Below are 94,431 nucleotides of genomic sequence, written 5' to 3'. Positions count from 1 at the left end.
CCGCCGCGGCGGGGGGCGTGAGGTGGCCGTCGCCGCGGGGGGGGGGGGGGGGGCGCGGGGGGGGGCGGGGGCGGCCGGGCCCCCCCCCCCCCCCGGCCGCGGGGCGGCCCCCCCCCCCCCCCCCCCCCCCCCCCGCGGCGCCGCGCGCCCCCCCCCCCCCCCCCCGCCGCCAACTCGTCAGTAGTCGCGCTGCTGCGAGAACGCGTAGCGCGGGTTGATACCGCAATAGGACGACGTGCCGGAGGCGGTAGCGAGGCACTGCTGATAGCTGGCGAACTGGCAATTGCCGGGGTAACCCCACGAGCGGCCCTGGATGCAATATCGGTCGTTCGCAGGATGTGCCTGGGCGGCCGGGGATGCTACGGCGAGCAGGGCCGCGAGCGATGCGAGAGTGAGGATGGTGCGACGCATGTCGGTCTCCTTTGAGAGCGAGTGGGTGGGAATGTCAGCGAGCCTGGCTCGTCTGTTGCGCAGTCATGCCCGTGTTGGTGTCGCCAGAATGCCTTGCGTTCGCGACAAGGCACATCATGACGCAGCCTGCCGCCGGCAATGTGATCTCGGCCACAGTTCACGATGGGGTTCGAGCCTATCGTGAACGGACTTGCACGCGTCGATCCCGGAGAACTACGCTTGCCTTATTCGGATCAGGTATTTTGGAGGTTCTAATGCAGAAATCATACTTGCTGGCTGCGACAGCAGCGCTGGCGCTTCTCATGCAGACACCGCTCGCGTTGGCGCAGGGCGCACCAGCCGCCGCCGGAACCGCGGCGCCTGCGACGACAAATGCCGCGCCGGCAGCGACGACGACCGCGCCGGGCGCCACCAATGACGCTTCCAGCCAGCCGACCGACTCCAAAAAGAGTGCGTCGAAGAAGCCGGCGAAGAAGAAGATGACGCGGCAGCAGGAGATCGATCACTCGGTCGACAGTGGCACGGTGCCCGCGCGCTACCGCAGCTCGGTGCCCAAGCAGTACCAGCAATACATTCCGTTCGACAAGCAGTGACGGATCGCACGGCGGCGCGGCGTGATCGGGCATCGCGCCGCCGGTGTCACCGCGTGACGGACTTGAAATAGGACCTTGGCCGGACGGAATCCGGCCATACATCCCAGTGGCGGTCCGCGCGAGCGGTGCTAGAGTAGGCCGGAGCCTGGGGGAAGTAATGAGTGACGACGTGAGGGATGCTGGCCTTGTGGCCATGATCAGCAGCATCCTGGGAGGCAACAAGCGCACCTCAGAAAGTGTTGCGCCGCCGCCCCTCATCGAGGTTCCGCCGCCGACCGCGCCCACGAACGGTTTTGAGTTTGTCGAGTCCGCCCCCGATACGCCGCCGGCCACGCTCGAGAACAAGCCCGAAAACAATTCCGGGAACGCGCCCGATGCGACGCTGGCCCCCGCGAATCCGGTCGAGCCCCCAGCGAAGATCGCCACGACGCCTGATGGCAAGCAGTTGCTGCCTGCGGAAGCGATCGCCGATCTCGTCCTGGGTGAGCTGCGCAAGCTGGAGAATTTTCCGGCGACCGGTGCCTCCGTGACGGTCTACGGTTACAGGCACTGGAATGCGATGATCACCTTCGCGCCGTTCTCGACCACATTCCGGGACGCCACGCGGTTCCGGCAGGCCATGCCGGACATCGTCTTCAAGCTGCGCCGTTTCGTCGTACTTGAGATATGATCCGGGATGATCGCCAGCTTTTGCCCGCCGCGATCCTCGCGGCGCGAAGGCGCGGGCCGTGAGCCCGAACAGTTCGACAGGATTTTCGACTTGAGCGTTGCCTTTACCAAAGAAGAGAGCGCGGAAACCGCCGCCGAGACGCTGTTGCCGGATCGGCCGATCTCGCCGCATCCAAACCTCGTGACGGAAGCGGGCTTGCAGGCGCTGCAAAGACAGCTTCAGGACGCGCGCGAGGCCTATGAAGCCGCGCAGGCCATCGAGGACGTCAACGAAAAGCGCCGGCAATCGGCGGCGCCTTTGCGTGATGTCCGCTATCTCGCCGAACGGCTGCGCACGGCGCAGGTCATTCCCGCTCCGGCCTCGACCGATATCGTCGCCTTCGGCAGCACGGTGACCTTCAGCCGCGCCGATGGGCGCGTGCAAATCTATCGCATCGTCGGCGAGGATGAAGCCGATCCCAAGGCCGGCTCGATCTCGTTCGTGGCCCCTGTGGCGAAGTCGCTGATGGGGAAGGCGGTCGGGGATGTCGTGGGGTCGGGTGCGCAGGAGATCGAGATTTTGTCGATTGGGTAGGGGGCGTTTGTCGATGGTTTCCGCTGTGTCCGCGCAACAAGGCGCGATGGCTGCTGGATGAGGCGGTTTCTGTCGGGAGCGTTGCCGTTCTACGCGCTGGCCGGGTTGGCCATGTGCATGTATCTCGTCCTGTACAGGACTGATCTTTTCGACCTGAACGCCATCGTCCAGGATGCGACCGGTTCGTCGTGGTTTCCGGTCTTCATCTTCGTCTGCGTGCTGCTGGAGTCGGTCTTCCCGTATTTTGGCTATTTTCCCGGAACCGCTCTCATCTTGATGTCCGTGGCACTCAATCCGAAGCCCGCGGACGTCTCCGTCTTTATCGTGGCGTGGCTGGCCATCATCGTGGGCGCCGTCCTGAGTTACGGGCAGGCTCGTTTTTTCCGACCGCTGTTGCAGCGGGTCGCCTCAAAGGCGGCGCTGAACCGGTGTGAGTCCCTCCTCGACGCCTACGGTCCTTACGCGCGCATTGCCCTGTTCGTTCATCCCAACGCCTGCGCGATGTATTTCACGGCACTCGGACTTCTCGGCCGCAACCTGACGCGCGAGCTTGCCTATCTCGGCGTGGGCGCAGCAGCCTCCGTGGGGGTGCTGTTCGTCGTCGTGAGCAGACTCGTATCGTCCGTAGGCACCACCGACGACGGGGAATTGCAGCTGCTGCTGGCGGCAGCGCTGGTCGCCATCGGGACGTTCGTCGGTCTCTACGCAGCCTGGCGGCCGGCGCGGGCTGCGTAGGGCTGGAGATGGCGTGCGCGTCAACCGGAGTGGCACCGCTCGCAATGACGACATGACATCATCCGCAAAACAAAAGCCGGTGCAAAGGCGATGACCAATACTTCCGCTCAGGCCACCGCGACGATGCCATCATGCCGGTGTTTTGCCCGACGAGTCAAATCCGATTTCGGAAAAATAGTATCATTGTAACCCCTTGATCCGACTGAGGTCGGCTACTGTGCATGGGGTTGTTTTCGACATTTTTGATTGAGACGGTCCCGACACGCCACCAGGCGTCGAGGATGGGTCGGCAATCAGGTGGGCCGGCAATCAGGAGAGTTCAGGAAGGTGGATGGTGGGCGCACAAGGGATCGAACCTTGGACCTCTCCCGTGTGAACCACAATCTGTAGATCCAAGCGGGCCCCACGTAGCCATAGTTTTGTCGAAATAATGCATTTTCTTACAGTGCCTTATGGCTGTTTAAGCCTCAGTGAGCCATAAGCGGCCATACTGCATTTTGTGTGCCCCTGTTGTGCCCCCTCAGATTTTTCCCTTGGGGCACAAAGATGAGGGAGGGTCCGAGCTACGGTCTCTCGGTCGTTCCTTTTTGGGGCACACAGTGAAGCTTGGAGGGCCGGTTCTGATAGGGCGCGATTTTCGCCTCGCGGGGCACGCCGGGGCACAAAAGGTGGGGAAAGAGTCATGCCAGAGCCGACCAACCAGCTAACACTCACCGATGCGGTGATCCGCAACGCCACGCTGCCGCTCGGCAAGACCCAGCATTATCTCCACGATGACAAGCTGCCCGGCCTCGCTCTGCGCATGCGCGCCACCGGCGGCCGAACCTGGGTCTACCTCTTCACCAAGCCGGGGGTGAGAGGGACCCAGCGTAAGACCCTCGGCCCGTGGCCCAAGTACAATGAGAAGGCCGCGCGCAAGGCTGCCACCATCGCCGCCGGCGAGGTGGTCAAGGGCACGGACCCCAACGATGCGAAACGGGAGGCGAGGCGGCAACAGGCAGCCGAGAAGCAACGCACCATCCTGGCGGACCTCATCGCCGAAGATGGTCCCTACCAGACGTCCTTGACCGGACGTCAGGTCGTCAACTGGAAGGCAGCCATGTCGGCATTGCGGCGCGGGCTCAAGCAGCAGGCCGAAATCGGCGTGGGCGACTTGAAGCGGCGGCAAATCATGGCGGCAGTCGACCGCGTCGCCAAGACCGGCAAGCGCGGCGCGGCCAAGGACCTGCGCAAGCACACCCACACGTTCCTCGAATGGTGCGTCGGCGAGGGCTATGTCGACCACAATGTGCTAGCTGGCTATCGCGAGCCCAAGGAAACTCGTGCGCAAAGAGTGGGACGCCGAACCAAGGGCCGCGCACTGAGCGATGAAGAAATCATCAAGGTTTGGCATGCGTCCGGCAAGCTCGGCACCTTTGGGCTACTGACAAGGATGTGCTTGCTCGGCGGCGCGCGCCGGAGCGAGCCGACCATCATCGAGTGGCAGAAGCACATCATGGACGACCGGATCACCTTCGATGCGGCATGGACAAAAATGGGTCTGCACCACGATGTGCCGCGCACGCGCCTCGTTGACGAGGTGCTTGCGGCTGCGAAGCATTTCCAACGGGCCACGTCCGACTATGTCTTCCCGTCACCAAAGACCGGCGGCCAGATGTCGGGCTTCACAAAGATGGTCAACCGGCTGGTCAAGGAGTCGGGTGTCGCCAAGTTTACCATGCATGACTTGAGGCGCACTCTCCGCACTGTCATGTCACGCTGCGGCTACGATAACGAGATCCAGCGACTGTGTGTCGGGCAAAAGCCTGGCGGAATCGATCAAGTCTACAATCACGACGAACAGTGGATCATTCGCAAGATGGCGTTTGAAGCAGCTCATGACTACATCGCGGAATTGGTTGGCGCGATCAGGGTCGGCGGGGCCGTGCGCCTGCAGCGAACGAATCCGCTCGATCCAATCAAGGCCGAACTGCTCGGCCGGCTTCGCGAACACTATGCAGCCGAAGCGGCTTAGTGGTTTTGTCCGGCCAAATAGTCACGCACCGCATCGACACGATAGAGCGGGCGGCCCTCGACGTAGCGCCATTTCAGCGGGTGGTTCGGATCACGCCGCCACTGCTCCAGTGCGCCAGGCGTCCGCCGGATAACGGCGGCCGTCTCTAATGCCGTTAAATTGGAGCTGGCCGGCAGCGCATCGATATCGAACGTCGCGGGCGGCGGCACGCCACGATTCTTGCGACGCCGCTTTGTGGCAGGCGGCATCTCACCACTACTTGGCGGTCCTATCGCCTCGGTCGGAGGCTCTTCGTTTTCACCGTTCATGCCTCCGCCCCCAACCCTGATCCGGTTTGAGGCAATAAATCGCAGAGGTCAGCAGCAATATAGAAATCGAGGGCGCAGGTATGGCTGCTGGGTAGGTGTGGCGTACAAATAGGACAAATCGTGCCTGTTTCCGGAGGGCTTCCCGGTTAATCAAAAGCCTTGCCCAACTCCCGGGGGGCGGGATAGTAGGTTCGTGCAGCTGCTCGAACGCGAGGAGCAGATGTACCAAGCTTACCTTGAGCAGCACACGCGTTTCATCCCGCGGGAGTTCGTACAGAACCACGGTAGCGGGCTTAGCGAAAAGCACGGATGACTGGAACGCCGTCTCGACCCCCTGGACGCCCCTGCGCTCAATCTGTTTCAGACGACAGGTCGCAACCCAGCACAACTCATTTCAGATTTTAGCTACATATTCTCGACTACAAATCAGAAGATGACCGGTAAGCAAGCGCCGTGCTTTTCTTTCTGTGCCCGCATGCTCTTTATGATTCCGCATGCAAACCTTTTCACCCTGCTTGATCTACTAGATGACCGTACGCACAAGAAGACTCCTAATCCGCTGTTTCGAGAAACCATACCGCTGCTTCCACCAGCGGCCCGACATTTTTTTGAGAATGACTTCTATTCCCCCAACTACGCCTCCACCCGTGAGGAAATCAAGGCGCGCATCTGGGGCGTATTAGAAAACGATCCGCTTCTTCTATGCTGAATGCCAACACTCGAAAGGTTGATTTCACCAGGTACATTCGCGAGAGAAAAATCGTTTTGGTCAATACGCGAATTACTCAGCTCAAAGAGGCGCACCAAACGCTGGGACGCTACATTATTGCTCTCACCCTCGATTCAATTCAGTCGCGGCAAGGGCGCGACCCTGTGTATCTCGTGATAGATGGGTTTCAGGAATTTGCGATCCGGTGAAGACGCCGCAAGCACTTCGGCTCCTCCGCGAATGTGGTGGCGGCGCAGTGCTCGCGCACCAAAACATGTTCTGCAATGAACTCGATGATGACACGCGTAATGCTATTTCGACGAATACGAGCATCAAGTACGCATCAAGTCCGGAGGCGAGAGATTCACAGTATATGGCTGGCGATATGCGCTGCACCGATGAATTCTTGATGGCGCAACACCAGTCCAAAGAGTTCGCCAAATTCGCTTGTTTCGTTCGGGGCTGCATCCACCACTACAGCAAGCGAGTAGCTACTCAGTCTCGGAGCGATCGCGATCTTGTCGGTGCGTTACCGACCGCAGTCGCCTACGCGACACACGCAAGAGCGAAGGAACAGGGTCGATCGAGCGCAACTCGCCCCGGTTGCCGAGCTGGTGCCAAGTCTCCGACCGTGTCTGGCCGCCGGCCTCGGAGTAGCGATCAACCGCCTTCTGAAGCCGTTCCACCTCGTTGACGATGTCTCGGACAGCTCGCTCGTACGGTGGATCAGGTCTGTCCTTCAGGTCACTAAGCTTCTCTGTCAAATGCCACAGCGAATCGTTTACCTCCGCATAGAACGGGTTACACCTCTTTCGTGCTTTCTTCAGCTCCTCCCCAGCCGTCCAAGTTACGGTCGTCAGGCTTACCGACTCGTCAGCGGATACGTCACTGTCGAGCTCGACCGCCTCTCGTGCAAACACCTTTACGCTCAGATCGGTGTTTCCGTTCCAATTCAATGTCTTCAGATAGAGCACGCTCTCATTCCAGACATCGACGATGCCATAGAGGAAGGTGGTCGTGTTGGCGACAGTAGTCACCGTGCCATCCGGATTCTTGATCGTAAGTGGACTGTTGACCGTGAGCTGGGTCCAGCTCCCGTGCACCGGTGCTGGCGAATCATTGATGCTCCAATCAAATCTCGCGTTCGCCATCCCTCGCGCTACAGCGAAGATGGGTTGCTCTACCAGCTGCTCGTGCTTGGAGAACTCGTAGGCAGACGGCGGGCACATCAGTCCGGGCTTCACCACGAAGGAAGTCGAGTTGGGGTCATCGAAGTGGCCTTTGTCGATGGGGTCAGCTTGCGTGGTCTGAATGCTGCGATGCGCCGCATCAAGCAGTGGGAAGATGTTATCCCGTCGCATGTTGCTCGTTGTCGAGTTGCGAATGTGTGCCGCAAGAAGCGCGTTGAAAGCTGGGTACGCAGCACCGGATGCTTCTCCAGTGACACGCGAATAGGTCTCGGCGAGAGTGCCGCCGCCCGCGCGAATAACCTTCTCCAGCGGAATCCCGCGCTGGTAGACGAGATAATTGATGAACAGTATTGCACAGCCATAGGAGTAGATATCTTGGTCGGTATTCTTGGTGGTCGATACGAAGTCGAAGCGCGGCGAGTTACCGCTCCCGCCGTTTAACCATTGATTGATTCGGGGCCCCTGGCCGGCATCATAGTAACCTCGCGGATGCAGGAGCGCGCCCAGCAAGTTCGACAGACCCTCTCCCGGAGAAGCGCCCGCGTCCCATCCGTAGCCGGTGAACCCCATCAGGATTTCGGCCAGCTCTGCCACGAAGACGAACCTTGGAAACTCTACGACGGCGGCATTGAGATCTGGACCACTGAGGGGTGGCGGATCTGGAGGGAAGAGCGATGGAGGTGGAGGCGGAGGGGGCGTGAATGCTCGCCTTATCCAGATTTGACTGCTCTCTTCCGTCTCGTAGCCGTAGTTCCAGCCATTAGCCGTCGCTGACGGATCATCTTTTAAGACCACGACCCAAATGGAGTGCGGCGAACTCATTCCCGCTGCGAAGTTCGTACTGAAAAGCTGGTTGAGCCTGAACAGGTCCGTTTCGCAGACTGCTGCGATGCTTTGCGCACGCTGCCGAGCGCCTGGATCGTTTTCGCAGGTGACGAGGAAGTTCGTGGTCTCGGCAACTATTTCGTAGCCAGAAAAATATCCGGGCATTGCGTGACCTCCTTAAATTGAACCTCAGTATTCATCATTTGATCTTGTACAAAGAACTGACGAGCATGCGTATGAAGCTGTTCACATCAGGTGAGATAGCTGTCCGACTGCACGCTCCCCCGACAGCTTGCGTTTGTTGTTTCACGCATACAAGCGCAACACGTGCGTTACTTTCGTAAAATGCGAAAAACGAATTCAAGTAGAAGCCACTTGCATGAAAACGGAAATTGATTGCGGGTGCGACCCGTTGTCAGACCGAGGTTTCGAGCCACGTGCTCGGCGGCGTTGCGTTGTGAACTGTCTGATCTGCCTCTACGGGTATCCTAACTAGAACAGCACCGGCACTAGCCCGTTTTAGCCTTAGTGGCCTATTGGAGTTTGGGAGTAGCCGAGTTTGCAAAGCCCGGCAGCAGGCGCTACGAGGCCATTCCCCGCTGTGACCGGGTGGCGAGTGTCCTCGAGCTCTGCCCGAGGTAATCAATCTAGTCGACCCATAGGAGGCCGAGAGCAGCAACCGAAAAAGCGCCCTAGCTGCTTTGTAGCTGGCAGTGGCGCGGCTGCCACATCACAACTGTCTCTTCGCTGGTGCGCACGCGCCAAGTCCACCCTCGCCCTCGCCTCGTCACGGCGACATCATAGATTGGGAATTGATCAGACATTGCACTGCGAAAGGATTGCGAACGGTCTGAGAATAGTTCAAACGCCTGACCCAATCCACAGGTGCCGACACCCCTTTTTATGCGCCCCGGGAGAGTTTTCGCTCGAATGAGGTGTTCGAATTAGTCCTAGCGGCTGCAAAACTGTTTGAAGGTTAAAGGATCTCGGTATAGCCTCGGGAGGTCCGGCTTTGATGAAAGTTTTTAGAAGTGCCGCCTCATTGGCGGGTTCACATATACGCCCCCCGCAGCACGGCACTTCCTCCTCCAGAGATCACGCATCATGTCATCTCCCAGCAAGATTGCGCTCTTCATTGATGGGGCCAATCTTTACGCCAAATTTTGAGACGCGCTGGCGAGCCGCGATAAGTGTGGCCCTGCGACATGTCGGCAACCTGCCAGGCCCGGCGGGTCTCACAATGTTCGAACTAACTCGGCCGCGAGACCGGCCGTCTATTCAGGATCGCGCCGTCACCCCGGTTTTCGTTCGACGTTGCACCTCGGAACACAGCAATAAATCGATCGCCTTCCCAAAGCTCAACGTCGTGCTCGCCACACATTTGCTCGGCTCGACGTCTCGCCGCCTGCTCGTCAACGCAGTCGAGCTTTGCGGCGCAGATCACTCGCCGGCTGCTGTCCACCACGAAAACTTTGTACCGCATGATGGTGGCCCCATCCAAAACGAGGACCATCATCGTAATCGAATGTTCGTCTAAGGCAGTGCCAATCTAAGTGCGGGCGCGCGGATCCTTTGTACGTGTGGCAATTCGGCTATACCAACTCCTGGAATTCATCGATCGCGCGGCGTCGCGCGCGTGTTGCACCAGCTCACTGGCGTAATCTCACCGCCTGCCGAAGCGTGCGGCTCGAGCTTAGGATCGAGAAGCCACCAAGCGTCATCAGCAGCACACCTAACCAAGTTGCCGTCCAGCTGTGTGCCTCGTCGTGCGCCGCTGAAATGCGCGCGCCCATCGGCATAGCTGGAGGTGAGCCGGCGAGCGCGGGCGCGAGGAGCTGCTCAACGTCGACTTGGCCCGGCACGGAATGCTCAGGCGTAAGCCGGCCGCTGTGAAGAATGGTGGGGGCCGCTGAAGTCATTATGATGCCCATGGCGAGTACGGAAGCGGCATCAGCTACCTTGATTTCGGGTACAGGAGGCTCTGCCGGTGCGGAGCGCAGCAACTCCGCGCGCGCATCAGCCACCGCGCTCTGCCTGGGCCGCGCAGTCCCGTTCTCGTCCAAATTCGCGGCGCGATCTTGGGCCCCGCGATGACGAACTGTCTTCTTCACCTTCGCGATACCCTCCGTCAGGAACCAGCATTTACGGTGGCCGTCGAACCGATAGACCCAATGCGCCCCGTCCGCGGTCGTCCTGTCGGGCCGCGGCAAGCATTCCGCTTGCGCGGAAGACGTCGCGGCGTCTTCGCGAGAAGTGGTATTGAGAAGCTCGGCAAGAGGATTGGATAACGAAGGGGTCGTCCAAAGACCGCCAGCAAGAACGAAACCGGCAAAGCAAATACGCAGTTGACCGGACATAGGAAACTCCGGTGTTGCGCCTCCAACCCGGGCACGACCCTTTGCCGGGACATGGGCCGCGATGCGGCTGAAATCGGGCAGCGCTATGGATTCATTGCGAGATTGTCGCTGTTTTTTGCAGAGATGCGACCGGGACTGGCGGCCGATCCACCTGATGCGCTGCAACGAGACCGCTGCTTTTCTGCGGCGCGCCTACGCGCATCTCGCTCCCAAGGCCGGCAACATCGGTATGCGCTCACCTTTTGCCGACACATGAATTCGTCTTCAGGAACACACCTCATGAGTTTGCATTGTCCCTTTGTTTTCGATTTGTAGTGAGGCCCACGATGCGTCTTCTTCATAGAATAGCCGCGATTGCGACAGTCCCGGCTTGGATGTGGACACATGCAGAGTCGGCCGCAGCACAAGACTTCAATGAGAGATGGTCGATCATTCCAAAAGCACACGCCGAGCCGGCTCCTGAACCACCGGAGCAGACTAATCAGAGCCCGCAGCCGCTACCTCGGATTGGGAAAGAGCCGACGCGTAGCTCGGAAGATCATTCAGCCCCTCGATCTTTCAACCAAGTGTTCTCCGGGAAGGCCTCCTATTATTCGTATTCGAAAAGAAAGACCGCGAGCGGCGCCACGTTTGATCGGAATTCGCTAACTGCAGCTCATCGCAACCTGCCGTTCGGCACGCATGTTCGCGTCACTGATCTGAAGAGCAGCAAATCGGTGGTCGTTCGTATCACCGATCGCGGACCGTGGGTTCGCGGTCGCGTCATCGACCTTTCGCTTGGCGCCGCGCGCAGCTTGGAGATTACCGATCGTGGCGTCGCCCGGGTTCGCGCAGAGGTGCTTTAGCTAGTAACCCTTGGCCGTCACGACGGCCGAACTCATTCCGGTTGGCCTTATTTGATCGGGACCGCACAACGGTCATCAAGGAGGCCGAGCATCGGGAAAGTGATAGAACGACCGTCATAAAAAAGAAAAATGAGGACGGCAGCTGAGAGAAAGCCGTCATTCATCACGATAACGACTAACAAAAAAGCCCGGACCACCGTCCGGGCTTTTCTCTTGCCTTGCGAGCACAGAGACGGTCTGTTTGTTTCGCTACTTCTTACTCGGATCGTGGCCTGGATTGACGTAAGCAATCCCGAATGGCTCCTGACCGTGAATTTGAACAACGGAAGGACTGCTTGTCCAACCATAGTGATTCATTTTGGCGGGCGCTTCGGCGTATCCGCCCGCTGTTAGCTCAATCGCCTTCGTCTCATCGAGTTTGTCGCCCATTCCAATGTGAAAGTTGCCCGATATGACGGTAGCGCCTTCATTTGTTGGATGATTATGCGGGAATTTTATAACCGCTTGGCATTCTTAGGCGCAGAACGAACAGCCCTTCTTTGGAGGGGGCGCCGGAGAGTACGACGGTGTCCGCTCCCTTCGGCAAGGTGGGTGGTGCTGTCTCCCATTTAAGGTCACCAGAGCTAGTCGGCATTTTCATCCCATCGGCAATGGCCGTGTTGGCACCTGCCAGGACGAAAGCCAAAGCGAGCAAGCGACTGAGCATCCTCTCCTCCTTTTGGTGTGCGGTCATCGTGTGCCAGCGGTGAAGCAAGTCAACTGAAAGTTAACCTGCCGCTGACGGCATTCTGACGACCGGAGGCCTTCGCAGATTGATGATCCCACCAACACTGACAGCTCCGCTGACCTTGGCTTGCCAACGCTCGGGCGAAAAGATCGAAGAATTCAGCCGGTTAAATTTGCTCGCTGGAGCCTTACGCAGCAACGGCTTCAACCCGCGAGCCCCTCTTCCCGCACAGCGCTGTGTGGGTTACGGCTTGTTCGGATTGAACGCGAACACGGTGCCCCGAAGACTGGTCTAGTTGGCGATTGTCCACGGAAGAAGCTCAATCACGTCATCTGCCGGCAAGTTCAAGTGCCGGCCTAAGCCCCTCACGATAGACTCTCGAACCGAGCAAGCCGGGGAGGCATTGGCTTTGTGCTGTCGGACCCGCCGCGTGGCCCTCTAAGGATTGGCTTGCTCGGTTAGCTCTTTGTTTTAGTTGCCGGGGTTCAGATACGTGCGCCGGGAGTCGTTCACGCCGCAGCCGAATTCGAGCACCGCGCGAACCTCAAGCCCGAGCACATCCCAGCCGAGCCGCGTTTCGACCATCGGGCCGTCGGCCCCGTTGAGATACGCGACCATGATCGTGGCGACCTCGGCCGGATCGGCGAACAAGCGCCACGCGTTGCCGGTCAGCCTCGGATCGACGCTCACGAGGATCTTGCCGGCGAAGGGGTTCACTGCGCTGTTCTGATTCGGATACAGCGTGGTTGCGAGGAACTGCTCCGCTTCCGTTTCCTTCGCCGGCTCCACAACGAGGTGTTTCGGCGTGACGTTGATCGGCGTCTTTCCATCGATGTCCTTCATGCCCCGAAGCGCCTGACGTGCGGCGCTCAACGACGTGATGGTGATCGCGTCGCCGCTGGCCGATTTGTTTCCGCGCGCGGCGCCGGTGCCGTACAGCGGGTTTACCCTTTTCGCGGCGGGTGCGTTGGTCGGCGGCGGATTGATTTGCCACGCGAATCTGGGGAGGCTCGGCTCAGCAAAGGACGGAGCGCGCAATGCTGGAATCGAGCGATATTCAATTTGCTTGTAACGATGCGCGGGTGCGCAATGCCGCGATCGTCGACCTGATTCATCAGGGCGATCGGCATGCCTTGGCGCTACTTCAATTTTATATAGCGGTCGCCAGCGCCGCGATTTCTGCGGCGGCAGCTATCTTTGTTACGGCCGCCCCTGTCCCGAAGGTCTTTGCATGGGTGCCGATAGGCATCGCCGTTCCGCTTGTCGGAGGCGCTTACTGCTGCTTTGTCAGCATGTGGAGCGCTGATATCCATTTGCCGGGCCGGTCGGCTGATTTTTGGCAATGGGCAATGAGACCGGACATCGAAACAAAAGCGGTCTATGAGGCCTATCTTGTTCGTCTGCTAGAGGGCCAAACCACCAACACCGCGCTAAACAAGCGGATGGCAAAATGGCTAGACTACGCCAAACGGTGCGGCGTCCTCGCACCGTTCTTTGGACTGATCTCATTGCTCATCGCGATTGTTGCCAGGCTTTAGCGCATGGGCAGTCGCGGCGTCTCGTTCTTTCGATGGTCCTGATCGGTCGGCGGCGGAGGCGGCGGCGTGTACGGCTCGCGCTTGTCGTCGCTCGGCTCGGTTCCTTCGCTAATCATAACCGGCATCCCATCTTCGAATCGAAGTTTACCCTACCATAAAAGCTATCTTTCCGGTGGCTAGTGGGACTTTCAGGGTGGAAAGGCTAAGGATTGAGTGGAATGATATGTTGTCCCACCCAAGGCTAACCCATTGATTGTTCAAACTTCCTAAAGTCCCGCTAGGGAGCGCCATAAAATCAAATAGTTAGTGGGCTGACAAACTGGGTGTCCATTTGGTGTCCTGTCCATCACTGCTATGCGGTGTCCACGTTGTTCAAATTCCGGGAGCGGACAGCAGGCGCTTTTCGTCGCCAAGCGGCTCAAGCCGCAGCCGCTGTCGTCGAGACACGCTTATCCCGGCAGCCGCTCAAGAGCGCTCGAGGATGCCGCGTCATCGGCGCTGGTAGATGACTAGGCTGTCGGCCATCGAACGGAATTCACGTCTACGCTCCGGAGCTGCCGGTTCGTGGACGCTGAAGGTGAACAGGACAGCTGCTTCGGCGGTAAGGCTCGCAAGATATGTGGTCTCGTAGTTCTTCACCTCGGAGTCCCTTCGCACGCCTTCGATCCAGTCCGCGCCGGCGAGCCGCACTCTCTTCAGGGAGACGAATTCCGCTTGCCGACCCTCGTCGCCGGCCGCGACGATGGGGCCGCGAAGGTGGTCTTCGTAGGCCTCCACCGTGTCCTGCTCTCCGCGCCGCTTCAGCGTGAAGATCACGATGGCATCATGCGGCGGCAGGCCACTGTCGCAGACGTGATCCAGATGTTCGCGTCGGCACTTCCAGCCGGGCGGGACGGCAAACGAGAAGATAGCGGTAGCGTACCTTGTAGCAGCTTTAGGCACCAGCAGATAGGCGAGCCCAGCGCCAGCGCCACAGAGAATGGTACCGACCAGAACGAGGGAGATCGCGAATGCAGCGAGGAAACCTCTGCTCATTGTCGGCCCATTGGCGCCACGCCGGTCTTCTCGACGAGGTCGGCGACCTCGGAAGATCGGTCGCCTAGCCCCTCCGCGGCCAGCTGCTTGCGATCCAGTCCATCGAACATGGCCTTGGCCGCGGCCTTCGCCTCGGCGGCCGCCGGTCGCTCGCCGCGTTCGAAGCATATCTGCGATTTTAGCGCGATCGCGACGACGTGCTCCAGTCTGGTCGGGAGGCGTTCCTCCCGGGCCAGCGCGATTTCTCCGGCCGCGATGGAGGCATTGACGGCATCATGGGCGGCGTCGAGGTTCTGTGCGCGTAGGAATTCGACCGCGGACCGCTGCAGGACCGTGGCAGCGGTTTCCGGAATCGCGCGCTCTTCGGTCTTCTTCCTCGAGATATCGAGGGCGCGTATGGCGAAGTCGGCTGCTGCGCGACCTGCATTCGATGGATCGGTCCGCAAGGCGCGCTCAAGGGCCGCGCGCCTGGCCTCTACCACCGCAAGCGCGTCGTCGGCGGCGTCGGTTCTCGTGAAGTCGTCTTCCGCGATCTTGGTTGCGGCCACCAGCAGTTCCGCGGCACGATCCGGCTCGTTCAGCCGATCGTGTGCCTCTGATCGTTCGGTGCGGCACGTCACCAGCGCCAGCGCCTGAGGTGGAGACCGGGAGCGGTCGGAAAGCGAATCGAGCAGATCGCAGCTCGTCGCCAGAAGATTGTTGCGCGCTTCGCCGGGCTGCAGGGAACGGATCGTCTGGATGGTTCGCTCCGTCGCGAATACGCTGCGGGAAAGCGCGTCCAATGCGCTATTCCTGCTTACGAACGCGAATATGGAAGCGGCGGTCACCGCGCCGATTACGGCGACGGCCGCTCCCGCCGCAGCACCGAGCCGAACCTGTTGCCGCCGTTCTTCCTCGCGTCTGAGCGAAGGCATGTCGTCCAGGCTCAGCCCCAGCAGTGGGGCGACGAGCTTCACCGTCTCGTCGGCGAGCCTCGAGGCCTTCGCAGGACTTAGGAAGGCGAGGGGCCCGTAACCCCTCATGTCGATGATCTCGATGTTGGGGTAGCGTTGGGCAAGGTCGCCGGGCAGGGGCCCGGCGAATTCGCCGGCAGCGCGCACGACGATGATGTTGCCTTGGTTTGGACCTGCCTCGAACGCGTCGATTTCCCGCTGCATCCAGTCGTTGGTAAGGGGATCCCGCGCGGCCGCGTCCGGCGTCGCTACGACGATCAGATGACGGGAGGACATCAGCGCGGGCAGGGTCACGCGCTCGAAGAAGTCGTTGGTGGCCCGTTCGTAGATGGTGTCCAGATAAACGCGCAGTCTTCCGACCGAAGCGTGTCGAAGATCGCGAGGCGGCCGGTAGTCCTGCAGGAGGCGCCTGATGCGTCGCGCGGCGGGCGCGCCGTCGGACCGCCGGTAGCAGACGAATGCGTCGAACCCGCCCATGGCGTCTCTCGTTTCCCGAAGCGATCGCCCGTAGTCTCGCCCCGAAATGTCAGGCCGGACAAGCGTGTTTGCCGGGGGATCCCCTAGGTTTTCGCGACCGGTATTTGGGGCATCTGGATGGTGCGGTAGCATTGTGACCGGAGACGGTCCTATGCCAGGATGGTCTCTTGGACTCCGCATGTGGCTGGGGAGCATGCTCGATGCATCGGCAGCGGTCGCAGTTCGGAATCTTCCGCATCATGGGCAAGAGGATCATAGCGTGGTTCTTGGCCCCAGCATCGGTGCTGCTGCTCGTCTGCATGGCCTCTGGGGCCATATTGGAGCAGGGGATAGGTCCGAACGACGGATTCTTGAGAGGCGTCTGGCAAACGCTCGACCAAGTCGGCATCGACGTCGTGTTGGGTAGCGCGTCCGCGTTGAAGCCGCCGGAAACACCGAGGCTCGCCGCACTCAAGGGCTACGCTCCGAAGGAAAGGGACTGGGGGACCTTTGCGAAAGCGGCCTGGCCCTTCGGCTTCGCGGAAGGGCGCGCAGGTGTGATGTTCGCTTATCGCGCGAAGGATGTGCCGGAACGGTTGGCGGAGAAGAAGTCGGCCTGCGATCGGATCGAGCCGCCGGAAGACGAGGAGGCCTGTCGGTTCGTGAACGACTGGCTGGGAGCGGAGCCGGAAGATCGTGTCTTCATCGCCTTCACCAACGAGGATTTCGACGCTGCCGCCAAGGTGAAGAAGGCTTTCGAGAGGTCGGGCTACGTCGTCTTCATGTTCCTGAGAGGAAAGGACGAACGGCCTTGGGCCAGTCCGGCGCTTGTCGGCGAGGTTTTCGGGCAGGCGACGCATCGTCTGGTAATCGATACCGCGGCCGCGCGCGGAAGCGCCGGCGTCCGCTTCGAAAGCATCTGTTGTGAGCCGCTTCTCATGCCGCCGTACCCTCAAACTCGATGGTCGCGTGCGCTAGCCGAGAAATGACTGCCGCGGTTTGTTCAGTCGGTCGCCTCGATGATGCGATCGATTTCCGAGCGCAGATCGCCGGATGCCTTCCGGACGCTTCGATAGAGTAAGTCCCGCTTTCTCCAAGCCGCGTCGTGTTCCTTCTTTTCCCTCTCCTGAAGCCGGAGCAACTCGTCGGTATGTCCGTCCAGGCGAGCGAAAAGCTGCGAGCATCGATCCGATCTGATGAGTTCGTACAGCGTCGCCGTCTTTCGGGCTCGCTCTTCGTTGCCGAGGCGAAGTCGATAGCTGAATGACGTGACGACGCAACATGTGGACGAGGGCGATCAAGGCGCGGGATTGGCAACGAGCACCCCGCTCTGCCCGCAAAGCTGATTGGTCGCGATCTGTCTTCGCGAAGCTTGGTGCATACTCGGCGCGCCATGAACTTGCCCGATCGCATGGCCGGACAGCTGCTGAGAGATCGATCGCGCAGCGGCTCCCGGGGAACTGAGGTTCGAGTGCCAAAATGAACGACAGAAATCAATCGAAGAGCTTCTTGCCGACATGCGGGAGAAAAGCAGTACCATAGCGGTCGGCCACACGCGCACAGTCGGGAACTTCGTGCGCCTAAGCGGCGAGAGCATTCTGCGACTTTACGAAAGCATTCGTCGTCAGGTCGATGCGAATGAGTTACTTGGAGAGAAGTACCGTCTGGTTGGGGTTGCGGCGAGAGACCGCGCTGAGCGCCTGAAAGAAGAATTGCCCCGGCGCGGTATGAAATTTACCCCGATCGTTTGGTGAGGTCCGTAGTGTGACCCTAGGTCCAAAGAACGCACGGGCAGCTGGGCGAGAGCGCGTCACTGAGGCAGCGGTAAGCAATGTGCAAGCGCTCCAAACGCTTCCTGATCAGGATGCCACGGTGGTTATTGGGCGATACAATGAGCCATACGTCAGGCCGATTACCCTCGCCTAGTGCCCCGCCAAATTTCGAAACTGGACGAGGATCAAGGTAGGACTGGCGATCGATACCAATTCGAGTCCGCCGCCCAATTTGCGGGCAAATGCGCACCGGACGAGTTTCTGACTGATCTCTCCAAGGAGGAAAGCCGCGCCAGAAAGTAAAGCCGCCTCAATTGGCGGCTAAACGATCTCAATCAGAATCACTCCCCGGCCCGCGGGCGTTGCGCCGCTGGCGCACGGACCAGCGCACCGCGAATTGACTCGCGATTGAGAACCCATTCGGCGCATACTCGCTCCATCACCGGTGTGCGCACCGAGGCATTGCCGGTGTACTGAAAGTGTTGGGCTCCCGCCTTGCGTGCAGGATGTCTGGCGGCGTGAACAGGCGGGCCGCTTCCCTGAGACGTTTCGTGTTTCTGTCATCTAAGTCGGACAGAATAGAGAGCCTGGATTTTTAAAGACCCGGCCAGGTTAATACCAGCGTCGCGGGCGCGAGGATACTCCGCTCTTGCGGCGCTGTGGAATGTTGCCTCGGGGCCGTCCCATCCCCGTGAAGCAAAAACGGAATGGATTAGTGCCCGTCAAAGGATGATGATGATGCTTGATGAGCAGTTGCCTGGCGTGCGAACGCACCGGAACAATATTCAACGATATCGCCACTTATTGCAAACCAGCCTAACAGAGTTTGAGCGCCAATTCGTCGAAAAGCGCTTGAGCGAAGAGCAATCGAAGCTGGAGACATTGACCAGCTCGTTTTCAAACGAAGCGCACCGCGACCGATCACGGCCCGACAGCCGCTTGGCTTAGGTCGACTTTGAGCGGTTGAACTCTCGGCCCGCCACCGCGAACCGGCAGGACGATGTCTGTCGTTTGCTCTCATATTTTCGTCGCCATTGCTAGTAACTAATGTGCCTGATCCTCATCCGCGAAGAGGCTGGCAGTCTGACGGAAGCCCCTCTCGTGCGGAGGCCGCCGGCCGTTGAAGTCGGCGCCATTGGGAGGGCGCCGGCTCCGGCGGCCTGGTGGACCGTCCTGGACCCGGCACGGATTCCGCCCATCTTACGCGGCCGCCCTTCTCGTCATTGCCTAACGATCTTCGACCGCATACCAGCCAGCATCGTGTAAGCAAGGCGCCGCCAAATCAGGTTCATCAGAACCCGCATCTTCGTATCCCCACGTTCGACGCCAGCATCTTCGACCCCCTCTGTTTCATGGAGATTTCACAGGCGGGAAATGGCTTTCGTTCAACGCGGGCATGGCGGCGGGTTGCTCTGCCACCGCCAGCGAGGTTGTTAGGCGACACATGTGGTTCAAAGATCTAATCTTCCAATATTGGAACGAGACGGATCATTGAGCGAATCGCGATCCTGATGGTGCCTGGTCGCGGCCGCCCCCGCGACCCGGCGGTCGGGCCTACTGTCTACCTCAAACCTACCCCGGGGCACTAGCTGCTCGGCCGCTGATACAACTCCGCCTACTTCTGTTGCGCCCCGCACGGGAGCGTGCTTCATGAGCCCGCTATCGGCGGCGGCGCCGAAGCGCTCGGCTCCCGTGCTTCGGATTAGGTGCGGACCTCCTAGGCACGGGGGCCGGATTAGCGCTGAAGAGCCCGCATAGCTGGTGCACTGCCGACGGCCTGCAACGTCGCTTTAGGCTAGCCGTCCCGGCAGGAAATGCCAAAGTTGTCACAAGCGAGAGCAAATGACTCCTTGGCCTTCGTATCTTCGAAGCAGAAACGAGTTCCGACCTCCGCGCGATCGATCCACCAATCGACGTTTGTGCCTTTCGCGATGCGGGAAGCTTCCCCGCGCAACAGGTCCAGTTGTCTTCCGGCAGCACGAACGATCAGGCAATATTCTTTCGGCAAAATGACGTCCTCCAATGACAATAGAACGCAAGATTAACCGATACAAAAATGGAAAACTTGCGGCGGCCGGGCCGGTTCATCGTGGCGCTGACGGACGTGAACACCACGAAGGCCGCAGCAGGGGGGCTACTGCGGCCCACACGGTCAAAAGATTCCGAGTTGATCTGAGTGAAATATGCAGCCACCTCCGGCGAATTGATCGTACCGCAATCTTCTGGCTTTCAATATGATCTAATTCACAATGCAGCAGACTTAATCCGCATCGAAGGTATGGAGGGTCCGTCGGGTCTGGCTAGCTGGCAGCTCTCAACTGGATAAAAAGTGTGCAACATGATCCGACCGTCGGCCTTTGTCTCCGCCGTCCATGCGCGAAGTCCCGACGCTGCCTAGGTGCGGAGTCCAGTCGGGTACCGAGTTCATCGATACCCTTCGGCTCGGCTCAGTGATCACTCGAGCAGGATGATTGTGGGTTCAGAGCTGTTCGGCTTCCGCGAGTGCGCCGGTTGCAGCGTCAAACAACATGCTCGCGAAGCTATCGAGCACAATCAGCGGGAAATGAGCGAGCAGCATGGAGGCTACATCTTAGTTCATTTGAGGACGTCGCTCAGTGCCTGGTCCCAGATCTGAGCGCCGCATCTGCCTTCGTAGAGGCAATCGGACCCATTTGGGTGTGGATCGACTTTCACAAGTCGTGGCCACCCCTCGCATCGAGGACACTTGAACTGCGATGCCGCATCTTTCCGGGAGCCAATCGTTCGATCATCATAAAACATTGTCCGCTCCCGCGTGCACATGGGCCCGGTCTGATTGCGCCGCGTTTTCGGCCAGAGACATCCAATCCAAAAAAGAGAGTCCTAGACCGAATGCTCTTCATGTACTGCGGCGGCGAACAGTGCTTGAATTGAACTTGCGGCAGGTGCCGTCCGGAATGCGGTTGGAATTCGGCTGGCGAATTCTCCGAGAAGCATGAAGTTATTCTGTCAGGCGGCAAGGTCAATCAGCTGATCCAGTTTTTGGGCGACGGTTTGAGAATGCCGCTAGGCGGCTTGAGCAATATGAAAAGCGAGAATTGGCGCCGGGCCTGACGGTCGTCCATCTCTTTGTGACGAACTTCGCCTTTCATCGCTTTCTGAATGATCAGATGCCTCTCGCGGCTTCCCCCTCCGGCCTTGGATTGCCCAATCTAAATCGACCCGGCACGCGCCGCGTATCCGAGGCGTATCGGTATGTCTCGCTGATGATGGCACGAGACCAGCCGTGAAGCGTGCCTCAAGCAAAGATATATCCACATGCACTATATCGGTGAGGCGAGCTTGTCCTACGGTCGCTTCCCAGCCACATTCGACGGCAGTCTGCCATCCGAGGCCTATGAAAATGTCAGTGCAGCACCGTATGCCATCGTCGATCCGAACGCCAACTCCTCACTTGCGAAGGAGCCGATGTGTTCGGACGAGTTGGCTCACTATCGCGCGCACAGGCAGTCGTATTTGGGAAGAGCCAGGCTAGTGGCCCGAAAAACCGACGATCGGTTCGAGCTCGAATGGTTTGTGGAGAGCCACAGCGGGACCGCGCATGAGCAAACGCTCAATATCGTCGCGGGCTCGCCGGATGTCGAGGCACTTCGTGCTTTAAGCCGTGATGACCTGCTCTACGAGTGTTGCGAGCGGATGGTGGCCTGTGCGATGGCCCAGTCGAAGAAAGCGTCCTAATGGCCTTCACCGTGCACACGACGTCAGATTTCGATTGTCACTTCCAAGCGCTCTGGCACCGCGCATGCAACGCGTCGTCGCTTGGCGCGTTGACGCCTGAGCTGATTCAATTGTGGGCCACGGAACGCGGCCTCGATGTGACAAGCGTGGAGGAGCGCGAGGTTGGGATTTTCGCAAGGACTCCCGCCCTCGTGCTTGCCGTCGGCGATGTCAAGGCGTGTTTCCCGAAGATCCAGCCAACAGGCGATCCGAACTGGGAAGCCCGGCGGCAAACGGCCGAAGCAAAGGCCAAGTTGTGGGAGAAAATGGAGTGGTTCTCGCCCTTCTGGATTCCAAGCGAGAAGACGGAGAAGATTCTCGGTGACGCAAAACTCCGGACGAGAGAGCAAGCCATCCAGCTCTTCGATTATCATACCTCAACTTTGTACACTTTGTCGTTCCAAGCCGTCTGCATTGCGCAGATACTGCCTAGTGCACGAAGCCTGCGAAAAGTGTGTGCCTTGGCGCGTGAGGCGTACCTGGCCTTCTACAGTGGCTACCGCGCCGCGAGCATTTCCGCGCTCATTCCAGCCATCGAAGGAGGTTTGACGCGGATCGTGTCCGACTCGGAAAGCGAGCTTCCCATAGGCGTCAAGATCGATCGCGCTATCGATCGTTGCATCGAAAACGCAGCACGACCTCACTATGAACGAATGTGGGTACCTCCGGACTATCTGACCAAGGATTACCTGCTTGGGCAGGATGAGCGCATCTTCGCGTTCGAGACGTTCCGACGCTGGCTGCAAAAATCGTTCTTTCAAAAGACGGGCGAGTATGACGGCGTAACGTGGCTGAATAGGCATATATTCGCGCTCGGAACTCATTCAGACTGGCAGGAATCGGGCAACTTCAGCCGGCTGATCGTGTCGCTGGCGACGTTGGCCTTGATCGAGTCATGGTACGACGAGACCCACGTCGTGTCGCTGCTCCTCCCCGACATGAATGCGGACAGCAAGTTGCTCTGGCAGCAAGCCTTGCTGCAGGCCAACGCGCAGATGAGCCTCAAGCTGATTGAGGAGCGGCGTTACCAGAAACACGGACGTCTTGTGCCGGAGATGCCGACGGATGATGGCGTGCTCTTGCGAAACGCCCTCCTTTCAGAGGATTGCATCAAAGATTTGGTTCGGCCATTGCGTGAAGCCGGTTGGAGCGTCGAAGTTGGCGAACCGGATGAGCGCGCTCTGTTCGTAACGGTAGTGGCAACGGCTGACGGCCAACAGTTCGGCGTGGCACTGCTGTTTAGCTGCGCGACAGACAACACCATTTATCGCAGGCTTGCGGGTACCTCAGTCGCCATCCTGTATCGCGGAGCACCGTACAAGCAGCAGCAATACGCCTACGGAATTGATGTGCATGTCGGGCCCGTCACCGGATGGCTGCCACCGATGGCTCCCAGTCGAAAATCTACTTGGCGGTCCCATCCAGTCTGGAGGCGCGTCCGACGATGGGTCACACGGGGCACGGGCTTCACGCAATCCGCTTGGAACTTCTGGCGAAATCGCCGCCGGGGCGTGTTTTGACAATTCTTAGAGATCGGTTTCGCCATGCGGAAACCCAGCTAGCTAGCAGCCTTTGCGGCCGTCTTCGGAGTTGGCGATCTTCTCTTCGAGAATGCGTGCTTGCGCTACGCCCGACTGAACGACAATGTCGAGACACCTGAAAAATTCTTCTGCCCGATCAGTAAAGGCAGCTAGCGCCGTGGCGTCATTGGTAAGAACGGCGTCGAACCAGCTGCAAACGCGGCTGCCGATGTTCTTCTCTGCCCAGAAATTCCGGTCGACGCCATAAGCCGAGCACCAAGCAGCCATCGCCTGCACGACGAAAGGAATGAGTGCCTTGTTAAGCGAGGATTCAACCAAGTTCAAGAACAGGCTAGCCAGATAGCCTGAGGTTGGCGCTCCGACTACGAGATCGGTGAGCGTGGCGATACTTGTCTGCAAGCCCGACCAATTATCTGGGATCGTGGGACGTCCCGCGTTGGCCCAGCGCGACGGCTGGTAGAACATCGCATTCAGTGCGTCGCCAGCATGGGTTTCGCTGTTAAATTTCTTGTCACGTCCTAAGCGCCGATAGTTCCAACTGCGCTTGATGCGATCTGCAAGTACCGCGCGAACCGCTGAAGGATTTTCCGGGTTCTTCGTGTCCGCGGCCACCGTGGCTCGGTCATACCCGCGAACGAATGACGCCATCGCGTCGTGAAACGCTTCATCGCTGAATTGCACGATGCGACTCAAGAACAAGTCGGTCACCTCCGAATGCGGGAGGGCAACACTCAACACGCCGGCGAAGTCAAAGAAGTCGATATTCCAGGTATGCGGGCGATTGTCGCGCTCGCGCACACCTTCTCCATGCGGGCCATTGGCTTCGTCGGTCCACGCCATGAGGTGACCAGCCAACCCTTTGACCCAGATGGGCACATCGCTAATGGTGAAACGGATGAGATGTTGCATGAGCCGACCAATTGCGTGTTCATCGACATAGTGGCTCGGCGGCTTATCGTCATCTTCGTCGTCTTCGATGTGTCCATGGTCGCCTCGGCGAATGCCTTGGCGCGGTGCCGATCGCCACGACGCCAATTCGGGCCATGAAGGCTCAGCACCTTCTCCGTCGAGCCAATGCTGTTCGCTATCAATGGCCGCATCGACTGTCTCGCGGTAAAGGCGCTCGCTTTCCTTCTGCCTCTCAAGGCCCAGGACGCGGCGCGGATGGACGGCGCTGACCATGACGATGCGGGCAATCGATCGGGGAAGCCGTTCGTCGACCTCGCCAAGACGTAGCAGGTTCTGGCCGAGCGCCTCCTGCACGGCGGGATGTTCGTGTGCCGCTGCCCGCAAGATCATGCTCTGCGCTATGGAAGGATCGCCTTTGAGAAAAAGAGACACGATTCCGAGCGTTGCAATTGCCGTCGTACTGTATTCGATCTGATCGCCCTGATATTCCCTGATTGTTTGCTCTGATGCTGCCAGTAGGATTGGCGTTCCCCAAGCCAAAGCATCATTGCGATCCGCAGCTTCATAGTCGCGGGCGACAAGCGCCGCGGTCATCACGATCGCGCGCCGGTTCCATTCGGCGTCGTAGCTTCTGTTCTCGTCATCTGAGCTTTCACCTTCTCCATCAGGCATCGGCCCAGCTTCCAATGGCTGCGCTTTTGCCCAGTCAAGTGCTTCTTGTAACAAAGCGGGCGTCGATTGGTCGGGTTCAAGGAGAGCCCTCTGAATCCGACGGCGAATAGTCATGCGCTGGAGGTTGGCGTTTGCGCGTGCCGCCTGAGCTTCTCCTTCCCGTTGCTTTTCGGAGGGGTCGGTAAACTGATAGGCCTCGATTGCTGTGCCGTCCTGCGAGGTCCTCGTCACGGTCTCCCAGTTTTCAGCTTCCGTCATGCGAAGGGCACGTGCGACCGTTAGCTGAAGCTCCTCAATCCGATTTGTATGGTCTTCGACCAGGTCATTGAGATCGTCGCGCGACTGTTCGAGAGCCGCCCGGAGAAGCCTGAGACACGTAGCGTCTTTGCGGAACACGTAACGTCCAATCATGTCGGCCAAGCGCGTCCATCGAGACGGTTGGGCGTCGAGATCCACGCGAATGGCAGCCCGAACCTGCTGATTTCCCGTACGAGAGAGACGGTTGACGCCAGAAACGTCATGTTGGAAACGATCTTCATCCAATTGAAGCAGTCGCGGATTCGCCGCTAGGGGCCAAACTGCATCAGCGGCCGCCCGCCAATGCGAGAGAGCGAGGTCAACCGCCACACTGAGGAACGCAATGCTTGAGCCATCGGGACCAAGGATTTCATCAAGAATATCGGTGAACGGGCGTCCTGCCGCAATCTGGAGGTGACCCCAGGCTTCCAGTGCTCTTAATGCAGTAGTTGCGATCAGCGAGGGAGCCGAGTTCCGTGCCCAACGATACACGGTGAGATCGCCCTCGAATCTCTTCGCGTTGCCCGGAAATGGGATAGTGATTTGTTGAAATGGCCTTCGTTGTTCTTGGCATTGCTCGCGGCGCCATTGCGTCGCGTGCTCGACGAGCCCGCGAACAAGTCGTAATCCGTCTTCGCGGGATGCGTTCAGAACCGAGAGTAACGGACCGCCATCGGGTGACATATCCAGAAAGACGTGCTCATGCGACTGGAACGGACCGTGGTCGCGCCGCCGCGAATAATAGCGGTCTGGATCGTTCTTCTCGATCAGCGACGCCAACGCGAAATCTGCAAATGGCCCAGGAGCGGCCTCAGGTAGCGTTCCGGGCGATTTAAGAACAGCTTGCTGGTCGTGATGGCGGATGGATTCTGAATTGATGGCGGTCAGGTATTGTGCAGCCGCTGCTGGATTGAGATTTGCGAAAGTGAACACGATCATCCTGATGTCGGTACGCACGTCATCCAGATGATCGATATTGAGGCTCAGCGGAACCTCCCTGATATCTCTGTAGGCGCGATGCGTCACGTGTGATTCGACGAGCGCAAGCCAATCGAAAAGAATCCCGACAATCTGCGTGTTGAGCGGATGATTGTAACCATGCGTGGTCATTAGCCACGCCTGAAATAACTTGACGACCTCTGGGATGAGTTCGGTCGGCAAAGACTTTGCGGATATCGTAAGCCAGATGACGAGTGGAACCCAACTGGGACTTTTCGGCGCGATGAAGTCGCCACCGCCCGCCACCGGTAGAGCGATGTCGGGCCTCACGCGAGCGATCAAGGCAGCGAGGGGCTCAGACTCGACCGCGATCATGAGCCGAATGATTTCGCGCAAACGGCGCCCGCCCCATTTCAACAAGACGGGTGTCAGAGCAACAAACAATGTCAGGGAATCTTCAGAGCGCGGAAGTGCCAGCAATATGGGTCGCTTCCAGCTTCCATGGCAGCCTTGGCGTTCGGCAATCGCAAGCAATGCCAACCAGCGTTGACCCGTAGGATCATCGGCCAGTGCCAATCGTGCCGCGATCTCCACGCCCCGTGCCAGAACAGCCGGCAGTGGCCGTCCCATTGGCTGCGCTGCCAACAGGTTGGCGTCTTCGTAAAGCTGAAATCCAATCGTCCAGTCACGCAGCACATCGTGACGGAAAGTTACACTTGCGCCCCGGATCTCCTCGCGCAGGCTTTCGTGCCGCAACAGTTCAACCACGGTCGCGGACTCGAGATTGTCGACGTTGAACGTCGCCTGCGACGGGGTCGAGATCGCCTGCGCGCCAATCGCGCGCAGCAGCTTCAGGCGCGCAAATCGCCGATCGTCCTCGGATCGGCCGCCACCATAGCGCCACCACAGGCGCGCGAGATCAAGTTCGCTTGCAATGCTGGCGTCCTGTCCGACACCGAGTTCGACCAAGCGCGACAAATAGAAAAGGTTTTCTGCAATTCCCCTGGCCGGATGGCCGTCGGCCAAAATCCGGGCCAGTGCCTGGTTCTGCGACGATAGCTCGGCTTTTTCGGCATCCGACAGGGCCTCCACCACCAGACTGCCGATGCCTGCTGTTCTTACGCGCGCGGGAAGTTTCGTTTTCCAGTCGTCACTTTCGACGCCGCAGGTCGCGACGATGCGCCAGCCCTGGCTGCGAGTGGCTTGCGACAGCAGATCGGTGACGGTGGCCCATTCGCCAGAATCGTCGATCTGGTCGATGTTGTCGATGAACAGTGTCGCTCCGCCACCGACCCCGAGCTCATTGAACAGTTCCGCTTGAGAGCCGGCCCAGCCGATCGTGTGAGCCATCACCGACCAGCCGCCGGAAATAATCCTGCCGCGGCGCAGAGCCAGGACGCAGCCTTCTGCTTGCAGACGCGCGGCAAGATGCTTCATGACCGCGGATTTACCGACGCCGGGCCGACCCTGTATCAGCAGCACGGGATGCTCGTGGAGGAGGTTGTCCGCTTCATCGATCAGCCGGTTTCGCGCAAGGCGTACGCCACCAACGGTTTCGTCGATCTCATCGAGCGCCTGCTCGGCGGCTTCCGTCAGGCGTTCATAGACAGGACGCACATAGGGCTGCTCGGTGAAGCGAACCCCATGCTGCTGCTCGAGCGTTGTGACGACCGTAGCCCGATCCATTGCGCCGGCCGCGCGGGTGCTTGCGCCAACAAGATCGATCAGAGCCGGCCAGAGCTCGTTGGCGCGGTCAGCCTGGCCGGAGGCGAGTAACCAACGCAAATGTTCGCGCGCCCGATGGTCATAGTCCGAGCCGGTCGACTCAAAATCAAAAACCAAAATCTGAATGCGACGAAGCAGCCGCCAAACCGTGTCGTCGTCTGCCGGCGCGCCAGCCAGCGTGAGGTTGGTACAAAAGACGCCGACAAAACTGCGCATGTCGTTCGATGCGAACGTCGGGCGGTTGATATGCGCGGCAAAGGTGGCGCCGTCCGGTAGTTGGCGGGCCCACTGCAATACTTCTTGGCAGGCTTGCTCGATACGCGTTGTTGTTCGCGCGATCGCGGCGGCGAGTTCGTACCGACTGGTCGCGAAGTCGGGCTTTTGCGCTGCTTCCCAGATCTGTCCGACGACGTCGCGAAACTCCATATCGGAGGCGGTGAAGGTCAGGCTGCGTTTAACCTGGATCTCCAATGTGGCCGGGGAGCCGTCCCGATTGATCGCTTTGACCACCACATCGTCGAGCGGGTGGTCCGCAACCCGTTGCTGAAAGGCGACGCTGCGGACAGTTGCCCCGGGGAGGCCCCGCGGCTCGCCGCCGGCGAGCAGCGGCAGAACGTAGAATGCACCAACCCTAGCCTCGAACTGAGGCCCAGCCCCGCCCGTCGCCGCCGGGGCTGCGATTTTGGCTGGTTGGTACGTTTCCTCGGGCATACCCGTCTGTTCCGTGGTTGTTCGCGATCAACGCCTCTTATGCTGATGCTTCACCGCTCATCCACGGGTAAGTAGTTGAAGAATAAAGCGATTTGAAGTAACTATGCCTTCTTAAATGGGACCCCTCGGTCCTATTAAGCAGTGGCGTCTTAGTCTTATCTGGAAAACGGCTGAAAAGTAAATTATAATTTCTCTCATAAGCGGTAATTTCTATGGACTTAGGCGAGGCTTAACATGCCCACGAGAAGCGCAGAGATCCTTTTCAAAGACAAGGTCACCGGAACCCTGGAGGAAACCGCCACCGGTGGTTCGCGCTTCATCTATAACGCCGACCGGAACATCGAAATTGGTTGCTGCTTTCCGACCAATCGCCGCGAGCATGAGTGGAAACAAGGGCTGCACCCCTTCTTTCAACATCTCGGCCCCGAAGGCTGGCTTCGCGACAAACAAACCCACGTCGCCCATCTTCAGGAGCAAGATGACTTCGGGCTGCTGTTACGTTTTGGTGCCGACTGTATTGGTGCCGTCAGCGTGCGCGACAAGAACGGTGCTGCTCAAAACCTTCCACCGGTCAAGGAAGCCACGGCCAACCCAGGCCGCACGATCTCCGGCGTGCAGCGCAAGTTGCTTGTTGTCGAAGAGGGCGATCATTTTGCCCCAGCTGCCGCGACCGGTCCGGCTCCTTACATTGCGAAATTCAATTCGGAGCGGCTTGACAGCCTGGTCCGCAACGAAGCCCTCAGTTTGCGATGGTCAGCCGCATTGCTCGGCGCCGACGAAGTGAACACATTCACGCAGGGGCAGGTCTCCAAACTGAACGAAGTGGGCCTCGTCGTCACGCGCTTCGATCGTACACAGGATAATCAAAAGCTCAGGCTTGAGGATTTTGCGCAAATACTCGTTAAGCCGCGAGGGGCCGATTTTAGTGGCAAGTACGACGCCTCCTATGAGGAGGTCGCCACGGCTCTCAAAAAACATTCGGTTCGACCGGAAATTGACCTTTCAAAATTCTTCCGTCGTGTGGTCGTCTTTGCCCTGGTTGGCAATTGCGATGCTCATTTGAAGAATTTCTCGCTGCTTGAAACAGCGCAAGGTCTTCGCCTCTCGCCCGCCTACGACATCCTCAACACCGCCCTTTATGATGGCTATGATCAAAACATCGCGCTTTCGATCGATGGCAAGAAACCCAACTTGGATGAAGTTGCATGGCCCCTCCTATCTTCATTTGGCCTAAGCATCGGCTTGTCTAAGGCTGCGGTGGACCAAACGCGTACAGATATCAAAGCGCGCGTCAAAAAAGCTGCCCGCATCATCGAGCCCCCGCGCGGCGAGCCGCCCGATGGGTTCGTTCATCGGTATTCTGACATTGTGAGGGGCGCATGCCTGCGAATCCTGGAAGAGTAGAAGCTCTCAATTGGAAATCGGTTGTGGCGGAAGCGATCCGCCGCCGACGTTCTGAGAAGCTGACACAAAAAGAGCACGCTGCCTTGGCGGGTGTATCCATTCCAACTATAGTCGCGTTCGATCGTGGTGAGGAGACGCTCACACTTGCCAAGGCGTTCGACATCTTGCGCGTGGTTGGTCTCGTCGCTGAGCGAGACTCGAACAGTGTTCAGGGAGCCTTTGTATCCGATGCTCTCACGCGCTGGCGCGAGTTGACCAAAAAGCTTCCCGACAATTCACCGGGCCGCTTTCCCAACGGTTCGTACCAACTTGACTACGCGCTTGAAGGCGATCTTCCGACCTTCGAGTTGCACAAATTCAGAGACATTCTGGAGAAGGCCGTCATTCGCCACACGGGCTGGCCCCTGTTCTTGTTTCTCACCAGGCACGAACTCGCACCTTACGAGAAAGATGGCACGATCGAATGCTGGCTGAAGCCGACGGATGAGACGGGTGCCAACCGTCCCTTGGGCGATCCCGCGCATTGTGATTTTTGGCGCGTCGCTCCGTCTGGCCGCGCCTTTATCATCCGTGGCTACCAAGAAGATTCGCAGGACACCTTTGCACCGGCAACAATCTTTGACACGACTCTACCGGTTTGGCGCATGGGTGAATTGCTCCTGCATGCAGCAGAGCTCGCGGCCCTTATGAAGCGCGACGCGACGGACATCAAGGTGCGTATGCGCGCGCACTACTCGGGCCTGATGGGGCGCGTTCTCCGCAACTGGGGTAATCCGTCCAGCGATTTGATATTTGAGGGTGGGGCGGCACGCAGCGACGAAGCCTTGCTCGAAACGACCGTCACGGTTCAGGAGATCAGGGAAAAGCTGGCCGATGTGCTCCATCCACTCGTTGCTTCGTTGTTCGAAAGATTTGGCGTAAGCGGACTTTCCATCGAGCGCGTTCGGGCGGAAGTTGGGCGCCTTACGGAGAATTCATTCCACTCCGCAAGGAGCTAGATTGCTTGCGGCCGATCAGTCCCGAGAGTCCCGAGGCTGATATGCTCAAAGACGGTCGCAATCTTCACGCGCCGGACCCTTACTACGCGGGCTCAGCCGGCTTCGTGGGCAGCACGCTCCAAGTCCTACACGGCGATATGAGCACCTTCGCTGCCGGATTGATCTGTTGCCCGTGCCCGTAGATCTCCCACCGCCTTGCCGCTCGTACCAGGCTTGCCGAAGAGAGCGGATTTGAAACCGTCTGGCTTAGGCACTGAGCGGGCCAGAGAGCCCACGCCATCACCTCCGAAATCCTGGCCATCGCGCTTGCCTTGACCTTGCGAAGCTGGCTTCTTCAACTGAAAACCCGCTGCCAAGTTGATCACATCTGCCGTAAGAACGGCGGCTTCTGGCGGGCTATCAAGGCGCGAGATCGGGAGTTAAGCTGCGCTCACGTAAGAGAACAGTGCCTGCACAGTAGTGGGTTTGGCCATGTACCCCGCTACTATCAGGAGAACAGCTGAGCCGGCGAGAAAATAGAGAATGGCGATAGCGGCTGCTCGTTAGGAGTTCTTGATCTTCCGTTGCACGAGGAGCGTCCAGGAGCGCCGTCACCGCCAAAAGGAATGTACCGGAACTGATTTCGATGGGCTTCCGTGTCATGGCTGATTGAAGGCGGTCTGGCCGACCGACGCATTCAACTAGGATAGCGGTTCGTCCACTCCCTTTGTTTAATCTGCGCAGCAGCTATCTGATAATCAACTGGCAGTCAGTGATGTACTGCTTGATCAATTGGCGACGTTCTGCGTGCGACCTGGCTGTAGGGATCGCCCGCTTGCCACGACTCGATGCGCCGGTCGGGTTCGGGGCAGTGCCGCACTTTCGGAAACGTCCCTCAGCTCGATCTTTAGGGAGCTTCTTACGCTAGAGCGAGCCATTGCCAGAACGCGGCAATGCGCTGGCGAAGGCTAATGTCGGAGGATCGAACCTTTGTCCAGGCCTCGGTGAAGGCCATTTGTTCTTCCGCGGTTCGTCGATGGACCGGCGTGTTAGTTGCCTTCTTGAGGACGTCCGATGCGATGTCGGAGATCAGCGTCGCATCGTTCCCTCGTCGTCGGTAGTATCGTTTTATCGTCGGCATTTGAGATATCGATCAGGTCGGGACGCGCCCATGGGTTCGATGCTGCTTGCCACAGAAATTGTTATCTCTAGTTCCTGGAACCATTAAAATTGAACCATCTGTAGCGTGCAAGGTCTTCATGGCTGGCGCGCGGAGCGGTCGATCACATCAAAAAAACTGCGAACGGACTGTCGCGGCTCCAGCGCGAGCGAATGGAAAAGAAAGCCCGCAAGGGTACGTTGCGGGGCGCTCGCGACTAGCCCGACGTGCATGTCTTCATCACCCGCATCGGCCGCGCTCGACCTAATCAATCATCGGCGATGGCTGGTCAGGTTTGGTCCTAAAGGATCCGCGCTTGTGCCGCAAACACCGGAGAAAAAAAATCAGTGCGACCGAAAGAGCGGCAACCACCGCGATGGTCTGGCCCATAAAGTATAAACGCTCTTTCCGGCGAGCGTTGTGCTGAGCCTGCTGAACCACAGAAAGGAACATTTCCAGCGTCGGACGAGGATGATCAGCCACCGGCGGCAGGATATTCCTGACCACATCGATTTGCTGAATTGTATCTTTTTGGTCGCCGTACCGAAGAGTGAAAGTGAAGTGTAGTTCGAGCCCTGGCGACAAACTATCCGACTTGCCGTCGGTTGCTCCGGCCAAGACACCATTAAGCTTAGCCGTACCTTTCGGGGCGATGGAGCCCATCGATTGGAGGTCGAGCGTAGACGATAGCTTATCGATACTCTGCTGCCGGGTGGAGAGATAAAGTTCGCCTGCCTCAATGGAAGCTTCGACGCGCATGCTGCGTGGAAAGATGTTTGTTTCAGATCGGTTAAGTATCGAGAGCGTGAGGGCCGCCGCGGAGGCACCGCGCGGGGTGATCTGCAGGTCGAAAAGCGGCTGCTTCTCCCGAACCTCCCGCAGCTCTTTGGCAACGGTAAAATCATATGAAAGCTTCGCAACGTAGAGGCTCCCTCCCGATACAACGATGGCGATCGCCGATAGTATACCAGCGTAGTGATCAAGCGCGAATTTTTGCCAACGGTTCAACTGATTCTTTCGGCTTGGCACGCGTGGCGCGCGCCACAAACTGTGCCCTTGAACGCCCTGTGGCACCTGGACACTCTCGGTGCTCTCAACGCGGTGGCCAACTCCAGATTTTTAGGCGCATGTGCGGCGCGCCTCGCGCCATCATCTCCTTCAGCGTCTTTCCATACATGCAACGCCTCCGTCATCGGTGATGCGCCAACCCCGTTCGTCAGAGTACCGCCTTGAAAGACCAGTCTCAGCCAAGCCGAGATCGACCAGCGTTTGCAGAGTGACATCTCCAACACCGACCAGCTGCCCTTTCATGAGGAAGTCCCGCTGATCGTTGCTGAGCTTTTCGAGGGCCTTGCGTTCGCGTGATGTGAGAACGTGAGTCATAAATGCAATCTCTTTTTCGCTGCACGCTTGCGGGCAAGAAGAAAGGCGACGGGCTGGGTCAGGTGTGACCATTCGCACCTGGGGGATTTCAGGCCGCAACGTGCGAGTTGGCCAAGAAGATTTACGCATGATCGACAAAGCCGTCCATGAGCTATACGAAGAATTCGACCCGGAAACGATGAATGGCAACAACGTGACGCTTGCCTCGATTGCGCTACGCTTGTGCTCCGGGGAGAGAGGGGGCCTACCAGGATCAAACAGCAGTGCGACTCACGCGGAAAGCGGCGCAACCCAATGGATACTGAAAAACTGATCGGTGGTGCTCACCTCCGGGAATCTGCCTGTTGTAATTGTTAAGAAATCTGCTACTACTTACGGTAAAGAAGTTGTGCTCAGTTCGAAGAAGTTTGCACAAATGCCCCTTTTTTTCTCTTTTCTCTTTTCTCTTTTCTCTTTTCTCTTTCGTCTTCTCGGGCGCTCCTAGAAGTTTTATCACCCCCTCTTTTCGTTCGGGTGTAGTGTCTTTATTTCTAGCTTTAGAAGAGTCGCTAAGTTCCTCAGACACGGCATCAAGTGGCAATGAAGAAATCTAAGAGAACGGTGGTGAAGAAGTCCACGCTCGGTATTGGACACGCCGGGCGATTGGGTGGAGTAACCTTCCGGATGCTGCATCCCACGGAGGTGAAGAAGGCCGCAGGTGGCCGTTGGGCGACGATAGCCGAAGGTAAGAATTCGAGGGTGAAGCGGATCAAAAATCTCTATAAGACGGCCGGTTACGATCCGATCGGGGCGACTTCAGACGGCGTCGTTATCGTCAAGCCACCCGGAAAGCCCCGCGGCTTCACTGTACAACGTCTAGAGAAGGCCATTACAGGTGTTCGTGGAAGGTCTTGATGCCTCGTCCATCGGCGGACTTAGCCGTCTTCATAAATTGTCCCTTCGATAAGAAATATAGACCCTTTTTCGATGCAATAGTTTTTACCGTCGCTCGCTGTGGCTTCCAGCCGCGTTGCGCGCTTGAAAGTAGCGACAGCGGGGGGACGCGGATCGAAAAGATCATGAAACTGGTCGAACAATGCCGTTTTGGCATTCACGATCTTTGTCGGACTGAATTGGATAGCGCGAATCGACTGCCACGCTTCAATATGCCGCTCGAATTGGGCATCTTCTTAGGTGCGAAGCGATTTGGAACATCGCAACAGCGTCGGAAAAGTTGCCTGGTATTAGATAAAGAGAAATACCGATATCAGAAATTTATCTCCGACATCGCCGGACAGGACATAAAGTCCCATGATGGAAATGCCAGTTCCGTCATAGCTCAGGTCCGCGACTTTCTGCGAGCGGAATCAAATCAAAAGATTCTTCCTGGCGGCAGAGTGATAGCTCGCGAATATACGGAATTCGAAAAACAGAAAAGCAAGATTTGCAAAGAGCTCGATTTGGATCCCCTAGAGCTAACCTTTACGGATCAGGCTTACATCATCGCTTATTGGATCAAGCAAAAAGCTGCTGGCTAACTGCATTGGCATAGATCGGTCGCACTTGCGCCCTCTATTTGTCAGCGGCTCACCATTCTGCCCATTGCTATTCGGCTATCCCGATACCAAGACGTCTCCGGGGACACTTCGATTTCCAAGCCGGGCCGACGTTGATTGTAGGGCCCAATGGCCGAGGCAAGACCAAGCTCACCACCATCATGTACCGTCTCTTGACGAGAACTGAAGGGGCGCCGAAACCGGGAGGAGGGTCTCGCAACGCAGAGATAGGTCGTCCGGTCGGGGGTATTCGCAAGCTGAACCGGGATGCGGCCAGGTTGAGAGAAGGATTGATGCAGATTCCACAGTCGGCAGGACCCTCCAAAGCGCACGAACTGGAAGCGCGTTACGCTAGTCCGCTTCAACACGTTTCCGGCAACGTCGATCTTTAGAAAGTAGAACGGTATCCCGGGAGAGCTCCGCTGCTGAAGCGTGCTCAGACTACGACAGACTTGTTCGAAGCTCGTTCCGAAACGACCCTAGAGCCGTTGCACATCGTAACGCCGGTGGCAAACGCTTCTCCCATTCCCCTCGAACATACTTCATCTCGCCCGATGCCTGCCAACTCCAAGCACAATAGTGCGACTCCCTCGGATCCGTCGTTGCCGTTTGCTGTACGAGGCACAGAGGACCGGCACTACTTTCTGGGGCTTCTATACTGCGCGTCATCGATGATCGTGTTCGTCGTTCTTTGCGTCTTGTCCATGATGCCGATCGCTTTGGGTGGGGAGATCGGAAAGTTGGTGTCGAGCAGCTTTGCAGGGCTCTTGGTTCTGCTGGGAGCCGGCTGTTCAGCCTTCATTGTCCTATACGGTGTCTACCCGATCTGCGCGCGGATGCTGGAACGCGGCCGCATTCTGATGCAGCCGGGGTTGGCCGAATGGGCCCGATTGGGTTTTCCGGATCCCGTACTGATCCTAAGATCCTTTTCGGACGACGGCATGACAACGCTCGGCAGCCCGTTCGGCTTCATACAATCGCGCTACGAGGCCAGCTTGGCAGTAGCAGCAAGACGCGTCGCGCCGCCCATCATTCTCGGGAGCCCATCGGACCCGCGCGTACCGCTGGGCGCAATTCGCTTGTATGTCGCCCACGAGGATTGGAAGACAGCCGTGACCTACCTGATGAAGCGGGCTGCCCTGGTCTTTGTGGTCATCGGAGATGGGGATAGTCTGTGGTGGGAAGTAGAAATTGCGCTCTCGATCGTGCCGACAGGGCGTCTCGCCTTCTTCTTTCCGACGGCGGACCACTCGAAAAGTTTCGTTATATGGCCGAACAAAAGAATCGAAGAAGCCAACGAACGGAGACGGCAGCGCTATCGCCTCTTTTTGAATCGCACCGGGGCGACGAACGCCGCAACACTCCCCGCGGAAATCGGAAATCACCAGGTGATTGTTCAGACCGAAAGTGGCTCACTGCTCCTTTTGCCGAACAAGTACGGGTACCAGGGGTGGTACAAGGGATTTTCGAAAGGCTTCCTGTCGATCTTGACGCTGGGCGCCCTACCTTCCATCCTTCGAAGGTATCGTGGGGCAGCTGCCTTATTCGACCGGGATGTCGAAGTTTCACTCCCACGGACGCTGAGGTCCTATCTCGATCGGGTCCGCAATTGCGACTGAGCTGCCGCCGGCTCGACGATTGGCTTGAAGTGTAAGGCATCCAGTGAATTTGCGAGGCGGCCGAGCCTCAATCGCCGGGTCGGCCGTCAAGCGGATGCCTCCAAGTCGGTGAGTGCTATGCTGCCGGGCATGATGATTCGAGGTGAGAACGCCGGTGTCCGACTTTTTCATAAGCTATAACACGACGAACGAGAACTGGGCGACGTGGATTGCCTACGTTCTGGAGGAGGAGGGATTCAGCACCATCCTGCAGGCATGGGATTTTCCCGTAGGCTCGAACTTCGTACTTCATATGCAGCAGGCGACTGCCGGTTGTGATAGAACGATTGCCGTCTTGTCACCCGCCTATCTTGCTTCGGAATTCGCTCAATCGGAATGGGCGGCCGCCTTCGTAGGCGATCCTGAGAGCAACAAACGCTCGTTGGTGCCGGTGATGGTGGAGAAGTGTTCGCCCCCCGGCCTACTGAAGTCCATCGTCTACATCGATATCGTGGGAGCAGACGAGGAGCGAGCCCGTCGCCTCTTGGTCGAGGGCGTGCAATCAGGACGACGCAAACCTACCGCCCGGCCATCGTTTCCCGGCAGAACCGGACCGGACCACCCACCGTTTCCGGCGGCAAGGCTTGGAACGGCCGCCCAAAATGCCGTCTATACCCCTAGGATCCAGAGAGACGCTTCCGACGTCGAGAAGCGCCGTTTTGTGAAAGCCGCCTTCGATACTATAGCAACCGGATTTGAGCGGGCGCTCGCGGATGCCTCGGCTGCCGACGCCGCCGTGGATTGCGAGTTCGACCGGCGTTCCACTGCAGAGTTCACTGCAGAAATATTTCTGAATGGGAAAAGCGTGTGTCGCTGTCGGATTTGGCAGGGCGGTCTTTTTTCAGGCAATGGGATCTCCTACGCGGAAGGCCGTACCTCCGGAAATGCGACGAATGAAATGCTTGCTGTTGCAGATGATGGAGAATTAGCGCTGTCTGCGCTGATGGGTGGCGCTTTCCATCGATGGGAAGAGGGCGTGGATCCGAAGCGACTGAGCGAAGAGCAGGCTTTCGGGTATCTATGGCGCAGGTTTGTCGCGCCTTTGGAGCGATGAGCGATCAAATGAATATTGTGCCGGCTCTGCGTGTTACCCGGTTTGAACAGCTCGCGCCCGGCGAGCTTTTCATTCTGTTCTCCGGTTCTGAACGGTTTTACGCCCTGAAGACGAAGGCGCCAAATGAACACTCCGAGCCTCAGATGGTCGTGCTGGGTCCTCGGTTCATCGCTGGTGATAATGAGTCCTTCCTGCTCGCTTGGCAGGCATCCACGGTACTTTCGTACGGAAAGGACTTTTCGGTGGTACCGTCGTCCCATCCCGACCACTGGTTCGATGAGGGAAGCCGACGTACTCCCGTCTGCCTCGCGATCTCTGAAGAGCGAGCATATATCTGCACAAACGGCGCTCATTCCCCCGCAATGTTCACTCCGCGTTACGTCGAGATGGCGACCGGTACAGTGGAACACAGACTGTCAAATCCGGTGTTCACCACACATTGGCGGATCGAGATCGTCTCTTCGGGCCGAGAGCCCCTCGTTCTTCTGCACTTCCCGTCGGCCGCATCCGCTTCGAAGTGACCAGAAGCGGTACGATCGCCCGATCTTTCGAGCGCGGGATGCGATTGCCTTGGCGCGAAAAAAGCGAGGCAAGGCACCGGCTTGGTTTGATGCGATCCGATCCGCGGTTCAGGCTGCCCGGATCTGATATGAGGATGGAGTTGATTCCGGTCCAAAGGTCGTTTGCGAACCCAGCGCCTCCGCTGCCGCTCTAAGGCTTTCCGCCGGTAGCGCTCGCCCCGACTCCCAATGCTTTTCCGTGGGAGCGCGCTGCATGGTGCGGCTGATTCCCGCGGAGCTGCGCCCAGTTCCTCCACCGCGGCAGCGATAATGGTCGTGACCACTTTTACCTCTCGGATCGTTCGGCCTATCGGCTTGATGGCATCGATCGCTCCCGTCGCGACCCTGTGCACAGCAAGGATCTGCTCTGTGATGTTTGGCCTTTGCGGTCTGCGTCGCAGCGACTTCAGCTCGGAAAGCCGCCAGGCGGCCGCTTCGATGGTCGCGTTCAGCGCCAGCAGGTTCGTCTGGCGATACTGCTGATCATGCTGACCGCCTCGCCGACAAGGCTCGCCGTCTGTGTGCCAGAGCTTGCACCGTGTGGTCCGTGCTGTGCCCTGCGCGACCGTACGACCGGCAATCTCGGACGCCTCGATGGCTTGTCGGCTTCAAGCCGGATCAGATGACTTCGCTGGAAAATTGCGTCTTGGACCACCCCCTATGGCATTTTCGGGAGGAGGTCGGAGGCCGATTTGATCGGAATGGCCTTTTTCGCCTCGCCGACCACAGGCTGGTCCTTGTTCTCGATCGTGTCGGCGTCTCGCACCGCCTTTCCGAAGTCCAATTCCGTGCGACTTTCGATGTCGGCGATGGCGACGCGCCATTGGGAGACGTTCACGAAGGCGGGGGCGCCAGGCTTGATGCCGCCGTGCCGCTGCTCGGATAGCAGGGCCAGTTGGTCCACTACCAGACCTACGGATTTCACGCCGGTCTTGCCTTTCCACGCGATCACTTTGAAGAACGAGGACGGGATCTGCACATCGTCCGACCACAAATCGATCTTGTCGTCGAAAATCGGGCCCTGGAAGACACATATCCGGTTCTCGGTATCCTCCGCAATGGCTCCGTTCTCGAGAACGAACTGTTCGGCCCCCTGCCAGAATTTGGTACTCTCGTTGAAGCGAAAATGCTGAGGCGAGCAGTTGGTGAGATGGTAGGTGTCGGCGTTCGCGCGCTGGGCCTGTTCGGGCGTTCCCCAGTTCGGGTCCATGCGTCGGGTGAGATGGCCGCGGTCGAAGAGGTTGGACCAGGCCGAGTAGAAGGGCTGGCCGAGATAGAACGCGTCGCTCGTGCGCGGGTCGGTATACCACGTCTCTCCCTCGGCGCCCTCCTTGACGAGGCCCGTGGTGCGGTCGATGTCGAGGTATCTCTTGCCGTCTATGTTGGTCGCGGTGAACAGCGCCATCTTCTTCGATTTGTTGAGCTTGATGCTGAAGTGCTCGTACTTGAGCTCGCCTTGCTCGGCGTTCGCCTCGCCGGCGCGCAGCGGCGCGACCTGCTTCGCGAGCTTCCCTGTAGGTTGCGGCAGCGGAAACTCGACGCCCTTCACGAAGTTCGGATTGTAGCCGTCGCGGTTGGAGTAGTCGCGGTCGATCGCGAGCTTCTCGGCGCCCCGCGTCAGATTTTTCGCGGCAGCCGCAGGTTGGGTCGGCATCTGGACGGCCGGCTGATCGCCGATCCTTACCGTCACCTCGATCGGAATCACGATCTTCATCTCGTTCGGTCCCTTGTCCGTCATGGGTACGTCATCCTGGGCGAGCACGAGGCTTTCCTTGGCGTCGGAGGATGGCCGGGGCGGCGAAAGCCGTTTTCCGCCCAGAGGCGATGCGTGGGTCTTGGCGAGGTCAAGTGCCACCTGCAACAGGGCGCGCTGGGTCTCCGGTAGCGACGCCAGCCGGTTGCCGAGGTCCTGGAAGATGGCGCTGATGCGGACGCCTTCGTTGACGTTGGTCGAAATGTCGCGACCCTGGTCGTCCTTGCGTTCGAGGAACGGTTCGCCGAAATGATGGAGGGCAATCAACTCCCACGTGTCGTTGAATACGGGAGATCCAGAGGAGCCGTGTTCCGTGTCGGTCTCGTAGAGCAGTGTCCGGTCTGTGCGGAATTGCAAGACGTTGTTGCGCACGGCAATCATCTTCGGCAGTCCGTTCGGATGCTGAATGATGTTTACGTTCATCCCGAGCACGTGCCTGTCGGGCGAGTTGGAGAGCGCGCAGTATCCAAGGTCATCGAGTTCGGCGGATCCGCTCGTTCTGCTTCCAATTCCGATCAGCGCGTAATCGAACTCTTCCTGTGCTGAAAAGATTGCAAATTTGACCGGGTCGAGGCTGAACGTGGTGAGGGGACGCATGGTGCCGTCCTCGCCCGCCTCGCGGTCAAACGTGACCTGCGTGGCGGCCGCGGCCAATGCGTCCGCCACGACATGCTGGTTGGTGAGGAAGAGGTCGCGGCTGACGAGAAAACCGCTCCCTACCGACCAGATGCCGGCATTGTTCGCTTCCACGTAACCGACCGCCCGCCGGACGGCCGCTCCCGCCGGCAGGAACCAGGACGCCTGCAGGTCGTCTGTGCCGATGATCGCCTCGGCGGCGCCCGAGGGTAGCGTCTGCCGTTGGGTCTTCGAGGTGTAGAGGGCCATGCGGACGCGGTCGGGCTCGGCCTCGCGCCACCGTTTGTCATCCACCAGTTTGCGAACCTTCGCACGGTCGGCGCGGCTCGCCTCGACCGTTGCCTCAAACCTTGACTTGTCAGCGTTCATGATCGTGCTGCCTGTTCTCGGCCCAGAGCGTTGCATTTTGAGAAGACACAGATGCGACGGACAAGCTGGGGGAATCCCGGGGTCGGCCGGGCTGTGGCGAGGCGGCCGAGTGCGATATGTCGTAGGGTGCACGAACTGGCCCGCCCCGCGATGGGGGCGGATTTCGAAGTCGAGGTATGCATGGCACAGCAACAGCACCCGTCGGAGCCCGTCGTCGTGACGTTCGACCAGGTCGCGAAGGCGTTGGGGACCGAGGAGGCGATCGGAAACCTGAACGAAATTTCACAAAAGGACGATACCATTCCGCCGGTGCAGCGCGCGGCCATCATGGCAGGTGTAGGGAACGTCCTCGAACAGATCCGGTTGGCGGAGAAGGCGGCCGGGGCCAAGGTGCTGACGACCCCTCATGACGAAAGGGCCGCAAGACTGCAGAGCCTTATCGCGTCCGGCGAGGCGGCAAAATTGTCATTTGCCGCGCTTCCGACGGGCGGGTTCGAGGCGTTATTTGATACGAACGACTGGTTCGGCTGGGCGTCTGTGGCGTGGGAGAAGTTGAAGCATCTCAGGCCTCACGACATGATCCGCCCGTCGAGCACCGCCGCTGCTCCATTTCCAGATCGCGGCAGGATGACGATTCTTGGTGACTGGGGTACCGGGCTTTACGGGGCACCCAAGATCGCGGCCGCAGTGAAGTCCGATCGGGACCCAATCGATCTCGTTCTTCATCTTGGCGACGTGTATTATTCGGGCACGGAAAAGGAAGTCACGCAGCGGTTCTTGGAAGTTTGGCCGCGCAGGGCCGGGGCGATCAATCGCGCGCTCAATTCAAATCACGAAATGTATTCCGGGGGCGACGCCTATTTCGATCGGACATTGCCGGCCTTCGATCAAAAAGGCAGCTATTTCGCCTATCAGAACGCTCATTGGACCTTGGTGGGCCTGGACGTCGCCTACGTCGATCATGCGATCGACGACGAACAAGTGGGTTGGCTGCTCGAAGTGGTGCGCAACGCCGGCGACCGGAAGATCATCCTTTTCTCCCACCACCAGCTCTATTCGAGCACCGACTCCGAGCAGGGCGTCAAACTCTGGTCCCATCCCGAGTTCGGCGCACTGCTCCGGAGCAAGCGGATATTCGCCTGGTACTGGGGCCACGAGCACCGGTGTATCGTGTACGAGGCGCCGGATACCGATTTCGGAATTTTGGGCCGTTGCATAGGGCACAGCGGAATGCCTCAGAGCCGCGACACCACGATTGGCCTGGTGCGCGCGACGGGTACCGTTTACGAGCGCGCGGACTGGCGGGTCTGTCCGCCTACAAGCGTCGGCGGGCACGGTCTGTCACGGGCGGTGGTGCTCGAAGGACCTAACGAATTCATCATAGGCGAGGAGGAGAAGTTTCTCCCTCACGGTTACGCCGTGCTGAATTTCGACGGCGCGCATCTGGAGGAGGAGATCCGGAGCGCCACCGGCAAGGTCATCTACGCCAAGCGCCTCGCTTAGGAGATTGAGATGCCGGGCTCGAAATACGATGCATTGTTGGGGCGTGCGCAGCGGGCGCTCGGTCAGAACTCTCCGGTCGACGCAGTGCGGAAGGTGCGTGCGATCGTGGGAGCCAGGAATATTCCGAACAGCGAACTCGCTGCTCAGCAGGCACTCGAAGCCCTGCGGAACGGCAACATTCCGACGCCCCTCCAGGTCGCGGCCCTCGAGGTCGTGATCCGCTTGATGCGCCCGGTTATGTTGTCGCGTGCGGGCACGCTCGACGACTTGCCGGAAACGGCGAACAAGGATCTCCAGCCGCCTGAGCTGAAGGATGCCTGGAGCGCGTTTCGCGACAAGGTCCGCCCGTTCATCAGTTCGATCGGACGGATAGAGGGCGACAAAAATCAGCACGTCGGCACCGGGTTCGTCGTCGGCAACGGGCTTATTGCCACCAATCGTCATGTCCTCGCGGTGCTGAGCAGCGGTGCGGATGTGCTGAACGCTGGCGCGGCGCGGATCGTATTTAAGCAGGAAGCTGGCGTTGCAAATCCCCCCGAGGATATCGCGGGCATCGCGGAGGTCGTGAGCATCCATCCGAAGCGGGACATCGCGATCCTGCGGGTCGCAACCGGACAGCGACCACCGTTGGAATTCGTCGACGTGCTTCCGGCGGAAGGCGAGGCTATCGCCACGGTCGGCTTCCCCGGAAAGGACGAGAACAACAACCCGCTGTTCCTGGCTTCCGTGTTCGACGGCAAATTTGGCGTGAAGAGCGCTGCCCTGGGAGAGGTGCTCGACGGCACGGAGGATCCCGATATCTTCCACGATTGCTCGACGACCCAAGGAAACTCGGGTTCTCCAATCTTCGCGGTGACCAGCGGAAAGGTGGCCGGTATCCATAGATCGGGCTATTTTATGTACCGCAACGAGGCCGTGGCTGCAGGCGAACTGCGAAAGCTGCTCTGAAAGGAATCACCGTGGGGCATCGCGCGCTCATCATAGGCCTCGAGGACTATCCATCGGTCAGCGACGGCAGCATCGAGGGGAAGCTGCCCGGCACGCTGGAGGCGGCCGTCGCATTCCGCGACTGGCTCACGGCGAAATGGAACTCTGAGAATATCCCTGATGCGGAAAGGCAGATCATTTTCTGCTCCGAGCCGGTCGTAGCCGGCGGTAGGCCGGCGGCGCGGGACGACATCGTGCAAGGCCTCCTCGACCTTAAAGCCGCCGGCCAGAATGCCACCGAGGAGCTGTTTTTCTTCTTCAGCGGCCATGGGTTCTCGTACGTTGCTCCCGGCGCGCGCGCGGATATGCTCATTGCCTCGAACTACAAATCGATGGATTTGTCCGGGGCGACCGCGTGCCTCAATCTCGATCAGGCTGTTTATTGGCTGAGGCAGGAACTCGGACCCGGCTTACAGTACTACTTTGTCGACGCCTGCCGCAATCAACTCGACGGAACGCGTATCGCTCCCGGCGCACTCGGATTACCGAACAATCCGCAGACCACGGGAGAAGCTACCTCTTTCCTGCTGCAGTCCACGGTGCCCGCGGCCACTGCGGCCGTCGATGGGAAGTTCTCCAACGAGCTGCTGGCGGGATTGAAGGGGCGGAGCACGGCGAAGACGTGGGATGAAGCCGAGCCGGATGCGATGCTGGTCAGATACGACACCCTGCGGATGTATGTCAGAGAGCAGCTCAAGACGCAGCGGATCCACAACAAAGTGGAGGGGGAGGGGGGCGAATCCGATGGCATCATCGCGCGATTGAAGCCGGCTCCGTCGTCCAAATGCGAGATTCGGCTCCAAGGTTTTGCCGGCGCGGTGGCGGGTTTCGTCGAAATAAACGGTCGACGAGCGGGCCGCCGGCGCACATCGCTTACCGGCTCGTCCACGCAGCTCGATCTGAAGCCCGACCGCTACAGCGTCAGGATCGACCTCGCCGAGGGACGCGTGCGCGACAACGACCGGGACGTGACGCTGTTCGACGACGATGTGCTCACCTTCGAGGCTGATACAGGCGGAATCCCGCCTGAACTGCATCCAGGCAGCAGGACTTTGTCGGATATCGTGGTTCCGGGCGAGATATCGATCGAGCTTCACGAACTCGCCACCGGTGAACGGCAGATCTTTCGCACCGATGCCTTTCGCGCGGTACCAAAGGGAAGATACGCGGCGACGATCCGTGACCGGGATCAACGGGTGGTGAAGACGGATCTCGTCGTGGTCGGTGCGGGACAGACCGTAAACGTAACGGACTGGAGAAACAGTACGCCGCACGTCGCGATCGCCGCCCGACTTCCGAACTTGGGCGGCGGCGTGGATTTCTCCGAATCGCTCGGTGGTTCGGTTTCTGATCCCGACCTCGGTATCTGGCTCGCGTTGCTGGGAGGAGGACGGATTCTCGCTGGCGTCGGCGGCGCAGACTTCTCGAAGATCGCACCGTTTCCGCTCTACGACTTCTCCGGGGAAGTGGTAGGCTCGTCGCCTCTCTACGTTCTGGCGGGTTTCAACGATCCGGCGGTCGCTCTGCAGATCGGCGTTTCCGGTTTGGCCGGTCCAACCACCTGGCATCCCGCAATGCAGCCCGGCGATCTCGCCGGAATCCGCGAATTCTACCTCCGACGTCAGGCAGGCCCGCAGCTCGTTTCGTTCCGCATAGACAGTTCGCAAGCATATACAGTCGCCTCTCTTGCCTCGCCGAACCGCGCGACGCTGATTACCTTGACGTTGGACGAGGACGGCGCGCCGCTGGTTTCACAATATTTGCTTCCCTTGGGCACTCTTGTTGGAAATCTCCATCCGCTGGTTTCGTCCCGCATCGCGGGCCGGAATCAATTGTCCGACGTGAAGATGTTGGCAGAGACCATACGTGCGTTCCGAAGGCGTCGCGACGTTTGGAAGGCTCTGCCTGACCACACTCTGGACGAAGTCCTCTACATGAAGTGGGTGGACCCGATAGTCTCCGCCCTTGCTGCCTACGAGCTCTTGCGCCGCGGTCGGACCGAGGTGCTCCCCGAGGTCGTACGTAATCTGACGACTTATTTTCCCGATCTGCCGGACGGAGCAGCGTTGGCGAGATTGGGCAAGCTGCGGGACGACCCGTATAGGCCGACTCCCCTGTTCCTGGATGGCCTTCGTGCGTTTGCCGATATCGAGCAAGAGCTGCCGCTGCCGGCTGCGAACTTGGACTACACCAGCCCATGGACCGCATGGCGCGGGGCCAGGGATTGATGCTCTTCGGCGAACGGTTTTTGCTTCTTTTTACCCGATGCGGTAGATGGGCCCATGCAAGTCGGAATCGCAGGCCATCAAGAGAGACCGGGGATTGATTGGAGATGGGTCGAGGAGACCTTGCTCGGCGAACTTCGAGGGATGCGTGACGTGACCAGGGCATTCTCTTCGCTGGCGGTGGGCAGCGACCAGATCTTCGCTCGCGCGGCCCTCAAGGTCGGCATTCCCCTATTGGCGGTGATACCGATGGATCACTATGAGAGGTTCTTCGCACCGGATGCACGCGCCGACTACCAGGCTATGTTGAAGAGGTGCGAGGTGACAAACCTCAAATGGACTGGCGAAGACCCGCAGGACGGGTTCTTCGCAGCAGGCAAGTTCATCGTTGAACGTAGCGACCTGCTGTTTGCCGTCTGGGACGGCAGGGCTGCGAAGGGATTGGGAGGTACAGCCGACGTCGTGGCCTTCGCCCGTGAGCGGTCGAAACCGATTGTACATATCAATCCGACGACCAAGCGCGTGACGGCAATGAGGAACGGAAATCATGGCTAAAACGAAGGTATTCGTGAGTTTCGACTACGACCACGACGAGTTCCTGAAGGAAGCTCTCGTTGGGCAATCCAAGCTGAATGACAGTCCCTTCGAGCTTGCCGATTGGTCGATCAAGGAAGCTCTGACCGGTAACTGGAAGGAGAAGGCGCGCAAACGCATCAAGGCAGTCGATGTCGTCGTTGTCATGTGCGGCGAGCATACCGATAAGGCGACCGGCGTAAGCGCCGAAGTCGAGATAGCGCAGGAAGAGAAAGTGGATTACTTTTTGCTCGCCGGCTACTCGAACAAGACCAACAAAAAGCCGAAGGCGGCGAAAACGACCGACAAGCTCTATGAGTGGACTTGGCCCAATCTCAAGGCTTTGATCGGGGGCAGTCGTTGAGATGAAGAAGGCGCTCGTCATCGGCATCGACGATTATCCGGGGAAGCCTCTGAACGGCTGCGTGAACGACGCGCAGGCGCTCGCGGGCATTCTCGAGAAGAACGGTGACGGGTCGCCGAATTTCTCAGTTCGGCTGCACACCAGCGACAAGGAGCAAGTGAACTCGGGCCTTGTGCATGACAGGGTGGCTGAACTATTTCGAGGTGATGCGGACGTCGCACTACTGTTCTTCGCGGGTCACGGCATCATCAATCCTGCAACGAACGCGGGCTATCTGGTCAGCCAGGACGGAGCGAAGGGAGCCTGGGGCATCTCTCTGGCGGAGGTATTGAGTATTGCAAATTCGGCCGCGCCCCGCATTAAGGCAAGCGTCATTATACTCGACAGCTGTCACTCCGGCTATGCAGGCGAGGTGCCTGGTCTGGCGAACCAGGCCATTGCCGCCATCGGAGAGGGCGTCACTATTCTCACCGCCTGCCAGCGCGACCAGAACGCCGTCGAGGCCAACGGCCACGGACTCTTCACCGGCATCGTTCTCGATGGGCTCAGCGGAAGTTCGGCGGACATCTGCGGGCGGATCACTCCGGCATCCGTATATTCGCACGTCGACCAAACCTTGGGGCCGTGGGAGCAGCGCCCGATCTACAAGGCAAACGTGCAGACTTTCGTGACCCTGCGGGAGGTTGCTCCCAAGGTGCCGAAAGACGTTCTGAGACGCCTTCCGCTGTATTTTCCTGATCCCGCCTACACATTTCCGCTCGACCCATCATACGAGCCGAACAGGTCGAATTTTACCGAGGAGATGAAGGCCAGCTATCCCGCCAACGAGCAGAACCAGCAGGTGTTCCGGGAACTCCAGCAGTGCAATCGGCACGGTCTCGTCGTCCCGATCGACACGGTCCACATGTACTACGCAGCGGTTGAATCGAAGGCCTGCAGGCTCACCGCGCTCGGTGCCCACTACCGAAAACTTGCGATCATGAACCGCATCCATTGAATCCCAAGAAGCTGACGCGGTACGGCAACTCGATATCAGCCGCGCTCTCTTGGGCCATAACGAGTTCGAACCGAAAGGCTCGGGGCCAGACGATCGACAGAATTGCGGGGCTACTGGATCTCTCGCGTCCGGTATGCGACCGGCCGATGGGTGGTGCCGGAATCTTCGCCCTGGTCTTTCTGCCTGCCATTATGTCCCCGCCTCGCAGAATTGACATCCGAGTCTTCGACTATGCAGCTAGGGGGCTCACTACGTCGTCTCATGCACGAGGTCGGGATAGGTAGCGGAGCCGGCCGTAAGTCATTTCCGCAGAGCTGTCATGTTCGCGTCGCGGACTGAAGTTACCAAAGCCGGGGTTTCCCCGAGTACAACGATCCGGAAAGCGATGTTGATATCTGCGGCCTCTGCTGACGGAGGAGCCGATGATCGAAGCGTTCACGATTGCAAACGCCTATAGGTTTCAAGATGCTCTGGCGTCCCAGGCCCGGCTGCGTCACGATGTCTTCGTAAAGCGGCGCGGGCTGCCCCATCGCTCGTTCGATGGATTGGAGTTCGACGAATTCGATACGCCGGCCGCGATGTACTTGGTATGGCGCGATGCGAAGGGTGCCGTTCGCGGAGTAGCGCGTCTGCTTCCGACGAAGCGGCCCTACATGCTTCAGACCCACTGGCCGCACTTGGTGACCGCGACGGCCCTTCCGTCCTCAGCTGGAGTGATGGAGGTCACGCGTGTATGCGTCGATAAATCACTCGACCCGCCCGTACGCAGAATGATCTTCCCCGAGCTCCTCTGTGCGATCCATGAGGTCCTTGCTGCAACGGGGGGCGCTGGGATGATCGGAGTGACCCGTGAGCATCTCCTTTCGCACTTTGTGAGGAGCGGCATACGTTGGCTCGGGCCGGTCGCGGAGGTCGAGGGCGAGCCGGAGCGCGCGTTTTTTGTTCCCACGGAGTCGATCCGCCCGAATTTCCACTGCTCCAAGTACGGCATCGGAGCGACAGTGCTTGCCAACCCGGGGGACGTCGTGCCCGTGGTGAGAGCCGCATGAGCGTACGCCGGAGACGGGCCGTCGGCGCCAAGGATACCGCCAGCAAAATGGCGGACGCGGTCTCGTATCTTTGCCGAGTTGCTGCCGAGGCAGGGTTCGTCTCGATTGTGATCAAGCTGTCGGATGTCCGCGAGAAGCTGGAGGCGCTAGCCGCCGAACCCGACGAACCCAAAGTGCCCTCTTAGCGAGTACGCCGGAGATATGCGAGGCTCTTGCCGATCGGTCTTGGCCGCCGACTTCAGAGTGGAAGGAGACCCTCCTGGATCGCGATGATGACTGCGGTGATCCGATTGCCTGCTCCTAGCTTGCGCATGGCGTTTCCTAGGTGAAACTCCACGGTCTTCTCCGAGATCGAAATGATTTCGCCGATTTCCCAATTCGTCTTTCCGGCCTTGCACCAGCGCAGGCATTCAAGTTCCTGCGACGTCAGAGGAGCGGTGCTCGGCTTGCACAAATCGGCAATCTCGCGGTATTTCAACCAGTATTGTACGCTGAGTATGTAGATGTGGGTCGTCTTGTCGGGAGGCGCTTCCGCCTTTTCGCGCATGCTCAGGCTGATGAGGTCGACTTCGCGGCCGGTGCCGCGGATCGGGATCGTGATACCGGAATGCACGCCGAGTTCGCGGCATTGTTCGAAAAACGACTTCTGCTCGGGCGTAAATCCTCCGCGAGGGTGCGTGTCGGACCATCTGAAGGCGCCACGCGCCGAGTGGACATGGTATACGACCGGGTCGATGCGGTCCCATCCTCCCGCCTTATAGCTGTCGAGATAGCCAGCAGGAAATTCGCTCCACGGTATCGAGACCAGCCGCCGGTTGTTCGCGCGCGCAAACACCACGTTCTCGTAGCCCTCTTGGCCGATCGCTGACACAAAGAGCTTTTTCAGCGCTGCGACGGAATTTATCCGCTGCGTGCTCTCGATGAATTCCTCGACATTTGTCGCCATGGTGCCCCCAGCCAAGGTTCGCAACTAGCTTGTCTGCAACAGAAAGTCCGTCATCGCTGCATTGAAGGTTTCGGGCACTTCCCAATGTGCCGCATGACCGGCATCCAGCAGCACCGGTCCCTGCCTCCAAATGCTTCGAAACGGGAGGCGATTCAGGTAATCGATGCGCAGAAACGGGTCCGATTTGCCTTGAACGACGGCGATTGGGCGGTCGACCTCGGAAACCGCTTTGGATTGATCCACACCCTTTCCGGCGAGTCCGTTGCTGACCATCCAAAGCCGCGCATTGCCATCGGTTCTCCTCACCATCCTCGAGAGGTGGTGGCTTTCCGCCAATCGCCTGCCCATCATCGCACCGGCGTAGCGGCGCGCCTCGTCCCGGCCTAACCGCTTCCGTCCGGCGAGCGCCGTGACGCCGGTCCAGCGGAAACCTTCCGATACGCCTTCCGGGCTCAATCTTATCGGTGGGGTGCCTGAAATCAGAAGCGACCGCACCCCACAATAGTTTGCCCACATCTCGATTCCGATGTGCCCGCCCAGCGACCATCCCACCACGTGATAGCTTTGGTAGCCAAGCTCCCTCATAAGCTTGTTCAAGATCCTGGCGTATCCAGGGAAACTGTATGTGTCTGACGGCCTTCGGGAATCCTGTGAGGCGCCGTGTCCCGGCAGGTCAGGAACGACGATGCCCAGATCCGTACGAGCAAGAGCTTGGTGCTGGTTCTTAAAGACTTCCTTGCATGACGAGTTGCCGTGGATCAGCAAAATACCGGTGCGGCCAGCCTTCCCGTGCAGGAGTTGCAGCCGCAGTCCTTCAATCACGCAACTACGCGACAATATTGTCATATCATTAATTATAAGGATCATGCCGCGCCCAGAGCGCGGTGGCTATGGCGCAACCACTAATTGTCCTATCCTATAGGCGGAATGTCTGCGGTCAAGCACGCTTTACACCGCAGATTCCCCGAGGGGCGACTTCAACCACCGCTTCCTAGGGAAAACCCTCGTTGGACTACGAGCGGATGTGCTGTCCACTTTGAGATCGGGCGCGAATCGGCTCATCAGTGTCAGCCCAAACAACCGCGCCCGCCGATCGGCGATGGTCGCCTGAAGCCAGTGGGGTGACAGTTGCAGGAAGACATTCTTTATCGATTTCTCCAAAACAGGCTAATCGAAATAGGCGCGGACGATGAGCGGCTAAAGAGGCTTCAGGCTGCGGCGGCTCAGATGGCTGCCACGACGCTCGCGGAACCCAGAAAAGCGATCCACTACGCGATGGTCGGGTTCGACAGCCGTGCCTCGAGCGATGATCCCGTACTGGACGAGGTTGCCGGGGCGGTTGCGGCCAATTGGGCCACTTACCTGAGCGCCTTCTCGGATCGGCCTACGACGGTCTTTCGGGCTGTTCTGCTGGATGCGCTCAGGCAGGCGCAGGAAGCCGACGTGAAAGTGGCAGCCGCAGTTGCCCTGGTCGCGCGGAACGTACTGCCGTATCTGGATCTTGGGCAGGAAAGAGAGATTTCAGCCGGGCTGGTGGCCCGCTCTGAGGAACTTATCTCGGCCGCGGCAGCGAACGAGTGGTCGACCGCGGTCGACTCGCAAGTGGCAGTCAAGCTGCCTGCGCCGACAAAGCCCGGGAAACTCGACCGGAAGGCTCTGTTGACCAAGGTCGAAGCTGCGGTCGGCCCGAGCAATGAAAAGGGAGAAGCCCTGCCGACCCCGAATCCCCACTGGACCAATCAGGCGCAGGCCTGGTCCTTCGGGTTTTCCCCGCGCATGGTCGTCGCAATCGCGGATTCAGTGGACGCGATGTCGGGGCGCTGGTAACCGCGCGGGCCAGCACGGATCAGGCGCTGCTCGGTGCGATGCAGAGCTTCGTCGGCGACCATTTGCCGGGCCTGGTGCGTTCGGGAAAGGCGCTCGAGCGCCGATTGAACCTGCTCTGGTGGAGGCAGTCGCTCTACTCGATCGCGGCGAAACAGGGTTATCGTTCCATGAAGCCGACGGCCGCTGCTGTGCAGATGGCAGCCGACGTGTTCGCGCTTGCGCCGGCATTTTCGCCGATGAGCGTGGAGTTTTTCCTTCGCGAGGCCGTCGCGGAAGTCGTCGGGGACGGCAAGGGAAAGGGAGCGGGCTCAGCGACTTTCAAGCAGATCGCGTCGGAAGCCGCATCCATATGGAAGGAAACGTCGGTCTGGTGGCCTGACTCCGGTCAGAGCAGGGGTCGCCGTCCCTTCGTCGCATTCTTGGCCGCGGATAAGACGCAGGCAGCCCAAGTCGCCGATGCGCTCGGCATCGATGCGGATGCTAAATTGAGCTTGCCGGATTTCGCCGTTTGGGTGCTTCGCGAACTTCAGGCGTACCAGATCGCCGGGAAGGCGGCATCGTGACCGGAAAGTGCGCCGAGACCTATTGCTATGCGCCAGAAAGCAGTTGCAAGCTCGGCGAAGCTACTCCGGAGAACTGCGCGAGGTGGAGCAAGCTTGTCTCGGCTGAAGGGGCGCCCGCGCAATTGCCATCGAGCGAAGCTCTCGTACTGCCCTGGACCGGAAATTCATTCGGCGGTGCGGATCGCGCGTTTGCCGCTGCTCGTTCGAGCGGTAAGGTTGTCGCGATAGTGGGGCCAGCGAGCGCGGGCAAAACGACGTTGCTGGCCGCCTGGTATCTTCTGGTCGGCCGGGGATCTGAACTGCCGGGTCGCACATTCTCGGGCTCCTACACGTTGGCTGGCTGGGAGAATATCGCCCATGCCCTGCGTTGGGCATCTGCAGGGGGTCCGAGTTTCCCTCCACATACCTCCAGCGGATCGGGTCGTCATCCTGGGCTGCTCCACATGGCGTTTCGGTCTGCAAGCTCCGGGACCGCAACTGACCTCCTCTTCGTGGATGCGCCAGGCGAATGGTTCAGATTGTGGGCTGTGAACCGCGATGGACCGGAAGCTGCCGGAGCGCGCTGGGTCGCCGAACATGCGGACGTGTTTGTTGTCGTTGCCGATTCCGAGGCGCTGTCCGGCCCGGACAGAGGGGTTGCGAGAAGCGTCTTGATTCAGATCTTGCAGCGGCTCGGGCACGAAAGACGGGGCCGGGGCGTAGCTTTGGTTTGGGCTAAGTCTGACGTGGTCGTTTCCGCGGGGGTCCGTGCAACCGTGGAAGACGCGGCCAAACAGCATCTGGGGCAATATGCGGTATTCTCGACAAGCGTGCAAAGCGGGGCCCTCGGTGGCGAAGGCGCTTTTATGAATCTCCTACGCTGGTGCGTCGACAGCCGTCGGGAACCGTATTCCCGAGCCCTCCCGACGTTGGATACGCAAGATTATTTTCTGGTGGTCGGGCATGGACGCTGACGTCGGCTCGCCTTTGCGCATGATGCTCCTTGGGGAATCGGCCGTGGGTAAATCGCACTATGGAGCACAACTTCTGCTTCGGCTGAACCAGAAGACTGGCACGCTCAAGATGCGCGGCGCTGCCACCAACATCACTGCCTTCGACTCGGTCACGAAAGCGTTGAACGAGGGGAAGTCGGCCGGCCACACCGCGGCAAATACCTATGTCGAGAACATGTGGCCCGTGGTGGATCGCAATGGACACGAAATCGACTTGGAGTGGCCCGATTACGGTGGAGAGCAGGTCAGGAAGCTGATCGATGACCGCAAAATTCCGGTCGCCTGGCGCAATCGTCTCCTTGCATCCGACGGCTGGATCCTCATGGTCAGGATACAGCGCTCTGGCGTCGACGACGACATCTTCAGCAAACCGCTGGCTGACATCCTGCTTCGGCGCGCTTCCGATGCGACGAGGGAAGTCAGGCCTTCAGTCCAGGCACGTCTGGTCGAACTTCTTCAGATGCTGATATATCTGAAAGGAGAGGGGACCTCGAGAATTCTGCGCAAACCCGCTCTCACCGTCCTTTTGTCGTGCTGGGACGAACTCGGCGAGGAAAATCTGGGTCGCAGGCCTTGGGAAGTATTTCATGAGAGGCTTCCGCTGCTGTCCGGATTCGTGCGCAGCAACTGGGCGACAGAACGCGTGGAGGTCCTTGGCCTGTCTGCGCTCGGGCGTTCGCTCCGCGAAGATAGTGCTGATGCCGATTATGTCGACGAAGGTCCCGAGAAGTTCGGCTATGTAGTTCTGGCCGACGGCCGCCGCGAACCCGATCTTTCGTTGCCCATCGCCAGGCTGGCATCGATCTTATCTCATCAATGATCGTTCACCGCGCTCTCTACGGACACGACCGAGGCGGGCACGCATTCCTTCGCGGAAGCTCCGTGGACCACGCTGGTCTGTTTTCAACGATAACGTGGCGCACGGATCTTCCGGCCACGGCGCCCTACGGCGTGTTGTGGACCCCATATCTGCGTGGTTTCGCGGAAGCTGGCCACTACGTTCTCGTGCGTACGGCGCCGGACATCGCGGCGCCCCGCGCGGGAATGGTGTTCTCACAAGCCGCGTTCGTCCGCTCGGAGGATATTAGCTCTGTCGATTGGCGCGGACTTGCTGCGGCCCTCAAAGAGGTGCCGGACAGAAGCCAGCCACTCTCGCCGATCGACGTGGCTGGGCCCTCGAATCGGGAGTCCGCTTCATCCACAGCAGTGTCTATCGTGGAAAAACTGATCAGTTCCGCGATGAAGCCGGTCATACATGTTGGGCAAGCGGATTTCGACGATGCCGTCCTGCAGATTCTCGGGAAGTTGCCTGGCCGACTGAAGGAACGCTTCACATTCCGCCTCAGTTTCGGTCCTCAGGACGTCGAGAACGATCCTCAGGATGTCGTTTCCACTCCCGACCTCCTGGAAACGCGATGGTACGGCTATCCCGTGATTCCGAAACTGGCGCCGTCCGGGCCGCCGAGGCGCGCCGTAGCATTTCTGCTGGAGCTCGACGGGGGCCGCGATCTTGGGGATTTCGCAGATCGGCTGGGAACGAGTGCAACCGACCTCAGAGCCATCGGCCGCTTGGAGGAAGCTTGGGCGATTGCTGAAAAAGAGATGCGTTCTGTCGAGGACAATCTTGGACTCGTCAGATTGATCTCCTTGATCTCGCCGCGCAGCTCGGATGGTAGCGATTTCAAAGCAATTCAACTTGCTCGCCTTGCGGCATGCCTGACGTCGGCGCGCCCGGATCAGATCCGCTGGCTGCGCAATCTCAATCTCTCGGCGTTTTCGAATCCGGGGCCGTGCTGGGACGCCGTCCTCGAATGGGCCGCCGCGCAAGCCGGCAATGTCGGTTACGACCGCGAGGTTCTGCAGGTTGCAGTGGATTCCGTCTCGGACGGCCCCGTCGCTCCGTGGCGAGGAGCGATACTCGGCGGCTTCCGCGAGCGTATTTCGCGTTTGGATTCCGCCATGGCGGAGTCGCTTTGGTCAGCGATCACCAAGGAGCCCCAGATCGCCGAGATGATGCTCTCGCTTCTACCCTTGAATCCCACAGCAGAAGCGATCGTCCGACGCACCCTGCCTTCGCCTCTCAATCCGACAGTGGCGTCACATGCGCTCGATTTTGCCAAAAGTCGAGGCTGGTGGACGCTGCATGGAAGATGCATGGCGCTTACGAGAGCACCACAGGCAGCGCTCGAGGCGCAATTGGCAGTCGACCGCGACGTCCACGCCACGGATGGAATAGAGGCTGCCCTCTCAATGGCCGACCCTGCAGATTGTTTGAAGCTCGCGCTGTCGCACGAAGATATACGCTTGATTCCGATAGCCGGTGCGGTGTGTGCGTCGAGCCCAGCTTTTATGGCCGGCTTCGACGCTTCGAACCTTCGATGGCTGGATATCTTACAGGCAGCGGGTTCCAGATCTAACGTGCTGGACGGTCTGGAAGAGGGACATTCGTTAGTCGGCAGCCTGGTCGACCTGCCGCATAAGGCGGATCACTACGCGCCGCTGTGGTGCGCTTTGGCTCAATCAAAGTTCGCCGATCTGCTTGACTTGCCCGGAAGATCGCGGGTGTGGTCGCGAATTCCCAATGAAGTCCGACCGAAATTTCTCTCTGCGACAGCCGACGCCTGGCTTGCCGGAGAAGAATCCGGACGCGATTCGAGGGCCGTCGTCGAACCGGCGCTTGAGTCCAGCATCGTAGAGCCGACGAGGATTTCCGGATTTCTGGCTCGGGCGATTCCAGACCGGCTCGAGGGTGGTGTGAGGCTGTTTCAGCGCTTCCGGAGGCTGGGCGAGAGGGAATTCAACGATTGGCTCGCGCAGATTGACTCGCGCATGAAATATGGGGGTGTCACGAAGAGCGCAGCAACCCACCTTGGCCGCCTGGTCTCCTCTAAATTCTGGAGCTCCTCCGCCCACCGAATACTTGAGTTGGCCAAGCGGCGCGGAGACATGGTGCCTGCTCTACTGGCCTGTCGCCAGCTTCTGCCCATTTGGGACAACCTGAACTTGGCTGTCTGGGGCATCAAGGACATGCCAGATCCGGACGATGACGAACTGTGGCGTATCCTGGAGAAGATCGTCGTCCAGCTCTACCCCCGCGGTCCAGAGGAGAACGAAATCTGGAGCCGGGCGTCCGCGCGGATAGATTCACTCTCGCATGATGGCAATCCGTTGGCCCGATGGCATTCAGCCCTGAGACGCCTCCGCTCGGGAGGCGGCGGCATCCCTCCGGCCCGTCTCGTGGCCGAAATGCGCCGGGATTTTCCGTTAAACCGCGAACTCGATAGTATCACCGCTTTCAAAATTTTTCGGGAAGCTGGGGATCACGGATGACAGGCGGTTTTACGAAGGGGCGAGCGCTCGTCGTCGGGGCGGCCGATTACGCAAAGATGCCGACACTTCCTCCTACGGTGCTGAATGACGTCGATGACATATCGGCTTTGTTGAACTCGCGGAACCACTGCGGCTACCCGCCGGATCGCGTGCGGCTCCTGCGCAACGTGGACGCGTCGTGCGTGGCATTGAAGAAGGCGCTGACCGAACTCTCCCGGTCGGACGAGGACGAAACAGTCCTCTTCGCTTTCTCTGGTCATGGCGAACGCATCGTTGGCGGGCAGGGCTCCGGCTCCTACCTCTGTCCCATCGATTTCGACCCTGACAGTCCAGCGAACACGGGCATCGCCCGCGATGAATTGAGCTCCATGCTCGCCGACATACCTGCCCGGCGGTTGGTTGTCATTCTCGACGCATGTCATGCTGCCGGCGCCGTTGACATGAAATCCGGCGGTCGAGCCGCCATGAAGTCAGGATTTTCGCAGACGGACTTCGATAGATTGGGGACCGGCTCCGGAAGGGTGCTCTTCGCGTCATCGCGCGAAGACGAATATTCGCTGATCCTCAGAGGGATGCGGAACAGCCTTTTCATGCATCATGTTCTGGAGGGCCTTCGCACCATAGGCACCGGTCGGGACGATGGAACCGTTAGAGTGCTCGATCTCTTCGACCACGTGAGTACCGCGATGCATGGAAGCGGGCAGCATCCCGTTCTCAAGGCCAACAGTCTGGAGGACAATTTTCCGATTGTTCTTGCGTCGCGCCCTGGACCCACGCGCGGCGAATGGTGGCTGGAATTGGAACGCGTCGGATTGGAATTGTACCCGCACGGTCCAGACGAGCAGGACCTCTGGAGCAGGGCAGGCGGAGATGTCTCCATCCTCAGACCGGGTCTCAATGGTCGCGCTGCCTGGCACTCAGCCCTGAGGGTAGCCCGTTTGGGCGGCAACATAGATAAAGTTCGCCTGATCGAGACGATGGGGACCGACTTCCCGCAAAACACTTCGTTGAGCAATTTGCGCGCGACACAAAGCCGAGACTCACTCGGAACTGGGACCAAGCAGGATCGCCCTACGTGATGCGGCCGCTACCAGTGTCCTCGGTGATTTCGGGCGAACGTTGGAGCCTGCGAGTTGTGCGTGTTTCGGCTCGAGTGCCGCCAGCTGTGCTTGCGGATGCATCGACAAACGGATGACGTTCCAGGCATATCGATATCCGACAACGCGGTTTCACAAGCTCCTTTACGGCCATGTAGGGCGAACTCCGTCGTGAACGTTATCCTGGTGGGACGGATTTCGCTTTGCCATTCCTTGTTTCAAGCAATGAAGTGGTACCTAAGCGTGGCGTCCGAGCTATCCTCTGGTAAGAAATTCGATGCCATCGAATTTCAACGCGTTCGTTTCGACGATCAACCTTTGGCCATCGATGCTCGCAGCGAGGCTGTAGGGCACGATCACGAGGTAAAGCTTCGAAGGGTCGGTTTGGCCCGATGCGACCAGCGCGTTCGTAATGTCGAAGGTGTCGGAAGCCTTCCGTGCGGGTGAAGCCGCTCCGTGACCGGCATGCGCTGCGCTGGAAGCGGCCGGGTTATCGCCATCGTGACGGAACAATGCGATGGATCCCAGGAAGCTGGGATCGGAGCGCCTCGGCTTTGTTGACTGATCGGCGACGAGATGCACGTCGAATCCAGTGGATGTGACGGCACTCAGATCGATGCCGTTGATACGCAACAATATCCGCTTGGTCGGCGAAGCAGCGGCCGACGCGGCCCGAGCGGCGGCGACGGGTGGGCGCAGCTTGTCGGAAACCGCTTCGACGGACAGACGCTCGGGCATAAGGCCATTGACTGCGGAAAAGCTATCGATCTTGGCGAAGGAAGTGAGGCTGGCCAGCAGTGCAGGAGTGGGGCCGGGGATGGGATCGGGCAGCTGAAGCGGTGCTTTCGAGAGGTCTTCAGATTTGAAGGAAACGCCGAGCGACCGATAATCGAAATACTCCTTGCGGCTCTTGCCGACCTCAATAGGCTTGAGCTGACCGTTCTCCAAAGTGACATCGTAGAAGTGCCAGGGACTATCGTCGAACCAGTCCTGGGGCGGGAAATGGCCCCAGCTCTTTCCCGGCATGCACGACCACTCGGCCCACAGACGATCGAGATTGGAGTGATGCACGTAGAAGATCGGGTCGAAGCCAGCCGTCGGCGGAAAGGCCATGCCGCCGGCGATTGGCTCCTGAGGAATCGGATTTGCGGGATCCGCCGGATTTGGCAGCGGCGGTCTCGGGATGAGGCCGCCCACCAAGCGATGGATGGGATCGTGGGGAAAGCTTTCGAGTCTTCCACGGGTGCTTGAGTCCTCGTCCGCTATGCCGCCGGCCAATCCCTCGCGCTCGGTCTGTCCAAAGAACAGGACAGAGTCGCGTGCCGGTGCCCAATCGACCGCTTCGGGCGTGAGTTGGGAATACGGAAGATTGTTTCCCGACCAGTGCTCCCAATCGGTGAAATATACATTCCGCTGCGGATGATAGAGCGGATTGGAGTCGTCTCCGTCGAGCGGCTGGTCCAGCTTTCTGGTCCCGAACTCTCGGGGAAACCGGTAGTTCTCGGGGCGGAAGTAGTCCCAATATGGAAGCGAGAAACGCGGCTCCCCGGTGTGGGCTCGAAGGATCCGTTCGAAATAGTAAGTGTAGGCCCGATGCCAAGGTAGGAAATTGGCCGATGGCTGGCCGAAATGGGGACATTGATTCCAAAACTTCTTCTGGTCGACGTTGATGAGATTCGCGTCGCCCGCCGCTGCGTTCTGAATCAGGTCGAGCGTGACGCCGTGGATCGAAGCCTGGAAAAACCAGCTGAGGGGATCGGATGGTTTTCGCGCCTTCATGGCGCGCACTCCGCGCCGCAACGCCTTCATCAGATCCACGTCCTTGACGAATTCATCGAGAGGAATTCGGGTCGGAATTTTGTCGTTGGTGATGTCCTGCGCATGGGAAGTGCGAGCGGCGAGGCTGACGATGGCCGCGCCGGCGAGCTGGAGCGAGGTCCGGCGATTTACAATCATGGTACACCTGCGAATTCGACGATCGACCCTTGAATATACTTTCGGGTCGGTCCTAGATAGCTCGGCAATCCCCTAGGACTACTCGGTCCCTTGAAGAGCGCCTGCGCAATCGCCGACTCTGCTTGGACGTCAGCACATCGCTCAAGCACGTGCTCGTCGGGTGCCCGAAAGGCCCGCTATGCCCAGGATTGGGAGGGCGGTCATCGCGGCTGGCAGCGCGACGTTCTTTCCGAATAACTCATGGTGGCTGCGGGCTGGCAAAATCTTCGGTGCATCGTCAATACGGTCGACGCGCATTGATGACAACGTTGCCGCTCGGAGCTCAGCGAAGGATGCAGGTTCGCTGCTGGGTTTTTGAAGTGGTAGGTGCAGGGACCGCTCAGGCCGAACGCCAGAGCGGCCGCTCGAAGCGTCTCTTTGGCGAAGTGCTCTAGTCGATGAAGGGCATCTTCTGGGAGATCGACATCGACTCGACGCCGGGATCGCGTTGCAGACGCTCCACGTCCCCGAAGGCTATCTCGGCTGAAAAAATCTGGTTCGAAATTTGAGTGCGAGGGGTAACGAAGGCGGGACGCTTGGCGCCCTTTCGCAGCTTGACGAGGACCTCCACCTTGTCGGTGCTGCTGCGAGTTTGGGCAGCAGAGCCGGCCGGGAGGCTCTCGAGCTTCTTGAGCGATTTGAAATCAATGGGCATGGCGGTTGCCTCGTGCACACGTACTATATGAAGTAGCGCGGAACCGTTCAAGGACCGTTAACGCCTGGACAAGCATATCGTTACTGCTCAACCGCGGGATGACCAAATGGTTGCTCCTGATCATATTTTGATTGCGGAGCCGTTCGCCCGCCCGGCGCCGTAGAAGGCGTCGTAGCCGCCTTGCTGGATTGCCGGAGGGTTGAATGAGGCCGTTTCGGCGAGCTTTCCGCGGATGTCCGAGATCTTTAGATCGGTGCCTTTCCGGCTCGCCTCAGACAACATCAGAGCGATCAGCCCCGTGACGGCCGGAGCAGCCATGCTGGTGCCGGACTTCTTGGTGACGCCATCGCCGCTGCCGGACATCGCGGCCCAGACGAACTGGCCCGGGGCCGAGACTTCCGGCTTGTTTCGGCCGTCCCGTGTGGGCCCGCAGCTCGAGAACGACGACATTGGAAAGGATGGCTTGTGTCCATCGTAGCTTGCCACGGTAATCGTTTCGAAGCCGGTCGACAGCGACCCTAATGTGTGAGTGGGGACGGCAACCGTGAAGCTCGCCTGCTTCCGATCCTTGCGTTCGAGCCAGGCGTGGTAGTCGACCGGATTTTCGTCAGCTGAGGTGATCTCGATGATGTAGTTGGCGTCCGAAAGTCCCTCCGCAACCCAGATGCCTATCATGTTGGCGCCGTTGTTAGGATCGTTCAGCCGACTGCTTATGAAGATGAAGATGTTGTCGTCGCCGACCGGCAGATTGCCGCCGGGCTGCACCGGACCGAACCTGGTGCCGTCGGGCGCAACGAGAGCGACTTGCAGTCGACGTTCGCCGGGATACCAAAGCTCGAATTCGCCGCCGCCCGAATTCTGCTGGCGCCATTCGATTCTGTGAACGGCACCTGGCGCCACCGTCGCGCTGGTGTGAATGCCATCGGTTTGTGCATTTCCTGCAGCAATGACGATTGCGCGGTTCGGTTTGTCGCGCAGCAAGGTGTCGAGGCCCTGCTCGACCAGCGTACTCCCGTCGTGGGGACCGCCATTCGTGCCCAAGCTGAGGTTGCAGACGCAGGGGCGGTCACCTGCGGTGTCGAAGACGAATTTGACCGCCTCGAGCATCTGCACCGAATCCCCGAAGCTGCTATTGACCGTTGCGTAGCCCTGCCACGCGACGTCGGTCGCGGCGGCCTCCACGAAGACGATGTCGGATTTCGGAGCTACTCCCGGTACGCCGGACCCGTTTCCGTTGCCGGCGGCGATGTCCATGACGTGGGTGCCATGCGTGCCGCCGGGTTCGTCACTCGGACCGTATCCCAGAAAGGCGTGGGAGTTGCTCTGTTTGAGGGCCTCATCTATTTCCGCGCGCGAGTAGACCGCGCCGTAAGCGGCGGTATCGGTCCCGCGCTTCTTACCGCTTTGATTCCACAGTGCGAGCAGCCGCGTCTTTCCGTTCTTCTGACGGAAATTGCGATGTGCGAAATCACATCCGAAATCGACGATGCCCACCACCGTGCGGCTGCCACCATCGGGCGCTGTGTTCTTGGGAAGCTTGGCCGGTGCGACCTCCATTGAGGCGACTGTTGCCGCCAGCGCGCGGTTCACGATCTGAGATGCCTTCAGGCTTGAAACATTTTCTTGTGCTCGCACCGCTTCCACGCGCTTGACCGGGATGCGGCCCGTCACGATCCATTCGCCTGCGCTCGTCTTGCCGATCCTTTCGCCAGGATCGACGTCCGGCATCGACTCCCAGGTCTCCGCCGATTTGACCCTGGCTACGACTGCGATCTCGTCGCCTGCGGTGGAGGCGAGCGTAGGACCGACCTTGCCGGTCTGGAAGTTTGCCAAGGCGAGCTGCAGGCGTGGATCCATTCGGGACGAGACGTCGAGCTTGAGCGCTTTGAGTTCGTCGAACCGATGTTCCGTCGTCCCCGAAAGCTGAGTCTTCACACGATCCGACGACTGATCCGATGTGGGTAGCAGGGAGCCGAGGGCGCTCGCGGGTACGGTCGACGCCGGGATCAGCGTGGTCGTCGGCAGGATGTTCGAGCCTTCCGTAAGAGCGAAGGCGAAGCGCCCTGGCTCCTGAGGCATGGCTTGCTCACGCGGCGTCCTCTTTGCTGTCCCACGGGCCTTCTTCGCCTTGGAAGCGGTCTTGCGGGCGGCACGCTTGCCCTGCGCCTTCGTCGTTTTCTTCGCCATGCGATTCCCTCGTATCCTCAAGCCCGTCGGCACGCGAACAATTCGGACCGCCGCGGTTGGGGCGCAACTAGGATAAAGCCTAGGATGCCACTAGCCGACGTGGAAGACCGCGGAGTGAGAACCGAGCGACGAGGGGTTCAAACTCAGGGTTTGCGGATCCACGCGCGTGAGCAGGCTGCCGGGAAGACGAATCGCGCGGATGCGCTCGACATCGTTCAGTCCGTCCTGGATGCTCACGATGACCTCTCCAAGCTTCGACAGATTGCCCGTATAGAGAGGGGGAAGGCTGAATTCGACCATCCAGAAACGATCTTCGACCGGGTCCAGCTTGGCGAGCGTATCGCGGTCGAGACGCGATTGGTCGTGAGCTCTCGCGCCCTTCAGATGCTCGAGGTAGCGCGACCTGTCCATGAGAACCGACCTGAGGATCACGACGTCCTTCCTCTCGGCTAGGTAATTCAGCCAGTAATTGTCGGAAACGTCCCGAACGACGCGTTGCCGCAACAGGTGTCGAAGAATGGTCGCTGCGATCGTCTCGGCATGAACCGAGCTGATAGCGGGCTGGGGGAGTACGCCGATGACGCAGTTGATCTGCATATTGGCGCTGCGCAAGAACGATCGGGCCCCGAGGGAAAGATAGGGTCCCAAATTATCGTCGTGGATCAGAAAATGGTCGATCCAGGAACTGCTCGGAAGATACTTTGCCGATTTGGGCCCCGAATAGGCGCGCACAGCTTGCGGATGCCATTGGTCGGGATTCCGCGAATGCCCGAACACCGTCACGACGTGTCCTGCTTCGCCGCGGGTGGTGAAGCCAAGAAGGGCCATATGGCCCGAATCAATGAGCGCGGCGAGCTCCGAGAGATAGGCGTCCGGCTTCATGTTCGTGAGAAGGGCGGCGGTCATGCCTGAAGCGTTGATGACGTCCGCTATCTGACCCGTGTCGAGCGAGCCCAGCGGCCCCTGCACCTTGAGGATCTCGTTGATGGTCCGGGCACTGACTTGCAGCGGATCCTGCCGCGGCGATCTTAGCGCCATCCTCAGACAGGAATGCGCGCAGACGTGAACGGTCTCGTTCTGTTGGCAGTATACGACAGCGCGGATCAAGAATGCCCGGGACAGGACCTTGCAAACGAAATCGCCCTCGGGACGTACGATGGTGCTCGGAAAGCCGTAGCCGCGCGCGACCGAGACCGTCTTGGGTGGGGAGAGAATGGCTTCGAAAACGTAGCTGTGAGTGAAGTTGTCCTGCCCGGGTGGCTTGTAGTTGATCAGTATGGCTTGGCAGAGGAGGGTCGCATCGCACGTCTTCGTCAGACGCTTCGTGCCTCTCGGAAGCTTCAGGAACGCGAAGGCCACCGCTTCGGCAGACCCTCCGCCGCCGCAGGCGTGATCGAGCGTGGAAATCTCGTGCGCAACGTCGGGTCTTGAGAGGGCGCTCTCCACCACAAGGTGGTTGGCCTGCTGGCGCCGGGCCAGCGTGCAAATTCGATGGAAGGGGTAGCGGTTGGATTGGCCGGCCCGCAAATACGGCTCGACGAGAGCCTGAAAGAAAGAGAATGGCGGAGCGCAGGATAATTCAGCCGACGGCGTCGGCAAGCCGCGCCATCGACTCATGCGCTACCAGGAACGTGTGCGGGGACCGCCGAGCGGGATGTTGAGGTCGGGATTGTCTTCCGAGCTTTGGATCCTGTTCAGATATTGTTTCTGGTCCTGCGTGAGGGTCGGCATCTTGATCGTGTGCCCAGACCCCTGAGGAGCTGGTCTGGACGATCCAGCTTCCCGTTTTGTGCTCTTGTCTTCGGCCATGACTCAAAATCCCTAGGCGCGGCCGGACACGGCGGAACACGGATGATCAGGCACGACGCCCTAGCACGTCGCCGACGTTGCTACAACGCCTGATTGCCCGCCGCAGCCTGACCTTGCATTCCCAGGCTCGACTAAGCCCGAGAATCATTAAGATTCGCCGGAATCTACGCCTGATTCGTTCGTTTTCAGAGGGGCGCGAGGCCCTGTGCGGACGAAAATGCAGGCTTTCGGCGCGAATATCCAGCCCCTTTATGCGGCGCCGGGCGGCGGTCCCAGGGGCAACCGGCTAGGCTGCCCTGCGACGGCCCATTTAGTGGCCCTTCGCGGGCCGTGCAGAGGCAATCGGCGCCGACGACCAGGTCTAATGAGCTGTTCCCGCGGCTGAAGGATCATCGCGGGTCGATCTCCGGGCTCACCTCGGGTGGCGAGCAGCAGATGACCGCAATCGGCCGCGCCCTGATGTCACCGCCGCGCCTCCTGGTGCTGGATGAGCTGTCGATGGGGCTTGCGCCACTGGTGGTCCAAGGCATTTTCCGGGCGCTGAAGCAACTCAATCGCGAGCAGAATCTCTCAATCCTAGTCGCGGAACAGAATTCGACGGCCGCGCTTCGTTTTTCGATCATGCGTCGTCCGTGAGAACGGCCGCAGCGTGCTGTCCGGCCCGTCTGACGCGTTGCGCAACCACGACGATATCAAGACGCTTTACCTCGGCGGCTCGCCGCAAAGTGACGTCGGCGAGAAGCCGCGTATCCATGCCGTAGCTTGACTTTGATCGACACAGGAGAGACTAGCCATGGTAACCCCCAATCTGGTGCGCAAGATCGATGAAGACGTCTATTCCCGACTGGGTGCCGCGATCGACGCGACCGTCAAGGTCAATGCCGATCGCAACGATCTGGACAGCCGCTTTCCCAGAGAGAACCTGAAAGGGTTGGCGCAAGCCGGCTGGACCTGCGAAACACGGTTTGGCGGCCTTTTTTAGCTTCCGGTCCATGTCATGGTGTGCGACGCCACCCATGCCGGTCAGAGTGTAATCGGCTTGCAAATTTTGACCCTTCTCGCGGCGCCGTTTGACGCGCATCGTCGTCGCAACTTTTGAATCGCCAGCTATCATTTCCGGTCTCGACGATGTCGCAGTGATGGGTCAACCGATCGAGCAGCACACCGGGCCATTCGCCGAAGGGGAGGTCACCGCTGACATCTAGCCTTCCTCACAACGGAGCCCCAATGCTGCGGTAGGTCGCGTTCACCCGAAGGCCATGCCTGCAATCCTCGCGACGACAGAGGAGTACGACGTCTGGATGCGCCCCTCGGATGAGGCGAAGGGCTTGCAGTGCAACGTCCGGATGGTGGCCAGGATCGTAGCAAGCGGCGAGAAAGAAGAACCGGGGTCCGCCGCCCAGGTTCCAAAAGGGGCAGCGGATCACATGGACAAGGCGCGGACGTGTCAGTTCGAAACCCTGCTGCGTGCTAATCGGCAGCAACGCTGGCGCGGCCGAAAGAATTCGTCTCGACAAAAACCAGCTCAATGCTGATGACGAAGAAAGCGCGGGCTCCGCAGGATGGGCCGTTGAACTATGTCCGTTCTATAAATGAAGCGGTTGATGCCCAAACGGCTGTCGTGGAGGTGCTTGAGGGCATGGCAACGCCGGTACAGGGATGTCCACCGGAGCCGAGCCTTCAACGACGGCTCTCGACCTTGCGCCGCCACCCAGTGGTGCAGCCAACTTAAGTCTTTTTGGGTCTAAGCCGCCAGATAGGCTATCTCAAATTCCAATTGAACTATCTCAAAATCCATGGCAATTTAGGATTGCCATGCGCCCCTTCAGTGGGAACCGCGCCAATGCAATCTGTGAGGACGAGAAATGCTTAGAAGCTGGGATGAGGCGATCGACCTCATCAGCGAGCGCATCGATGGGACGGCCCGACAGGTAGGCGAGGGATTTCCTCATTGGGCCGATCCGAATACCGGCATATGGCGGACGACCGAAAATGGGGATTGGACGGGTGGTTACTGGCTCGGAATGCTGTGGCTGGTTTCCCGCCATGGGGGTGGTGAGCGATATCGTCGCCTGGCCGAGACCGTTTGTGCGCGCCTCGCGCCGCGGGTGACCGCTGACACGGCCTTCAAAGCCGCGACCTTCTACTATGGCGCCGGACTGGGTTCGCTGCTTGCGGGGAGCGAGTCCGCTCGCGCGATGGGTCTCGCTGCGGCGAACGACCTCAAGCGACGTTTCGATCCTTCGCTCGGTCTGGTTCCGTTGGGAGCAAAGGCAGAAGAGGGCGCGCACGTCGGCGCGACGGCCAGCAGCATCGACAGCCTGGTGGTTTCCCTGTTGCTCTTCTGGGCGGCGCGGGAATCCGGTGACGAGGAGATGAAGGGCATCGCTACGCGTCACACAGCCAGGGTGCTCGCGCTTCATCAACGCGAGGATGGCGCCTTCATCCAATCCTCGAAACTCGACCCGAAGACGGGAGAGCTTCTGCAGCGCTACACCCACAAGGGTTACGGTGCAAACAGCGTTTGGGCGAGAGCACAGGCATGGGGCGTGTTGGGCGCGACGATCAGTTGCCTTTCGGGCGGCATTGACGAGCGCTTGCTTGCCGCCGCAACGAAGGGGGCGGATTGGTGGATAGACCACGTGCCCGCCGACGGCGTTTCGTACTGGGATTTCGATGACCCGGCGGCTCCGAACACCGAACGGGACACCGCTGCTACCGCGTTCATGGCGTCGGCCTTATTGAAGTTGGGCTCGATCGCGCCGTCCGAGAGCTTGCGTCGGAAATATCGCGACGCTGCGGAGAAGGCCGCGGCTGCGCTAGTGGGGGGCTATCTCACGCCGGTACGGTCCGACGACCGAAGGCACGTCGGCATGTTGGTCGAGGGGTGCTTCAACAAGAGAGAAGATTCCCGACCCGAGGATTTCATCAATAACGCCGAACTGATCTTCGGCAGCTACTACCTGTTTGAAGCGCTGCACATCCTTAGCGGTCGCCTACAACCGTCCGACCTTTAGGGAGCCCGGTAATGCGATTGATTCAATTCAATACTGCGGAGGGACGTCGGCAGGTGGGCGCCATCCTAACGAATGGTGCCGAGCCGGTCGTGGTCAGGAATGCGGCGAGCGTCCGCGACCTCGCACTCGAAGCCGCGCGTAGGGGCGCGTCTCTGGAACAACTTGTTTCGGAACGCGGGTTTGACCGAGAAGTCGACTACGATACACTCATCGCCGAGAAGAGACTGCTCCCGCCCCTTGATCATGTGGAGCCTTCCCACTGCATCATTTCGGTGACGGGTCTGACCCATCTCGGAAGCGCCGAGTCGCGCGACGCCATGCATGCGAAGTTGGCCGCCGCCGATCTCTCCGATACGATGCGGATGTTCAAACTCGGCCTCGACGGCGGCAAGCCGAGCCCTGGCACCATCGGGGTGCAGCCCGAGTGGGCGTACAAGGGAGACGGTTCATGGGCAGTGCCTCCTGAACATGCGTTGGGGTTGCCGTCATGGGCTGAAGATGGCGGAGACGAAGCGGAGGTCGTGGGCCTCTACGTCATCGGCGATCGGGGAGAAGTGCTGCGCGTGGGCTTCAGTCTTGGCAACGAATATTCCGATCACGTGATGGAACAGCGCAACTACCTTTATCTCGCCCATTCGAAGTTGCGGCAGTGCTCCTACGGCCCAGAGGTCCTTCTCGGTCCACTGCCCAATGAGGTTAACGGCAGCGTCCGCGTGACGCGGTCGGGCTCGACGGTCTGGTCCGGCAAGTTCATCTCAGGCGAGGACAACATGTCCCATGCGATAGGCAACCTCGAGCACCATCATTTCAAGTATCGTCATTTCCGTCGGCCCGGCGATGTGCACGTGCACTTCTTCGGTGCGAGCGTCTTGAGCTTCGCTTCAGGAGTGATGCCGCAGAGCGGCGACGTCTTCGAGGTGGAAGCCGAGGCCTTCGGTCGGCCGCTGCGTAATCCCATGATCGCCGACGAAAGGACGGAGCTCATTTCTGTTAAGGTCTTGTAGCGGGGGACGTGGGGCGTTCGCGACGCCGGCCGGCCACTTCACTTCGGGAATGGCCAGGCCGCGTTCCTCAAATCTGTTGAAAATCAGCAACTTCTCGCCCAAATTCGCGATCGCGAGCTGGGCTTCGGAAGTCGAGGTACTGTAAGATAAGCGACTACAATGAAAAAATGGTACCCCGAAATACAACCCGGCAACGCCCCCGCCTTTCTCCGTTTGCTTGAGGCGATCGAGAAGGACATTTCGTCAGGGACGCTTGCTAGCGGGACGAAGCTTCCGACACAACGCCACTTGGCCGAGCGTGTTGGTCTCAGTGTGGGTACCGTGATCAAGGCCTACGCGGAGGGGCAGCGCAGGAGCTTGCTCGTCGGTCACGTGGGGCGAGGGACTTTCGTCGCAGAACAACGACAGAACTCTCAGGCGCGCGGGCGGGTCGTCGACCTCAGCCTGAACATACCGGGTCCTTCCATCTTGCCGAAGGTCCTTGCCGAGAGCACCTGGACCTTTCCCAGCGACATCTCAAATTACGTCGGCTACCTTTCGCAATCGGGCGTACTCGACCACCGCAATCAATTTGCCAGGTTGTTGCGCGAGACCGGCTTCGACACATCACCCGACAATCTTGTCATCACCAATGGCGCGCTGCACGGTATCTCTCAAACTCTGAGCGCGATTTGCCAGCCCGGAGACAAGGTATTCGTCGAGGCGACCACCTATCACGGCATGAAATCCTACGCTCATTTCGCCAGGCTCGATCTGGTCGGGCTTGCTATGGACGAGGAAGGCCTCGTTCCGGACGCGTTCGAGAAGGCGGCGGCGTCCGGCGTCGCGCGCGTGCTGTTCACGATGCCGACCGTGCAGAGTTCGACCGCCGCGATCATGGGTGCGGCGCGTCGGCAGGAAATCGTTCGGATCGCGCGCAAGCACGATATCCTGATCATCGAAGACGATGCCTATGGCTTCCTTGACGAGGCCAGCGTTCCTTTGGCATCCTTGGCGCCGGAGCGGACGTTCTACGTCAACACGCTTTCCAAATGCCTGGCGCCCGGCCTCCGGCTGGGCATGCTGGTGGTGCCGGAGCAATACATTCCCCGCATTCATCAGGCCATGCGGGCAACTTGTTGGATGGCTTCCCCGATCTCATCCATGATCGCTTCTGAGTGGATCGAAAACGGCACGGCTGCGAGGGTTCGCCAGTCTCTGATCCAAGAGGCGAAAAATCGGGTTAAGCTCGCTTCGCAGATTCTGCGTCCGTACGTCCGGGCAGGTCATCCGACAAGCTTTCATGTCTGGCTCGATCTTCCGAGCCAATCCGTCGAACAGGTTGCCGCACGCGCGCTGCAGCGTGGCGTGATCACCACGCCCACGTCCGCTCTCCTTGTTGATCCGACGCTGATCTCCGGCTTGCGGATCTCGATCGGCGTTCCCGAGCGGCTCGAAGACCTCGAATGGGCCTTGCGGCAGTTGGCCGGTGCGCTTGAGATCGGCCACGCAGCGGACATGTCCATCATCTGAGACCGGAATGCGGCGGGCGCATTCCGGTCCGATTGCCGATGTCGGCGATCGCTATGCTTCAGACGGTCCCGTCGAAGGAATAGGACGTCTTCACCGTCGTGTAGAACTCGGCGGCATAGCGGCCCTGCTCGCGCGGTCCATAGGACGAGCCCTTTCTACCGCCGAACGGTACGTGATAGTCAACGCCCGCCGTCGGCAGGTTCACCATGATCATCCCGGCCTCAGCGTTGCGCTTAAAGTGGCTCGCGTATTTCAAGCTCGTCGTACAGATGCCGGAAGACAGCCCGAACGGTGTATCGTTCGCAATTTCGAGAGCTTCTTCGTAGCTTCTAGCGCGGATCACCGTCGCCACCGGCCCGAAGATCTCCTCGCGAGCGACGCGCATTCCGTTGTCAACGTCCCTGAAGAGCGCGGGAGACAAGTAGAAGCCGGGCGCATCTCGTTTCAACAGCTCGCCTCCGGTGACGAGCCTCGCGCCTTCATCCTGGCCGAGGCGGATGTAGCGTAGATCCTGGTCGAGCTGGCGTTGATCGACGACGGGACCGATATGCGTCCCGGTCTTACATGCGTCGTCCACGACGAGGGATATCATGCGTTTCGTCATCGCAGCAACAAAAGCGTCGTGGATGCCATCCGTTACGATCAGGCGAGACGAGGCGGTGCAACGCTGACCGGTCGAGAAAAAGGAGCTGTTCACCGCGCATTCGACGGCAACGTCGATATCAGCGTCGTTCAGCACGACCATGGGATTCTTACCGCCCATCTCGAGTTGAACTTTCTTCATTGGATCGGAGGCCATGCATGCTCGGGCGATGTGTTTTCCCGTCGAGACCGAACCCGTAAACGAGATGGCCGCGATCTTGGAACTCTTCAGCATGGCTTCGCCTATGATCGAGCCGCGCCCCATCACGAGGTTGAACGCTCCCGACGGAATCCCCGAGCGGGCGATGATCTCGGCTAATTTGTGTGCCGATCCCGGCACCAATTCCGCCGGCTTAAATACGATGGTGTTTCCGTAGGCCAGTGCTGGAGCGATCTTCCAGGCGGGGATTGCGATCGGGAAATTCCAGGGCGTGATAAGCCCGATGACGCCCAACGGCTCTCGCGTGATTTCGACGTCCACGCCCGCACGAACCGACGGCGCGTTCTCACCTGCGAGGCGCAGACATTCACCGGCGAAGAACTGGAATATCTGTCCGGCGCGCGTGACCTCGCTTATCCCTTCCGGGAGTGTCTTGCCTTCCTCACGAGAGAGCAGACGTCCGAGTTCCTCCTTGCGACAGAGGATCTCGGTCGCGATCGCATTCAGGCAGTCGTGCCTGGTCTGGATGGTCGATCGTGACCAATTCCGGAACGCTTCGGATGCTGCGTTGATCGCTCGCTCGACGTCGATGGGTGACGCAAGCGCATAGTCCCCGAGAATGTCGTTCGTGTTCGAAGGGTTCACGTTGGGAGCAGCATCCGCTGCGGCGGTCCATTCTCCGGCGATGTAATTCAACGTCATCTCGTGTCCATCCATGTGGGAGGGGGCGCCCTGCGGGGACTAGCAACGGGCCAAAACCAAATTCCGCTGTAATTCTGTTTTCACTCAAATTGAGATATATCAATACAGAATTGGGCTGTAGTAATAATTGACCGCCCGGAAGATGTGCGGTAGCGTCCGGATGTCAGCTCGGTCGGCCAAGAACCCGTTCTAGGAGAGGATGCCCAGTGAACGCTCAACCCAACGACAAATCGCTCACGACTAAGACTGGTGCCCTGAATGGCATCGTCGTGCTGGAAGTCGGGATGGTGATGCAGGTTCCGCTGGCCTGCCAAGTTCTGGGCGACCTCGGGGCGGACGTGATCAAGGTGGAGCGGCCGCAAGGCGACATCACCCGCGGTCTCGACTTCGAAGCCACGCGCCTGGGCGGTATGAGTTCTTACTACGCAGCAATGGGGCGCAATAAGCGGCTGCTGTCGCTGGATCTCAAAAATCCGGCGGCGAAGGAGATCCTGCTTCAGTTGGTCGACAAGGCCGATGTCCTCATGCACAACTTCCGGCCGGGCGTCATGGAACGCCTAGGCCTCGGCTACGCCGAACTGAGCGCCCGCAATCCGCGACTGGTCTACGCCGCGGGCTTCGGCTTCGGCGAGAGCGGGCCTCTTGCTGATAGACCAGGCCAGGATATGTTGGCTCAGGCGTTCAGCGGAATGGCCCGCGGTGGGCTGCAAGACAACGAGCCGCCTCACCTGACCAATTCGCCCATCGTCGATTACGGCGCGGCCATGTCTCTTGTACAAGGGGTTCTCGCCGCTCTCATCGAGCGGCAGACTTCGGGCCGCGGGCAGATCGTCTCGACGTGCCTGTACGACGTAGCGCTCGCGATGCAGCTTTGCGAGGTCGCGAGTGAAAGCATCTACGGCACGAAGACCAATTGGATCAAGCAATCGATCTTCTTCAAGACGTCGGACGGTTGGGTGTCCGTGGTCATGTTGTTTCGGGACAACCCGCTGGGCCTGATGTGCAAGGCGCTGGAACTGCCGGACATCAGCACGCGACCGGAGCTTTCGTCTCTGAGTGGGCAGGTTGAGCACCTTTCCGTCGTCAAGGCACACTGTGAAAAGACGATTGCGGCGCTCACGACGGAAAAAGTGGTGCGAAAGCTGTCCGAAGTCGATCTGCTCTGCATGCCAGTCAATGAAATTGCCGACGCCGTCGCTCAGGAGCAGACTGCACACAACGGCATCATGTGGGACGTGGAAGTGCCGGGCCGCGGGACCGTGCCTCTCGTCGGCCTTCCAGTGCGTCTGTCGCGAACTCCGCCCGGGGTGCGCATTCATCCGGCGCCAATCGGCGCGGCCACCGACGAAGTTCTGTGCTCGTTCGGATTCAGTGTCGAGGCCATCGCCGAGGCGCGCGGCAAGAAAGCTTTCGGTTGATCTGGCACGGTCCTTTCACACGATCGGACTCAATGAAAATCCAATTGGAACCCGAGTACGCCCAATGACCACGTCGGACCTCGTCATCGCGACAACGCCGTCTCCGCATGTTCGACTGTTGAATATGAACCGACACGCGAAGCGCAACGCGCTGAGCAACGAGCTCATCGCGGCGATCGCTGGCGCTTGCCGAGCCGCCGTCGCCGACAAGGATATCCGTTGCATCGTTCTTACGGGCGGCGACGCGTTCTTCTGCGCCGGCGCAGACATCAAGGAGATGCAGCAGCGTGGATTCGAAGCCATCAACAATCCGGACAGGCGGAGCGATTGGCGGGACATCACGAACTGCGTGAAGCCGATGGTCGCGGCGGTCGAAGGCATTTGTTTCGGTGGTGGGAACGAACTCGCCATGCTCGCTGACGTCGTCGTGGCGGGCGAGAGCGCTCAGTTCGGGCAACCGGAGATCAACATCGGTGTCATTCCCGGTGATGGGGGTACGCAGCGCCTGACGCGTGTGGCGGGAAAATCTTTGGCGATGTTGATGGTCCTCAGCGGCCAGCCTATCTCCGCCCGGACCGCGCTGCAGGCCGGACTCGTTGCGGACATTGTCCCGACCGGGACGGCGACGGCGAGCGCCCTCGAGATCGCCAGCATCATCGCGCAGAAGCCGCCACGTTCGGTCGAGCTCGCGAAATCGGCAGTGCTCGCTGCCTACCAGACGCCTCTTGACGCTGGCGTGGAGTTCGAGCGCCAAGCCATCCGGGTCGCCTTCACGACCGCGGACCAGCAGGAAGGGATGGATGCGTTCTTCGAGAAGCGGTCCCCGAACTATCGGGGACGCTGAGCGCTTCAAACCGAACGCTCTAGGTCCGAGACGCAGGGCCCCACTTTATCCCGGGAAGTCAGCGACAAGTCATTCGGCCACAAGATATCGCGCACCATTGATGATGCCTACCTCCGCCGCGCAGTTTGATTTCTCGTTGATCGCTTTCGTGAACGTGTAGGTCGCGGTGACGGTTTCGCCGAGATGCACCCCACGCAGGAATCGCAGCCGATCGTATCCGTAAGACAGAACGGGACGACCGCATCGCCGTTCCGACGCCCGCCATCAGGCTAACCAGCAACGCGCCCTGGACGACGCGACCGCCCAGTCCGTTGTGGCCTGGGCAACGCTTCGTCGAGATTGATGAGAGTCCAGTGGGATGTCGGCGAACGCGATCACGTCGTCCTCTCCGATTCTCGATGGAGACGGATCTTCGAAATCAGAATCTCTCGCGTTGCGCGATGCGGCCCGATCGGCGCCGTGAGGTCTCCGCTCGCGCCTGGAGCGAGTGAATTCTCCGGAAGAGGCGAACGAAAGCATGTACCCCGGAGCAGCGGACCGAATGAGATATATCAATTTCTAGAAAGGATGAGCTGTGCGCTCAATTTTTGCCAGATTAATCAATCGACTAAGGAATTGATGATTATCGCCGAGGAGTAGACGAACTTCGATGCCCAAATTGTAGTGTGGCAATACGAAATTGATACGCTTCAATATTGACATTGGGCTATATGCGTGGTCTGCTCTTGAAGCGAAAGGGTAGGGCATCAGATCGCCCGGCCTTCGCAGGATCGCGAGAGCGACGTTCGTTTCCGCTTTCCCTACTGCGAACTTGCAGCAGACCGCAGCAATGTGCCGCCAACAAAAAAGACCATCACGACGCGCAAAGCGCGTGAGCAGAAGGAGAGGAACAATGACTCTGGCGAGGGGCCTGCACGCGCCTACTTTTTACCAAGTTCGGAAGAATCGCCTCGACGGCGCTCGTCCTGGAAACTTCAAAAGGATTTGCCAAGAGCGGCGGGACGACGCGCGAATGCGCTCCCGGCCTGTCGGAGCGAACGTCGCCGACGTTCGATGACCGCTCATTCCGCATCCGGCTCTTCGATGAGCCTCATCAATTCATTCTGACAATCGGAAGCAGCATCGATGCAAGCCTCTGTACAAACTTTCGACGACAACTCCATTGAACTGGAAAAGCCCGTTGCGACAAAGTCGATGACCCTTGGGCTTGGCGGCGGCGTCGCTCTCGAGTTCTACGACTGGCAACTCTACGGCTTCATGGCGGCGTTTCTGTCGCCACACTTCTTTCCCGCTACCGATCCGGTCGTATCTCTGCTCGCCGGGCTCGCAGTTTTCGGAGCCGGCTTTGCCGCTCGTCCTATCGGTGCAGCGATTCTCGGCCCGGTCGCGGATCGCATCAGCCATAAGACAGTGATGATGGTTGCCGTGTCGGCGATGGCGCTTTCTTCGCTGCTGATCGCACTACTGCCGGGCTACAAGGACCTCGGCATCGCCGCCACGGTCATACTGGTCACTCTCCGTTTGGTCCAAGGCTTGGCCGTCGGCGCCGAAGCAGGTGTCGCGAATGCGATCGCGATCGAATTGGCACCGCCCGGACGGGAGGGGCGCTACCTCGGCCTGATCAACGGCACCTTCATCATGGTGGGCTCGATCGGAGCCAGCTTGGTCGCCTTCCTCGTCAGCGCCGCCGTTAGCCCGGAAGTCATGAAAGATTGGGCTTGGCGAGTTCCGTTCGGCGTTGGTGGCGTTCTCGGTCTGCTGATCATCTATCTTCGTCAAACCCTTCCCGAAACCTTGATTGCCCGCGCCATGCATCATGCGGACGAGGATTCGCGTATACAAGATACGACCGGAGGAGTTTGGAAGGCACTCTGGAAGGCGCGGCTGTCGCTGCTCGCGGCAATTCTGGTGGTCGGCAGCGTGCAGCTTGCGAACTACACATACAATTTCGGCCTGCCCAATATCGCTAACGGCGTGTTCAAGGAGAACAGCACGTACGTGTACGGCATCGTGACGCTTATGGGCGCCATCTGGATGGTGTTCTCGCCAGCGATCGGCTCCTTCGCGGATAGGATCCGGCCCTCGCGCGCATTCATCATGATGCGGTTGCTGCTTATTCCCTCGTTCTTCTTGCCGCTGTTTTATTCTGAGAAGAGTATTGTGGTCTATTCCGTCATCATGCTGGTGGGCGGCACACTGGTCGGCTGCAACATGGCGCTGTACAATTTCATTGCAACTACCTTGATGCCGAGAAACGTCCGGACTACCGGAGTTGCCCTGGGTTACGCCGTCGGAGCGACGATATTCGGCGGTACAACGCCGTTCCTGCTGCTTTGGCTTCAGCGCTCGAATCTCTCCTGGATGTTTCCGGTCTATGGCACGGGCATCGCACTGCTCAGCATCGCGGTGTATGTGATCGCTAAGAAGCGGGGCGGCGTCTACGTCGGAGACTAGGCGTTGGACCTATTCGGGCGCGCCGCATCATCGCGGCGCGCTCGGCCTGCCGTCTTCGGCGATCGGCGCCGAATTGCGCGCATTTCGTCTAGGATATCGCATCGTCATTGCGAACAGGGCCAACGTGCTGTGAGTTCCTCAGCGAGAAGGCGCAGCGGTGCCGCCAGCGATGCCTGCGGCGGCGTGAGTTGGTTGAGGCGAATGCGAAGATCAATGGTGGTTCAGAGTATCTAGCCAACATAACGTTCCGCGCATTACCATTACGTCTCCGGGTCATGGACCTGAATTTGTGAGTACTATAGTTGCCCATGCCTTCCCGCCTTTGCACAATACTGCGGGGCCCGAGGGGGATCTCTTTTCGTCCGACGCGACGATCTTCAACGTGGCGGCCCTAGGCCGTCTCGAACGTTGAATTGCTAACCCAGTAGAGCTTTCATGTTTATCGCGGGGTCTGCGAGAGCCTCTGCCCTGGGGCTAAGCTTCCTACTGATCATAATCTCGGCAAAACGTATTCCTCTCGCTCCAGAGCCCGGCTCCCGAATCCGAATGCGGCCTCGAGGCGTCCGTCGGCGGCGAGGTAAAACAAGATCTGGCGCCTTGCGCCGAGGTCTCTGACGACGGTCACTTCTCGTCCCGGACAGAGTCCGAGGATTTGCAGTGTCTGGTCGTATTGATCTGACCCAAAACCAGGGAATGTCCTCGTAAGGACGGTTCTCGCGCAGCATGTTCGTTGCCGCAGCTGCTCCTTGCCGCCGCGCGTTGCGCCATGCCTCCAGTCAGCCTGATGCGCCTTTTATAGAGGCGATGCGCAGCCAGCCACCGCCAAAACGTGCGGAACCGAAGCCGCGAGCATCTCTCCGGAACGATGCCTTCGTCGACCGCTAATCCGGCCGTTTGCGCAAGCTCGATATTCGGCGTCGCACCGACCCAACGATCGCCAGATCGGCCAGATGCGAGCGACCACCTGCAATCACCACGTTGGAACGTCCTTGGGGATGTCCCGGGTTCTGTTGAATTTCTGAAGAGGTCGGCGTTGCCCACCTTGAGCCGGTAGGCTCGGGGTGCTGATTCCACAAAGGAGAGCAACGCCATGACGAGAGATATCACACCGGCTGGTTCGCCGGCGACCGGGGCTGTGGACGAAGCGTTTGCAGAAGTGCGGGCGAGCTTCGATCGGTTCTGCCTTGCGGCAGGGATCGAGGCGCTCGGCACGATGATGGAGGCGGATGTCACGGCGGCCTGCGGGCCGCGCCACGATCGCGACGCGGCGCGGCGGGCGCACCGTTGGGGCCGAACGCGGGGACGGATCGGCTTCCACGGCGGCAAGATCGAGGTCGAGCGCCCGCGGGTCCGGGGCGTGGATGGCGGCGAGGTCACGATCCCGAGCTGGGAAACGGCGGCGCAGGAGGATTGGCTCGGTCGCTGGGCGATGAACCTGATGCTGATCAATGTGTCGACGCGCCGGTTCGGCCGCGCCGTCCGGCTGCCCGAAGGTGACGTGCCGGCACCGCCCGGATCGGGGGTTTCGAAGTCGGCGGCCTCGCGGAGGTTCGTAGCGCTGTCGGCGGCGCGGCTGGCTGACTTCATGGCTGCCGATCTGTCCGCGCTCGACCTTCTGGTGGTCCAAATCGACGGGCTGCATCTCGGCGACGATCTCGTGCTGGTCGCCGCGATCGGAGTTGACGGCGAAGGCAACAAGCATCCGCTGGCGCTGGTGGAAGGGGCGACCGAGAATGCCGCAACGGTTCAGGCCCTGCTGGACAACCTGGTCTCGCGCGGGCTCGACCCCACGATGCCAAGACTGTTCATCGCCGACGGCGCGAAAGCGTTGTCGAAGGCGATCCGCCGCACCTTCGGTTCGGCCGCTGCGATCCAGCGCTGCCAGATCCACAAGGCGCGCAACATCATGGAACGCCTGCCGAAAGAGCATCATGCGCCCACCCGTCGGGTGCTGCGCCAGGCGTGGGAGCTCGATGACGCCGACAAGGCTGAAAAATTGATCCGCAATCTCGCGCGTCGCCTCGACCAGCAATGGCCCGGCGTCGCGGCCAGCATCCTCGAAGGCCTCGACGAAATCCTGACTGTCGTCCGGTTGAAGCTGCCGAAGGAGCTTCGTCGATCGCTCGCCTGTACCAACATCGCCGAGAACATGATGGGCACCATTCGCCGCGTCACGCGCAACGTCAAACGCTGGCGGGATGCCGGTATGGCCTTGCGATGGGTCGCGGCCGGCATGATCGAGGCCAACAAGGGCTTTCGACGATTGAAGGCGCATAAGCAATTGTCGGTTCTGCGTGCAGCCCTTCAAGCTCACCACGATCGCATGACGATCAAGCCCGTTGCCCACGTCTCGAGGGCCGCGTAACATTCATCCCGGCAACGTCGGCCCGACGTAGTTCAACACCGATCGGGACATCCCCACGTCCTTCGCTGACATCGATACGTTTGACGACTTCTGCGGCCCCGCAAACGCATTGGTGTTCGCGCCTTGTCTTCGGTTGTGAAGCGCTCGAACTTAGGCCGATCTCAACGCCCCAAACGTCTCGCCCTGTTGCGAGCGCTTGTAAGCCTGCTCGTTATCGTCGAGCTCGCGGACAACCGGTCAGCGCGGTGAAGAACGTTGGTCATCGGCAGATGAGATCGTGGGGTCGGCTTCCATGCGGCTCGTCCACTCGCATCCCAGTCAGAAATTGAAGATGGCGGCGCGCGCGTCCAAAGTCCCGCTTGCCATCCGAGGGGACCGCGTTGCACTCAGGTTTGAGCACCAACGTGCGGTGGGACGATAGGACCAGAGCTTGGCTCTTTTCGCACTAACGCGTCGCGCTTCGGACAACGTGTCAGGAATCGAACGACGCGAGATTAGCTGGGCAAGCCAAATCGCTGGAATTCCGGCGCTTTGGGGGCGAGCCGCGTCTTCTAAGGACTGGTACGTCGCTTGCCTAGTGAGAAGCGGAACCACGTCTTCACGCACTGGCGGTTAACACATTCGGCTGTGATGGATCCGGGACATGGGTTCTTTGAATAAGAGGACTAGTAGCATGTCCGGTGTCGCCGCTGCGTTTCTATGCTCTTCAACTAACTCACGGGCGTCGGTTTATGATCGCCTGGAGCACATGATTCCGAAACTTGCACTTCGTGGGCAGGCGGGTGTCGGCGTTGCAGCGTTCATGCACAGCGAAGGGATTCGATATGCGAGAGCGCTTCAATCATCATGCGGCTCCGCGCGCATTGAGCCCTATCAACAGGATCCAAATTTTAAGCCCCATGTTGCAATCGCCCAGATTCGTAGCCGATGCCGCGGAACCAGCGATGGCGGCGAACTTCCGCCACTTCACCACAATGCGGGCACCACCCACCATTTGGCAATTTCGTTCGATGGAGCTTTGGTCAATTCCCGTGAACTCAGGGGGGAATTGCTTGCCCATGGCTATAGGTTAGGCGGCAACACAGATGCCGAGCTCTTGCTCAAATGGATTGAACGCATTTGTGAAAGAGACTATTGGCGGCACGGTCTGCCCGCCGATTATGAAAACGTCTTTCGCGACATTGATGACCGTATGGACGGCGCTATTAGCGCGCTCTTCCTGGACGGAGAAGGAACTCTGGTTGCATACCGGAATCGATGTGGTTTGCGACCATTGGAAACTATGCAAACAGATGACGGGTTCTTGCTCTTTGCTTCAGAAAATTGTGCGTTTGCCGGTCTAGAGGGTAAGACACGGCAAATCTTGCCAGGCCACATCAAATATTTGGACGGGCAAATGGGGTGCTGCGTTGATCGTTCCGTGAGCAGCGGGCGATACAAAGCCAAACTCTGCGCCTACGAATCTCTCTACTTAGGAAATCCGAACACATCGATCGAAGGCCAATCACATTTCGAAACCCGTTACAACATCGGAGTCGCCCTTGGCGGCCTTGTTGCGAAGCGACTGCAAGGAGAAACAGGCTCGGCGCTCACAGTCGTTTCCTCGATGCCGCATACTGGAGGGCCGTACGCTGATGGTCTGTTTGCCTCTCTCGCCGAATACGGCATGCCCGCTCAGCGTCGGGAGGTAGTCGCAACGCAATTTTCTCAGCGAACTCTGATTGGTACGCCCAACCAACGAAAGTCTCGCATTGCTCAAAAGTACTGCGTTTCGGGAGCTAGCCTTGCTGAAACAACCATAATAATTGCCGACGAAGCCCTCATTCGGGGCGATACCAGCCAGGCCGTTACGAAAATGCTGCTTGCCGCTGGAGCCAAAGCCGTACATTGGGCGATCGGTTCGCCGCCTATAGTGGCTCCCAATTACTACGGCATGGGTATCGATACACTAGATGAGTTGGCATTCTGGCAGATATGGAAACGATTGCCGCCCGAACGGCGCGCGCAAAGCCTTCGCTTTCACAAGATGGAGTCGCAAGTTCGCAAAACCATCGAAAGTAATATTGCCGCATCCATCAACGCGGCCACGATAACCTATCTGCCGTTCCCACTTCTAGTATCATTGTTGCCCGGCAGCCAAGACGGCTTCGATTTGTCACCGTTTACATTCGAGATGCCAACTCCTGCGGGGCAGGAGCGCGCGAATAGGAATTTGCGCGACCTAGTGGCCGACCTTCCCTATTCGGAACAATCCCTGCTTGAGGTCAGATCATGATGAACTTCGATTGGAATGGAACGCTGCTCGACGATGCGTACGCGCTGCTCGAAACGACCAATGCCATACTAAATCGCTTTGGTCGAGCAACCATCAACATGAAGACGTTTCGCGAACATTGCGACGTTCCGATATCTCGTCTTTATCGCAGGCTCGGCCTGTCGCAAGACGAGCTTGCAACGGTGGATCGCGATGGGAGTGCAATCTTCCACGACGCCTACGAGCTTCTTGCGAATTGAGCCGATCTGCGCGAGGGCGCGCGCAGAATCTTGGAGTTGGCGCGCCTAGAAGGGGTGTCGTCCATCATCGTGAGCAACCATACAGTCGACCCTCTGCGCTCCCAATTGAGAAGACTTGGAATCAATGACTACATCGACGATGTGCTCGCCTTTGAAAGCCGCGACACCCAATACAAATCGATGAGCAAAGGAGAGCGGCTTCGTCTGTACATGCGGAAGAACAACTTGAAGCCGGCGTCAAGCTTTATCATCGGCGATATGCCAGTTGAAACGGATATTGCACGGAATCTCGGACTTATAAGTATATCCATTACCGGAGGAGTTGTTTCGGAGTCGCGCCTGCGGGCGGCGCATCCAGACTACACGATTAACAACCTTCATGAGTTGTTGCCAATCTTACGAGACCACGGTGTTTTCCGGATGCATGAATCATGATTGGCGAGGAATCATCACACAACGTCGCTCCTAAGACAGCAAGGCAGAGAATAGGCCTTATCGGAGCTGGACGCATGGGAACCGGTATGGGCATCAGCCTGTTGCGTCACCAAATCGAGTTGCATATCAAAGCCAATAAGAATCGACTGGGTGCCGATCGCTTGACTAGTGCAGGTGCCCGTGAGCATCCCTCAATCGCTGAGTTGGGGCGGCATGTAAGCGCCGTTGTGTTATCCTTGCCTTCCAGCCGCGAGGTGGAGGCGGTCTGCCTCGGGCAAGATGGGCTGTTCGTCCATATGCCCCGAGGGGGCTTGATACTTGACTGCTCGACGTCTTATCCTGCTTCAACGGTCTCACTCGCTGAGCAGGCCCAAAAACGCGGGCTAAGCTTTATAGATGCTCCCGTAACGCGGAGCCCCGAACACGCAGAGTTGGGCCGTCTCAACGCGATCGTTGGATCCAATGAAAAGCTTTTTCCTGCGGCTGAAGGAATTCTTACCGCATTTTGTGAGACGGTGCATCATGTCGGGGAGGTCGGACAAGGTCACAAGCTCAAGCTTGTTTACAACAGCATGACTATGGGGATAGCGGCGGTTGCCGCAGAGGTTTGCCAATTTGCGTGCGGTCTTGACGTCGATCTCGTAACGCTCCGCTCTCTGGTTAGTCGCGGCTCCACGAACAGCGGAATATTTCAAGGCTTCGTGGCCTTTTTGTTGGGCGAGAAACCCGATGTTCTGGCAATCTCGATTGCGAATTCCGCAAAGGATATTAACTGCGCCGTGCGCCTGGCGGGCGAGAGTGCAGTTTCGGTGCCGGTCTTGGCCGCCGCCGCTCACAAACTAAATTTCGAAGTTATTGCGGGCAAAGGCGAACTGACGCTGCCTCATCTGTCCCGCCCATAAGTTCCTCGGCCTGTTAATAGCGATCGAGAATGGGCTCTGACCGCGAAGCGAGTGCGATCGTCGCTACGACGGGTAGCTGGGTCCGCGAGCCTCCATCGGCCTGCGCATTTTCAGTGGTGAAGAGATTTTCGTGCGATCGCGCATCCTGACCGGAGACACATGATCAAGGTGGCTCGTTGCCGTTCCGCCGTCGAAACGTAGTGAGATGGAGCGTCTGTGACGGAGACCGTCAGAGTCGTGACATTCTGTCGAACTGGCGACAGGCGCTAAATAGGAATACGCAAGACGAATCAGTATTTGCCGTTTGGCACGCTACTTGAGATACCATCCAGCGTGTGTGCTTGCGTCTTTAAAGAATAGGTGGTCTTGGAATGAGCGTCCCGAATTTGACCAAACGAGCAAATACCCTAGGAACCGACAAGGGTGATGAGGTTGGCGACGCCCATGGCTACACCGGCTTCTACTCTTTTCTGTTCGAGGAATTCCGCCACGAATCCTTCACGATGGTCGAGATTGGACTGCAGCACGGGCACGGTTCTCTCGATCCCGATGCACTGCTGACTCGCAAGGTCTATGACATTCCATCTATTAGGATGTGGCTGGAGTTCTTTCCCAAAGCCGATGTCGTCGGATGCGACATCTCCGATTTTAGTGCCTTTAAGACGGACCGCTTCCGTTTCGAACGTATTGATATGGGCGATGCGCGAGCCCTGGAACGCCTTGCGAGCTCACTCCCGCCCGTAAGGATCATCATCGACGACGCTTCGCACGCCGCTTACCACCAGCAGCTTGCTCTAGCAAAGCTCTTTCCCATCGTTGAGCCTGGAGGTTTTTACTTTATCGAGGATCTGCATGCCACGCATGGGATTGCCGCAAGACTGCCGCCCTGCAATTCAACTGAGGCGGTGGTTGAGAACTTCGCGCAAACGCGTCAACTGGACATTCCGTTCCTGCTTGGAATCGAGCGCAGAAACCTTGAGACCTCGATTCGGAAGACGTTTATCCACCGCGACGACAAGGGCGGCGTCGACCGCTGGCGCATGAAAATGGTTGGATTTGAAAAGTACTAGGTCGTCGGCGCTAGTCAGCGGAAGCATGAGGGTTTTTGGGAGTCAGCCTTAGGTGTCACCAGTCGACGTGTCGGTCATTTTACTGCGTCGAGTGCGTGCTCGGCCTTGTGAAGTCCCAGCGAATACCTCGGGCCAAGCGGCCGGAGGGGCGGCCTCAAGATCGACCTTGCTTCGAATATGATCTCGCAGCCCGAGAACGGACCGGCGTCGATTCAATGGCCCTGTATCTACTTTCTGAGATCCCGCTCGAAGTCGCGCTCCACCGGGATCTAGGCTGGAGATCGCGCGCGGTTGGGATCGAAATCGCCCGGGGCCTCACTTGCCTCCGAAAGGTCCCTCCTCTCGGCTGGCATACGCAGTCGCTGCGACCACTGCCACCAACGAATCTTCATGCCCAGGGCCATGCCTGTTCGAGGAAAGGATGACTATCGCCCTTGCCAATCTTTTGGCTTTCTGGATTGCAGTAATGACCCGGTTGCGGCTTGGCGTTGTTGGTCGAGATCTCCCGCTCGTGCCAGCGGAACAGCACCTGGGTCGGCCTCGGGCTCGGCCCAAACCCGATCAGGCGCTCCAGAAGCTCGTTAATGGCGGCTGAAGCGATGCTGGTGGTGAAGATCACCACCGCTGGTTCTATGCCTCCCAGGAGGGCGCGGAGCCCTCGTTTTCAAGTGGTATCCGCTCCTCCGGCGTTCGCAGCTCGGTTTGCCCGCGGGCAAGGTCGATCCGGTGGCGGCAGACGAGGCAGGCGCCCCCCCGGCGTGAGGGTGGTTACGTGGCCGTTGATGCTTGCCAAGGCCCCATCGCCGCCCAGCAGCACGCCGCAATCGATCACAGGGGTGGCCATGAAGGTCGAGAACCGCGACAGAACCAGGCGGCCGGCGTTGTCATCAGTGCAACCAAAGAAAACGTCGCACGGCATCAGCTCGCGCGCGGTGTTTTCAAGCGTAAGCATCGCCGTCACGGTAACGGCATTCGAGATCTGGTGCTATCGCTGTCAGATGGCTTCTAGCATCTCCGTCTTTGGTTTGCCGACCGCGGCAGGGGTAGAGCCATAGACACGGATGACGTTGCTCTCGGTCAGCGTGTCGGCCTCGATCAGCGTCACATGCCGCACGCCAGACGCACCAACTGCTCAGCGACCGCCGACCCGGTGACACCGTATGCAAATGAATTCGTCACCTTGTTGCGGCGCGGGGTGGCCACGTAGAAAGTCCACTTGCCCTATCGGGGAGCGTTCAAGTCCGATCCCGGTGTGAGGAGACTGATATTTGCTGTGTGCGCTTCCAGTCAGTTGCGGGCGCTTGCACGCGGCGCCGCGTCGTCAAGATCACCGGCATCGCCTTGACTGGGTGTCGACGCCCCGGCGTCCCCCCAATTGTCAGGAAGGCACAGCCGCTCATCGAGAAGGTTTGGAGGCACTGGGAGGACAAAGGTTCGCGGGGCCGGACGGTTAAACTGAGGGGCAGGTTCAACGATCTCGAGATCGTCACGCGGAGCAGGATCGGACGCGTCCCGATTTCGAGCCGCTGCGAGCTCGAAACTTGTCGCTCGTCTTCCTTCAAACGAGATACCCGCTCCAAAGCCGATCCGCCTTCTTGTCTTCACGCCAGGGCGAACCGTAGGCCGAACTGCAGCTCAGCCTACCAATTTGAGTCCGCATCGATCAGAAGGTATATCAGTAGAGCGCGAGCCCTCGTGCGCAGCGCGGCAGAGTTTACCTCAACTGCGGGAATCCCAAGGTCGAAAGACTTACGTTAGGATAGGCGTCCATGTTTGAACACCCCACGACCGCTCTATCGCGAGCGGTACTTGACGAGGTCTGCGAGACGCTTCCGCGCAAGGAGAGCGGCGCTGGTTTGGCCTCCAAGATCGTCCAAGCCGCAAAGACCGACGAAACAACGCCGAAGCTGCTGCGGCAGATCGGGCGTAAAGCCCTGGCCCGAGCGTCGATCATGTGGCGTTGATCGGGCGAGGTGCGGAGTGAACTTCCAGGTCACAGTCTTGAAGATCCTGGTGAGTTACCCCCAAGGATTTGCCGTGATGGCGGACCTCAAGCGCGACATGGCAATCCTCGCGACCAGCGGCCCGGAATGGGCCGAGCGCACCAAACGGCTGGCCGCGCGCGTTCCCGGGCTGGACATTTTTTCGGACGGCCTCGTTGAGCGCCAAAACGGCGGTTGGAAAATCACGGTGAGAGGGCGAGTTGTGCTCGAGACCATGGAGGCGCGCCGAGGCCAAGGCGAGACGACGGAGAAGGTCCCAGTCGAAACGGCCGGGCCGGTGCCATCGGTGCCCAGCCCTCGGAACGAGCGAACCGCTGACGCGAGCGCTTCCAGCGTCGCCGCGAAGCCCGCGAACGCGCGAGCGCATGCATCTTGAGGAGCAGCCGCCGAGTTCTCCCAGCGGCTCAGAAAGTCAGGTCGTTGACTCGCCTGTGGCGCACACGAACAGGTCCCCTGGGTAGGGGGTGTGTGAGCGAATTGGACTATGTCCGCCAGCAGCGGCGAAGCGCATCTCCATCCGGCAGCGCGACCCGCGCGTCAAACCGAACCCGGTGCCTTTGGCGTACCGTGCGGCACGAGCGCTGGTGCTGTTACGATTGCGGAGTTCCGGATGCCCAACTTTGGCCCCGTCAGCGTCCAACCATGACCCCGGCCTACTGCTGATTTCGTCCAGACCAGTACTGACTTGCGATGGAATAGCTGGGCTCAGCGTTCGACGCACATCGGGGTGAAGTTGCTCTCCGATACTACAATGTGACGCTTCCTCAACACGCTCCACTATCTGGGATCGCTGAGGTCGTAAGAGCCGCAATGTGTGGGTGAGGGATGGGTTATTGTTCGATCTGCAAGACATCGTCAAGCCTCGAGCAGCGCACCGGTGACGACTACAGGCGCCTGGAATGCCGCGAGTGCGGCAGGTACCGGATTACGGGTTCGGTATTGCAGATGCTGGACTCGCGACTGAGTTGAGCCATGCGACGCGTGCGATGTCGAAGGCGGAGTTCGAATCGCCGAGATAAACTCGTTCAACATGGACGACATGATCAAGGTTTTACAGTCCCTGTGCGGTGATTCTTCGCCGATCATGATTTGTGCATTCCGAAAAAACCGTAGCTTCGTAAGATTGGCAACAGCTCATGAAGGTTGTTAATCGTGTAGTCTGGATGCGCCGCTTGCAGGCGCGCCTCGGAAACAAATCCCCCGGTAATGGCTATACTTATCAGTCCGAGATTCCGTGCAATATCCGTTTCGATCGGCATATCGCCGATGATGAAAGTTGACGCTGGTTTCAAGTTGTTCTTCTGCATGTATAGACGAAGTCGCTCTCCTTTGCTTGTCGATTTGTATTGCGTGTCGCGGCTTTCGAACGCGAGCACATCGTCGATGCAGTCATTGATTCCAAGTCTTCTCAATTGGTAGCGCAGAGGGTCGACTATATGGTTGCTCACGATGATGGACGAAGCCCCTTCTCGGCGCGCCAACTCCAAGACTCTGCGCGCGCCCTCGCGTAGATCGGCTCTGCCCGCAAGAGCCTCATAGGCGTCGTGAAACATTGCACTCCCATCGCGATCCACCGTCGCAAGCTCGTCTCGCGATAGTCCGAGGCTGCGATAAAGAAGAGACAGCGGAACGTCGCAATGTTCCCGAAGCGTCTTCATGTCGATCGTTGTACGACCAAAGCGATCTAGAATTGCATTGGTGGTTTCGAGCAGTGCGTATGCATCATCGAGCAACGTTCCATTCCAATCGAAGACGAGAACCGGTTTCATGATCTGACCTTAAGCATAGATTCCGTGCGGGTGCCACCGTCGTTCGCCACGTATAGTAGCGCCGAACTACTACGGCATGGGCATCGACACACTAGATGAGTTGAAATGCTGGCGAGAATGGAGACGATTGACGCCCGCGATCAATCGAGCAAGTTTCATTTGGACTCCTGGGCCGGCGACTGCGAGGCCGTCATGATCGTACGGGCTCTTTTCGGTGTCCCAGCAATCCACGTGCCACCAAAGCCATTTGCGAGCCTCGCTTGAAGAGGGCAAAACCATGTTCTTCGGCTCAGGCGACGGAATACTCGCGCGTCAGTGTCTGGTCTCCGACATTAACGTCTTCAGCCGGATACGGCTGAACACGACAACGCGAAATGTTGAATATGATGGAGGCGCCATTCGCAAGTGTTCGCGGGCGGCGCTCCATGGAGACGGGGCCTTTGCGCTGAAGACGCTCCGGTTGGCATGGGGAAGTCGGGCTTCAGCAGGCGACTGCCTGAGCAACACGCGATTTGAGGACCGCGAAGCGATCTTTCGTGGCGAGCACTCGCGGTCCTTGGCAGACTCGAGCTTCGCTGAATGCGCCTCAGGTCCGCTCATCATCCGGCTTGGGGACGCGGCCCTTGCCATCGCACTTATGTCAACGGTTACATCCAACGCACGGGCAGGGCGAAGAGGCTAAAGCCCTCGCACAATTCCCGCCAGAAGATCTGCCCGCTTAAGACATTTTCGACCGTAGCAGCGCAGAAGCTGCATCGCGTGTCGCGCACGTTACGTCATCTAAAAGCGCACGCTCCTGCGACCTACGGTGATCGCGAACCGCTTCGCAAGATTAGGTGGCCGACAGTTGACGAAAGCAACCGGGGCTCAGACAGAAGAAGTTGAGCTGCTGCAAGAACACGCAAGGCTTAGAAATATGATCTAACCTGGGCATGTCCCTGCCGGGTTAACGTTGTAACTGGCCGCCCGGCAGCGCTCCTGGCAGCCTTATTGTGTTCCGGCTTGTGGACCGTGGAGGATGGTGCGCGTCAAGACTTCGACCCGTTCGGCAATTTGGCGAATTCGCCTCGCTGCGTCCTCGACTGCGGTCATGTCCACCGGCTGCGTGCAGGAAATTGAGCTCATCTTCGCGTTAAGGTCCCTCAGCTCAGCCTTGCAGCGATCTAACTCCGCGTTGAGCATCGTAACTTCATTCATCGCCGTTGCCCATATTGCCGTTGCTTCCGAGAAGATGTTTGTTCGGAGCATGCACCTGATTGCAATCTTTGTCGCGCTCGCGTGGCTCCACATGGGTAGGGGCATCTCGAAAGGCACAGAACGGCCAACCCAAACACCGACCGGTCGTTCACGCGCACAGCTGCAAATGGAGTCCCCATACACAATTTATATAAAGGAATGAAGCTCAATGGCACGCGCATGCGTTCCTGTCAGCAAAGCCCGGGCCACCGGCCGCACTCGCAAGAATCCAAAACGATTTTCGGGTAGCAAAGAGCCAAACGGCTTGCGTCCGTTAGGCGAACCGCCGAAATGCTTAGGCAAACCGCACGAGCGCGAGGCGCGGCGAACGCTGTCTGATGACCTTCGATGGTTCAACCCGGAGCCACCGGACGCTAGTGGCAATGGCAAGCGGGCTGGTTGCGCGGCAAATCGGAGGCGAAGACGTTTGCGAAAGCTCTGAATCTTCTCAGAATGATGCTGAATTCCATTGGCGGCTCGCTGTCCGATGCATCGAAAGTAATGATGCCGGAAGTGGAAGATGCTGAAGACCCGGCCGCGAAATACTTCTAGCTCATTCTCAAGTACTCTCGCCTGAATGGGCATCTCCAAACAAGAGTGTAGAAGCCTGGCTGAACCGGACTTCCGCTGTTGTCGGTCGCTCACTTGGGATTGTGATCTGCCCATACGATCAGACGCCATCGAATGGTGCTTGTGCTGACGTATGCGCATGATTGCTTTGCGGAGGCAATGTGTGGCCTGCTGCAATTCCGATTTCGCGATGACAGCCCGTGCATCGGTAGAGAGCGGCAAAGGGAGCCGCGACTCCCGGCCCCTGATCCTGATCGAAACAGTCGCTGTTAGATTGCGGTAGGTAGTTGGCGTTCTTATAGGTAGCCATTCGACTTCTGTCACTAGAGTAAAGCCGGACTTGACCTCTCGGGGCTTACCGAATGTAATGCTGTTGCTGCTAACATCAGCGTTTGGCCCGCAGTCCGCAGGGTTGCGCGGGCAATCGGGGCCGCCAGTCGCAAGCTGGCGGTTCTCCCCGATTCGTTACGAGCAGTGGAACACGTTTCCCGGCGTGCAACCGCAAATAGCGGAACCTTATGCCGGCTATTCACAGGGCGTTCCTGTGGACAACCTCATTATTCGGAAGAGATTTCGCCGCGCACCGCACGCGCTCGGCGCATGGATTAATTATGACACCCAAACAGAAAGCCGCGCTGGCATCTAGCACTACGATGCCGGGATAAAGCAGGGAGGCGAAGTTGCCCTGTCCATCATAAGGGAGTTTCCAGACGGGTTCAGCGAAACGAAAATGACGCAGAACTCGCCTCACAGGCTGGCGCTTCCCTTTCGACCGCCGTGACGGCAACTCATGAGCTCTTCCAGTTTGGGGTGGGCCTTCGCGCTGGTGTCTCGCGATCGAGAAACCCTTTTAAAGTGCGGCTTTGGTCACTGCCGGCTTTTGCGTTGAGCGCGTCTTCATCGAGCGATCCCGTCGGGGAGATGATCCGCCTCCACGGTGCGGACTGGCATTCGGCGGAGAACCGACAGCTCGAGTCATGAACGTCATCCGTCGCAAGCTCGTCACCATCCGATTGTCTGACCCGAGGTATCCTAAGTTCCATGACGGCGCCCTTGAACACATCATAACAACATCACGAGGACCGGCATGCTTCGAGCGAGGGCAGCTTGTGAAGCCAACCGGGTTGCTGGCGTGATCAGAACCAGGAATCCATCAGGTGAACAAGCTGGGAGCCCGCCGTATAAAACGCCTCCTGCGCTGCACGAAAGCGCTGGGCTTCAACGGCGGTGACCGGCAACGGCAGGTCGTTCTCCGCGATCTGCCCCAATACATACGAAGCCAAAACACTGCCAAACACAGTGCCTGGTGCGATTCCGCGGCCGTTATAGCCACTGAAACCGATGACGTTGCGGTCCAGCTTGTGAAGCCGGGGCAAGTTGTCGGAGGTCATTCCAATCATGCCAAACCAGCCGGTTTCAAACTGGACGCCCCGAAGTCCTGGAAAAAGCTTGTGCAACGATCTTTGGGCCCAAGCGCGGTGAATAGATCGCCCAATCCCCTCAAGCGCACCAACACTGCCAAACACGAGTCGCCCGGAACGATCGAGGCGAAACGAAGAGAGGACTTCTCGAGTGTCCCACACACCCTGCCGCTCAGGCAGGATCGACTTTCTCAGATCATCGGGCAGACATGGCGTGCCAAAGTTGAAATAGGGCAGTTGAATCTGTTCCTGCCGTACCTCAGACCAAAGTCCTTTGCTATAAGCGTCCGTCGCGACGACCACCCAGTCGGCTTCTACAGATCCGCTTTCGGTGCCGACTCTCCAGCGGAAACCATTCTGTTGCGCCATGACGGCCTCACTATGCGTGAATATCCTGGCTCCCATCGCAAGCGCGGCCCGCGCTAACCCTCGCACATAAGCCAATGGCTGTATGGTGCCGGCGCGCTTATCGAGCAGCGCGCCGGTGTAGTCGCCACCGCCTACTCTGCTGCGTGTTGCCTCCGCATTTAGCACCAGGACGGGCGCTCCACGCTTCTGCCACTGTTCGGCACGGGCCTCAACCTCCTCCAAGCCCTTACGTCCGACCGCACAATGCAAGGTGCCGGCACGTTCGACTTCACATTCGATGTGGTGCTTTTCGATGAGCTCGAATACCGTCTGCGGTCCGCGGCCGAGCTGTTCAAGTAACCGTTCTCCAAAAGGCGCGCGGAGCGCGGCCGGAAGCGACTCAGGCATGAGCCACATGCCCGCATTCACGAGTCCGACGTTCCGTCCGGACCCGCCGAATCCTATTTCAGACGCCTCCAAAAGCGCAACACGCGCTCCACCTTCAGCTAGATGAAGGGCCGCCGACAGCCCGGTATATCCACCGCCAATCACGACGATATCCGCTGCAATTTCATCGGTAAGTGGAGCAGTTTGTGGCGCTGGTGGCGCAGTCAGCACCCACAGTCCGTGTGATCGTCGATTGTTCCGCATCCGCCAATCCTCTTACAAGTAGCTTCTTGATCGACCCGAGGTCCAGCAGCCATCGTGAATACCGCTAAGTTCTGGCGGATCCAAGCGGACCTCCCTAGTATCCAACACTGACGTGCCAGCGCCACACCGGCAGGCAAATCGCAGGCCAAAAGGGCAGTTCGTCATCACCCCGAAGATGAGGCGAGCTTCTAAGTTGTTGATCTGTAGAGAGCACGCGCGGCACCCACGCGGCGGTGCGCCGGAGCTCCGACTGCGCGAACAAAGCCCATCGGCGCTTGCTCTGGAACGCGCCTTTGTGCGAGACAATGGGTCCCAAAAGGGCAGCAAGGGGACCACACCGTGAGAGCCTCTCTTGATGGCGAAATTCGCGACGGCCGCCATCATATGCAGACCCGGGTCTATTTCGAGGATACCGACTCCGGCCAGATTGTTTATCACGCAAATTTCTTGCGCTTCATGGAACGCGGCAGAACGAACTACTTGCGCCTGCTCGGAACGAATCAGCAAGCATTACTCAAAGAAGCCAAGAACGATGCGCCCGGTGTTGCCTTCGTTGTGCGCTCGATGACGATCGATTTTCTAAAACCGGCGGTCTTGGATGACATTCTTGACGTCGTCACAGTCCCGCAAGAGGTGAGGGGCGCGTCGATTGCCTTGCTGCAGGAATGCAGGCGCGGCGACGATCTCCTGGTCACAGCACGTGTACGGGTAGCGTTTATCTCGGCTGGAAAGGCGCAGCGCATCCCGAAGTCGCTGCGGCTCGCTATGGAAGGGCATAAATAAACCTGCCGCCTCATTCACGCTTTTGCCTTGCAGCGCTCCAACGAAATCAAGTCATGATGGCGGCGTAAGTTAAAGCAAATGGGCTGCGGCAAACCCCGCGGCGCTGCCGTGGCGAACTTGCGCGATCGCATTTCGCGGCTCTTCTCAAATGACGGCAGCGTCTCCATTGCCCCATGCTCCATCTGGCTGACGGCAGCGAGGCGGATGGTTTCCGGGCTGCGCGCCAACGCTCGGTGTTCTTGCCACTCCGACCGGCAGCTCTCTCGGTCAGCTTGATGTCGATCTGCGCACCAGGCACGGACTGTAAATGCTGGCTCCCGAGGACCTGGCGCGTAAGATGGCCAAAGCAGCTGGCGATACGGCGCTGACCGCGGCCGGTTGTCGAGCCGCTTTTTACGAGGGTAGATAAGAAATCATGGAAGAGGGCGGAACCGAGCGCGATCATTTTCGACGAGATGGTCAAGACGGTCCAGGAGCCGGCCCAATCGAAGGCGGCCGGCGGCCTCGTCCTTGGGTCTGAAAACATCAAAGTCACGTTTGTCGGATTCATTAGAAGGTACAATCTTTATGTTGTTTTCTGGAATGCGGATCAGCACGATCGAGCGATCGTCATTCACCGTCGCTCAAAGAGGATGGATATCGTCGAGGAATGCCGCTTACGCTCGAGACCGCGCAACGGCTAGCGCTCTTCATGCCGCGTGCCGTGCCGACAACAACATTGCGCCGGATGCGCCGCCAATCGAATGAAGGGCCGCGCATCCATTTTCGAAGTTGGTCCGGGCCTCCAATCGGCAAAACTGTTTCGTGGGGCGCCCACTTTATGTCAGCGAGTGCCATGATATCAGAACGGCAACCGGTGGCCTGTGGGCTGCCATACCTTACTTCACCGCTTGAACGCGCGAGGATAGTGCCGTGGCTAATGACGTGGAGCTTCTGATCTCGTATTTCGCGCTTTCGGGGGTTTGGTCCGCGAACGATCATTGGTGGAATCTCCCGGAGCGGGATGTCGTTCCGACCGCCGTCCTCGAGAAGATCGATGCCAAAATCAGGGAGATGAGCTTGGTTCTAGATCCCGGGGACCCTCCGAAGTCTTTGACTAACGCTTGAAGGGGTGCGCGAAATCGCTACAATTTGATACGTCTCCGCGAAGAGCGGCGTCGGCTCGTTTTAGTAGCGCAAAAAATCTGTTGCTCCAACCATCGGCTCGAGTCCCAAGGATGTTGAGGAGGAATCGAACGGGCATGCCGTCGGGATCGCCGGCGGCTCGTTGCTGATCCCTGTCTGGAAGCGCGCTTGCCTGGGCTGCAACACAAACGAAATAGCTGCCCTGAGATCGTCAGGCGAGCCAAGATGACATGTAGGCAGCTTGTGCGCTGTCCACGAATCAATTCCGCAAAATAGCAAATCTCAAAGACCGCCTCAGGCTTGCCGTACGCCTACTCCGCTGAATCGGCGGGCGCTAGTTCGCTCATTTTTGCGCCATCTACGCTCATTGCATGTATCACTGGCAGACACTTGGGAATGATCTGCGACGCAGAACCTAACGCAGCGTCCGGTTCACGCATTTCTTTCGGCACGAATGTTGTGACGCAGCTACAGCAATTCGCGCGCACGTTGTTAAGACGCACGAGGCTCGGGGCACTCAAGACATGAGAGTAGAAATGAAGAACTTCTTGCTTACGACTGTGAGCATTGTGGCGCTTGGCGCAATTGCGTCCGCATCCGGTGCAGATCTGGCTGCGCAGCCCGTCCAACCTCTCTACTCCAAAGCTCCGCCGCCTGTCGCGGCTGCAATTTACGACTGGAGCGGCCTCTACGTCGGTGTGAACGGCGGCTTGGGCTCAAGCTCGAATTGCTGGTACTACAATGGTCGCACCCCTGAGGGCTGTCATGATGCGACCGGCATTACCGTCGGCGGGCAGATCGGCTATCGATGGCAGATCGGCCAGATCGTGCTGGGCGTTGAAGGTCAGGGGAACTGGGCTGATCTGAGCGGATCCAACGTCAGCATTGCGTTCGGCGATGTCGACCAGAGCAAGATTGGTGCGTTCGGTACGATGACTGGGCAGATCGGTTATGCGCTCGACACCGTACTGTTTTACGCCAAGGGCGGCGTCGCAGTGGCGAGCAACACGTATCGAGTCAACTCCGCAGTCACGGGCGCGCAGTTCGCGGGCGCTGATAGCAGCCCTTGGGGTGCTACTGTGGGCGCCGGGATCGAAGTCGGTTTCGCGCCGAACTGGTCGGTAAGCGTCGAGTACGACCACTTGTTCATGCGGGATGCCGACGTGAACTTTGTCGTGGCTGCTGGTTCGCTGGGCGGCGACCGCATCCGCCAGGATTTCGATCTTGTGACTGCGCGGCTCAACTATAAGTTCGGCGGCCCGATTCTGCTCAAATATTGATCTGAAGTCGGACTGGTGAATCGAAGGCCCCGGCTAGACCGGGGCCTTTCAGGCATCGCGCGTGCGACGCGACTGGCGGGTGACCGGAAGTCAGGAACAGTTAGCGAAACCGCGGCGAGTTCATCTTCTGAGCTGAAGTTCTAAATCGATAAAGGACAGCGAGCATGTTCGTTTCATTCTTCCCTCGACCAAAGTTGTTCTTTGCGTCGTCAATTCTTTGGACGGCGTTGGCGATGGCGTTTTGGTATGTATTTGCCGGCAATCTCTTTCCAGCCCCGGACAAGCCGGTCGGGCTTGCGACGTTCTGGTCGGCCTCGGCGCTGTGGTTTGATCTCTATTTTGCGCTGGCCGTTACGGT

At 59.2% G+C, this 94,431-nt stretch carries 78 protein-coding genes and 3 pseudogenes; 53 read left to right on the top strand and 28 right to left on the bottom strand.

Annotated features, from left to right (window positions below; genetic code table 11):
* Nucleotides 1–177 precede the first annotated feature (177 nt).
* Nucleotides 178–411, bottom strand: coding sequence for a DUF3551 domain-containing protein (locus AC0L3C_RS29255; protein ID WP_007596464.1), 234 nt, complete (start codon nucleotides 409–411; stop codon nucleotides 178–180).
* Between the two features lie 254 nt (nucleotides 412–665).
* Between AC0L3C_RS29255 and AC0L3C_RS29250 the strand changes: the two genes are divergently transcribed.
* The 5 genes from AC0L3C_RS29250 to AC0L3C_RS29230 all read left to right on the top strand — a co-directional run bounded on the left by AC0L3C_RS29250 (nucleotide 666) and on the right by AC0L3C_RS29230 (nucleotide 4,996).
* Nucleotides 666–1,004 carry a hypothetical protein gene (locus AC0L3C_RS29250; RefSeq protein WP_473265763.1) on the top strand — a complete coding sequence of 113 codons (339 nt, stop codon included), beginning with the start codon at nucleotides 666–668 and terminating at the stop codon, nucleotides 1,002–1,004.
* A 157-nt stretch (nucleotides 1,005–1,161) separates the two neighbouring features.
* Nucleotides 1,162–1,674, top strand: a complete 513-nt coding sequence (locus tag AC0L3C_RS29245) for a hypothetical protein (protein ID WP_473284845.1) — start codon at nucleotides 1,162–1,164, stop codon at nucleotides 1,672–1,674.
* Nucleotides 1,675–1,764: 90 nt separating this feature from the next.
* On the top strand, nucleotides 1,765–2,247 hold the full coding sequence (gene greA / locus AC0L3C_RS29240; protein WP_473409670.1) for a transcription elongation factor GreA: 483 nt from the start codon (nucleotides 1,765–1,767) through the stop codon (nucleotides 2,245–2,247).
* Nucleotides 2,248–2,304: 57 nt separating this feature from the next.
* Nucleotides 2,305–2,982, top strand: a complete 678-nt coding sequence (locus AC0L3C_RS29235; protein ID WP_473409669.1) for a hypothetical protein — start codon at nucleotides 2,305–2,307, stop codon at nucleotides 2,980–2,982.
* Between the two features lie 682 nt (nucleotides 2,983–3,664).
* Nucleotides 3,665–4,996, top strand: coding sequence for a tyrosine-type recombinase/integrase (locus AC0L3C_RS29230; protein WP_473409668.1), 1,332 nt, complete (start codon nucleotides 3,665–3,667; stop codon nucleotides 4,994–4,996).
* Here AC0L3C_RS29230 and AC0L3C_RS29225 read toward each other — a convergent pair.
* On the bottom strand, nucleotides 4,993–5,304 hold the full coding sequence (locus AC0L3C_RS29225) for a hypothetical protein (RefSeq protein WP_473409667.1): 312 nt from the start codon (nucleotides 5,302–5,304) through the stop codon (nucleotides 4,993–4,995). The genes AC0L3C_RS29230 and AC0L3C_RS29225 overlap by 4 nt on opposite strands.
* A 433-nt stretch (nucleotides 5,305–5,737) precedes the next feature.
* On the opposite strand from AC0L3C_RS29225, the gene AC0L3C_RS29220 reads away from it, so the two are divergent.
* Nucleotides 5,738–6,013, top strand: a complete 276-nt coding sequence (locus AC0L3C_RS29220) for a hypothetical protein (RefSeq protein ID WP_473409666.1) — start codon at nucleotides 5,738–5,740, stop codon at nucleotides 6,011–6,013.
* A 491-nt stretch (nucleotides 6,014–6,504) separates the two neighbouring features.
* On the opposite strand, the gene AC0L3C_RS29215 is transcribed toward AC0L3C_RS29220, so the two are convergent.
* On the bottom strand, nucleotides 6,505–8,193 hold the full coding sequence (locus tag AC0L3C_RS29215; protein ID WP_473409665.1) for a hypothetical protein: 1,689 nt from the start codon (nucleotides 8,191–8,193) through the stop codon (nucleotides 6,505–6,507).
* A 1,484-nt stretch (nucleotides 8,194–9,677) separates the two neighbouring features.
* The gene (locus AC0L3C_RS29210) at nucleotides 9,678–10,385 is read right to left on the bottom strand and encodes a hypothetical protein (RefSeq protein WP_473409664.1); all 708 of its coding nucleotides are present in this window, start codon (nucleotides 10,383–10,385) and stop codon (nucleotides 9,678–9,680) included.
* 326 nt (nucleotides 10,386–10,711) lie between these two features.
* On the opposite strand from AC0L3C_RS29210, the gene AC0L3C_RS29205 reads away from it, so the two are divergent.
* Nucleotides 10,712–11,230 carry a septal ring lytic transglycosylase RlpA family protein gene (locus tag AC0L3C_RS29205; protein WP_473409663.1) on the top strand — a complete coding sequence of 173 codons (519 nt, stop codon included), beginning with the start codon at nucleotides 10,712–10,714 and terminating at the stop codon, nucleotides 11,228–11,230.
* A 1,198-nt stretch (nucleotides 11,231–12,428) separates the two neighbouring features.
* On the opposite strand, the gene AC0L3C_RS29200 is transcribed toward AC0L3C_RS29205, so the two are convergent.
* A complete protein-coding gene (locus tag AC0L3C_RS29200; protein ID WP_473409662.1) occupies nucleotides 12,429–12,995 on the bottom strand; it encodes a phage major capsid protein in 567 nt (188 codons plus the stop codon).
* Here AC0L3C_RS29200 and AC0L3C_RS29195 point away from each other — a divergent pair.
* Nucleotides 12,995–13,495, top strand: a complete 501-nt coding sequence (locus AC0L3C_RS29195; protein ID WP_473409661.1) for a hypothetical protein — start codon at nucleotides 12,995–12,997, stop codon at nucleotides 13,493–13,495. The two genes, AC0L3C_RS29200 and AC0L3C_RS29195, sit on opposite strands and share 1 nt — an antisense overlap.
* Nucleotides 13,496–13,984: 489 nt before the next feature.
* Here the strand turns inward: AC0L3C_RS29195 and AC0L3C_RS29190 are convergent, their stop codons facing one another.
* On the bottom strand, nucleotides 13,985–14,530 hold the full coding sequence (locus tag AC0L3C_RS29190) for a hypothetical protein (RefSeq protein WP_473409660.1): 546 nt from the start codon (nucleotides 14,528–14,530) through the stop codon (nucleotides 13,985–13,987).
* Nucleotides 14,527–15,960 (bottom strand): hypothetical protein, encoded by a 1,434-nt coding sequence (locus AC0L3C_RS29185; protein WP_473409659.1) that lies wholly within the window; start codon nucleotides 15,958–15,960, stop codon nucleotides 14,527–14,529. The genes AC0L3C_RS29190 and AC0L3C_RS29185 overlap by 4 nt, the downstream gene beginning before the upstream one ends.
* 239 nt (nucleotides 15,961–16,199) lie before the next feature.
* Between AC0L3C_RS29185 and AC0L3C_RS29180 the strand changes: the two genes are divergently transcribed.
* Nucleotides 16,200–16,928, top strand: coding sequence for a hypothetical protein (locus AC0L3C_RS29180; RefSeq protein WP_473409658.1), 729 nt, complete (start codon nucleotides 16,200–16,202; stop codon nucleotides 16,926–16,928).
* Nucleotides 16,929–19,506: 2,578 nt separating this feature from the next.
* On the opposite strand, the gene AC0L3C_RS29175 is transcribed toward AC0L3C_RS29180, so the two are convergent.
* Nucleotides 19,507–19,719 (bottom strand): hypothetical protein, encoded by a 213-nt coding sequence (locus AC0L3C_RS29175; protein WP_473409657.1) that lies wholly within the window; start codon nucleotides 19,717–19,719, stop codon nucleotides 19,507–19,509.
* Nucleotides 19,720–21,008: 1,289 nt separating this feature from the next.
* On the opposite strand from AC0L3C_RS29175, the gene AC0L3C_RS29170 reads away from it, so the two are divergent.
* Together AC0L3C_RS29170 and AC0L3C_RS29165 are read left to right on the top strand one after the other, a co-directional pair.
* The gene (locus AC0L3C_RS29170; protein WP_473409656.1) at nucleotides 21,009–21,428 is read left to right on the top strand and encodes a hypothetical protein; all 420 of its coding nucleotides are present in this window, start codon (nucleotides 21,009–21,011) and stop codon (nucleotides 21,426–21,428) included.
* Nucleotides 21,428–22,987 (top strand): hypothetical protein, encoded by a 1,560-nt coding sequence (locus tag AC0L3C_RS29165; RefSeq protein ID WP_473409655.1) that lies wholly within the window; start codon nucleotides 21,428–21,430, stop codon nucleotides 22,985–22,987. The genes AC0L3C_RS29170 and AC0L3C_RS29165 overlap by 1 nt, the downstream gene beginning before the upstream one ends.
* Before the next feature lie 42 nt (nucleotides 22,988–23,029).
* Here the strand turns inward: AC0L3C_RS29165 and AC0L3C_RS29160 are convergent, their stop codons facing one another.
* Nucleotides 23,030–28,261: a hypothetical protein gene (locus AC0L3C_RS29160; RefSeq protein WP_473409654.1), complete on the bottom strand. Its 5,232-nt coding sequence runs from the start codon at nucleotides 28,259–28,261 to the stop codon at nucleotides 23,030–23,032.
* 234 nt (nucleotides 28,262–28,495) lie between these two features.
* Between AC0L3C_RS29160 and AC0L3C_RS29155 the strand changes: the two genes are divergently transcribed.
* Both AC0L3C_RS29155 and AC0L3C_RS29150 read left to right on the top strand, forming a co-directional pair.
* Nucleotides 28,496–29,665 carry a type II toxin-antitoxin system HipA family toxin gene (locus tag AC0L3C_RS29155; RefSeq protein ID WP_473409653.1) on the top strand — a complete coding sequence of 390 codons (1,170 nt, stop codon included), beginning with the start codon at nucleotides 28,496–28,498 and terminating at the stop codon, nucleotides 29,663–29,665.
* Nucleotides 29,641–30,663, top strand: a complete 1,023-nt coding sequence (locus AC0L3C_RS29150) for a helix-turn-helix domain-containing protein (protein ID WP_473409652.1) — start codon at nucleotides 29,641–29,643, stop codon at nucleotides 30,661–30,663. Before AC0L3C_RS29155 ends, AC0L3C_RS29150 begins: the two co-directional genes overlap by 25 nt.
* 898 nt (nucleotides 30,664–31,561) lie before the next feature.
* Here AC0L3C_RS29150 and AC0L3C_RS29145 read toward each other — a convergent pair.
* From AC0L3C_RS29145 to AC0L3C_RS29135, 3 genes are all read right to left on the bottom strand, one after another.
* Nucleotides 31,562–31,783: a hypothetical protein gene (locus tag AC0L3C_RS29145; RefSeq protein WP_473409651.1), complete on the bottom strand. Its 222-nt coding sequence runs from the start codon at nucleotides 31,781–31,783 to the stop codon at nucleotides 31,562–31,564.
* Nucleotides 31,784–32,065: 282 nt separating this feature from the next.
* Nucleotides 32,066–32,809, bottom strand: a complete 744-nt coding sequence (locus tag AC0L3C_RS29140; protein ID WP_473409650.1) for a hypothetical protein — start codon at nucleotides 32,807–32,809, stop codon at nucleotides 32,066–32,068.
* A gap of 150 nt (nucleotides 32,810–32,959) precedes the next feature.
* Nucleotides 32,960–33,184, bottom strand: coding sequence for a hypothetical protein (locus AC0L3C_RS29135; RefSeq protein ID WP_473409649.1), 225 nt, complete (start codon nucleotides 33,182–33,184; stop codon nucleotides 32,960–32,962).
* A gap of 127 nt (nucleotides 33,185–33,311) precedes the next feature.
* Between AC0L3C_RS29135 and AC0L3C_RS29130 the strand changes: the two genes are divergently transcribed.
* The 3 genes from AC0L3C_RS29130 to AC0L3C_RS29120 all read left to right on the top strand — a co-directional run bounded on the left by AC0L3C_RS29130 (nucleotide 33,312) and on the right by AC0L3C_RS29120 (nucleotide 34,701).
* Nucleotides 33,312–33,497: a hypothetical protein gene (locus tag AC0L3C_RS29130; protein WP_473409648.1), complete on the top strand. Its 186-nt coding sequence runs from the start codon at nucleotides 33,312–33,314 to the stop codon at nucleotides 33,495–33,497.
* A gap of 290 nt (nucleotides 33,498–33,787) precedes the next feature.
* Entirely contained in the window at nucleotides 33,788–34,078 is a 291-nt protein-coding gene (locus AC0L3C_RS29125) for a hypothetical protein (RefSeq protein WP_473409647.1), read from the top strand.
* 164 nt (nucleotides 34,079–34,242) lie between these two features.
* Complete coding sequence (locus AC0L3C_RS29120) at nucleotides 34,243–34,701, top strand: hypothetical protein (RefSeq protein ID WP_473409646.1); 459 nt, start codon at nucleotides 34,243–34,245, stop codon at nucleotides 34,699–34,701.
* Between the two features lie 41 nt (nucleotides 34,702–34,742).
* Here the strand turns inward: AC0L3C_RS29120 and AC0L3C_RS29115 are convergent, their stop codons facing one another.
* Nucleotides 34,743–35,159 carry a short-chain fatty acyl-CoA regulator family protein gene (locus tag AC0L3C_RS29115; RefSeq protein WP_473409673.1) on the bottom strand — a complete coding sequence of 139 codons (417 nt, stop codon included), beginning with the start codon at nucleotides 35,157–35,159 and terminating at the stop codon, nucleotides 34,743–34,745.
* A gap of 231 nt (nucleotides 35,160–35,390) precedes the next feature.
* Between AC0L3C_RS29115 and AC0L3C_RS29110 the strand changes: the two genes are divergently transcribed.
* The 3 genes from AC0L3C_RS29110 (at nucleotide 35,391) to AC0L3C_RS29100 (ending at nucleotide 37,952) form a co-directional block, all read left to right on the top strand.
* Nucleotides 35,391–36,338 (top strand): hypothetical protein, encoded by a 948-nt coding sequence (locus tag AC0L3C_RS29110; protein ID WP_473409645.1) that lies wholly within the window; start codon nucleotides 35,391–35,393, stop codon nucleotides 36,336–36,338.
* Between the two features lie 154 nt (nucleotides 36,339–36,492).
* Nucleotides 36,493–37,431: a toll/interleukin-1 receptor domain-containing protein gene (locus tag AC0L3C_RS29105; RefSeq protein ID WP_473409644.1), complete on the top strand. Its 939-nt coding sequence runs from the start codon at nucleotides 36,493–36,495 to the stop codon at nucleotides 37,429–37,431.
* 8 nt (nucleotides 37,432–37,439) lie between these two features.
* The gene (locus AC0L3C_RS29100; RefSeq protein WP_473409643.1) at nucleotides 37,440–37,952 is read left to right on the top strand and encodes a hypothetical protein; all 513 of its coding nucleotides are present in this window, start codon (nucleotides 37,440–37,442) and stop codon (nucleotides 37,950–37,952) included.
* A gap of 697 nt (nucleotides 37,953–38,649) precedes the next feature.
* Here the strand turns inward: AC0L3C_RS29100 and AC0L3C_RS29095 are convergent.
* Nucleotides 38,650–40,947: a DNA/RNA non-specific endonuclease gene (locus tag AC0L3C_RS29095; protein ID WP_473409642.1), complete on the bottom strand. Its 2,298-nt coding sequence runs from the start codon at nucleotides 40,945–40,947 to the stop codon at nucleotides 38,650–38,652.
* Here AC0L3C_RS29095 and AC0L3C_RS29090 point away from each other — a divergent pair.
* The 8 genes from AC0L3C_RS29090 to AC0L3C_RS29055 all read left to right on the top strand — a co-directional run bounded on the left by AC0L3C_RS29090 (nucleotide 40,930) and on the right by AC0L3C_RS29055 (nucleotide 48,632).
* A complete protein-coding gene (locus tag AC0L3C_RS29090) occupies nucleotides 40,930–42,252 on the top strand; it encodes a metallophosphoesterase family protein (RefSeq protein ID WP_473409641.1) in 1,323 nt (440 codons plus the stop codon). The genes AC0L3C_RS29095 and AC0L3C_RS29090 overlap by 18 nt on opposite strands.
* Nucleotides 42,253–42,261: 9 nt before the next feature.
* Entirely contained in the window at nucleotides 42,262–43,200 is a 939-nt protein-coding gene (locus AC0L3C_RS29085) for a trypsin-like serine peptidase (RefSeq protein WP_473409640.1), read from the top strand.
* Between the two features lie 11 nt (nucleotides 43,201–43,211).
* The gene (locus AC0L3C_RS29080; protein ID WP_473409639.1) at nucleotides 43,212–45,467 is read left to right on the top strand and encodes a caspase family protein; all 2,256 of its coding nucleotides are present in this window, start codon (nucleotides 43,212–43,214) and stop codon (nucleotides 45,465–45,467) included.
* Nucleotides 45,468–45,617: 150 nt separating this feature from the next.
* Entirely contained in the window at nucleotides 45,618–46,019 is a 402-nt protein-coding gene (locus tag AC0L3C_RS29075; protein WP_473409638.1) for a hypothetical protein, read from the top strand.
* Nucleotides 46,012–46,401 (top strand): TIR domain-containing protein, encoded by a 390-nt coding sequence (locus AC0L3C_RS29070; protein WP_473409637.1) that lies wholly within the window; start codon nucleotides 46,012–46,014, stop codon nucleotides 46,399–46,401. The genes AC0L3C_RS29075 and AC0L3C_RS29070 overlap by 8 nt, the downstream gene beginning before the upstream one ends.
* 1 nt (nucleotide 46,402) lies before the next feature.
* Entirely contained in the window at nucleotides 46,403–47,398 is a 996-nt protein-coding gene (locus AC0L3C_RS29065; protein WP_473409636.1) for a caspase family protein, read from the top strand.
* A gap of 422 nt (nucleotides 47,399–47,820) precedes the next feature.
* Nucleotides 47,821–48,447 (top strand): acyl-homoserine-lactone synthase, encoded by a 627-nt coding sequence (locus AC0L3C_RS29060; protein ID WP_473409635.1) that lies wholly within the window; start codon nucleotides 47,821–47,823, stop codon nucleotides 48,445–48,447.
* Nucleotides 48,444–48,632, top strand: a complete 189-nt coding sequence (locus AC0L3C_RS29055; protein WP_473409634.1) for a hypothetical protein — start codon at nucleotides 48,444–48,446, stop codon at nucleotides 48,630–48,632. Before AC0L3C_RS29060 ends, AC0L3C_RS29055 begins: the two co-directional genes overlap by 4 nt.
* Before the next feature lie 53 nt (nucleotides 48,633–48,685).
* Here the strand turns inward: AC0L3C_RS29055 and AC0L3C_RS29050 are convergent, their stop codons facing one another.
* On the bottom strand, nucleotides 48,686–49,393 hold the full coding sequence (locus AC0L3C_RS29050; RefSeq protein WP_473409633.1) for a LuxR C-terminal-related transcriptional regulator: 708 nt from the start codon (nucleotides 49,391–49,393) through the stop codon (nucleotides 48,686–48,688).
* Nucleotides 49,394–49,417: 24 nt separating this feature from the next.
* The gene (locus tag AC0L3C_RS29045; RefSeq protein WP_473409632.1) at nucleotides 49,418–50,215 is read right to left on the bottom strand and encodes an alpha/beta fold hydrolase; all 798 of its coding nucleotides are present in this window, start codon (nucleotides 50,213–50,215) and stop codon (nucleotides 49,418–49,420) included.
* Nucleotides 50,216–50,521: 306 nt separating this feature from the next.
* Between AC0L3C_RS29045 and AC0L3C_RS29040 the strand changes: the two genes are divergently transcribed.
* The 6 genes from AC0L3C_RS29040 to AC0L3C_RS29015 are packed head-to-tail and all read left to right on the top strand — an operon-like array spanning nucleotide 50,522 to nucleotide 57,184.
* The gene (locus AC0L3C_RS29040; protein WP_473409631.1) at nucleotides 50,522–51,220 is read left to right on the top strand and encodes a GTPase-associated system all-helical protein GASH; all 699 of its coding nucleotides are present in this window, start codon (nucleotides 50,522–50,524) and stop codon (nucleotides 51,218–51,220) included.
* Nucleotides 51,124–51,783: a GTPase-associated system all-helical protein GASH gene (locus tag AC0L3C_RS29035; protein WP_473409672.1), complete on the top strand. Its 660-nt coding sequence runs from the start codon at nucleotides 51,124–51,126 to the stop codon at nucleotides 51,781–51,783. The genes AC0L3C_RS29040 and AC0L3C_RS29035 overlap by 97 nt, the downstream gene beginning before the upstream one ends.
* The gene (locus tag AC0L3C_RS29030) at nucleotides 51,780–52,736 is read left to right on the top strand and encodes a TRAFAC clade GTPase domain-containing protein (protein ID WP_473409630.1); all 957 of its coding nucleotides are present in this window, start codon (nucleotides 51,780–51,782) and stop codon (nucleotides 52,734–52,736) included. The genes AC0L3C_RS29035 and AC0L3C_RS29030 overlap by 4 nt, the downstream gene beginning before the upstream one ends.
* On the top strand, nucleotides 52,726–53,595 hold the full coding sequence (locus AC0L3C_RS29025) for a TRAFAC clade GTPase domain-containing protein (protein ID WP_473409629.1): 870 nt from the start codon (nucleotides 52,726–52,728) through the stop codon (nucleotides 53,593–53,595). The genes AC0L3C_RS29030 and AC0L3C_RS29025 overlap by 11 nt, the downstream gene beginning before the upstream one ends.
* Entirely contained in the window at nucleotides 53,592–56,105 is a 2,514-nt protein-coding gene (locus tag AC0L3C_RS29020; RefSeq protein WP_473409628.1) for a GAP1-N1 domain-containing protein, read from the top strand. Before AC0L3C_RS29025 ends, AC0L3C_RS29020 begins: the two co-directional genes overlap by 4 nt.
* Complete coding sequence (locus AC0L3C_RS29015) at nucleotides 56,102–57,184, top strand: caspase family protein (protein WP_473409627.1); 1,083 nt, start codon at nucleotides 56,102–56,104, stop codon at nucleotides 57,182–57,184. The genes AC0L3C_RS29020 and AC0L3C_RS29015 overlap by 4 nt, the downstream gene beginning before the upstream one ends.
* Before the next feature lie 273 nt (nucleotides 57,185–57,457).
* Here the strand turns inward: AC0L3C_RS29015 and AC0L3C_RS29010 are convergent, their stop codons facing one another.
* The 4 genes from AC0L3C_RS29010 to AC0L3C_RS28995 form a co-directional block, all read right to left on the bottom strand.
* On the bottom strand, nucleotides 57,458–59,158 hold the full coding sequence (locus AC0L3C_RS29010; RefSeq protein ID WP_473409626.1) for a tyrosinase family protein: 1,701 nt from the start codon (nucleotides 59,156–59,158) through the stop codon (nucleotides 57,458–57,460).
* 430 nt (nucleotides 59,159–59,588) lie between these two features.
* Entirely contained in the window at nucleotides 59,589–59,903 is a 315-nt protein-coding gene (locus AC0L3C_RS29005) for a hypothetical protein (protein WP_473409625.1), read from the bottom strand.
* A 69-nt stretch (nucleotides 59,904–59,972) separates the two neighbouring features.
* Nucleotides 59,973–62,039: a S8 family serine peptidase gene (locus tag AC0L3C_RS29000; RefSeq protein ID WP_473409624.1), complete on the bottom strand. Its 2,067-nt coding sequence runs from the start codon at nucleotides 62,037–62,039 to the stop codon at nucleotides 59,973–59,975.
* Nucleotides 62,040–62,129: 90 nt separating this feature from the next.
* The gene (locus AC0L3C_RS28995; RefSeq protein ID WP_473409623.1) at nucleotides 62,130–63,638 is read right to left on the bottom strand and encodes a hypothetical protein; all 1,509 of its coding nucleotides are present in this window, start codon (nucleotides 63,636–63,638) and stop codon (nucleotides 62,130–62,132) included.
* Between the two features lie 573 nt (nucleotides 63,639–64,211).
* Between AC0L3C_RS28995 and AC0L3C_RS28990 the strand changes: the two are divergent.
* Nucleotides 64,212–64,614: pseudogene (locus AC0L3C_RS28990) on the top strand (ATP-binding cassette domain-containing protein); the annotation flags it as partial.
* A gap of 27 nt (nucleotides 64,615–64,641) precedes the next feature.
* The gene (locus AC0L3C_RS28985) at nucleotides 64,642–64,830 is read left to right on the top strand and encodes a hypothetical protein (protein WP_473409622.1); all 189 of its coding nucleotides are present in this window, start codon (nucleotides 64,642–64,644) and stop codon (nucleotides 64,828–64,830) included.
* Between the two features lie 13 nt (nucleotides 64,831–64,843).
* Here AC0L3C_RS28985 and AC0L3C_RS28980 read toward each other — a convergent pair.
* A pseudogene (locus AC0L3C_RS28980) lies at nucleotides 64,844–65,047 on the bottom strand (ATP-binding protein); the annotation flags it as partial.
* 666 nt (nucleotides 65,048–65,713) lie between these two features.
* Between AC0L3C_RS28980 and AC0L3C_RS28975 the strand changes: the two are divergent.
* The 3 genes from AC0L3C_RS28975 to AC0L3C_RS28965 all read left to right on the top strand — a co-directional run bounded on the left by AC0L3C_RS28975 (nucleotide 65,714) and on the right by AC0L3C_RS28965 (nucleotide 69,381).
* Nucleotides 65,714–66,865 (top strand): hypothetical protein, encoded by a 1,152-nt coding sequence (locus AC0L3C_RS28975; protein WP_473409621.1) that lies wholly within the window; start codon nucleotides 65,714–65,716, stop codon nucleotides 66,863–66,865.
* An 11-nt stretch (nucleotides 66,866–66,876) separates the two neighbouring features.
* Complete coding sequence (gene araD1 / locus AC0L3C_RS28970; RefSeq protein WP_473409620.1) at nucleotides 66,877–67,869, top strand: AraD1 family protein; 993 nt, start codon at nucleotides 66,877–66,879, stop codon at nucleotides 67,867–67,869.
* Between the two features lie 159 nt (nucleotides 67,870–68,028).
* Complete coding sequence (locus AC0L3C_RS28965) at nucleotides 68,029–69,381, top strand: aminotransferase-like domain-containing protein (protein WP_473409619.1); 1,353 nt, start codon at nucleotides 68,029–68,031, stop codon at nucleotides 69,379–69,381.
* A 58-nt stretch (nucleotides 69,382–69,439) separates the two neighbouring features.
* Here the strand turns inward: AC0L3C_RS28965 and AC0L3C_RS28960 are convergent, their stop codons facing one another.
* Nucleotides 69,440–70,885 carry an aldehyde dehydrogenase family protein gene (locus tag AC0L3C_RS28960; protein WP_473409618.1) on the bottom strand — a complete coding sequence of 482 codons (1,446 nt, stop codon included), beginning with the start codon at nucleotides 70,883–70,885 and terminating at the stop codon, nucleotides 69,440–69,442.
* Between the two features lie 206 nt (nucleotides 70,886–71,091).
* Here AC0L3C_RS28960 and AC0L3C_RS28955 point away from each other — a divergent pair, with 206 nt between their 5' ends.
* The 3 genes from AC0L3C_RS28955 (at nucleotide 71,092) to AC0L3C_RS28945 (ending at nucleotide 75,601) form a co-directional block, all read left to right on the top strand.
* A complete protein-coding gene (locus AC0L3C_RS28955; protein WP_473409617.1) occupies nucleotides 71,092–72,303 on the top strand; it encodes a CaiB/BaiF CoA transferase family protein in 1,212 nt (403 codons plus the stop codon).
* Between the two features lie 64 nt (nucleotides 72,304–72,367).
* Entirely contained in the window at nucleotides 72,368–73,147 is a 780-nt protein-coding gene (locus tag AC0L3C_RS28950) for an enoyl-CoA hydratase-related protein (RefSeq protein ID WP_473409616.1), read from the top strand.
* A 1,125-nt stretch (nucleotides 73,148–74,272) separates the two neighbouring features.
* Nucleotides 74,273–75,601, top strand: a complete 1,329-nt coding sequence (locus AC0L3C_RS28945; protein WP_473409615.1) for an MFS transporter — start codon at nucleotides 74,273–74,275, stop codon at nucleotides 75,599–75,601.
* Between the two features lie 490 nt (nucleotides 75,602–76,091).
* Here the strand turns inward: AC0L3C_RS28945 and AC0L3C_RS28940 are convergent, their stop codons facing one another.
* Nucleotides 76,092–76,226 (bottom strand): hypothetical protein, encoded by a 135-nt coding sequence (locus AC0L3C_RS28940; protein ID WP_473409614.1) that lies wholly within the window; start codon nucleotides 76,224–76,226, stop codon nucleotides 76,092–76,094.
* A 465-nt stretch (nucleotides 76,227–76,691) separates the two neighbouring features.
* On the opposite strand from AC0L3C_RS28940, the gene AC0L3C_RS28935 reads away from it, so the two are divergent.
* The 6 genes from AC0L3C_RS28935 (at nucleotide 76,692) to AC0L3C_RS28910 (ending at nucleotide 82,887) form a co-directional block, all read left to right on the top strand.
* Nucleotides 76,692–77,966 (top strand): IS256 family transposase, encoded by a 1,275-nt coding sequence (locus tag AC0L3C_RS28935; RefSeq protein WP_317245153.1) that lies wholly within the window; start codon nucleotides 76,692–76,694, stop codon nucleotides 77,964–77,966.
* A gap of 673 nt (nucleotides 77,967–78,639) precedes the next feature.
* Complete coding sequence (locus AC0L3C_RS28930) at nucleotides 78,640–80,241, top strand: amidophosphoribosyltransferase (RefSeq protein WP_473409613.1); 1,602 nt, start codon at nucleotides 78,640–78,642, stop codon at nucleotides 80,239–80,241.
* A complete protein-coding gene (locus tag AC0L3C_RS28925) occupies nucleotides 80,238–80,480 on the top strand; it encodes a hypothetical protein (protein WP_473409612.1) in 243 nt (80 codons plus the stop codon). The genes AC0L3C_RS28930 and AC0L3C_RS28925 overlap by 4 nt, the downstream gene beginning before the upstream one ends.
* 6 nt (nucleotides 80,481–80,486) lie before the next feature.
* The gene (locus tag AC0L3C_RS28920; RefSeq protein WP_473409671.1) at nucleotides 80,487–80,915 is read left to right on the top strand and encodes an HAD family hydrolase; all 429 of its coding nucleotides are present in this window, start codon (nucleotides 80,487–80,489) and stop codon (nucleotides 80,913–80,915) included.
* Nucleotides 80,912–81,817, top strand: a complete 906-nt coding sequence (locus tag AC0L3C_RS28915; RefSeq protein ID WP_473409611.1) for an NAD(P)-dependent oxidoreductase — start codon at nucleotides 80,912–80,914, stop codon at nucleotides 81,815–81,817. The genes AC0L3C_RS28920 and AC0L3C_RS28915 overlap by 4 nt, the downstream gene beginning before the upstream one ends.
* A gap of 371 nt (nucleotides 81,818–82,188) precedes the next feature.
* Complete coding sequence (locus tag AC0L3C_RS28910; RefSeq protein WP_473409610.1) at nucleotides 82,189–82,887, top strand: hypothetical protein; 699 nt, start codon at nucleotides 82,189–82,191, stop codon at nucleotides 82,885–82,887.
* A gap of 388 nt (nucleotides 82,888–83,275) precedes the next feature.
* Here AC0L3C_RS28910 and AC0L3C_RS28905 read toward each other — a convergent pair whose 3' ends face one another.
* The gene (locus tag AC0L3C_RS28905; RefSeq protein WP_473409609.1) at nucleotides 83,276–83,509 is read right to left on the bottom strand and encodes a hypothetical protein; all 234 of its coding nucleotides are present in this window, start codon (nucleotides 83,507–83,509) and stop codon (nucleotides 83,276–83,278) included.
* 1,147 nt (nucleotides 83,510–84,656) lie between these two features.
* On the opposite strand from AC0L3C_RS28905, the gene AC0L3C_RS28900 reads away from it, so the two are divergent.
* Nucleotides 84,657–84,851 carry a hypothetical protein gene (locus AC0L3C_RS28900; protein WP_473409608.1) on the top strand — a complete coding sequence of 65 codons (195 nt, stop codon included), beginning with the start codon at nucleotides 84,657–84,659 and terminating at the stop codon, nucleotides 84,849–84,851.
* 16 nt (nucleotides 84,852–84,867) lie between these two features.
* A complete protein-coding gene (locus AC0L3C_RS28895; protein WP_473409607.1) occupies nucleotides 84,868–85,266 on the top strand; it encodes a hypothetical protein in 399 nt (132 codons plus the stop codon).
* A 706-nt stretch (nucleotides 85,267–85,972) separates the two neighbouring features.
* On the opposite strand, the gene AC0L3C_RS28890 is transcribed toward AC0L3C_RS28895, so the two are convergent.
* Nucleotides 85,973–86,659 (bottom strand): HAD family hydrolase, encoded by a 687-nt coding sequence (locus AC0L3C_RS28890; protein ID WP_007596419.1) that lies wholly within the window; start codon nucleotides 86,657–86,659, stop codon nucleotides 85,973–85,975.
* 1,635 nt (nucleotides 86,660–88,294) lie between these two features.
* Between AC0L3C_RS28890 and AC0L3C_RS28885 the strand changes: the two genes are divergently transcribed.
* Nucleotides 88,295–88,447, top strand: coding sequence for a hypothetical protein (locus AC0L3C_RS28885; protein WP_473409606.1), 153 nt, complete (start codon nucleotides 88,295–88,297; stop codon nucleotides 88,445–88,447).
* Between the two features lie 1,154 nt (nucleotides 88,448–89,601).
* Here the strand turns inward: AC0L3C_RS28885 and AC0L3C_RS28880 are convergent.
* Entirely contained in the window at nucleotides 89,602–90,885 is a 1,284-nt protein-coding gene (locus AC0L3C_RS28880; protein WP_473409605.1) for an NAD(P)/FAD-dependent oxidoreductase, read from the bottom strand.
* A gap of 339 nt (nucleotides 90,886–91,224) precedes the next feature.
* On the opposite strand from AC0L3C_RS28880, the gene ybgC reads away from it, so the two are divergent.
* Entirely contained in the window at nucleotides 91,225–91,668 is a 444-nt protein-coding gene (gene ybgC / locus AC0L3C_RS28875; protein WP_473409604.1) for a tol-pal system-associated acyl-CoA thioesterase, read from the top strand.
* 14 nt (nucleotides 91,669–91,682) lie between these two features.
* Here the strand turns inward: ybgC and AC0L3C_RS28870 are convergent, their stop codons facing one another.
* Nucleotides 91,683–91,895 (bottom strand): hypothetical protein, encoded by a 213-nt coding sequence (locus tag AC0L3C_RS28870; RefSeq protein ID WP_473409603.1) that lies wholly within the window; start codon nucleotides 91,893–91,895, stop codon nucleotides 91,683–91,685.
* Nucleotides 91,896–92,081: 186 nt separating this feature from the next.
* On the bottom strand, nucleotides 92,082–92,285 hold the full coding sequence (locus tag AC0L3C_RS28865) for a hypothetical protein (RefSeq protein WP_473409602.1): 204 nt from the start codon (nucleotides 92,283–92,285) through the stop codon (nucleotides 92,082–92,084).
* A gap of 1,044 nt (nucleotides 92,286–93,329) precedes the next feature.
* Here AC0L3C_RS28865 and AC0L3C_RS28860 point away from each other — a divergent pair.
* On the top strand, nucleotides 93,330–94,073 hold the full coding sequence (locus AC0L3C_RS28860) for an outer membrane protein (RefSeq protein ID WP_473409601.1): 744 nt from the start codon (nucleotides 93,330–93,332) through the stop codon (nucleotides 94,071–94,073).
* A gap of 164 nt (nucleotides 94,074–94,237) precedes the next feature.
* Nucleotides 94,238–94,431 (top strand): annotated as a pseudogene (locus tag AC0L3C_RS28855) (peptide transporter); the annotation flags it as partial.

The organism is Bradyrhizobium sp. WSM4872 (assembly GCF_055811715.1).
This window is presented reverse-complemented; position numbering and strand designations above follow the sequence as displayed.

Coding starts and splice junctions, on each gene's coding strand:
- AC0L3C_RS29255 (WP_007596464.1), bottom strand. CDS start 411: ATGCGTCGCACCATCCTCACTCTCGCATCGCTCGCGGCCCTGCTCGCC.
- AC0L3C_RS29250 (WP_473265763.1), top strand. CDS start 666: ATGCAGAAATCATACTTGCTGGCTGCGACAGCAGCGCTGGCGCTTCTC.
- AC0L3C_RS29245 (WP_473284845.1), top strand. CDS start 1,162: ATGAGTGACGACGTGAGGGATGCTGGCCTTGTGGCCATGATCAGCAGC.
- AC0L3C_RS29235 (WP_473409669.1), top strand. CDS start 2,305: ATGAGGCGGTTTCTGTCGGGAGCGTTGCCGTTCTACGCGCTGGCCGGG.
- AC0L3C_RS29230 (WP_473409668.1), top strand. CDS start 3,665: ATGCCAGAGCCGACCAACCAGCTAACACTCACCGATGCGGTGATCCGC.
- AC0L3C_RS29225 (WP_473409667.1), bottom strand. CDS start 5,304: ATGAACGGTGAAAACGAAGAGCCTCCGACCGAGGCGATAGGACCGCCA.
- AC0L3C_RS29220 (WP_473409666.1), top strand. CDS start 5,738: ATGACCGGTAAGCAAGCGCCGTGCTTTTCTTTCTGTGCCCGCATGCTC.
- AC0L3C_RS29215 (WP_473409665.1), bottom strand. CDS start 8,193: ATGCCCGGATATTTTTCTGGCTACGAAATAGTTGCCGAGACCACGAAC.
- AC0L3C_RS29210 (WP_473409664.1), bottom strand. CDS start 10,385: ATGTCCGGTCAACTGCGTATTTGCTTTGCCGGTTTCGTTCTTGCTGGC.
- AC0L3C_RS29205 (WP_473409663.1), top strand. CDS start 10,712: ATGCGTCTTCTTCATAGAATAGCCGCGATTGCGACAGTCCCGGCTTGG.
- AC0L3C_RS29195 (WP_473409661.1), top strand. CDS start 12,995: ATGCTGGAATCGAGCGATATTCAATTTGCTTGTAACGATGCGCGGGTG.
- AC0L3C_RS29190 (WP_473409660.1), bottom strand. CDS start 14,530: ATGAGCAGAGGTTTCCTCGCTGCATTCGCGATCTCCCTCGTTCTGGTC.
- AC0L3C_RS29185 (WP_473409659.1), bottom strand. CDS start 15,960: ATGGGCGGGTTCGACGCATTCGTCTGCTACCGGCGGTCCGACGGCGCG.
- AC0L3C_RS29180 (WP_473409658.1), top strand. CDS start 16,200: ATGGGCAAGAGGATCATAGCGTGGTTCTTGGCCCCAGCATCGGTGCTG.
- AC0L3C_RS29170 (WP_473409656.1), top strand. CDS start 21,009: ATGCACTATATCGGTGAGGCGAGCTTGTCCTACGGTCGCTTCCCAGCC.
- AC0L3C_RS29165 (WP_473409655.1), top strand. CDS start 21,428: ATGGCCTTCACCGTGCACACGACGTCAGATTTCGATTGTCACTTCCAA.
- AC0L3C_RS29160 (WP_473409654.1), bottom strand. CDS start 28,261: ATGCCCGAGGAAACGTACCAACCAGCCAAAATCGCAGCCCCGGCGGCG.
- AC0L3C_RS29155 (WP_473409653.1), top strand. CDS start 28,496: ATGCCCACGAGAAGCGCAGAGATCCTTTTCAAAGACAAGGTCACCGGA.
- AC0L3C_RS29150 (WP_473409652.1), top strand. CDS start 29,641: ATGCCTGCGAATCCTGGAAGAGTAGAAGCTCTCAATTGGAAATCGGTT.
- AC0L3C_RS29145 (WP_473409651.1), bottom strand. CDS start 31,783: ATGCCGACGATAAAACGATACTACCGACGACGAGGGAACGATGCGACG.
- AC0L3C_RS29135 (WP_473409649.1), bottom strand. CDS start 33,184: ATGACTCACGTTCTCACATCACGCGAACGCAAGGCCCTCGAAAAGCTC.
- AC0L3C_RS29130 (WP_473409648.1), top strand. CDS start 33,312: ATGATCGACAAAGCCGTCCATGAGCTATACGAAGAATTCGACCCGGAA.
- AC0L3C_RS29120 (WP_473409646.1), top strand. CDS start 34,243: ATGAAACTGGTCGAACAATGCCGTTTTGGCATTCACGATCTTTGTCGG.
- AC0L3C_RS29110 (WP_473409645.1), top strand. CDS start 35,391: ATGATCGTGTTCGTCGTTCTTTGCGTCTTGTCCATGATGCCGATCGCT.
- AC0L3C_RS29100 (WP_473409643.1), top strand. CDS start 37,440: ATGAATATTGTGCCGGCTCTGCGTGTTACCCGGTTTGAACAGCTCGCG.
- AC0L3C_RS29090 (WP_473409641.1), top strand. CDS start 40,930: ATGGCACAGCAACAGCACCCGTCGGAGCCCGTCGTCGTGACGTTCGAC.
- AC0L3C_RS29085 (WP_473409640.1), top strand. CDS start 42,262: ATGCCGGGCTCGAAATACGATGCATTGTTGGGGCGTGCGCAGCGGGCG.
- AC0L3C_RS29070 (WP_473409637.1), top strand. CDS start 46,012: ATGGCTAAAACGAAGGTATTCGTGAGTTTCGACTACGACCACGACGAG.
- AC0L3C_RS29065 (WP_473409636.1), top strand. CDS start 46,403: ATGAAGAAGGCGCTCGTCATCGGCATCGACGATTATCCGGGGAAGCCT.
- AC0L3C_RS29060 (WP_473409635.1), top strand. CDS start 47,821: ATGATCGAAGCGTTCACGATTGCAAACGCCTATAGGTTTCAAGATGCT.
- AC0L3C_RS29055 (WP_473409634.1), top strand. CDS start 48,444: ATGAGCGTACGCCGGAGACGGGCCGTCGGCGCCAAGGATACCGCCAGC.
- AC0L3C_RS29050 (WP_473409633.1), bottom strand. CDS start 49,393: ATGGCGACAAATGTCGAGGAATTCATCGAGAGCACGCAGCGGATAAAT.
- AC0L3C_RS29025 (WP_473409629.1), top strand. CDS start 52,726: ATGGACGCTGACGTCGGCTCGCCTTTGCGCATGATGCTCCTTGGGGAA.
- AC0L3C_RS29020 (WP_473409628.1), top strand. CDS start 53,592: ATGATCGTTCACCGCGCTCTCTACGGACACGACCGAGGCGGGCACGCA.
- AC0L3C_RS29015 (WP_473409627.1), top strand. CDS start 56,102: ATGACAGGCGGTTTTACGAAGGGGCGAGCGCTCGTCGTCGGGGCGGCC.
- AC0L3C_RS29010 (WP_473409626.1), bottom strand. CDS start 59,158: ATGATTGTAAATCGCCGGACCTCGCTCCAGCTCGCCGGCGCGGCCATC.
- AC0L3C_RS29000 (WP_473409624.1), bottom strand. CDS start 62,039: ATGGCGAAGAAAACGACGAAGGCGCAGGGCAAGCGTGCCGCCCGCAAG.
- AC0L3C_RS28985 (WP_473409622.1), top strand. CDS start 64,642: ATGGTAACCCCCAATCTGGTGCGCAAGATCGATGAAGACGTCTATTCC.
- AC0L3C_RS28975 (WP_473409621.1), top strand. CDS start 65,714: ATGCTTAGAAGCTGGGATGAGGCGATCGACCTCATCAGCGAGCGCATC.
- araD1 (WP_473409620.1), top strand. CDS start 66,877: ATGCGATTGATTCAATTCAATACTGCGGAGGGACGTCGGCAGGTGGGC.
- AC0L3C_RS28965 (WP_473409619.1), top strand. CDS start 68,029: ATGAAAAAATGGTACCCCGAAATACAACCCGGCAACGCCCCCGCCTTT.
- AC0L3C_RS28960 (WP_473409618.1), bottom strand. CDS start 70,885: ATGACGTTGAATTACATCGCCGGAGAATGGACCGCCGCAGCGGATGCT.
- AC0L3C_RS28950 (WP_473409616.1), top strand. CDS start 72,368: ATGACCACGTCGGACCTCGTCATCGCGACAACGCCGTCTCCGCATGTT.
- AC0L3C_RS28945 (WP_473409615.1), top strand. CDS start 74,273: ATGCAAGCCTCTGTACAAACTTTCGACGACAACTCCATTGAACTGGAA.
- AC0L3C_RS28935 (WP_317245153.1), top strand. CDS start 76,692: ATGACGAGAGATATCACACCGGCTGGTTCGCCGGCGACCGGGGCTGTG.
- AC0L3C_RS28930 (WP_473409613.1), top strand. CDS start 78,640: ATGTCCGGTGTCGCCGCTGCGTTTCTATGCTCTTCAACTAACTCACGG.
- AC0L3C_RS28925 (WP_473409612.1), top strand. CDS start 80,238: ATGATGAACTTCGATTGGAATGGAACGCTGCTCGACGATGCGTACGCG.
- AC0L3C_RS28915 (WP_473409611.1), top strand. CDS start 80,912: ATGATTGGCGAGGAATCATCACACAACGTCGCTCCTAAGACAGCAAGG.
- AC0L3C_RS28910 (WP_473409610.1), top strand. CDS start 82,189: ATGAGCGTCCCGAATTTGACCAAACGAGCAAATACCCTAGGAACCGAC.
- AC0L3C_RS28900 (WP_473409608.1), top strand. CDS start 84,657: ATGTTTGAACACCCCACGACCGCTCTATCGCGAGCGGTACTTGACGAG.
- AC0L3C_RS28890 (WP_007596419.1), bottom strand. CDS start 86,659: ATGAAACCGGTTCTCGTCTTCGATTGGAATGGAACGTTGCTCGATGAT.
- AC0L3C_RS28880 (WP_473409605.1), bottom strand. CDS start 90,885: ATGCGGAACAATCGACGATCACACGGACTGTGGGTGCTGACTGCGCCA.
- AC0L3C_RS28860 (WP_473409601.1), top strand. CDS start 93,330: ATGAAGAACTTCTTGCTTACGACTGTGAGCATTGTGGCGCTTGGCGCA.